This window comes from Bacillus sp. FSL R5-0654 (genome assembly GCF_038008745.1).
In the GTDB taxonomy this organism is placed as follows: domain Bacteria; phylum Bacillota; class Bacilli; order Bacillales; family Bacillaceae; genus Bacillus; species Bacillus safensis.
This window is the reverse complement of record NZ_JBBOZV010000001.1, coordinates 1-115,343: the sequence shown is the minus strand read 5'-3', so window position 1 is coordinate 115,343 and position 115,343 is coordinate 1. Positions and strand designations below refer to the sequence as shown.

Sequence of the window (115,343 nt, the reverse complement as noted above, 5' to 3'; positions counted from 1 at the left end):
AGAAAGTCGGTTTACATCGAAAATGTCGATGAATTGCTCTTTTGTAAACAGTTCTTCTTCGCCTACTGGAGACCATCCAAGTAATGCAATGAAGTTAAACAGGGCTTCAGGTAAATAGCCTAAATTCTTATATTGCTCGATGAATTGAATAATTGATTCATCACGTTTACTTAATTTCTTGCGGTTCTCGTTCACAATCAACGTCATATGTCCGAATAGCGGAACCTCCCAGCCAAATGCATGAAAAATCATGATTTGTTTAGGGGTATTTGAAATATGATCTTCTCCGCGAAGAACGTGAGTCATTTTCATCAAATGATCATCCACGGCTACGGCAAAGTTATAAGTTGGCGTGCCATCTTTTTTCACAATAACAAAGTCACCAATGCCGTCTGTTTCAAATGAAATTTCACCTTTGACCATGTCGTCAAATTTGATGATTTCTCCTTTTGGCACTCGGAAGCGGATGCTTGGCTCTCTTCCTTCAGCAATCAGTTTGTCCTCTTCTTCTTTTGATAAATGACTGCATTTACCAGAATATCGAGGCATTTCACTGCGGGCGATTTGTGCTTCACGCTCTGCCTCTAGCTCTTCAGCCGTACAATAGCACTTATACGCCAAGTCCTTCTCTAACAGTTCGTCATAATATTTTTTGTAAATATCATTACGCTCTGATTGTCTGTAAGGACCGTAACCGCCATCTTTATCAATGCTCTCATCCCAATCAATACCGAGCCATTGCAGGTGGCGAAGCTGGCTTTCCTCCCCGCCTTCTACATTACGCTTTTGGTCCGTATCCTCGATTCGAATAATAAATTTGCCGCCTTGGCTGCGTGCGAACAAATAGTTGAAAAGAGCCGTTCTAGCATTCCCAATATGTAAATGACCAGTTGGACTCGGTGCATAACGAACACGCACTTCATTTCCCATGAGTTTAACTTCCTTTCATCTGCATCATGTTGTCTGACACCAATTTTTTATAAACGTATTTTATCATCAAAACCTATTCTCATCAAAATGGATTTTACTTTTTCTGAAGAAGCACTGTTGCCTGAGAGGCAATTCCTTCTCCTCTTCCTGTAAATCCGAGTTTCTCTGTCGTTGTTGCTTTGACATTCACCTGTGTGACATCTGCCTCAAGCGCTTCTGCAATTTTCTCACACATTGGTTGTATGTAAGGTGCCATTTTTGGCTTTTGCGCCATGATGGTGCAGTCAATATTCACAAGAGTGTAGCCCTTTTCTTTCACAAGTGCCCACACATGCTGCAATAATTTAAAAGAATCTGCATCCTTAAACTCAGGATCTGTGTCTGGGAAATGTCTACCGATATCTCCTTCAGCAATCGCACCCAGGCATGCATCTGCCACTGTGTGAAGCAGTACGTCAGCATCTGAATGCCCTAGCAGTCCCTTTTCATAAGGGATGGTGACCCCGCCGATAATTAGAGGTCTTCCCTCTGTTAATTGATGTACATCAAAACCTTGTCCTATTCTCAACATGATCTAGTACCCTCTTTCCGCATCCATAATTGCCTTGGCAACCAATAAATCATCCGGTGTTGTCAGCTTAATATTGGTATAGTCTCCTTGGACAATATACACATTCTCACCTTGTAATTGTTCAACAAGACTGGCGTCGTCTGTTCCAAGGAAGCCTGTCCGCTCCGCATATTCATGCGCCTCTTTTAAAATAGAATGACGAAAAGCTTGTGGGGTCTGGACTGCCCACAAGCTCTGACGTTCAATGGTTTGTTCCACTTTGCCTTCTTGAACGCGTTTGATTGTGTCTTTCACTGGTACCGCTACAACTGCGGAGCCTTTTTCAATCGCCGCTTTAACGAGCAAGTCAATCTGTGTATGCTTAATAAAAGGCCTTGCCCCATCATGAACAAGCACGATGTCCGCATCTTTCACAGCCTTTAATCCTTCGTATACACTTTGCTGACGTTCTTCACCGCCAGTGACAAGTGAAACAGGCGTTTGAAAAGCGTGTACCTTGAGTAGCCTTTCAAAGTCTTGACGCTCCTCTTCATTGATCGCTAGGATCATTCGTTTGCATTGCGCATGAGCGTCAAACACCTTTAGTGTATGAATGATGACCGGCATTCTTTTCAGCTCAATAAAAAGCTTATTGCGGCCGGCCTTCATTCGTTTCCCCTGCCCCGCAGCCGGAATAACTACTTCATAATACATGTTCGTTCTCCCTTTAGAGCGCCTTCTCCAGAAGTTTTGGCTTCGCAAAAATCATTCTTCCAGCAGCAGTCTGCAGCACACTTGTGACGAGCACGTCAATGTCTTTTCCAATGTAATTGCGTCCTTCCTCGACCACAATCATCGTCCCGTCATCTAAGTAAGCAACACCTTGGTTATGCTCTTTCCCATCTTTAATGACCTGTACCTTCATTTCTTCCCCAGGCAGTACAACCGGTTTAACGGCATTGGCTAGATCATTGATGTTTAACACTGCTACTTTTTGAAGTTCGCATACTTTATTTAAATTAAAATCATTGGTCACAACAACACCTGAAGTTAATTTCGCCAGCTTCACAAGCTTGCTATCAACCTCTTGAATGTCTTCGAAGTCACCTTCGTAAATTTCAACTTTGATATCCAATTCTTTTTGAATACGATTTAAAATATCAAGACCTCTTCGGCCTCTATTTCTCTTTAATACATCTGAAGAGTCTGCAATATGCTGTAATTCCTCGAGTACAAATTGAGGAATGACCATGACACCTTCTAAGAATCCAGTTTGGCAAATATCTGCGATTCTTCCATCAATGATAACACTTGTGTCTAAAATTTTCAGCTTTTTATCTTCTATTTCAGGTTCATCATCAGCTGCTCCTTTTTTCTTTGTGACCTTTGCAGATCGGGAGAACAGCCCTATCATTTCATCCTTCTTCTTAAAGCCTACCTGAAACCCAAGGTATCCTAAAAAGAAAGCCAGGAAAATCGGAATAATGGTACCAAAAATATGATATGGGATATTGTTTAGCGGGATCACGTTTACAATAAGATATGCTAGAATAAGTCCAAATACTAATCCGAAACTTCCAGATATAAGATCAGGAAGAGGCGCCTTCAATAGAGAATCCTCGATCCATTTCACCCAATTTACCACATAACCTGTGCACCATTTACCAATGATGAAGAACACAACGGCTCCTATTAGTGCTGAAGAGTAAGCATTTGTTATGAAAGGTATGTCCTTTACATTTAAAAGCAGAAATAACTCTGGAATGATAAAAATCCCCACAACTGCACCCAAAATGATAAAAAACGCCTGAACGATTCTTTTTAACATACCTTCACCTCCTTTATTTTTCATCTGTCAATCCACCTTCATCTGACATTGATATATGTTTAAGTTTCCTATCATGAACAACAGAAAACAAAACCATCATTAATATACCCATATTCATCCATTTTTAACCGTAGTAGAGGAAAATTTCTCTTCTTAAAGCTGACGGTCGATATAATGTTTTTCTTGTAACCTTTTTAATCCTTTTTTTATCTTTTTCGCTCTTACTTCTCCAATTCCTTCTACTTCATCCAATTCTTGTACATCTGCTTCCATAATTCGATCTAGCACACCGAATGCTTCAACCACATTTTCGACGATTGGCATTGGCAGTCTAGGGATTTTATGGAGCAATCTGTATCCTCTTGTGTACACATATTCGTCAATATTTGTAGAAGCGGGATATCCAAGTAACTTGTACAGAATGGAATCATCTAACAGCTCAAAGCTCGACATATCTTGAAGTTGTTTAAGCAGCACATACGGATCTTTGATCTTTTCTTTCACGTAATCTTTAATAAATAAAGCCGCTTCCTGCTCCATATCTGTAATCAATTCATTGACCTGCAGACGAATCAAGTGTCCCTCTGTTCCAAGCTCTTTGATATACATATTGATTTCATTTTTGATTCTGAGTACCATTTCGTAGCGGTGCAGCACGGATAATACATCCCCAAAGGTCACAAGTTCTTCGAATTCTAGGGCGCTTAACGCAGAAATGGCGTGATCTAAAATCGTTTTATATTTCTCAAGTGTTTGAATGGCTTGATTCGCCTTTGTTAAAATAAAGCCAATATCTTTCAGCGTATAACGACGATTCCCTTGGTATAAGGTAATGACGTTCCTCCGTTCAGAAATAGCAATGATTAAGCAGCCTGTCTGCTTTGCTACACGTTCAGCCGTCCGGTGCCTCATGCCTGTTTCCGATGAATGAATGGTTGCATCTGGCATCAGCTGTGTATTCGCATACAAGATTTTTTGACCAGAATCGCTAAGAATAATGGCCCCATCCATCTTCGCCAATTCATATAAATGTGCTGGGGAGAAGGCTGAATTAATGTGAAATCCTCCATCTACCACACTCTTTACTTTGTCATTATAACCAACAACAATGAGCCCGCCAGTATTGGCTCTCAGGACGTTTTCAATCCCTGCCCGCAGAGGTGTTCCTGGTGCCACAAACTGTACAATATCTAAGAGATCGAGTTCTCTCGCTCCTTTTTTCTCTTTTTCCATTTCTATGATCCCCCTAGTGAAATTCGAAGTGCCTCCGCTACATTTTCTACACCAACTAACTCAATCCCTCTCGGCTTTTTCCATCCGTCTATATTCGCCTTAGGAATAAACATTCGCTTAAATCCTAGTTTTGCAGCTTCCTGCACTCGCTGTTCAATTCTTGATACTCTTCTGACTTCTCCTGTCAGACCGACCTCTCCTATAAAGCAATCCGCTTGATGCGGCGCTGCATCTTTAAAGCTTGATGCAATACTCACGGCAATAGCTAAGTCAATCGCCGGTTCGTCAAGCTTCACACCGCCTGCGACCTTTAAATAGGCATCTTGGTTTTGCAGCAGCAGCCCTACGCGTTTTTCTAAAACTGCCATGAGCAGCGATACTCGATTATGATCAAGGCCAGTGGCCATTCTTCGCGGATTCCCAAAGCTTGTCGGGGAAATTAACGCCTGTATCTCGACAAGTACTGGTCTTGTTCCTTCCATTGAGGCAACAACACACGAACCAGATACACCTGCCGACCGCTCTTCTAAAAAGATTTCTGATGGGTTTAATACTTCCGTGAGCCCTTCTTCTCTCATTTCAAAAATTCCCAATTCATTCGTTGAACCAAATCGGTTTTTGACCGCCCGTAAAATACGAAACGTATGATGACGCTCGCCTTCAAAATAAAGAACTGTGTCCACCATATGCTCTAAAAGGCGTGGACCTGCGATCGAGCCTTCTTTGGTCACGTGACCAACGATAAAAATAGGAATACCATTTGTTTTGGCAATCTTCATCAGCTGCGCTGTACATTCTCTAACTTGAGATACAGAGCCGGGAGCTGACGTGATATCGCTTTGGTAAACGGTTTGAATCGAATCCACCACAACAAAAGCAGGTTTCATCTCCTGTATAGCAGACGTTATATACTCCATATCGGTTTCAGCCAAAACATGTAAAGAGGCGCTTTCAATGCCAAGGCGGTCCGCTCTTAGCTTCGTTTGTTTAATGGACTCCTCACCAGATATGTATAACACATTCTGATTTTTGTCTGAGAGCTGTGCTGATACTTGTAATAACAATGTGGACTTCCCAATCCCAGGATCTCCGCCGATGAGAACAAGAGAACCTTTGACAATTCCACTTCCTAATACTCGGTTAAATTCTTCTAAATTTGTTTTAATTCGGGGTTCTTCGGATGTTTCAATTGCAGATATAGGTGAAGGTTTTTGAATGGTTTGAACAGAATGATTAAAAGCACTTCGACGGTTTGCCGGCTCTTTGCGAACGACCTCTTCTGTCATACTGTTCCACGTGCCGCAGCCTGGACATTTCCCCATCCATTTGGCTGACTCATAACCGCACGATTGGCATATAAATTTTGATTTTGTCTTAGCCATAGATTGAAGAATACAACTCCTTATACTGGTCAGAAAATAAGTAAAGGGAGGCATACACCTTACTGGTATGCCTCACACTTTTTTCTTACTATATTAGTTCGTAGCAGCAGTCGCTTTTACGACAATTTCTCCATCTTCCACATCTAATACGATATGTTGACCTTTTTCAATATTCCCCTTCAGAAGCTCCTCAGAAAGTCGATCTTCTACATGCTTTTGAATCGCTCTTCTTAACGGACGCGCACCGTACTCAAGATCTACTCCTTCGTCGGCAATTTTCGCTTTTGCTGCTTCCGTCAATTCAATTGATAGGTCTTGTTCTTTTAATCGTTTTGTCAATTGATCAGACATGAGAGACACGATCTCTTTGAGATGTTTCTTCTCAAGCGAGTGGAAGACAATGATTTCATCAATACGGTTGATAAACTCAGGTCTAAACGCACGTTTCAACTCGCCCATCACTTTGCCTTTCATATCCTTGTAATTTTGACTTTCATCCTGCACGTTAAAGCCAACATATTTATTGCGCTTCAGCTCACTAGCTCCAACGTTTGATGTCATGATCAAAATCGTATTTCTAAAGTCAACGGTACGCCCTTTAGAATCAGTCAGACGACCATCTTCTAACACTTGTAGTAAGATATTAAATACATCTGGATGCGCCTTTTCAATCTCGTCTAAAAGAACGACAGAATAAGGTTTTCTTCTCACTTTTTCAGTCAGCTGTCCACCTTCATCATAGCCCACATAGCCTGGAGGTGACCCAACAAGTCTGGATGTAGAGTGTTTCTCCATGTATTCAGACATATCAATACGGATCATTGCTTCTTCATCACCGAAAATAGACTCAGCGAGTGCTCTTGCAAGCTCCGTTTTACCAACCCCTGTTGGACCCAAGAAGATAAAGGAGCCGATTGGACGCTTCGGATCTTTCAGGCCAGCACGCGCACGTCTCACCGCTTTTGCTACAGCGACAACCGCTTCATCCTGTCCGATCACGCGAGAATGAAGCAATTGTTCCATGTTCAGAAGCTTATCTGTCTCCGTTTGAGCAATTTTCGAAACAGGCACTCCCGTCCAGCTGGAAACGACCATTGCGATATCATCTACAGATACCTCTGAATTCTCTTGTCCCTGCTTTTCTTTCCATGATTTCTTTGTCACTTCTACTTTTTCACGCAAACGCTGCTCTGTATCGCGAAGAGAAGCTGCTTTTTCAAATTCTTGACTTTGAACTGCCGCATCCTTTTCCTTGCGTACTTCATCCAGCTTTTGCTCTAACTCTTTTAGGTTAGGCGGTGTCGTGAACGAACGTAAACGGACTTTCGAACCTGCCTCATCAATTAAATCAATCGCCTTATCTGGAAGGAATCGGTCGGAAATATAACGGTCAGACAGCTTCACCGCCGCCTCAATCGCTTCATCTGTAATAGACACACGGTGATGTGCTTCATACCGGTCTCTAAGCCCTCTTAAGATTTGAATACTTTCATCAACAGACGGCTGATCTACTTGAATTGGCTGGAAACGTCGTTCAAGCGCAGCGTCCTTTTCAATGTATTTACGGTACTCATCTAACGTTGTCGCTCCAATACATTGAAGCTCACCACGTGCTAAGGATGGCTTCAAGATATTAGACGCATCAATCGCGCCCTCTGCTCCACCAGCACCAATGAGTGTATGAAGCTCGTCGATAAAGAGAATGATATTTCCTGCCTGGCGAATTTCGTCCATCACTTTTTTCAAACGATCCTCGAATTCACCACGATATTTCGTCCCAGCTACAACAGTTCCCATATCCAGTGTCATCACTCGTTTATCGCGCAGGATTTCAGGCACTTCGTTATGAATAATTTGCTGTGCAAGACCTTCTGCGATGGCTGTTTTACCAACACCAGGCTCACCAATCAGCACAGGGTTATTTTTTGTTCTTCTACTTAGAACCTCAATGACACGTTGGATTTCTTTGCTTCGGCCAATGACAGGGTCCAAGCTGTCCTCTTTTGCAATAGCTGTCAAATCTCTTGCCAAGCTATCTAGTGTTGGTGTATTTGCATTGCTATTAGAGCCTGCCGCAGATGCACCTGTTTCATTGCTTCCAAGCAGCTGCAGTACTTGCTGACGTGCTTTATTTAAGCTCACTCCAAGGTTATTTAAGACACGGGCAGCGACACCCTCTCCCTCACGAATAAGACCTAATAGAATATGTTCTGTCCCTACATAGGAATGACCTAGCTTTCTTGCTTCATCCATTGAAAGCTCAGTGACCTTCTTCGCTCTAGGCGTATAATGAGGAATAGCTTGAGACACCTCTTGCCCTCTTCCAATCAAGCTTTCGACTTCTTTTTGGATTTTATCTGAAACAAGGCCCAGTGCTTCTAACGCTTTAGCAGCGATGCCCTCACCTTCACGTACAAGGCCAAGTAAAATGTGCTCAGTACCTATGTTTTTATGGCCTAGGCGAATGGCTTCTTCTTGTGCAAGTGCTAATACCTTTTGAGCTCTTTCAGTGAATCTTCCAAACATCATATCGTTTCATCCTCCTGTCCATTCCTATGCATTTCTAAGCGCAGCCTTTCTCTAATAATCGCTGCTCGTTTTATATCTCGTTCATTTGGCTCTAAGGCTCCTCCTGAATATTGTTGAAGGAAGCCGGGCTGAGTCAAAATCATGAGTTCATTCAGTATATTACTTGAAAGCCCCTTAATGATACCTAAATCAATTCCAAGCCGCACATCTGACAAACACTTCGCTGTTTCCTTTGATTCAATCATACGACAATTGGCCAAAATCCCTAAGGAACGGTACACTCTGTCCTCAAGTTCAATTTTAGATGTTTGATATAAAGCTTTTCGTGCAGATCGCTCTTGTTCAATGAGCTGAGCGGTCACACTATTCAAGTCATCTACAATGTCTTCTTCTGATTGACCAAGTGTCATTTGATTTGATATTTGAAAGATGTTTCCTATTGCTTCGCTGCCCTCACCATAAATTCCTCTGACCACAAGACCTAATTGATTAATGGCCGGAATAATCCGATTCATTTGTCTTGTGAGCGCTAATGCTGGTAAATGCATCATGACCGAAGCCCTAATACCTGTACCTACATTGGTCGGACAGCTTGTTAAGTATCCTCGCTTTTCAGAAAACGCATAATCCACTTGCTCTTCAATCCAGTCATCTACCTGATTAGCCGCTTTTAGTGCATTGGCTAGCTGAAAACCTGGGAATAAGCATTGGATTCGAATATGGTCCTCTTCATTCAGCATCACACTGATTTCTTCATTTTCAGAAAGCAAACACCCACCAAATCTTGATTCAGCTAAATTGGGGCTAATCAAATGCTTTTCAACAAGTACCCTCTTTGCTAAAGGCTGCGTTTCATTCATTCGAATCAGAACAAAGTTTCCAATGTCCTTCACTTCCTGGCTAGCAAACTTTTGTTCGAATTGCTGGAGAACAGCTTCAGCTTCAGCTTGAGAAAACTGAGTTGGGAAACGAACATGCTCTAGATTGCGAGCTAGCCGGATACGACTGCTTAGAACAATGTCACTTTCTGGTCCTTTTTGTTTCATCCACTGACTTAGAGCGTCTTGAATAAAATGCTGGAGCGACATGTCGTTAATCTCCCTCCCTCTGCTGAGATTGCTCATGCTCTAATGCACGAATTTGATCTCGAACTTCCGCTGCCTTTTCGAACTCTTCTTGTTCAATCAGCTGCTTCAGCTCTTGCTGCATTAACTCAAGTTTCCGGCGAACATGCAGGCTGCCGGCAATTCGTTTTGGGACTTTTCCATTATGGACTGTATTTCCACTATGGACTTTCCTTAAAACAGGGTTCAGATACTGATCAAATGTACGATAGCATTCTGCACAGCCAAATCGGCCTGTTTTTCTGAACTGTTGAAAGGTTAAGCCACACTTAGGACATTGATCCACTTCTTTCGCTTCTTGAAAAATAGACGAGCCCTTGTTAGCACTTGTGGTGAAGCTAGGATCAATATTCAATAAGCCTGATAATAAGTTGTGAATCGAGAAACCTTGGTTTCCACTCATAGCATATGAATCACTGTTTTCTTTTGCACATTGTTCACATATGTGCATTTCTTGTTTTTCTCCATTTATAACTTTCGTAAAGTGAAAAGTGGCTGGTCTCTCATTACATTCTTGACAAATCAATCTTTTCACCCGCTTTACTTTAATTTCAAAGCATTTAACATCGCTTTCATCATCCGAGCACGCAGTTCATCACGTTCAGGTAAATCAATATGCAATACAGAACGATCCATGACACTAATCATCATCTTAGCTTCTCTTTCAGATAAAATGTTATTTTCAACAAGACGCATGATGATATGATCAGATGCAGCCTGTGATAAACGATGATATATTTGAGAAATAATGTTGTTCAATAAGTCGACTTCATCATTCATTTTGACTTTAATGATGCGGATATAGCCACCGCCGCCACGCTTACTTTCAACGATATAGCCTCTCTCGCTCGTAAAGCGTGTATTGATAACATAGTTAATTTGTGAAGGTACGCATTGAAATTTATCTGCAATTTCATTGCGCTTAATTTCTAATATTTCTCGACCGTTCTGATCCAAGACTTCCTTCAAATACTGCTCGATGATATCAGAAATATTTTGTGCCACTCCGCCTCCTCCTCCATTGACTTTGACTATATTTGACTTTAATCTTACTATAAATTTTTTCGATCGATTTTTCAAGATAATCGCTCAACTAACAATATTATTTCCACATTTATATGGTATCAAACCTCTCAAAAACACAAAAAAGACCAGTTCCGACTGGAACTGATCCTTATAGAAGCTTGGCGGCGTCCTACTCTCACAGGGGGAAACCCCCAACTACCATCGGCGCTGAAGAGCTTAACTTCCGTGTTCGGTATGGGAACGGGTGTGACCTCTTCGCTATCGCCACCAAACCTGATGGAGAGAATGTTCTCTCAAAACTAGATAACAATGTTCATGTTCACATTAGAATATAGGTTAAGTCCTCGATCTATTAGTATCTGTCAGCTCCACGTGTCACCACGCTTCCACCTCAGACCTATCAACCTGATCATCTTTCAGGGATCTTACTTCCTTGCGGAATGGGAAATCTCATCTTGAGGGGGGCTTCATGCTTAGATGCTTTCAGCACTTATCCCGTCCGCACATAGCTACCCAGCGATGCCCTTGGCAGAACAACTGGTACACCAGCGGTGCGTCCATCCCGGTCCTCTCGTACTAAGGACAGCTCCTCTCAAATTTCCTGCGCCCGCGACGGATAGGGACCGAACTGTCTCACGACGTTCTGAACCCAGCTCGCGTACCGCTTTAATGGGCGAACAGCCCAACCCTTGGGACCGACTACAGCCCCAGGATGCGATGAGCCGACATCGAGGTGCCAAACCTCCCCGTCGATGTGGACTCTTGGGGGAGATAAGCCTGTTATCCCCGGGGTAGCTTTTATCCGTTGAGCGATGGCCCTTCCATGCGGAACCACCGGATCACTAAGCCCGACTTTCGTCCCTGCTCGACTTGTAGGTCTCGCAGTCAAGCTCCCTTGTGCCTTTACACTCTGCGAATGATTTCCAACCATTCTGAGGGAACCTTTGGGCGCCTCCGTTACATTTTAGGAGGCGACCGCCCCAGTCAAACTGCCCACCTGACACTGTCTCCCTGCCCGATAAGGGCAGCGGGTTAGAAGGTCAATACAGCCAGGGTAGTATCCCACCGATGCCTCCACCGAAGCTAGCGCTCCGGTTTCCAAGGCTCCTACCTATCCTGTACAAGCTGTACCAACATTCAATATCAGGCTGCAGTAAAGCTCCACGGGGTCTTTCCGTCCTGTCGCGGGTAACCTGCATCTTCACAGGTACTATAATTTCACCGAGTCTCTCGTTGAGACAGTGCCCAGATCGTTGCGCCTTTCGTGCGGGTCGGAACTTACCCGACAAGGAATTTCGCTACCTTAGGACCGTTATAGTTACGGCCGCCGTTTACTGGGGCTTCAATTCGCACCTTCGCTTACGCTAAGCGCTCCTCTTAACCTTCCAGCACCGGGCAGGCGTCAGCCCCTATACTTCGCCTTACGGCTTCGCAGAGACCTGTGTTTTTGCTAAACAGTCGCCTGGGCCTATTCACTGCGGCTTCTCGGGGCTTTAACACCCTAAGAAGCACCCCTTCTCCCGAAGTTACGGGGTCATTTTGCCGAGTTCCTTAACGAGAGTTCTCTCGATCACCTTAGGATTCTCTCCTCGCCTACCTGTGTCGGTTTGCGGTACGGGCACCTCTCACCTCGCTAGAGGCTTTTCTTGGCAGTGTGGAATCAGGAACTTCGCTACTAAATTTCGCTCGCCATCACAGCTCAGCCTTTATGGGAAACGGATTTGCCTATTTCCCAGCCTAACTGCTTGGACGCGGATATCCAATACCGCGCTTACCCTATCCTCCTGCGTCCCCCCATTGCTCAAATGGTGAGGAGGTGGTACAGGAATATCAACCTGTTGTCCATCGCCTACGCCTTTCGGCCTCGGCTTAGGTCCCGACTAACCCTGAGCGGACGAGCCTTCCTCAGGAAACCTTAGGCATTCGGTGGACGGGATTCTCACCCGTCTTTCGCTACTCATACCGGCATTCTCACTTCTAAGCGCTCCACCAGTCCTTCCGGTCTGGCTTCACAGCCCTTAGAACGCTCTCCTACCACTGTTCGTAAGAACAGTCCGCAGCTTCGGTGATACGTTTAGCCCCGGTACATTTTCGGCGCAGAGTCACTCGACCAGTGAGCTATTACGCACTCTTTAAATGGTGGCTGCTTCTAAGCCAACATCCTGGTTGTCTAAGCAACTCCACATCCTTTTCCACTTAACGTATACTTTGGGACCTTAGCTGGCGGTCTGGGCTGTTTCCCTTTCGACTACGGATCTTATCACTCGCAGTCTGACTCCCAAGGATAAGTCATCGGCATTCGGAGTTTGACTGAATTCGGTAACCCGGTAGGGGCCCCTAGTCCAATCAGTGCTCTACCTCCGAGACTCTTACCTTGAGGCTAGCCCTAAAGCTATTTCGGAGAGAACCAGCTATCTCCAGGTTCGATTGGCATTTCACCCCTACCCACACCTCATCCCCGCACTTTTCAACGTGCGTGGGTTCGGGCCTCCATTCAGTGTTACCTGAACTTCACCCTGGACATGGGTAGATCACCTGGTTTCGGGTCTACGACCACGTACTCATGCGCCCTATTCAGACTCGCTTTCGCTGCGGCTCCGCATCTTCTGCTTAACCTTGCACGGGATCGTAACTCGCCGGTTCATTCTACAAAAGGCACGCCATCACCCGTTAACGGGCTCTGACTACTTGTAGGCACACGGTTTCAGGATCTATTTCACTCCCCTTCCGGGGTGCTTTTCACCTTTCCCTCACGGTACTGGTTCACTATCGGTCACTAGGGAGTATTTAGCCTTGGGAGATGGTCCTCCCGGATTCCGACGGAATTTCACGTGTTCCGCCGTACTCAGGATCCACTCTGGAGAGAACGACATTTCAGTTACAGGGCTGTTACCTTCTTTGGCGGGCCTTTCCAGACCTCTTCGCTTATATCATTCCTTTGTAACTCCGTATAGAGTGTCCTACAACCCCAAGAGGCAAGCCTCTTGGTTTGGGCTGTTCCCGTTTCGCTCGCCGCTACTCAGGGAATCGCATTTGCTTTCTCTTCCTCCGGGTACTTAGATGTTTCAGTTCCCCGGGTATGCCTTCTCATACTCTATGTATTCAAGTATGGATACTACTCCATTACGAGCAGTGGGTTTCCCCATTCGGAAATCTCCGGATCAAAGCTTGCTTACAGCTCCCCGAAGCATATCGGTGTTCGTCCCGTCCTTCATCGGCTCCTAGTGCCAAGGCATCCACCGTGCGCCCTTTCTAACTTAACCATTTCTTACTTTAGAAAGAATCACTATGTGTGATGAACTTTGCATTGCATTCAATGTGAATGTATTACTTATTGTTATCTAGTTTTCAAAGAACAATCCTGTCTCGCTAGAGACATGTTTTGAAGGAATGATCCTTCAAAACTAAACAAGACGAAAACGTACGCTGCTCCATATATCCTTAGAAAGGAGGTGATCCAGCCGCACCTTCCGATACGGCTACCTTGTTACGACTTCACCCCAATCATCTGCCCCACCTTCGGCGGCTGGCTCCATAAAGGTTACCTCACCGACTTCGGGTGTTGCAAACTCTCGTGGTGTGACGGGCGGTGTGTACAAGGCCCGGGAACGTATTCACCGCGGCATGCTGATCCGCGATTACTAGCGATTCCAGCTTCACGCAGTCGAGTTGCAGACTGCGATCCGAACTGAGAACAGATTTATGGGATTGGCTAAACCTTGCGGTCTTGCAGCCCTTTGTTCTGTCCATTGTAGCACGTGTGTAGCCCAGGTCATAAGGGGCATGATGATTTGACGTCATCCCCACCTTCCTCCGGTTTGTCACCGGCAGTCACCTTAGAGTGCCCAACTGAATGCTGGCAACTAAGATCAAGGGTTGCGCTCGTTGCGGGACTTAACCCAACATCTCACGACACGAGCTGACGACAACCATGCACCACCTGTCACTCTGTCCCCGAAGGGAAAGCCCTATCTCTAGGGTTGTCAGAGGATGTCAAGACCTGGTAAGGTTCTTCGCGTTGCTTCGAATTAAACCACATGCTCCACCGCTTGTGCGGGCCCCCGTCAATTCCTTTGAGTTTCAGTCTTGCGACCGTACTCCCCAGGCGGAGTGCTTAATGCGTTAGCTGCAGCACTAAGGGGCGGAAACCCCCTAACACTTAGCACTCATCGTTTACGGCGTGGACTACCAGGGTATCTAATCCTGTTCGCTCCCCACGCTTTCGCTCCTCAGCGTCAGTTACAGACCAGAGAGTCGCCTTCGCCACTGGTGTTCCTCCACATCTCTACGCATTTCACCGCTACACGTGGAATTCCACTCTCCTCTTCTGCACTCAAGTTTCCCAGTTTCCAATGACCCTCCCCGGTTGAGCCGGGGGCTTTCACATCAGACTTAAGAAACCGCCTGCGAGCCCTTTACGCCCAATAATTCCGGACAACGCTTGCCACCTACGTATTACCGCGGCTGCTGGCACGTAGTTAGCCGTGGCTTTCTGGTTAGGTACCGTCAAGGTGCGAGCAGTTACTCTCGCACTTGTTCTTCCCTAACAACAGAGCTTTACGATCCGAAAACCTTCATCACTCACGCGGCGTTGCTCCGTCAGACTTTCGTCCATTGCGGAAGATTCCCTACTGCTGCCTCCCGTAGGAGTCTGGGCCGTGTCTCAGTCCCAGTGTGGCCGATCACCCTCTCAGGTCGGCTACGCATCGTCGCCTTGGTGAGCCATTACCCCACCAACTAGCTAATGCGCCGCGGGTCCATCTGTAAGTGACAGCCGAAACCGTCTTTCATCCTTGAACCATGCGGTTCAAGGAACTATCCGGTATTAGCTCCGGTTTCCCGGAGTTATCCCAGTCTTACAGGCAGGTTACCCACGTGTTACTCACCCGTCCGCCGCTAACATCCGGGAGCAAGCTCCCTTCTGTCCGCTCGACTTGCATGTATTAGGCACGCCGCCAGCGTTCGTCCTGAGCCAGGATCAAACTCTCCGAAAAAGTACAAAACCGAAGTTTTGCTTTTCGCCAGTTTGACTGACTACCTATGAAGTTTCATAGGATTTTTTTATAAAAACTCGAATTAACAGGTACGTTTTGTCTTGTTTAGTTTTCAAAGATCATATTGGTGGAGCCTAGCGGGATCGAACCGCTGACCTCCTGCGTGCAAGGCAGGCGCTCTCCCAGCTGAGCTAAGGCCCCATAAAAGATGGTCGGGAAGACAGGATTCGAACCTGCGACCCCTTGGTCCCAAACCAAGTGCTCTACCAAGCTGAGCTACTTCCCGATCTTAATGGCGCGCCCGAGAGGAGTCGAACCCCTAACCTTTTGATCCGTAGTCAAACGCTCTATCCAATTGAGCTACGGGCGCTTATTTATAATGCCGAGGGCCGGACTTGAACCGGCACGGTAGTCACCTACCGCAGGATTTTAAGTCCTGTGTGTCTGCCAATTCCACCACCCCGGCGTGGATGGTATAAGCGGAAGACGGGATTCGAACCCGCGACCCCCACCTTGGCAAGGTGGTGTTCTACCACTGAACTACTTCCGCATTACAGGATTTCTTTATTTTATTTGGCAATGCGGGTGAAGGGACTTGAACCCCCACGTCATAAAGACACTAGATCCTAAGTCTAGCGCGTCTGCCAATTCCGCCACACCCGCATGAAACATGGTGAGCCATGAAGGACTCGAACCTTCGACCCTCTGATTAAAAGTCAGATGCTCTACCAACTGAGCTAATGGCTCGCTTTAAAAGCGACTTGTCTATCTTACCATATGAAAGTGGTGCCGGCAAGAGGACTTGAACCCCCAACCTACTGATTACAAGTCAGTTGCTCTACCAGTTGAGCTACACCGGCTTTATCTATCCTAACATTATGTAAGAATAAATATGGTGGAGGATGACGGGCTCGAACCGCCGACCCTCTGCTTGTAAGGCAGATGCTCTCCCAGCTGAGCTAATCCTCCATATTGTGTCGTTTCGAAGTGTCTCTCGATCTGACAAATAGTATTATATAACGATAAGATATTGTTTGTAAAGACTTTTTTAAAATAATTTTTGAATTTATTTTAAAGCTGTTTTTTCATCTTTTCGTTAAGGCACCTAAAGAAGTTTACCACTTGTCCCATCATTTTAAAAGCCTTTTTTTCATTTTTTTATGTTTTTTTGTTAAAAAGAGTACTAATAAGGCTTTATTCCTTTGAAAACAGCTATTTAGAAGCTTTCATACCCTTGATTTTATTTCATATATCTCTGGATAAAAACATTCAAAAAAGAAATTCTGTTATTATTTTATTTTTCCGAGAAATCTTTTTTGCATAAAAAAGTGTGAAAATACTGCTGGTCTTTACTATTTTTCAACAAAATCGTTTCACATCATTTTTCTACTGCTTCAAATATTCAACAGCTTTATCATCGATATAAAATTTTAACAGGAGAAATAAAATGAGTATTGTTTCTTTCATTTCTTCTATCTTTTTAAATTGGACATGCCACAATGACTGACCAGCCCCTTCGGGATGAGGTATTTCTATTTAGTGGTCCTATACATCGCCTTTCTATATCTATTTAGCCGCAGGTGAAGTTTTCTATGCTTTTAGTGTAGACCCTTGATAATTTGAGCTGCTGGTTCATATGATGACCGACATGTTAAATTGAAAGAGCGTAAAGTTTGATTTATTTAGCAATCAACGAGGGAACAATTCACTTTAAGAACCTATTATATAGAAGCAAGTCTTGCAAAAACACAAAAAAGACCAGTTCCGACTGGAACTGATCCTTATAGAAGCTTGGCGGCGTCCTACTCTCACAGGGGGAAACCCCCAACTACCATCGGCGCTGAAGAGCTTAACTTCCGTGTTCGGTATGGGAACGGGTGTGACCTCTTCGCTATCGCCACCAAACCTGATGGAGAGAATGTTCTCTCAAAACTAGATAACAATGTTCATGTTCACATTAGAATATAGGTTAAGTCCTCGATCTATTAGTATCTGTCAGCTCCACGTGTCACCACGCTTCCACCTCAGACCTATCAACCTGATCATCTTTCAGGGATCTTACTTCCTTGCGGAATGGGAAATCTCATCTTGAGGGGGGCTTCATGCTTAGATGCTTTCAGCACTTATCCCGTCCGCACATAGCTACCCAGCGATGCCCTTGGCAGAACAACTGGTACACCAGCGGTGCGTCCATCCCGGTCCTCTCGTACTAAGGACAGCTCCTCTCAAATTTCCTGCGCCCGCGACGGATAGGGACCGAACTGTCTCACGACGTTCTGAACCCAGCTCGCGTACCGCTTTAATGGGCGAACAGCCCAACCCTTGGGACCGACTACAGCCCCAGGATGCGATGAGCCGACATCGAGGTGCCAAACCTCCCCGTCGATGTGGACTCTTGGGGGAGATAAGCCTGTTATCCCCGGGGTAGCTTTTATCCGTTGAGCGATGGCCCTTCCATGCGGAACCACCGGATCACTAAGCCCGACTTTCGTCCCTGCTCGACTTGTAGGTCTCGCAGTCAAGCTCCCTTGTGCCTTTACACTCTGCGAATGATTTCCAACCATTCTGAGGGAACCTTTGGGCGCCTCCGTTACATTTTAGGAGGCGACCGCCCCAGTCAAACTGCCCACCTGACACTGTCTCCCTGCCCGATAAGGGCAGCGGGTTAGAAGGTCAATACAGCCAGGGTAGTATCCCACCGATGCCTCCACCGAAGCTAGCGCTCCGGTTTCCAAGGCTCCTACCTATCCTGTACAAGCTGTACCAACATTCAATATCAGGCTGCAGTAAAGCTCCACGGGGTCTTTCCGTCCTGTCGCGGGTAACCTGCATCTTCACAGGTACTATAATTTCACCGAGTCTCTCGTTGAGACAGTGCCCAGATCGTTGCGCCTTTCGTGCGGGTCGGAACTTACCCGACAAGGAATTTCGCTACCTTAGGACCGTTATAGTTACGGCCGCCGTTTACTGGGGCTTCAATTCGCACCTTCGCTTACGCTAAGCGCTCCTCTTAACCTTCCAGCACCGGGCAGGCGTCAGCCCCTATACTTCGCCTTACGGCTTCGCAGAGACCTGTGTTTTTGCTAAACAGTCGCCTGGGCCTATTCACTGCGGCTTCTCGGGGCTTTAACACCCTAAGAAGCACCCCTTCTCCCGAAGTTACGGGGTCATTTTGCCGAGTTCCTTAACGAGAGTTCTCTCGATCACCTTAGGATTCTCTCCTCGCCTACCTGTGTCGGTTTGCGGTACGGGCACCTCTCACCTCGCTAGAGGCTTTTCTTGGCAGTGTGGAATCAGGAACTTCGCTACTAAATTTCGCTCGCCATCACAGCTCAGCCTTTATGGGAAACGGATTTGCCTATTTCCCAGCCTAACTGCTTGGACGCGGATATCCAATACCGCGCTTACCCTATCCTCCTGCGTCCCCCCATTGCTCAAATGGTGAGGAGGTGGTACAGGAATATCAACCTGTTGTCCATCGCCTACGCCTTTCGGCCTCGGCTTAGGTCCCGACTAACCCTGAGCGGACGAGCCTTCCTCAGGAAACCTTAGGCATTCGGTGGACGGGATTCTCACCCGTCTTTCGCTACTCATACCGGCATTCTCACTTCTAAGCGCTCCACCAGTCCTTCCGGTCTGGCTTCACAGCCCTTAGAACGCTCTCCTACCACTGTTCGTAAGAACAGTCCGCAGCTTCGGTGATACGTTTAGCCCCGGTACATTTTCGGCGCAGAGTCACTCGACCAGTGAGCTATTACGCACTCTTTAAATGGTGGCTGCTTCTAAGCCAACATCCTGGTTGTCTAAGCAACTCCACATCCTTTTCCACTTAACGTATACTTTGGGACCTTAGCTGGCGGTCTGGGCTGTTTCCCTTTCGACTACGGATCTTATCACTCGCAGTCTGACTCCCAAGGATAAGTCATCGGCATTCGGAGTTTGACTGAATTCGGTAACCCGGTAGGGGCCCCTAGTCCAATCAGTGCTCTACCTCCGAGACTCTTACCTTGAGGCTAGCCCTAAAGCTATTTCGGAGAGAACCAGCTATCTCCAGGTTCGATTGGCATTTCACCCCTACCCACACCTCATCCCCGCACTTTTCAACGTGCGTGGGTTCGGGCCTCCATTCAGTGTTACCTGAACTTCACCCTGGACATGGGTAGATCACCTGGTTTCGGGTCTACGACCACGTACTCATGCGCCCTATTCAGACTCGCTTTCGCTGCGGCTCCGCATCTTCTGCTTAACCTTGCACGGGATCGTAACTCGCCGGTTCATTCTACAAAAGGCACGCCATCACCCGTTAACGGGCTCTGACTACTTGTAGGCACACGGTTTCAGGATCTATTTCACTCCCCTTCCGGGGTGCTTTTCACCTTTCCCTCACGGTACTGGTTCACTATCGGTCACTAGGGAGTATTTAGCCTTGGGAGATGGTCCTCCCGGATTCCGACGGAATTTCACGTGTTCCGCCGTACTCAGGATCCACTCTGGAGAGAACGACATTTCAGTTACAGGGCTGTTACCTTCTTTGGCGGGCCTTTCCAGACCTCTTCGCTTATATCATTCCTTTGTAACTCCGTATAGAGTGTCCTACAACCCCAAGAGGCAAGCCTCTTGGTTTGGGCTGTTCCCGTTTCGCTCGCCGCTACTCAGGGAATCGCATTTGCTTTCTCTTCCTCCGGGTACTTAGATGTTTCAGTTCCCCGGGTATGCCTTCTCATACTCTATGTATTCAAGTATGGATACTACTCCATTACGAGCAGTGGGTTTCCCCATTCGGAAATCTCCGGATCAAAGCTTGCTTACAGCTCCCCGAAGCATATCGGTGTTCGTCCCGTCCTTCATCGGCTCCTAGTGCCAAGGCATCCACCGTGCGCCCTTTCTAACTTAACCATTTCTTACTTTAGAAAGAATCACTATGTGTGATGAACTTTGCATTGCATTCAATGTGAATGTATTACTTATTGTTATCTAGTTTTCAAAGAACAATCCTGTCTCGCTAGAGACATGTTTTGAAGGAATGATCCTTCAAAACTAAACAAGACGAAAACGTACGCTGCTCCATATATCCTTAGAAAGGAGGTGATCCAGCCGCACCTTCCGATACGGCTACCTTGTTACGACTTCACCCCAATCATCTGCCCCACCTTCGGCGGCTGGCTCCATAAAGGTTACCTCACCGACTTCGGGTGTTGCAAACTCTCGTGGTGTGACGGGCGGTGTGTACAAGGCCCGGGAACGTATTCACCGCGGCATGCTGATCCGCGATTACTAGCGATTCCAGCTTCACGCAGTCGAGTTGCAGACTGCGATCCGAACTGAGAACAGATTTATGGGATTGGCTAAACCTTGCGGTCTTGCAGCCCTTTGTTCTGTCCATTGTAGCACGTGTGTAGCCCAGGTCATAAGGGGCATGATGATTTGACGTCATCCCCACCTTCCTCCGGTTTGTCACCGGCAGTCACCTTAGAGTGCCCAACTGAATGCTGGCAACTAAGATCAAGGGTTGCGCTCGTTGCGGGACTTAACCCAACATCTCACGACACGAGCTGACGACAACCATGCACCACCTGTCACTCTGTCCCCGAAGGGAAAGCCCTATCTCTAGGGTTGTCAGAGGATGTCAAGACCTGGTAAGGTTCTTCGCGTTGCTTCGAATTAAACCACATGCTCCACCGCTTGTGCGGGCCCCCGTCAATTCCTTTGAGTTTCAGTCTTGCGACCGTACTCCCCAGGCGGAGTGCTTAATGCGTTAGCTGCAGCACTAAGGGGCGGAAACCCCCTAACACTTAGCACTCATCGTTTACGGCGTGGACTACCAGGGTATCTAATCCTGTTCGCTCCCCACGCTTTCGCTCCTCAGCGTCAGTTACAGACCAGAGAGTCGCCTTCGCCACTGGTGTTCCTCCACATCTCTACGCATTTCACCGCTACACGTGGAATTCCACTCTCCTCTTCTGCACTCAAGTTTCCCAGTTTCCAATGACCCTCCCCGGTTGAGCCGGGGGCTTTCACATCAGACTTAAGAAACCGCCTGCGAGCCCTTTACGCCCAATAATTCCGGACAACGCTTGCCACCTACGTATTACCGCGGCTGCTGGCACGTAGTTAGCCGTGGCTTTCTGGTTAGGTACCGTCAAGGTGCGAGCAGTTACTCTCGCACTTGTTCTTCCCTAACAACAGAGCTTTACGATCCGAAAACCTTCATCACTCACGCGGCGTTGCTCCGTCAGACTTTCGTCCATTGCGGAAGATTCCCTACTGCTGCCTCCCGTAGGAGTCTGGGCCGTGTCTCAGTCCCAGTGTGGCCGATCACCCTCTCAGGTCGGCTACGCATCGTCGCCTTGGTGAGCCATTACCCCACCAACTAGCTAATGCGCCGCGGGTCCATCTGTAAGTGACAGCCGAAACCGTCTTTCATCCTTGAACCATGCGGTTCAAGGAACTATCCGGTATTAGCTCCGGTTTCCCGGAGTTATCCCAGTCTTACAGGCAGGTTACCCACGTGTTACTCACCCGTCCGCCGCTAACATCCGGGAGCAAGCTCCCTTCTGTCCGCTCGACTTGCATGTATTAGGCACGCCGCCAGCGTTCGTCCTGAGCCAGGATCAAACTCTCCGAAAAAGTACAAAACCGAAGTTTTGCTTTTCGCCAGTTTGACTGACTACCTATGAAGTATCATAGGATTTTTTTATAAAAACTCGAATTAACAGGTACGTTTTGTCTTGTTTAGTTTTCAAAGATCATGTTCGTTATCGCTCGTAAGCGACTTTAATATCTTACCATTTTACATCGGTTAAAGTCAAGAACTTTTTTCAATTTCTTTTTTTAACCTCGTTGCTGTTTTGCGGCAACGAATAATAATATACCACCTGGAATCTTTCCTTGCAATAGTTTTTTAAAAAAAAGTTTCATTTTATGAAAAATAAAAAGCGCCATAGATAGAATGGCGCTTTGATTGATGTATTAGCGGTTTCTCATTTGCGGGAAAAGCAGTACATCTCTGATTGATGGAGAATTTGTTAAAAGCATGATTAATCGGTCGATCCCGATTCCTAAACCACCTGTTGGAGGCATGCCGTATTCTAATGCTTCAACAAAATCGTCATCCATTAGATGTGCTTCGTCATTTCCTTCTTCACGTTCTTTTAATTGAGCTTCAAAGCGTTCTCTTTGATCAATTGGATCGTTTAGCTCTGTGAATGCATTTGCATGCTCACGGCGCACGATAAACAGCTCAAAGCGATCTGTGAAGCGAGGATCTTCAGGATTTTTCTTAGCTAATGGAGAAATCTCCACTGGATGTCCGTAAATGAATGTAGGCTGAACCAATGTTTCTTCTACTTTTTGCTCGAAGAACTCATTGATAATATGACCTACTGTCATATTTTTCGTGAATTCAACACCATGATCAGCAGCATGTTGTTTTGCTTCTTCTATAGACATCTCCTGCCAGAAGTCTACACCTGTTGCTTCTTTGACCGCTTCAACCATATGCAGTCTCTTCCATTCAGGTTTGAGATCAATTTCATCTTCTCCATATTGAATGGTTGTTGTTCCCAGCACCTCTTGGGCAATATGGGCAATCAAGTTTTCAGTCAGATTCATGATGTCTTTGTAGTCTGCGTATGCTTCATACAGCTCGATCATAGTGAATTCTGGGTTATGACGAGTCGATACACCTTCATTACGGAATACGCGGCCAATCTCGTATACTTTCTCTAGACCACCGACAATTAGGCGTTTTAAGTGCAGCTCGATCGCAATACGCATATAAAGCGGCATATCAAGTGCATTGTGATGAGTAATGAAAGGACGCGCTGATGCACCACCAGGAATGCTGTGCATAGTTGGTGTTTCAACTTCTAAGTATCCTTTAGAATCCAAGTATCTTCTCATGGATTGAATGATTTTGCTTCGCATAATGAATGTCTGCTTACTTTCTGGATTTACAATGAGGTCAAGGTAGCGCTGACGATAGCGTTGTTCAACATCTTTTAATCCATGATATTTATCAGGAAGCGGGCGAAGTGCTTTTGTCAGAACCTCAAAGCTAGTCGCTTTAATAGAAAGTTCTCCGACATTTGTTTTAAAAACAGTCCCTGTTACACCGATGATATCGCCTAGGTCTGAGCTTTTAAATAATTCGTAAGCTTCTTCCCCTACACTATCTTTACGAACGTAGATTTGAATTTGTCCTTCTAGGTCTTGAATATGCGCAAAGCCAGCTTTACCTTTTCCGCGCTTTGTCATCAAACGTCCAGCGATTGTTACTTGAGCCGCTTTTCCTTCTAAGTCTTCTTTAGAAAACTCGTCGTATTCAGCGATAATTTGTGCAGATTGATGAGAGCGGTCATATCGTTCACCGAATGGATCGATACCCTCTTCTCTCATTTTATTCATTTTGTCACGTCTGACCTGGAATTGGTCATTCAATTCTTCGTTATTAAGCCCTTCATTACTCATTTATATCACTCCAATAATGTATTTTGCAGAGAAAAGCAGAAAAACTGCCAGTACATGCACTAGCAGTGAGCTACAAAAAGAAAGATAATCTTATCCTACTTTTATACTTTGAAGCTCTTTTGCCTCGGCTTCGATCGTAAAGTCATCAAGAACTTGTACAAGCTCCGCTCTCGTTTCACTTTGATTGATTTGATTTCTTACGTCCGCATTGCCTCGGACACCTTTTAAGTACCATGCTGCGTGCTTTCTCATTTCTCTAACAGCCACATGCTCGCCTTTTAGATCGATGAGTCTGTCTAAGTGAAGCTTGCACACTGACATTTTCTCACGCACGTTTGGCTCTTCTTTCAGTTCACCCGTTTCTAAATAATGAACCGTTCGATAAATCATCCACGGGTTTCCTAGTGCAGCTCTTCCGATCATGACAGCGTCCACACCCGTTTCATCAAGCATACGTTTTGCATCTTGAGGGGTTTTGACATCGCCATTGCCGATGACAGGAATTGAAACAGATTGTTTAACCTCTTTAATAATATCCCAATTCGCTGTTCCTTCGTACATTTGCACGCGTGTCCGTCCGTGAAGCGCAACCGCTTGTCCACCTGCTCGTTCAACAGCACGGGCATTGTCGATAGCAAAGATATGGTCTTCATCCCAGCCCATTCTCATTTTCACAGTAACTGGTTTGTCTACAGCTTCTACGACAGCAGAGACCATTTCATAAATCTTGTTTGGATCAAGGAGCCATTTCGCTCCTGCATCACATTTCGTAATCTTTGGTACAGGACAGCCCATGTTAATATCAATAATATCAGCTGTGGTATTCTGGTCTACGAACTTTGCCGCTTCAACGAGTGTGTCTTTTTCCCCTCCAAATATCTGAAGGCTCAAAGGCTTTTCCCGTTCATCAATGTATAGCATACCCATCGTTCTCGCGTTGTTGATCAGGATCGCTTTGTCACTGACCATTTCAGCGCAGACTAAGCCCGCTCCAAACTCTTTCACCGTCAGTCTGAAGGCAGAGTTGCACACACCAGCCATTGGTGCGAGCACTACTTTGTTTTTAATCTCGATATCTCCGATTTTAAACATTTTTCCCCCTCCTTTCTTCTTCAAGAATTGGTGAAAGTTCTTCCACCGTTATATTTAAAGCATCTGCTATTTGACCAACCAATTGGTTTGTTGGTAATCGATTGCCTCGCTCAATTTCTCCTAAGACAGAGACAGAGATGCCCAGTCTTTTCGCGAACCCTTCCTGAGTATACCCTTTTAGCTTTCGGTATGCACGAATTCTTCTACCCCACATGTCTTTTTCCATATGCTTACACCTTCTTGGTCTGTTACGGCATTTATTTGTACTTCGCCGATTTCTGGGCAAATCTCACTCATCGGGACAAGAACGAATAAACGTTCGTACATTCTAGGATGCGGTACTACAAGTTGTTCTGTTTCAATATTTTCACGATTATAAAGTAAAATGTCAAGGTCAGCCGTTCGCGGTCCCCATCTCACTTCTCTTGTTCTGCCTAACTCCTGCTCGATTTTCTGAGTAAGAGACAGCAGTTCCTCCGGACGAAGTGAAGTGGTAATTTTCACGGCCATGTTTAAAAAGTCATCTTGGTTTTCATATCCTACAGGTGCTGTTTCATATATCGATGAGATTAATTCTACTTGAACCTCTGGATGTTCATGCAGTTTTTTGACGGCTTCTTTTAAATAGGTTTCTTTTTTACCTATGTTTGAGCCTAATGCGATGTATGCTGTATTGTTCATGTGCGCGATCTCGTCATTTCAATTGCAACGGACTGATAGTGTCCTGGAATTGGCGGATCTGGTTTGATCACCTTCACTGTACATTCCTGAACTGTCGGAAAGTCCTTTAACACTTGGTTTGCAATTCTTTCTGTCAGTGTTTCAACGAGATTGACCGGCTTACCTTCTACAATGCTTTTGCAGATTTGGTAAAGCTCTGCATAGTTAATGGTCTCATTGAGGTCATCAGTTTGTCCGGCTTTACTTAAATCAAGTGAAGCTGTTAAGTCCACGCGGAATCGCTGCCCTAATTTATTTTCTTCTGCAAATACACCATGGTACCCGTAAAATTCCATTCCATTTACATATACTTTATCGATGATAAGCGCCTCCCTTATTCAGCATGGCATCCATCATTTTTGCCATTCTTGCTATTTCTTTTACATCATGTACACGGACCATCGCACTGCCCTTTTGAATCCCAAGGCAAACTGTCGCACCTGTTCCTTCAGTACGTTCTTCAGGAGGCAGGTCTAAAACAGCACCAATGAATCGTTTTCGTGATGTAGCTAGCAGCAGTGGATACCCAAGGTGACAAAAATGTTCAAGTTCATTCATGACCTTCAGGTTGTCCTCTTTATTTTTCGCAAATCCTACCCCTGGATCTAATATAATCATGTCATCACGGACACCCGCTTGCTGGGCAATTTGGACACTTTCTTTCAAATCGGCGATCATATCTGAAATCAGATGTGTGTAGTTTCGTTCTGGCCGATTGTGCATTAAAATGATTGGGACATTGTGCTTCGCTGCCACATGTGCCATTTGGGGATCTGCCTTCGCTCCCCATACATCATTAATGATGGAGGCTCCAGCTTTCACCGCTTCATCTGCAACACGGGCTTTATACGTATCAATAGAGATAGGTACATCTAATTCTTTTGTGATCTTCTCAATGACAGGAATGACCCTTGAAAGCTCCTCTTCTTCCGAGACAAGTGCCGCTCCTGGGCGAGTCGATTCTCCGCCAATATCAATAATATGCGCCCCGTCTTCTATCAGCTGCGCTGCATGAGCCAGCGCTTTATCTACTTGATTAAACTTTCCTCCATCTGAAAAAGAGTCAGGCGTGACATTTAAAATGCCCATGACCAATGTCTTTTCTTCATAGCTAAGGGTGTGATGCTTGGCCTGTATGATTTTAGGCTGTTTTATCAATTGTTGTGTCATTGTGTCCACCTACTCTTTATGGTCTTGACGTTCTTTTGTGTATTGCATTCTTAACTTTGTTGAGATGGTCCGGCTGTTTTTGGGCAAGTGGATGTCTCCTATACTCCCGAAAGGTACAACTCCCTGAACAGAATTAGTCATCCATACCTCATCAGCTGAGAGCAAATGTGAGACTGGGTATCGTCCTTCCTTTAGCGAGACCCCCATCGCGTGGAGCGTTTCCATACAGTATCGACGAGTGACCCCATTTAAAATGCCTGTATCAAGTGACGGTGTATAGACCACATCATCTTTCCGCCAAAAAACATTCGAGGTAATACCTTCTGCCACATCATCTTCTTTCGTTAAAAAGATGCCTTCTAACGCCGGGTCGTTCCCCACTTCTCTTTTCGCGAGCAGGTTGTTCATATAGTGATGAGACTTGAGGCGCCTTGGCCCTTCTGGTGTATTTCTTCTTGTTTGAAGAATGACTCCCTTTTTCTCATCTAAAATAGATTCTGGACGGAATGGAGAGATCATGACAAAAACGACAGGCTCTTCATAAGGATCTGCAGAAAACCCATTGCCTCTGCCCGCAGAAACATTCAAGCGAATTCTCGCATGGCCGCCGGCTATTTGGTTTTTATTCAGTAAAGTATGAATGATGTCGAGTACAAATGGTTTCTCTATTGTGGATTCGATGCAAAGGTCACGTAATGATTGATTGAGCCTTTCAAGATGCCAATCTAACAGGAAGACTTGTCCTGCCAGGCTGGTAAATGTTTCGAATACACCGATGCCATATAGAAAACCATGATCAAAAGGAGAAAGAGTCGCGTCTTTCTCCTCTATATACTGACCGTTCAGATAAATGATCATGCGTTTACTTCATGCCCCTTTTTACGATAGGTTTCAATGAAATTTTTCAGCATTTCTTTTCCGAAGGATGTCATAATCGATTCAGGATGGAATTGCACACTTTCAATCGGCAGTTCTTTATGGCGAATCGCCATGAGCTCGCCTTCTTTTGTGCTGGCTGTTGCGTCAAAGCACTCTGGCAATGTCTCGTTTTTGACAATTAACGAATGATATCTCGTTGCAACGAGCGGATTTTGAAGTCCTGTGAAGACACCTTTTCCGTCATGTTTAATCTCTGACGTTTTACCGTGCATTAAGCGCTCTGCTCGAACGACATCCCCGCCAAAGACTTGTGCGATGGATTGGTGACCTAGACACACACCGAAGATCGGAATACTTCCTGCAAAGTGCTTGATCGCCTCCATGCTAATCCCCGCTTCATCAGGACTGCATGGCCCTGGAGAAATCATGAGGAAATCCGGCTTGAGCTCTTCAATTTCTTGAATGGTTACTTGATCATTCCGTTTCACGATCAAATCTTCCCCAAGCTCTCCTAAATACTGGACCAGGTTGTACGTAAATGAATCATAATTATCAATCATTAAAATCATACTCTGCTCACCTCTAACTCAAAATAGTCTCTTCTTTGCTCAACTGTAATGCTTTTTTCACTGCATAGGCTTTTTTAATTGATTCTTTGTATTCGTGTTTTGGGACAGAATCTATGACGATCCCCGCCCCTGACTGCATAAAGGCCTTTCCTTCTGTACAATACGCAGTACGAATGACGATATTAAAGTGCATATCGTGATTGAATCCAAACCAGCCTATAGATCCAGTATAAAGCCCACGTCTTGTTGGCTCAAGTTCTTCTATGATTTCCATCGTCCTTACTTTTGGAGCACCTGTAATCGTTCCACCTGGGAATACAGCTCTCATGACATCTACCGCGTCACATTCATCACGCAGCTCTCCTTGTACATTGGATACAATATGCATCACGTGTGAATATTTCTCAATCGCCATAAATTCGTTCACTTTTACGGATCCATAAGTGGATACGCGTCCAAGGTCATTCCGCTCAAGATCAACGAGCATCACATGCTCTGCGCGTTCTTTTTCATTTTCAATGAGCTCTTTTGCCAGAGCTTGATCCTCAGCGTCGTCTTTGCCTCGTGATCTTGTTCCGGCAATTGGTCTTGTTTCTAGCTGAGTTCCTTTTTTCTTAATTAGCAACTCTGGAGATCCACAAACAATCTGGAAGTCAGGCGTATGCAAGTAAGACATGTAAGGAGATGGATTTACCTGACGTAACGTTTTGTATAAATCATACGGATGAGTGTGAAGCTGTTCATCTTGTCTGATGGATAAGTTCACTTGGAACACATCACCGTTTGCGATATACTGCTTAATTTTCTCTACTGCTTCCCCAAAGGCTTCTTCAGTGAATGGTGCTGCTGGTACAAATTCTGTAGAAGGTTCACTGACAGGTGATTGTGCTGATTCTTCTGAAGAGCTTGTCCATTTTTGCTTCCATTCTTCAAGCCTTTGGTTCGCTTCACTCCCTGATTCCGCTTCCTCTATGTGCGTAATCAGCCACAGCGCGTGCTCTTTATGATCAAAAACTGCAACATCGTTAAATACGAGGAAATAAAGGTCTGGTGTTTGAAGATCATCAATTGACAGCATCTTAAAATGTTCGATGTATCTAGCATAATCGTAGCTTAAAAACCCAATGGCTCCGCCTTGAAAGTCGGGATATTCGTCGTTCGTTTCAGTTCGAAGGGTTTGAAACCAATCCGTAAATGCTCTGAATGGATCACCTTCTTTGAACAGCACCTCATCTTGATAATGGATAGTCGTCATTCCATCTTTCCCCTTCGCTTTTGCGATCGGGTGAATACCAGCGATGCTATAAGAACCGCCGCGCGCACTTTCAAGAAGCACATGATGTGTTTCACGAGCAGTTAATTGTTCGTATCTTTTCAAAAATGCATCTTTCGTAAAAGGAATTTTGATGCCCATCGGCCTGCGTTGTGTCATGTTATCATCCTTTTTCATTTTCATTAACCTTATTGTAATGCAATCCATTTTATTTAGAAAATAGTATTTGCTTTCCATCTTCAGAATTCATAAAAAAACCCCAGCAAATGCTGGGGTGATTGGTTTAATCGAATTGATAAAGAGGTGTACTGAGGTAACGCTCACCATTACTTGGGATGATGGCCAGAACCTTTTTCCCTTTACCAAGCTTCTTCGCTGTTTGAAGCGCTGCGTAAATAGCTGCTCCAGAAGAAATACCGCCAAGGATTCCTTCTTCTTTCGCTGCTTTTCTTGCAAGCTCAAATGCATCTTCGTTTTTCACTTGGATGATGCCGTCATATATTTCTGTGTTCAAGATTGAAGGAACAAAACCTGCTCCAATTCCTTGAATTTTATGCGGACCCGGCTTACCGCCTGACAATACAGGAGAATCTGTCGGCTCTACTGCATAAAGCTGGATGGATGGGATGGCTTCTTTTAGGACTTCACCAGCTCCTGTAATCGTACCGCCCGTACCAACACCTGCAATAAATGCATCAAGCTCGCCGTCAAACTGTTCAAGGATTTCTTTCCCAGTTGTACGACGGTGAATCTCTGCATTGGCTTCGTTGCTAAATTGCTGAGGCATGAAGTAACCATGCTCTTCTGCTAATTCTTCCGCTTTTTTGATGGCACCTTTCATTCCTTCTGCACCTGGTGTTAAGACAAGTTCCGCACCATAAGCGCGTAAAAGGTTGCGGCGCTCCTGACTCATTGTGTCCGGCATAACCAAAATCGCATTGATTCCTTTAGCAGCCGCTACCATTGCAAGGCCGATTCCTGTATTTCCGCTTGTTGGTTCAATAAGCGTATCGCCGGCTTTTAATGTACCTTTTGCTTCAGCATCTTCGATCATCGCTAAAGCAATACGATCTTTGACACTGCTGCCCGGGTTCATATATTCAAGTTTCAAGTAGACATCCGCACTGTCTTCATCTACTAAACGGTTTAATTTAACGACTGGTGTATTTCCTATTAGTTCAAAAACTGAATTTGCAATACGAGCCATCACTAACACCTCTATCTCCGAGTAATTTTATTGTATTAATATTAAATTATCAATTTCAAAAAATTTTGTCAATGCTTTTAGTCCTGCTCGCCATCGTAAAACCATGTGACTTTTGCTTCTTTCCACAGGGTTTTGACATTCGCCTTTTCACCTAGATCTTCCATGGCAATCTGCCTTTTAATCTGGTCTTTGACTTCGTCATAGGAGAAAGAGCGGCCATTTAATTTTTCTTTTAACTGAATAATGGCATACCCGTTTTTGGTCTGAATCGGCTCTTTCGTCCATTCATCTGGCTGAAGCTTTTGAGCTTCTTGTATGTATAGGGCTGGGATACTTTCCTGCTCTTCTGTCACAAATCCAAGATCTCCGCCGTATGGTGAGGTGTAACGGTCGATTGAACGTTCAGCTGCCACAGCTTCGAAGCTAGACCCACCTTTTAAATCTTTTAATACATTTTCAGCCTCGCTCTTTGTCTTCACGACGATATGGCGAATGCGGTATGAATCATCATATTGATATAAGTCCTTGTTTTTTTCATAAAACGATTTCGCTTCTTTTTCAGAAACGACGGCATCTCTTGTTAAAAGCTGCTCTAATAAAATTTGATAACGAATCTGTTCTTTCCATTCCTTCTCACTTGTATGTCCATCTTCATAGAAATTATTAGACACCGCTTTGAGCATGAGCAATTCACGATTGATCTCTTTTGAAGACACTTCCAGCTTGTTTTGCTTGGCAAGCTGATTGACCACCTTCTGATTGATCATTTGTTCAAGTGTCGCCTTTCCGTAGCGGTCTTCCATCTTCTTTAACCATTCTTGACGCGTCACCTTCTCTTTTCCAATCGACGCAATTTCTTCACCGCTCTTCCCGTTAGAAGAAGCCTGTGACATTTGTGACTTTGTTAATACATATGCAATGACAACGGCATTAATCATGAGCAACACGAGGATAAATGTCCATACCACTCTTGCTTTTAGTCTCATCTTTCGTCTCCTTTCCATTCTAAAAAGAAAACCCGCAGCTTAGAGCTTAGCGGGTTAATTCTTCACGTAGCTCTTCTAGCTCTTCTTTTGTAAATACATACGTTTCGTTACAAAAATGGCATTGAGCTTCTGCTTGTCCGTCTTGTTCAATCATATCATCAATTTCGGCTTTCCCTAGGCTGATAATGCCATTTGCAAACCGTTCTTTTGAGCAGTTACAAGAAAATTCGACAGGTACAGTTTCTAAAATTTGAGGTTTTTCACCGAGTACTTCTTCTAATATTTCTTCTGGTGTCATCCCTTTTTCAATGAGTTTAGAGATTGGTTCAATGGTTGACAGGCGCTTTTCTAGTCTTTCAATGACAGCATCTTCTGTACCAGGCAGCAGTTGAATGATGAAACCGCCTGCTGCGAGGATCGAATTATCTGGATTGACAAGAACGCCTACACCTACAGAAGAAGGCACTTGCTCAGAAGAAACAAGATAATAAGTGAAGTCATCTCCAATTTCACCAGAAACGATTTCCGTTTGCCCTGTAAAGTGGTCCTTCAGCCCGATATCTTTGACAACACTTAACGTTCCAGATGTTCCGACTGCACGTCTAACATCCAGCTTGCCATGTTCATTTAAGTCAAAGTGAACTTGTGGGTTTGAGACATATCCTCGCACCTGGCCTTTTGCATTTCCATCAGCAATAATGGCGCCGATTGGGCCACCGCCTTCTATTTTGACAGTTAGCTTATTCTCACCTTTCAGCATAGCACCCATCATGACTGTTGCTGTCATCGTTCTGCCGATGGCTGCTGATGCAGTCGGCCACGTATGATGTCTTCTTTGTGCTTCGTTGATTGTATCTGTTGTGTTTGCAGCATATGCGCGGACTTTTCCGTCATATGCTAACGCTTTAACTAAGTAATCCATTTGATTTAAACCTCCTATATTACACCGACACGATTACGTTCATAAATGAGCTGCAGTCCTTTTAATGTGAGGAACGGATCGACAATATCAATACAGTCTGATTCATTTCCAATCAATGTAGACAAACCGCCTGTTGCAATGACTTTCGGTGTTTGTTTGGCTTGCTGCTTCATCCGTTTCACTATTCCCTCGACTTGGCCAACATATCCATAAAGGATGCCGGATTGCATCGCACTGATGGTGTTTTTTCCAACAATGTGATCAGGACGGACAATTTCAATTCTCGGCAGCTTCGCCGCTCTTGTATATAAAGCCTCAGTTGAGATGGTTATACCCGGTGCAATCGCTCCACCCATGTATTGTTTTTGTTCATTGATATAACAGTAGGTTGTTGCTGTTCCAAAGTCTACCACAATTAGAGGCGCCCCATATAGATGAATTGCTGCTACTGCATTGACAATTCGATCTGCCCCGACTTCCTTTGGATTGTCACACATAATGTTTAATCCAGTCTTCATTCCAGGCCCTACAATTTGGGGTGTTATGTGAAAATACTTTTCGCACATTCTTTCAAGTGCGAACATCATTGGCGGGACAACAGAGGAGATGATAATTCCTTCTATTTGGTCAAACATCAGCCCCACATAATCGAATAAAGCCCTGATGGACATACCAAATTCATCTTCTGTTTTATGACGGCTTGTTTCAATTCGCCAATGGTAGTTTAGATCGCCATTATGATAAACACCTAAAACGGTATTTGTGTTTCCTACATCTATCACGAGTAACAACTTCATCACCACTTTGAATAGTTTCTCAAAAAGAGCATTTTTCGACTTTCTATCATACCATACACGAATTGAGTTCCATTTGTAAACAATTCGAAACCGATCCATTCATGAATCGAAATAAAAAAAGCTGCCGGTGATCCCGGCAGCTTTCACAGAAGGAGATTAGATCTCTTCATCTTCTTTTTTCTTGATGTTTACTTTCACATCATCGTTTTTCTCTTCGTCATCTGCGTATACACGCTCTGGAAGCTTTCCAGTTTCGTAAAGAGATTTAATTTGTTCAGCATCTAATGTTTCAACTTCTAGAAGGGCTTGTGCGATGATTTCTAGCTTATCTTTATTCTCAGTGAGAATTTGTTTCGCACGTTCGTAGCTCTCCTTAATGAAACGCTGAACTTCTTGGTCAATTTCGTAAGCGATCGCTTCACTGTAATTCGGCTCATTGTTGAAATCACGTCCAAGGAAGACTTGACCTCCTTGTGATTGACCGAATTGAAGCGGACCAAGTTTATCAGACATACCAAACTCTGTGACCATTCTTCTTGCAATGCCTGTTGCACGCTGGAAGTCGTTGTGAGCGCCTGTACTTACTTCACCAAACGTAATTTCCTCTGCAACACGACCGCCGAGCAAGCCGACAATCTTATCAAGAAGCTCTGGCTTCGTTTGGAAATAACGGTCTTCTCTTGGAAGCATGACCGCATATCCGCCTGCCTGACCACGAGGAACGATCGTTACTTTATGCACCATGTCCGCTTCGTCTAGGATAAGACCAATGACGGTATGACCTGCTTCATGGTAAGCCACGATATTACGTTCTTTCTTCGAAATGACACGGCTTTTCTTCGCCGGCCCAGCGATGACACGGTCAGTCGCTTCGTCAATATCACGCATATCGATTTTCTTTTTGTTATGACGGGCAGCAACAAGTGCTGCTTCGTTTAGTAAGTTCTCAAGATCTGCTCCAGAGAACCCTGGTGTTCTGCTTGCAATGGCTTTTAAGTTAACTGACTCGTCAAGCGGTTTGTTTTTCGCATGAACTTTCAGTACTTCTTCACGGCCAATAACATCTGGGCGGTCAACCGTAATTTGACGGTCAAAACGTCCCGGACGCAGCAATGCAGGGTCTAGAATATCTGCACGGTTTGTCGCAGCAATGATAATAATACCTTCGTTGGCACTAAAACCATCCATTTCAACAAGAAGCTGGTTAAGCGTTTGTTCACGCTCGTCATGACCACCGCCAAGACCAGCTCCACGCTGACGACCCACTGCATCAATCTCATCAATAAAGATTAAGCAAGGTGCATTCTTTTTCGCATTTTCGAATAAATCACGTACACGTGATGCACCGACACCGACGAACATCTCGACGAAGTCAGAACCACTGATGCTGAAGAAAGGAACGCCTGCTTCTCCTGCAGATGCTCTCGCAAGCAATGTTTTACCTGTACCTGGAGGTCCTACTAGTAAAACCCCTTTAGGGATTCTTGCGCCAAGCTCCGCAAATTTACGTGGATCCTTCAGGAATTCAACCACTTCTACAAGCTCTTGCTTTTCTTCATCTGCACCGGCAACATCTTTAAATTTCACACGTTTCTTCTCTTCTGTGTAAAGCTTCGCCTTACTCTTACCAAAGTTCATGACTCGGCTTCCGCCGCCCTGAGCTTGGTTCAATAAGAAGAAGAACAGAATAAAGATGATGATAAACGGAATGATGGTTGTCAAAACTTGCAGCCATCCATTTGTTTCAGGTGCTGGTTCTACTTTTACATCTGTATTCTTCAGTGCACTGTAAATTTGGTCAACACCTTGACCATCTGGAACATGGGTAATGAAGTATTGATCTTTCTTCGCGCCATCTAATTGACCACGAATTTCATAAACCCCTCTTACAGGCTGAATGGAGATACTCTCCACTTTTCCCGCACTTAGATTTTGCGAAAATTTGCTGTAAGACATGTTCTCAGGCTTTTGATTTGGGGATCCTAACCAACTGACGACCCCTATCACAAGTAATAAAATAAGTATATAAAAAATCGTATTACGAAAAACCCGATTCATTCCTTACCTCCTCCCACAGTAAGCACAACTATGTTCAATAGTATCATAGAAAATCATTCCAACACAACCAATAACCTCATGTATACGTATGCTGATTAGCCTTCGTAAACAGATGGTTTTAACACTCCAATATACGGGAGGTTTCGGTAACGTTCAGCGAAATCCAATCCATAGCCGACAACAAATGCATCTGGCACTTCAAATCCAACATAATCTGCTTTGATGTCTGCTTTGCGGCCGCTTGGTTTATCAAGCAATGTCACAATTTTAATGGAATTTGCTTTACGGTATCGGAAAAGCTCTACCAGATAGCTCAAAGTTAACCCACTGTCGATGATATCTTCCATAATCAAAATATCTCTTCCTTCAACAGAAGTATCTAGATCCTTAATGATCTTTACTTCTCCAGAAGATACGGTAGACTTTCCGTAGCTAGATACATCCATAAAATCAAGTTCTAAATATGTATCAATGTGTTTGATCAGGTCTGCCATGAATGGAAGAGCCCCTTTCAAAACACCAATAGCCAGGGGAAATTTACCATCATAATCACTGGTTAATGTTGCACCCAGTTCCTTCACTTTTTGCTGGATCTCTTCTTCTGAGATCAAAATCTTTTCAATATCTTGTTTCATGCTTTTGCTTGCCCCCTACAAATTTTCGTGCTGTCTATATTGTAATACAATGAGATCGCTGTTTGTCATATCAATTTCTTCAAAAACGGATTTTTTCAGACCTGGGATCCAGATGATTTGATGATCCGAGTCAGTGACGATCGGCCAGCTGTCTCTTTCTGCAAGAGGCACTTTTTTATCAATAAATATATCCTTCACCTTTTTTGATCCATTCATCCCTTTAAGTTTGATTCGATCACCATTTTTTCGTGAGCGAATGATCAAAGGGAGACGAACATGATCTTTTTGAAGCAAGAAAAAATGGTTTCCGTTCCGTGCATCCTTCGGAACATGATTTGATACGGCGATAGACTGTCCATTTGGGAGAAAAAGCTCTTCTCCGAGCTCAGCCTTTAAGTGAAGAGCATAAGACTGGTCTAATACATGCGATCGCTCAAAGGTAAACATACAGTGATCATAAGACTTGACAGCTTGTAAACCTTTTGGCAAATCTAATGATCCAGACGGTTGATCGGTATGAGATAACCAGTCTAAAGTCCCTAGAATATGCTGGTTTGAAAACGCTGATTGAGTGTTTTCATAAAGATAGTTTAATATTAGTTGAATGCCTCTTCTTTGTAAAGGCAAAGGCAGGTCAAGCAAAGGCTTCGTTTTAATCTCAATTTGCTTAGGCGATTGACTCGTTATCACTTGGTTCATTTGTTCCTTTGTTAAAGCCTGCAAGTATTGCTCATCCTCAGTCAGCATGTCACTTACAAACTGAAAGCTTTCATGTACATGAGGTGCCTCTTCTTTTAACACGGGAAGAATGTGTCTTCTTACCCGGTTTCTCAAGTAGTCATCTGTATGATTGCTTTGATCAATGACATAGGGTACATGTTCTTTTTCACAAGCTTTTAGCACGTCGTCCTTAGAGTATCCAATGAGCGGACGAATCAGCCACCCATTTTGAAAAGGACGTTTTGCTTGGATACCTGCGAGTCCTATACCAACAGTCCCTCTCGCAAGTCTCATCAACATTGTTTCTACTTGGTCGTCTCCATGATGTGCAAGCGCTATAAATTGAGCGTTGTATTGCTCCATCAATTGACGAAAGAAAGCATATCTACACTCCCTTGCAGCTGCCTGTTTGTTTAAGCGGTTTTCTTTTGCATATTGGGTGACCTGTATGCGGGACGATTCAAAAGGGATCTCGTGCTCCTGACAGTAAGCCTCAACAAATGCCAAATCAGCAAAGGACTCTTCTCCTCTGAACATGTGATCTACATGGGCTGCAATCAGCTGATAGGAACCTTTGCGGCGCTTGTTAAGTTCATGCAGTAAGAGCATGGAATCCGGTCCGCCGGAAACCCCGACAATGACTGTCGTATTTTCAAGGTAAACATCATGTTTTTCCAAAAAAGATTCAATTCTATTCACAACTTCCTCCTCACAAAGAGCAGGTAATTTAAAGATATACATATCCTATCACTTTCAGTAGCTCCAAGCAAAGAAGAAGCCTGATTTTTTACAGCTCTACAACAGGAACAAAACCACATATGCACAGTAAAGAGCGAGTACACTGCACACGATAAGAATGGTTTCAAAAAGCCCGCCTGATTTTTTACGTGCTGACGTTCTTTTTGCTGCTGCAGCCCGCGATCGTGTAGTCACTTGTTGATTTTGATTAACAGCGGGTTTTGGCTGCTGCTTCTTTTGGCGCGATTTTCTTGATGCAATCAGCTGTCCTTCTTTCAGCATCGCACTTTTCATGTCTGCTGCTGATTGATATTTACCTTGTAGAGCAGCTTTTAACACCCTTTCATATCGCTTTAATAAAGGATGTCCTTCAATGGCTCGATAAAGCTGTTTATCTGGTTCTGCTCCTTTTTTGAATTCTTTCTTATACGCACAGTTGACCATCACCATGGTCAGGGCAAATAAATCATAGGTTGGTTCAGCTTTTCGTGTACCGAATCCCCAATAGCCTCGATCAAAAAACTCGGTATACTCTTTAATTGCCCTGCCCGCTTTCGTCGTTCCTCCCACATCAATGCACCGGATTGTGGCAGGGGGACCAGAAACAATGAGATTATCCGGCTTCAAGTCACCAAAAATCCATCCTTCCTGATGTAAATGAGCCAGGCTGGATAAAAGCTGAATCATCAAAACAACGATCCACTCATCACCCTTTTGTTTCACAAATTCAAGCAATAATGGACCTCTGACATATTCCATCACATAAAAGGAGCGTTTTTGAGGCATACCGGGATAAATCGCATCATCCATATCATAAAAAGAAGGCCCCATGGTTTTCACAGGAGCCTTTGAAAAGGATTTTAATACATTGACTTCAGATGCAATGAGCATACTGTCATCACTCACTTTAAGGGCCGCTTGCCCATGTGGCGATTCGGCCAAATAGACAACCCCGTTCGCCCCTTTTCCAAGCTCTTTTACAATACGGTAATGATGGTGGTGCCATTTCCCTTGAATCACCGTGCCTAACGGGATGTTAGAAGCCGAATTCATCATTATGCTCTTCCTTTGCTTCAAGCAGCCCTTTGCGTGAACGAACTGATTTGAAATGCTGAAGTGCTTCCCGAAGCGCTGGTCCCGTTGGGGTGATGCCTCCAGTGGTCAGTTTTGGGAAAATAGATGATAATGAATCGAATCGAGGCGTCCAATTCAACACAATTTCAGCATCTGAGTTTTTCCCGGGAAATACACACATCCCAAACTGATTTTCTCCAATTCTTGAATTTAAACTGATGGAAAGGTCGATAAGTGCCTCTTTGACGGTTGGCAGCTTCGGTTTCATACTTGCACTTGTATCAACAAGCACGAGTACTTGAAGGTGAACCGTTTCTCCTAACTCATCGACGACCTCCATTACTTCCCCGCGCTTATCAGGTGGAAGCTCTTCAATTTCAGTGTCTTTGCCGAGTATTTGCTGCAATTCTTTATTCACAACACCTTGTAGGGTTTGTGTCATCGCTTTTTTCGTGACCATTTGTACTGTTTGAGATAACTGCTGGACGTAGACAACTTGATGGATGCCTCCGCCTGCGAGAGCAATCCCCTCTACTTCCTTCATTGCTTCATGATCGTGTCTGTTTTCTTCCATAATGCCAATGACATTGACTGTAATCCCTTGTTCCTTTGCCAATGAGGCAATCGCAAGCGGATCTTCCCCGTGATTTGAGCAGCCATCTGTAATCAATAAGATTTGGTTGACGTGACCTTTTCGCATCTTCATTCCTCCTGGGATTGTAACTGAATGCTTATATCCCCATCATCGCCAGAAGAAATTCATATTATACGATATTTTAAGAAATCTCTTGTTTCTCAAGATAGAATGTACCGGTCGGAATGGAAGCCCATTTTGGTGTGTTGTGGTCGAGCCTGATGACAACAACTGTCATATCGTCGTCAATTTGGCCTGCTCTTGTTCGAATAACCTCTTCCATTAATAAATCAGCAATTTCTTGGGGATCTTCTGTTTTAAAGCTTTTCATTTTCCGTTTCACCCACAGATCATGATTTTCAATATGCTTTGGCCCCTCAAAAATACCGTCACTCATCATAATCAATAGGTCTCCTGCTTTCATCTGTTCGCTCACAACCTCGACTTCGAATTCATCAATAATGCCAATCGGCAAGTTGCTTGCTTGTACCTTCATCACCTGATCACCCCGTTTAATAAAGCTGGGTGTTGAACCAATCTTGAGGAACTTACAGCTCGCATCCTGTAAATCAATGATCGATAAATCCAATGTTGAATAGATCTCGTCCGTCGTTCGTAAAGATAAAATACTATTAATGGTTTTAATCGCCACTTTTTCATTGATACCTGACGCCAATATTTTTTCTAACAGCTTAATCGTTTCATTGCTTTCAAAATGAGCACGTGCTCCGTTGCCCATTCCATCACTAATAGCTGCGGCATACTTCCCTGCTCCAAGCTCCATCATGCTGTAGCTGTCTCCAGATACCAGTCCTCCGCCTTTTGCTGCATGTGCCACGCCTGTAGCCACTCGGTATGATTTAGCAGAGCCAAATACAACGTGGCAATAGCCGGTTGGATGCTCTGCACACTGTTCTGCTTTGACTAAAATCTGTTCTTCTAATATATCTGAAAGCATTGGCGCAATGATTTTTTCACATTCCCCATGCCCTTGGCAATATGGGATTCTCATTTCAATATCCACATTTCCCTGCTCCAAGCTATAGATTTCTACTTGCTGAATCTCAATGCCAAAGTGCTGAAGTGCTTCTATCATCTGCTCTTCCTGAATAAAATGCTGCTCTCTTTCTCGTTTTATTTCCCGGGAAAAATCCTCCATCACTTGTGAGACCCCCATCAGCTGTTCAGCCACAAGACGCCTGCTGTCTTGGACTTTTTTCTTCAGTGTCTGGTTGGCTTTATAGTAAGCGATCTCCTCTTCGATCAATTCCTCAACATGTTTTGATTTTGAGCAGTGCTGACTAAATTTCTTTTTCAATTTTCGGTTATGCTCATACGTTTTTTCATCAGATTCATGCATAACTTGTTTCATTAGTTCATAGGTTGTATCAAAGTTCTGCACCCAGCATTTATTTTTCTTATAGCACGTTTGACAGGATCGTTCTGTGATCGTACTTAAAAAAAGATCTACATCCTCTTCCTGCTTCTTCTCTTCAGGAATGGATTCGTAAAATGTCGCAAAACTCTCAGACAGCGCATGAAATACATGAGAGAATTGATCTACCTTTTTTGCTGTCACGTCTCGTACCTTCCGAGCATATTGCTGCTGCTCTTGTACATGCTCTACCGTACCAGGAATGTATTTCGCTACCTTGGAAGTAACTGATTGCGGCGTGAGTAAAAAGAGCGCAACCGCTATAAGTGATTCATACAGTGTGGTCATGAGACCTGCTGACCCTTCCCCGTACAGTGAAATGAGTAAGGAACCCACAATTAAGCCGATGGCTGCCCCTGCTTTCTTCCCTTCTTTCAGCAATCCGCCTAATAAGCCTGAAAAGGCAAGAAGACTCATCTGATAAAGATTTCCGATGTTAGCGAGACCGAGAATTAATCCTGTCACAACACCGACCGTACAACCAATACTGGCTCCGCCAATAAAGGCAAATGTCAGCACTACATAACGTGACAAAATATGCTCTGCCTGCATTCCTTGAAATGTGATCCCAGCAAGACCAGTTAAAACTGAGGCAATTAAAATCATAAAACAAATAATTTCTTCGACCTTTAAAGAGTGTTTAATTTTCCTGACTGTAAAAATCGGCAGGCTTTGAAGAAAAATCAGAGTCAAAATGAAGGCAAGTCCTGCTTCGACACCCGCCATGACGTAATCATAACTTTGCACAGCACCTTGCTCTAAGTAAACAAACGCTCCCCGGGTGATCAGCATTGAGAGAACAATGACAACCGGTAATGTTTTCACTGGGTCTTTGATGATGAATGAAACCACCTTTGACATAAGGAGAAACATGAGCAGCGACGCAAACACAAACAATGCATTTTGAGGTGATATCGTCATCGCCCCAGCGAGTAATGCTAGACAAGCAAGCATCGCCTTATCTCTTTTAATAAGCAGCATGGAGCCAAAGAAAGGCAGAGCAAACGGCATAATTTCAGATAATATAAAGGCTCGTCCTAATAAAAAGCCTAGAACAACATAAATAAACCCTTTATAGAAAAAAAGAGAATGCGTGTGATGAAGAAACAGATTTTTCATCTTTTTTAACCCCGCACTGATTCTTTCAAACCCCGCTCCTGTTAAATCAGTTCTTCTTTCTAGTTTTTCCATCTTCTCATCCCCCACCTGATATTCGTTGCTTGTCATTATAGCGAAGGTGAAAAAGATATTTTGTCAAAAGAAGTTGTCGTTTCCATAAAACGTTCGACGCTTTATTCGTCAAAGAGGCATACTTTCATGAAAGTCGATGTCTTTCATCAGAATTTTACGAAAGCACAAAGAAACAGCTTTCCTATAGAAAGCTGTTTCGAATATGACCCGTACGGGATTCGAACCCGTGTTACCGCCGTGAAAGGGCGGTGTCTTAACCGCTTGACCAACGGGCCTTGCTTTATGTTCTAGTTAAAAGGATAGCGGCGGAGGGGATCGAACCCCCGACCTCACGGGTATGAACCGTACGCTCTAGCCAGCTGAGCTACACCGCCATAATGAAAATGCGCTAAGAAGCACAAGAACTATAATACAAAGGATTCGCTTGTCCGTCAATAGAAAGTTTTAAATTAAATGACGAAATCTCAAAAAATGTCGGATGGATCATGAAAAAAAGCACCTGCTGAACAGCAGATGCTTTGTTGTGAAAATATATAGAAAGCAGCAACAAGTTAACCTCTTCTTGCTCCGCGCCCCCCACGTTTTGATTCCGTGTTACGTTTTAAAGATGTTAAGCGATCTTCGCTATCTTTTAAGAATTTGTTCATTTTTTGTTCAAACGATTCCTTCGGACGGAAATCATTTCTGCTTGGTCTTGATTGTTGTTGAGGACGATCTTTTGCTTTTTTAATGGACAAGCCGATTTTACCGTCTTTTTCAACGTTAATCACTTTCACTTCAACTTGTTCACCGACTTTTAAATGCTCATTAATATCTTTTACATAGTTATCGGCTACCTCACTGATATGAACGAGACCAGTTGAACCGCCTGGCAACTCCACAAAAGCTCCAAAATTTGTAATGCCCGTAACTTTCCCTTGTAACTTGCTGCCAACTTCAATCGACATAAAAAAAGTGCTCCTCCTTAGACTTATAAAAAAATCTCATTTGTTCAATTATACATAAACTGAATTTTAAGTGTCAACAAGGCTAATCGCTCTTATTGCCCACATCAAAGATTTTTTCGCCTTTTTTGGACATATAATAGTCCCGTCGTGCCAGTTCGAGTACGTATTCCTTGCTTTTCAGCTTCTTAATTTCATCAGAAATATCTTCCTGCTTTGTTTGTAATTGCTTCAACTCTTTTTCGAGCGCAACCTTCTTCTCTTCTTTTTCCTTTAGTGAAGACGATTGCGACCAGAGGGCACTTGTCACTAAGACAGCAAACATGAGCACGATTACACCAAACACGGTAAGCCTTCTAAGGAGTCCGCGACGTTTGCGTTTTAAGCGCTGCGCTTGCTGTTCCATTTGTTTTTGGTAATCATTTTGAATTTGTGCGATATTTCTTTTTCTCTTGTTCAAGATTGAAGGCCTCCTCTCTTACTTTGTCCAGAATTGTTTCCATTTCGTTTTGATGGTACCAGATAATTTCTTGGCCCCTTGTAAAATTCCTGCTCCTTTTGAGAAAAACAATCTCATTGATGTTCGCCATTTTTCGGGAATCCGATGAATAATGGTCACATTGAGTAACCAGATGAGCGGATAACAAACAATCGACAGCACCTTCCACACGAGCCGAAACGTAAAACGAACAAGACGTAAGAGCGAGTGGAGCAAGAACAGAATAGCACTTATGATCAATGTGAACATCCAGCGGATCGGCTGGAAGACAACCGACATGACCAGCCTTTTTAGGAAGAGAACGGTCTGATATACACACATCATGATAAACTTGAGAATCTTGAGATACAAATGTTTCATCAATGCCTGATACATCGAGAAACCTAGAGCAACGGCTAGAAAAATATAAAGCCTGAATTCTCCCTCGTTTGTCAGCAGCAGGACGTAAAAGAATAAGAGACCCTGTACCATCCAAAAAAGGAGATCGTGGATAGCCAAAAGCCATTTTGCTGTTTTTTCCCGGTTCACAAACAGCTTGTACGTATCAAGCGATGCGCCCAGCCAGATGCCCATCGCCGCCATGGAAAGCATCGTATAAAACTGGACTGTCAGCGTCATTTAAACAGCTTGCTAAAAAATCCTTTAGCTTTCTCCCCGTGCTGCTCATCAACATAGATTAAATCAAAGACACGCCCTTTGATCGACACAACGCCCTTTTCGACGTCTAGGTTTTTCATTTGCAGATTTTCTCCGCGGATGGCGAGAATCCCCATGACCGTCTCCAGCAGAAATTCCTCACTATCAAAGCTTTCCACTTGTTTGACACCAGTAATATCTAAATGCTTTCTGTTTCGCATTGTGACATTGTGCTCCGCGTCTGATGACAGCTTCGTACCTTGAGGTTGATTATAATATTGATTCATCTATACATCCCCCATATCTCATACTTGCATGTTACTGCATTGTATGTGATAAGAGGGTCTTTTAGAACAAGCCCTATTCTGCTGTTTTTTCTTCTTTTAGCACAGTATACATGCCAGCCGCTTCTTCTTTTTTCGTCGTGTCCTTTAACTCGTTGACTTGAACAGTCACTAGTTTTTGACCAAAACGGATTTGCAGCTCATCTCCTTCTTTCACGTCAGAGCTTGCTTTCGCCTGTGTTCCGTTAATAGATATCCTGCCTTGATCAGCTACTTCTTTTGCCAATGTTCTTCTTTTAATTAAACGGGACACTTTTAAAAATTTATCTAGTCTCATGTGTGTTCACCTCTTTCTATGCGTTTCGCATCGTTCCATAGATCGTCCATTTCCTCTAGCGTTAAGTCATCTAATGAACGGCCCATGTCCTTTGCTTTTTGTTCGATATGCTGAAAGCGCCGTATGAATTTTGTGTTGGCAGAAGCGAGTGCCGTTTCAGGCTCTAGGTGATAGAACCTGCCAATATTGACGAGAACAAACAAAAGATCTCCAAATTCATCTTTCATCTGCTTCGTTGCACCTTCGTCCGTCTTCTCTGCCACTTCAACGAGAAATTCCTGCTTTTCTTCTTCGTATTTGTTCCAAATATCTTGAACATCTGTCCAATCAAAGCCTACTTTGGCAGCTTTCTTTTGGAGCTTATATGCCTTTGTTAGTGCCGGAAGTGTCGCCGGAATCGATTGCAAAATAGAACCGGTCCGCTCTGGCTTCTCCTGCTGTTTGATTTTTTCCCAGTTGGCCACCACATCTGCTGCTTCAGAAACATTCGTGTCACCAAACACATGGGGGTGGCGCCGAATCATTTTTTCTGTGACATGCTGAATGACGTCATCAATTGAGAAATAACCGTCATCTTCGCCAATTTGAGCGTGAAGCAGCACCTGCAGCAGCACATCGCCAAGCTCTTCCACCATATGATCTGGGTCATCTTCATCTATCGCTTCAAGCAGTTCATAGCATTCTTCAATTAAATATGGTTTGAGTGATTCATTGGTTTGTTTTTGATCCCATGGACAGCCACCCGGACCTCTTAATGTACGTATGACGTCACGGAAGGTGTCAAATTGTTGATAAAGCAGCTGTTCATCTTGAATTGGAGGAACATAAACACTCGTTAAGTTATTTATCGACACATCTCGATCAAGTTCAAATAAAGGAACGGCAGTAATCTGTTCCTGACTGCTTCCAGCTGCAGTCACAATATAAACTTCATAATCGTCGGGGAGCTTTTCCATCAGCGTGAGTTTCACATTCGAAGCTGTCATCTGATCATATACCTGACAAATCAGGACGTGCTGGGTTAATTTCAGATCATCCGCTCTCATATCCCCTGCATCAACGAATTGTAATCCCTCGATGGGGTCAATTTGCAAGGAGTTGAATGTCGCATCTAGAAAGCTTTGTCCACCAGCGACAGACACCTCAATCCCGCGCTCTTTCTGCCCGGCGACGAGCAGCTGTACGGTCTTTTCTGCCACAAATGGATGACCAGGTACAGCATACACAATGTCTTTTTCCGCTGCCTCTGCAAATAATATTTCGGTAATTTCCTGATACACCTGATCAAACTGATCATGCTTTTCATAAATTTCATCAAAAAAGGTGAGAGATGGGACCTCCTGCATTAACTCTGCGGTAAGCGGATGATCCTGCGTTCTCATAAATACTTCTTTCGCCTGCTTCAGCTGCTTATATACACCGAGCGTCAGCTGATCCATGTCGCCTGCCCCGAGACCGACGACGGTAATCTTACCTGCCATTTTGATTCCCTCTCATCTGTTTAAAATATAAAATCTTTTCTCCTAATGGAATGAGTCTCCATTCCTCGTCCGTAAATACTTCTAGCTTAAGAATACTATATAAAAAGGCGAAACCACCAATAAAAACTGATGTCAGGCTCTCTAAAACGGAAAACGGACGTTTTTCAAAGGGAATCACCCATGAAAACAGAGCCTGATATCCTATTAAGACCACAGCCATGAAGGCGGCTGATAAAAGAATTTTCACCGGGAACAGCTCTCTCAACGAAATCCATCCTTTATGCTTCAAATAAACGGCATTGAGCACGGCTGCTGTGAGAAAACCACATACAGTTGACCACGCGGCACCGTGGATGCCAAATAACGGTACAAGCTCAATTGTTAGAATCCATTTCACCAGCACGCTGAGAACCACCACAACAGCAGGATATACAGTATGCCCGAGCCCTTGCAGTAAAGCCGCCTGCGTAATGGCAATCGACGTAAAGACGATCGATATACAGAATATTTGCAAGGCATCGGTGCCTAAGTCATTACGAAAAAGCATTGTATTGACTGGTGCTAAAATACAAATCAGTCCAACCGCTGACCCTATCCCTAATACTGACGTGGTCTTAACCGATGAGCGAACTTTTTGCCGTATCGTTTCATGCTCTCCATTCCTCATGGCTGCCGATAAAAATGGTACAAGAGAGGTTCCGATGCTGATGGCAAACACCGTTCCGAGCTGTAAGAAAGGCTGGCCTCGGTCATATACACCTTTCGCCGCCTTTGCCGCCGCTTCACTGAGACCCTCGCTGCGCAGCAACGCATACAGATGAAAAGCATCAATCATTTGCATCCATAAAATGAGCAAACCGCTGACACAAATCGTCAATGTATACAGCACCAAACTCTTCATAACATCTTTTTTTCGAAGTGTCGCCTGTTTGCCTGACATACTTGCAGCAGACTGCTTTCGATAGGTCAGCCAAAGGAAAAGAAGCAAAATGAGCGAGGCCGCACTTCCTGCGATAGAAGAGAACACCGCACCCGCCCCTGTTTCATAAAGCGAATAGCCGTGCCTCACGAAATAGAAGGATAAAACAAGCAGGACACCTACCCTGATGAGCTGCTCAACCAATTGAGAAACAGCTGTTGGAAGCATCAGACCGTCACTCTGAAAAACTCCCCTCAGCATCACAGTGAGCGGCAGAAATAGAAACACAAAAGCACTCATCTGGATGAGCAGAATTAATTGACTATCTGCCATAAGACTCGCAATTGTGCCTGCTCCTATGTAAAGACAAAGAAATAAGACCAGGCTCAGTAAAGTGATATAGACCAAGGATACCCTTGTAATGATCCGTCGATTCTCTTCCCCATGATCACTCAAAAGCTTGGACACCATGACAGGAAAACCTGTTGTACCAAGCATGATGGCAATGCCAAGGAAAGGATATACCTGCTGATAAATATAAAACCCTGTGTCCCCTACGATGTTTTGAAACGGAACACGGTAAACGGCACTTAATATCTTTGATAACAAGCCTGCGATGGTCAAAATCACCGCACCCTGGAAAAGCCAATGCGGCTGATTCACAGCATTTTTCATGGATGACTCCTTTAAAATAAATCTACAGTTAAACGCACTCATTATAACATACGTGAATGAAAAGACGTTTCTTTCTAAGGAGTAGACGGCACATGTCTCGTTTTGTTTCATCCCATATAAAAAACCGACAAAATCAAATGATTTCATCGGCATTCTTTCGTTTTATCAAAATGATATAGAGTTATTAGACCTAATGTTCCATTTGACGGGCTAAGAAGCCAGCTGCCGTTTCTGCCGCTTTATGCTCCACTTCTCCCATTGAACGCTCTTTAGAAAATAAGACGACGGCGCCAATTGGATCTCCGTTTGCAACAATAGGTGCAATGGTATAAGCAGATACGTCATCATCAATACCATCGACAAGTTGAATTTCTTTTTTGCTTTCTTCTAACACAGAATTACGCTGATCCATTGTTCGTTCAAGTAAATCACTGATCGATTTGTTTAAGTACTCTTTTTTCGAACTGCCGGATACAGCAATATACGTATCTCGATCACAAATCAGGATGGAATGACCCAGACTGTCGAATAATGCATCAGCATATTCCTTCGCAAAGTCTCCTAGCTCACTAATCGGCGAATACTTCTTCAAAATCACTTCTCCATCGCGGTCGACGAAAATCTCAAGCGGATCTCCTTCCCGGATGCGCAATGTTCTGCGAATCTCCTTCGGAATAACCACTCTACCTAGATCATCGATGCGGCGTACAATTCCAGTTGCTTTCATTCACTGCTGCCTCTCTTTCGTTTGATGATGTGTTGGGTGAATGGAACAAAAGCGTCCACTTTATGCAACATTCACCACTTGACCCTGAGTTTAGTATCCGTCACATCAAACGTAATATACACGAGAGACAAACAAAATTTTATGAAGATGGAATGGTTTCTTTTTTCACATCTTGAAGGCCTCGAAGCATGTTAAGAACAACCTCAAGCCATTCCTCCGTCTTCTTGCCTTTCGTTTGGACAGAAATAATCAGCTTGCTGCCTTCCATTCCTAACCCGATTTCACGTCCATATTTACTGCCGAGCTCAAATAATTTTTGACCGTCGATTTCACTGCTTGCTTTCTCATCAAGAGTCATTCTAACAATGCCTTTCTCCATCTTGATCAGCTCGACACGTTCCTGGACAGCGTACACCTTCATTGTCGCAATCGTAAACAAGTCAGCCACTTCTTGCGGATATTCACCAAATCGGTCGATCATTTCATCCTGAAGCTCTTTTCTCTCTTCAATCGATCCAATTGCTCTGAACTGTTTATACATTTCAATCTTTTGCTTGCCGTCCGAAATATAAGTGTCTGGGATGTAAGCATCAATTTGCAGATCAATTTCTGGCTCGAATTTATCTTGAGCCGTTGTATCGCCTCTTCTTTCCTCAATGGCTTCTTTCAGCATTTGAGAATAGAGGTCGAATCCAACTGAATCAATGAAGCCATGCTGCTGAGCACCAAGTAAGTTTCCTGCTCCTCGAATTGTTAAATCACGCATCGCAATTTTAAACCCAGATCCGAGCTCTGTGAATTCTTTAATAGCTTGAAGTCTTTTCTCCGCAACTTCAGAAAGAACTTTATCTTTTCGATACGTGAAATAAGCATAAGCAACACGGTTCGAACGCCCGACTCGTCCTCTTAGCTGGTACAGCTGAGAAAGCCCCATTTTATCGGCATCGTGGACGATGAGCGTGTTTACATTTGGAATATCGACTCCCGTTTCAATGATGGTGGTACTAACCAATACATCTGATTCACCTTCAAGAAAATTAATCATCACTGATTCCAGCTCGTTCTCACTCATTTTCCCGTGCGCATAACTGACTTTTGCGTCTGGGACTAGCATGGAGATTTCGTCTGCTTTTCGTTCAATATCCTCAACACGGTTGTAAAGGAAGTACACTTGACCGCCGCGTGCTAATTCTCGCTCAATCGCTTCTCTGACTAAAGCACCATTGTACTCGACCACATAGGTTTGAACAGGGAATCGGTTTTCAGGCGGTGTTTCAATCACTGATAAATCCCGTACGCCAAGCATGGACATATGAAGCGTACGCGGAATTGGCGTAGCCGTTAATGTCAGTACGTCGATATTGGCTTTCATCTGTTTAATTTTCTCTTTATGCGTCACACCAAAACGCTGTTCCTCATCTATGATTAACAGTCCTAAATCCTTGTAGACGATGTCTTTTGAAAGAAGGCGGTGTGTGCCGATAACCATATCGATCGTTCCGTTTTTCAGCCCTTTTAATGTTTCAGTTGTTTCTTTTCTTGTACGGAAACGGCTCAGCTGCGCAATTTTGACAGGGTAGTCTTGGAATCGGTCCATGATTGTGTCAAAATGCTGCTGTGCTAAGATGGTTGTCGGAACAAGCAAGGCTACCTGCTTCCCGTCAGCAATCGCTTTGAAGGCCGCACGAATAGCCACCTCCGTTTTGCCGTAACCCACATCTCCACAAAGCAGACGGTCCATTGGACGTTCCCGCTCCATATCCTGTTTAATTTCTTGAATCGAACGGATTTGATCATCTGTTTCCTGGTAAGGGAACGCAGATTCAAACTGGCGCTGCATCTCATGATCAGGCGAGAAGGCATATCCTTTGCTTGCCTCGCGTTCTGCGTAAAGTTTAATCAGATCATCTGCGATGTCCTGTACAGATGTTTCAACTTTTTTCTTCACGCGTTTCCAATCGCTGCCGCCCAGTTTGTACAGCTTTGGTTCTTTACCTTCTGATCCTACATATTTCTGCACCTGATCAATTTGTTCAACCGGTACATAAAGCTTGTCGCTTCCTTGATAATGAATATTTAAATAATCTTTATGAATGCCGCCGATTTCAAGCGTTTCAATTCCTAAATATTTACCGATCCCGTGGTTAATGTGCACCACATAATCACCGACTTGAAGCTCTGAATAGCTCTTGATCCGCTCTGCATTGGTCAGCTTTTGCTTACGCGCCTGTTTTTTCACACGTTTCTTGAAGAGTTCACCTTCTGTGATCACAGCAATTTTTGATAACGGCAGTTCAAAGCCTGTTTGCAGCTCACCTTGTAAAATATACACCTGTCCGCTCACAAGCTCAGCGTCCGGTTTAGCAAGAGCGGCTTCAATGTCATAATCATGCAGAACAGACGACAGCTTTTCTGTCCGCTCTTCATCCGCACCTAAAAAGACAACTGTGTACTGCTGTTTTTTATAGCGTTCAATTTCACTCGCCAGCACATTCATCTGCCCGTGGAAATTCTGCATTTGCTTACTAGATACATTGACGATATTTTGCGGATTTGTCTGCTGGACATGTCTCAGAAACAAGGAGTAGTACAGAATGGACCTTGATTGCTGATTGATCAGTTCTTGAAACGGGAAAGAAAGAGATAAATCATGAAGAATGTTCCCTTCTTCAAGCAGACTAATTGTCCAATCGGCTTCTTCCTGTTCAAGCTGTTCTTCCATCTCCTGAATTCTGCTGATTTCATCTAAAATAATAATCGTATCCTGCGATGTGTAATCTAGCAAACTAGCAGGCTTTTCATAGAAATAGGACAGGTACTTCGTCATTTCCTGTGTCACGATGCCTTCTAGCAGCTTCTCGCGATCAGCAGATATATTTTGATGAAGCAGTTCTTTTTGCTGATCTGAGTTGAATTTCTTTAAGCTCTTCGCCAGCCCTTGGTCAAGCTGTTCAATGGCTCTCACTCGTTCCGGACCTCTCACAATTAACTCTTTTGCAGGACCTATTTTGATTTCTTGAAGGGTTTCTAATGAACGCTGTGTATCCGAATGAAACGTTCGAATCGAGTCTACTTCTGTATCAAACAGTTCAATACGGATTGGATGGTCTTCCGTTAACGCATAGATGTCGATAATTCCTCCGCGCACACTAAAATCTCCGGGCGCTGCAACCATCGACGTCCGGTCATAACCAATTTGTACGAGCTGTTTTGAAAACGCCTCCAAATCAATTTCTTCACCGATCTTTAAATGGATCTGACTCTCCTTCCAGAGCTCAACTGGCGGAAGCATCCTGCGCACCGCAGCAGCGGGAGTGACGATAATGGGATTTTCTCCATTCGCAAGCCGGTTCAGGACATCTAAACGCTGTGCTCTCAGCTCAGGGCTTGCCACTGCAATTTCTGAAGCGATAAGTTCATTGACAGGATAAAGAAGAACCGAGTGATCCGGCATCACACTTGCTAGATCATCTGTTACCTTCTGTGCCTGATATAAATTGTGAGTCACAATAAACATCGGCCGCTTCAGTTCGTCTGATATCGCGGCTGTAAATAAAGATCTGACGGAGCCTGATAGTCCGGCAAGCAGCTGTTCTTTTAACCCTTCCTTTAGCCCATTAAAAATGGACTGAAAATCATCACTTTGTTTGATAAATGATTGTATGTTTTTCATTTGGCTCCTCCTCCCTGTTTGTTTAAAACAGAAAAACGCTTTGGTCTAATATCTACACCAAAGCTTTTTTATTGAATAAAAGTATGATACTGATGGTAATCAGGATTTCTTTCGAGCGCCTCTTGACAATCCTCACAAATGGTTTGTACATGTAAATCACCATTTTCCCTATAAGAAATCATATCGTTTCTTTCCTCATTTGTTAAGTGATGAAATCCAAGTGCTTCACTTTGGACAGCGGATTCATCTAGACTGCCAACCTTTACACCACAGTGGCGGCAGTAATAATGCAAAGCCATACGTGATCCTCCCATGCTGAGATTTTATGATCAGTATGTGCTTCGCTTATCATTCTTATACCTTCTTGTTAAAATCATTCATCACTTCTAAAAACGGCTTTTTTAAAGCCGCTTCACAAGCCTCGACAGACGATTGAATGGCTGATGCGATGTCAGGCTGTTCTTCTTCTGAGAAACGCCCTAGTACGTAATCAACGACCTTCATGCCGTTTTGAGGACGTCCAATGCCGATACGGAATCGGTCAAATTCAGGTGAACCTAAATGCTGAATCAATGATTTGATTCCATTATGCCCGCCTGCACTTCCTTTTGTACGTAAGCGAATCCGGCCAGTTGGCAAATCAAGATCATCATAGATCACTTTCAAATGTTCAAGGGGAATATCGTAATAGTCCATCAGCGGACGCACACATTCTCCTGATAAGTTCATATATGTAAGCGGCTTTACAAGTAGAACCTTTTGCCCCGAAACAAACCCAGTTCCAAATTGTCCATGGAATTTTGATTGATTTAAAGGAATGTCCCATTTTTTCGATAATTCATCTATTGTCATAAACCCGACATTATGTCTTGTTTTTTCATATTCTTTTCCTGGATTGCCTAATCCAACGAATGCAATCATGAAACCAATAACCTCCTTTGTCACACAGCACACGCCTAAAAAATGAGCCAATCAGATTGCCTCATGTAAAAACGTATGAATTCTTTTCATTCTAGCACAAAAGACGCAACCGCGGGAGGGTTACGTCTTTAAATGACCAGTTATTCTCCATCGTCATCCTTTTCTTTAATGGCCTCAGGCTCTTGCGGCTCTTCTTCGCTATCCGGCTCAGGAACCTCTGATTGCTGAGGCGGCAGAATGGAGGCAACGACTTCTTCTGGATCGTTATTGATTTGATAAGATGACTGAACAGGCAGATCAGCAACTGTTAAGACATCATTGACTTCTAAGTTTGTAATATCAGCTTCAATATTCTGCGGGATATCTTTTGGTTTCGCTGTAACAGATAGTTCAAATAGTGGCTGCTGAAGCACACCGCCATCTTTTACCCCTTTAGACTCGCCAATCAGCTGTATTGGTACATCTGCCTCAATTTCACGCTGTAAGTCAACGACTTGGAAATCAGCATGGACAAGTTCGTTTTTCAGCGGATCTGTTTGTAATTCTGTCACCATCACAGATTTCGTTTCGCCACCCACGTCTAAGGTGATAATTGTATTCTTCCCTTCATCACGTAAGGTTTTTAATAAATCGATGCTGTCTAATGAAACAGCCAGGCTGTCTGTATTTTTTCCGTATATGACACCAGGAACGTGTCCTGAATGACGGATTTTTTGCAGTGTGGAACGTTTGAAATCAGTTCTTTTATTTGCTTTTAAAGTTGCCATATTCAGCACCATCCTATTTCTTTTTTGTCACTACTCTCATAATTACCCATAACCGAATCATTTTAAACCTATTTGCCGTGAATGATGATAGCAAAAAGACCCCAAGCTTGATGCCTAGGGCCTTTTTTAATCAGAAAATTAGCTGAAAAGGTAGCTCACAGATTCTTCTTCATGTACACGGATGATGGCTTCTGCAAGCAAAGGCCCAACCGAAAGCGGAATGAATTTTCCAACTTTCTTGTCATCAGTTAATTGAATACTGTTTGTCACAACCAATTCTTTAATTTTAGAGTTTGTGATGCGTTCTACTGCTGGTCCAGACAATACTGGGTGCGTACAGCAAGCATATACTTCAGCTGCTCCATTTTCGACTAGCGCATTTGCTGCAAGTGTAATAGTACCAGCTGTATCAATGATATCATCGATCAGAATCGCCGTTTTGCCTTCAATGTTACCAATAATGTTCATGACTTCAGCAACGTTTGGCTTTGGACGGCGTTTGTCGATAATTGCGATTGGCGCTTTCAGGCGGTCTGCCATTTTACGCGCACGTGTCACACCACCGTGGTCAGGAGACACAACAACGATATCATTCAAGTTCTTCTGTTCGAAATAGTTTGTTAAGATTGGCACAGCCATTAAGTTATCGATTGGAATATCGAAGAAACCTTGGATTTGCGGCGCATGAAGATCAAGTGCAATCACACGTGTAGCACCTGCTGTTTCAAGCAAGTTCGCAAAAAGCTTCGCAGTGATTGGCTCACGAGGTTTTGCCTTACGATCTTGACGTGCATATCCGTAATAAGGGATCACAATATTGACAGTTTTCGCAGAAGCGCGTTTTAGTGCATCCACCATAATGAGCAGTTCCATAATATGCTCATTGACTGGCGCACTTGTTGATTGAATGACATAACAATCACAGCCGCGGATACTTTCTTCAATATTGATTTGGACTTCACCGTCACTAAAACGTTTAACAGAGCTTTTTCCTACATCAACTCCGATACGATCGGCAATTTCTTTGGCAAGTTCAGGGTTTGAATTCAAAGAGAATATCTTTAAATTCGCATCAGCATAACGATTAGACATGGTATGGTAAACCTCCGGGTATTTGGATTATTTTTTATGAATATTTTTCACATAATCTTCTTTATTGACTTGTCTTGCTCTAGCAATAGACAATGCATCCTGCGGTACATCTTCTGTAACCGTTGAACCGGCTGCAACATATGCCCCTTTTCCGACAGTGACTGGTGCAACTAGATTTGAATTACAGCCAATAAATGCGCCGTCTTCAATCTTCGTTAAGAATTTGTTTTTCCCATCATAGTTGACTGTAATGGAACCACAGCCAAGGTTTACATCAGTTCCGACCTCTGCGTCTCCAATGTAGCTTAGATGAGATGCCTTGCTCCGGTCTCCGAAAACTGTTTTCTTGATTTCGACAAAATTTCCGATTTTCACTTCATCGCCAATTTTCGACAACGGGCGAATATGAGCAAACGGTCCAATTGTCACATCAACTCCAACCTCACTATCGCAGACGACAGATTGCTTAATGACTGTTCGATCTCCGATGATGCTGTCAACAATTTCAGTGTTTGGCCCAATAGTGGCGTCTGCACCAATTTTTACATTCCCTTTGATGACCGTCCCAGGATAAATAACTGTATCTTCACCGATGACAGCATCTGGCGAAATATACGTGTTCTCAGGATCAATCAAGGTCACACCATTCTTCATATGCTGATGATTAATACGTCGCTTCATGAATTGCTCTGCTTGTGATAGAGCGATACGATCGTTAACTCCAAGTGTTTCTTCAAAATGCGGTGTTTGATAAGCTGCAACTGTTTGCCCTTCATTTTTTAAAATTTCAATAACGTCTGGCAAGTAGTATTCGCCCTGTGCATTTTCATTCGACACTTGCTCAATCACACGGAAGAGATCTTCATTTGAAAAGCAATAAGTCCCTGTATTAATTTCATTCACTTGACGCTCTGCATCGTTCGCATCTTTATGCTCCACAATTTTCACGACAGCACCTGTTTCGTCACGAATAATACGGCCATAGCCTGTCGGATCATCCGCATGTGCTGTTAAAATAGTGACTTTCGCTTGATGTTTTTGATGCTCGCTTAACATGGCTTCCATTGTTTCCGCTGTCAATAATGGCGTATCACCACAAATGACAATGGTTGTTCCCTTTTCCTGCGCGAGGAACGACTTTGCTTGTTTGACGGCATGGGCTGTTCCCAGCTGTTCTTCTTGAAGTGCATACTCACTTCTGTCTCCAAGCTGCTCTTTCACGTCCTCTGCACCATGACCGACAATCGTCACCAGCTTGGCTAAAGAAAGCTTTAACGCTTCATCTGCCACATGCTCGACCATTGGCTTTCCGCAAACTGGATGAAGTACTTTATATAGCTTTGACTTCATTCTCGTTCCTTTTCCCGCTGCTAAAATCACTGCGAACCGCTTATCCATTGATTGGCCTCCAATATCCCTATTATCCATAGAAAAATATATCCTAAATAAAGACTGATTTCAAGGATACATAAGGAAGTACAATAATTTTCTAACAAATGAAAGACTTAAGAAACAAGAGAAAGAACGCAAAAAAGACAGCATTTAAAAGAAAACATTCATTTTCTCTTAAAGCCGTCTTTTTAGGTTCACGTATGATTAAGAAGCTCCAGCTTCTTCATATTCAATTGTTTCTTCCTCTTCGCCTAAGCGATGATATTCATTTAATACAGCATCTTGGATTTTACCCCGAGTGCTTGAATTAATTGGATGTGCAATATCGCGAAACTCTCCATCAGGCGTGCGTTTGCTAGGCATTGCTACAAACAACCCATTGTTTCCATCAATCACACGAATATCATGAACAACAAATTCGTGGTCCAGCGTGATGGATGCAATCGCCCTCATGCGACCATCGGTATTCACGCGGCGTAATCTTACGTCAGTAACTTCCACAGTAGTTCACCACCTTTTCCCAATATAAAAGCATTACTTAGGTATTCAACGATCGTGGTGATTCTCCTGCTCTTTTTTTAAACTTTTTTTGAAATATCGGGATATTTATACATTATTTGTCATATTTGTGACGGCGCTTACATTCTCAGCATAAAAAAAGACATCATGATGATGTCTTTCCCTGCATATGATGAAACCAAACGGCTTTCATTGAGAGTGCCTGTTTATTTTACTAATGCAACTACTTCTATTTCTACAAGCGCATCCTTTGGAAGTCTTGCCACTTCCACGCATGAACGAGCTGGCTTATGTGTATGGAAATACTCACCGTACACTTCATTCACTTCAGCGAATTGTTCCATATCTTTAATGAAAACAGTTGCTTTCACGACTGTTTCAAAGGAAGCACCTGCTGCTTCAAGTACAGCCTCAAGATTACGGAATACTTGATGTGTTTGTTCTTTAATATCTCCATTTACAAAATCTCCAGCTGGGGTTAATGGAATTTGCCCTGAGCTGTAAAACATGTTATTGACAATAATTCCTTGAGAGTAAGGTCCAATGGCTGCTGGTGCATGTTTGGTTTGAACAACTTTTGTCATATTAATCTCTCCCATTCAAATACATGTTTAATCAAAGCTTACGCTTTCGAATGAAAAAACTCGTGGAAATTGCCTTCATTGATCTCAATGATTTTTTGCTTCATATCAATGGTAGAAAGCTTTAACAACGAGACATATTCATCGACAAGACGTTCATCTACGCCTTCATCTTCTAAAAGAACACCGATCCCTGCAACATTTGCATTAAATTCCTCAAGCAAATTCATCATGCCGTTAATGGTTCCGCCCGCTTTCATAAAGTCATCAATGATCAACACATTGGAGCCTTTATCTAAGCTTCGCTTTGCAAGGGACATGGTTTGAATTCGGTTAGAAGAACCTGACGCATAATTAATACTGACAGTTGATCCTTCGGTTACCTTATTATCTTTTCTAACGATCACAACAGGCACATTTAAATAACCCGCAACAGAATAGGCAATCGGAATACCTTTTGTCGCAACGGTCATGACGACATCAATCGCACGGTCCGCAAAGATGGTCGCAAACAGCTTACCGATTTTCGCAAGAATCGATGGATTGCCTAAAACATCGGTTAAATATAAATAACCGCCAGGAAGTACACGTTCAGGAGTTGATAATGCCTCTCCGATATCGTTTACTACGTCATCTGCTTCTTTTAGGTGTATTTTTGGAATATATTTCACTCCGCCAGCAGCGCCAGGTACAGTGAGCAATGTGCCTATTCCCTGCTGTTCGAAGGTCTGTTTGATAATCGTTAAGTCTTCACTAATGGAGGACTTTGCAGATTGATAACGTTCTGCAAAAAAAGTTAAAGGTACTAGTACGTGCGGGTGGGCTAACAAATAATTTGTTAAGTCCACCAATCTGCCGCTTCGACGAAACTTCATGAACTTACCCCCAGAACCCGAATAATTTATGAATAATATAACTTAATATACGGATTTAATCAAGGGCATTTTGTTCGCCGATCATGCGGACAGCGTATACTTGATCACAAAATCCTCTCAGTCCGTTATATATTCTTTGTACCTTCGATTCATATTGAATCAAGCCAAATACCGTTGGGCCGCTTCCACTCATTAATACAGCATCAGCACCGAAACGCTTCATCTGTCTTTTGATCATATCTACTTCCGGATACATCTTTAATGTCACAGACTCCAGAACGTTACCGAGTGAGCCGCACATCTCTTTATAATCTTTCGCTTCAATGGCTTCAATCATACGCTGTACATTTGGGTGTTCTACTTTGCTTGCGTCATATTGTCTATAAACTTCAGCTGTAGATACCCCAATCACCGGCTTCGCTAAAATCACCCAGCAATGCGGCGGTGTCGCGATATGCTTCAGTTTTTCTCCACGTCCTGTCGCTAGTGCTGTGCCTCCGTGTACACAAAAAGACACATCTGAGCCGATCTCCGCTCCAAGCTCAGCCAGTTCATCTAACGTGAGATTTAACTTCCACAAACGGTTTAAACCGCGAAGCGCTGCTGCAGCATCACTGCTGCCTCCAGCTAAACCTGCTGCAACAGGAATTGCTTTTGTGATGACAATCGATACTCCTTTTTGAATACCGAACCTTGTTTTGAGTAATTTAGCCGCCTGATAAGCCAAGTTACGCTGATCATCTGGCACAAATCGATTATGAGATGATACACGGATTTCGTCTTTATCCAGCTCCGTCAGCTCAAGTCGATCTGCAAGGTCTATTGTTGTCATCACCATCTCTACTTCGTGATATCCATCCGGTCTTTTTCCATGGACATCAAGAGAGAGATTAATTTTTGCCGGTGCTTTTTCTAAAATACGCAAACATTTCACCTACTTCTCCATCTAAACATAAGTATCAATATTGTATCACATTTGATGGATCTGATGAATATTGGCTTTTACGCCCAGCACACTGACTTTTCCAACAAAAAAAGCCAGAGACACCTGAGGTATCCCTGACCATTTTTCTATCGTTGATTCTCTTCCTGAGCCATGTGCTGCTGAGCTAATTCGATGGCACGTTTGACCATATTACCTGCGTCACGCGCACGAATTTCTCCCCAGCCTCCATTTTTGACGGTATCATAAAATCCAAGATCCTTCGCCAGCTCGTATTTGAACTCATCTGACATAATGCCTCGGCGTCTACCCAAACGAAACAGCCCCTTTAGTCGAGAATTCGAATCAGTGCCACTGCTTTTGTGGCTTTCTTATTTTGTATCGAATCCTTTCTTTTACCCCTTTCAAAAAATGGACAGACTCCCATTCAGAAAAAAAGGCAAAACAAAAAGCAGTAAACAAGAAGTTCACTGCCCATTAATAGGCGACTGAGCTAGCGGCATCATCGAACGTTAATTCGACCGTCTCAGTCAGTATATCTGCATAACTGTAAGAAACTCTTTCAAACGAATTCTCATCTTGATCTAATTGAATCACAAATACAGAAGGGTACGTTTCAGCTAAAATGCCCGAACGCTCAATTGTTTTACGGCGGCCTCCGTTAGCCTTTAACGTCAAACGTTTACCTAAGTTACCATCAAGCGATCTTTTGATGTCGGACAAAGTCTTCGCCATTGCATCCACCTCACTGAGATAATTATACAACAACGGCCCATTTTTGTCAAATAAAAATTAAATTATATCAACCAACACGAGCCATTGTCAACAAAATAATTTTGACAAACTTCTACCTTTTCTCCTCCCTATTTTTCTCAAATTCCGGTGAATTATGTATCCGTTTGAAATTTCTTTTTACACATAAAAAAAACCAGACTGAAATCAGTCGGGTTATGTCGATTCATGGTCTTTTTTATATGGCATACCTACCCTTAAAACACCCTTCGTCTCGATGCCTCCAAGGCCTTTTTCTCTTGTTAATGTATTACGAAGCACATCCCACACGTTGATTCGATCTACAAATGGAGTGAAGCTGATCTTCGCAACGATATAGACGGGATCGAGCGCATGGATGTTCACACGTGAAGGTGAGCTTGCAAAATTGGCACCTGCTTGGATCAATGATTCGAAATGAGATTGACAGGCGCCTGCAAAGATCACAAGCTGATCTAAATGAGGAATTTTCTTTCTTGCTTTTTGAACCGTCTCAACGAAATGACGAGAATGGCGATAGGCACCGATATCATTTACGCCGCCCTTTTGCTTGGAATACGCATCATGCCCTGTAATGACCAAAATATCAGGCCGATATTGATCAAGTAACGAATCGATCACGCTTGGCATTTTCTTCTCATGACAATGCACTCCATATACAGGCACACCAATTCGTTCATATACATCTAAGCATTTCTTTAAGTATGAAGCATCTCCATCTAAATGAAGGACCTTTCCAGGCATGTGAAAATACTGCTCCTGATGCTGATATTGTCCAGAAGTATAATACTCTTGTTTTTCACGCAGCAGCTGATAATCCTGTCTTAGTAAGTCGAGCGATTCGTTAATTTTCCGTTCGTCGTCCTTCTCCCTTGTCAGCTGCTCCTCTTTTTGAATTAAGACGAGATCCGACATCTTAGCATCAGCAATCAGCCTTACTTCATTCCCATGCAATATGGCAGTGGCTTCGTGCTGATCTGTCTCATCAATTCGAATGATTCGAAACATAATATCCATTTGATAGGATGCCCTCGTCACCATATCTCCTATTTGAAATTGCATGCTGTTCACTCCACAATCAGGCTCATATCCTGTTGGTATCGTCTTTCATATGTGCTGTTCTTTCTAGCCTATGCCCGAACAGTTGAAGTGGTGAAAAACAAAAGAAAAAAGCCCTTACGAAAGGGCTTTTTGTAAAACATTCGACAAACGGGCAAATTCCTCAATAGATAATGATTCTCCGCGGCGCTTTCCATCAATATCTGCTGTTTGAAGTGCTTCTTCAATGATGGCTTTATGTTTTTTTCCATCAGGTAGATTATTCATCAAATTATTCATCAAGGTTTTCCGGCGCTGGCCAAAGCTCGCTCGGATCAATTGAAAGAAAAACGCATCATTTTCTACTGAGACAGCAGGCGTTTCACGAACAGTCAGCTTAATCACAGCCGAATCGACATTTGGCTGAGGAACAAAAACCGTTTTAGGCACAACCATCACCGTTTTTGCTTCCGTATAAAATTGAACTGCAATAGACAGTGAATTATATTCCTTTGATGAAGGGGCAGCTGCCATACGATCTGCTACTTCTTTTTGCAGCATGACCACAATCCCTTTCAATGGAAGGTTTTCTTCAAGCAATTTCATAATAATCGGTGTTGTCACGTAATATGGAAGGTTGGCTACGACCATCACTTCTTTACAGTCAGCAAAATTTTCCTCGATGACCTTTCTCACATCCGCCTTTAATACATCTTGATGAATGATCGTGACATTATCATATGGAGAAAGCGTATCGTTTAAAATAGGCAATAAACGCTGATCGATTTCAAAAGCGGTGACTTTCTTTGCACGTTTAGCGAGCTGCTCTGTCAATGCGCCGATACCAGGCCCAATTTCAATGACGCCGGTCTCATCTGTAACCTCCGCGTGATCGACAATGCGATCTAAAATATTTGTATCAATTAAGAAGTTCTGCCCTAAGCTCTTTTTAAAAGAGAAACCGTACTTCTTCAGTATTTCCTTCGTTCTGACGGGTGTCGCAATATCTTTATTCATCGGCTTCCTCCTGCATGACGGTCTTTAAGGCCGCAATAAAATCATGTTTGGTTATTTGGAACATGTGAAGGCGCTTTTGCAGCTGCTTCGCATTGGTATATCCTATATTTAAAAGCACTCCTAGTCGTTCGCGGCGGCGTTTCGATGCTTCGCCACCGATAAGGCCTGCGTCAAATAAGTCGTCTAATGTAATGTCACTTTCCGATTCTTCCATTTCTTCATGGACATGGGCAAGACATTCCCGAATACTGTCCAAGGAAGCATGCTCGACACCAATTCCTTTATCCCGCTTCGCCTTCGCAAGATGTTTAGGCAAAAAAGCGTGCTTACAGCCAGGAACTGCCTCTGCGATGGTTTTACGGATCTTCTCACCAGGAAAATCAGGATCTGTTAAAATAATGACCCCTCTCGTCTCCTGCGCAAGACGCACTTGTTGAATGACTGTATCGCCAATGGCGGATCCGTTTGTTTCGATCGTATCTGCATCAACCGCCATCTTCACTCTGGCAGTGTCATCACGACCCTCCACCACAATGATTTCTTTGATTTTCATGTATTCCTCCGCTTGCAAAAACAATCTACATTTTTTGGTTTAAAAAACGAAACCTTTCATGCTGCTTTTGCGTCTAATTAATTAGAAAACAGTGCTTCTATTATAACCAAAAAAACAGAGGGTGCGCAAAGCCCTCTGTTCATATAAATGATTTGATGTGTTTATTTGAGTACTCTAATTTTCACTCGTTTATTTCCCCATTGATAAGCTGCCGACTTACTTGGGACGAACACATCAATTTTATTCCCTTTTATAGCAGATCCAGTGTCTGATGCAACGGCATATCCATAGCCTTCCACATACACTTTTGAGCCCAGCGGAATGACACTCGGATCAACTGCTATGACCTTTGCACCCGGATTTGCTTTTAAATTAAAGCCTGTAGACGTTCTGCCCGTACATCCAGCACAGCTCGCTGTATAGGCTGTTGACGCCACATAAAATTCTTTTCCTGACGATTCATTGCTTCGTGAAACCGCAGGGGACGCTGTAGGTTCCTTTTTGGCCACTTGTGTACCAATAGCCACTAATCGGTCCTTACTATCTTTTTCGGTCACTTCTTTAATCAATTCTTTAGACACCACTTTGCCGTTTTCTTTCACAATGGCATAGTGCTTCTTCAATTTACCTTCTTCACCTTTTTTAAGTACCTTCTCTTTCCCTTTTTCAAGAGAATGATCCTTTTTATGTTTGGTATCAAAAGCAATTTTCTCTTCCACTACATCGGTGACTTTTTCCACCCGAGTGATCTTTATATCTGCGCTCTTTTTAGAAAGGTTACTATGTAACGCAGGCTTGATCTTATCGTGCTTCTTGAGCTTTAGCTCTTGTTGCTTTAAAAAGTCAGCGACCGTAGTCGAAGTGGTCCACACTTTTTTATCTTTTCCTCCATCATTTAAGCTGACCTGAAAGGCCTGCTGAACCACAAGATTCATATCCTTTGTTAACTTGTCATTCTTTCCTGGAGTTACTTGATCGTGCTTCCCAATATCTATCTTCTCATTCTTCAATAATGCTCCAACCGTCTGATCTGTTGTCCATATCGTTTTCTCTTTCCCGTCTAGGGTCAGATGAACCGGTATAGCCGCATCATACACAATGTTCATGTTGTCTTGAATCTTTGTATTTAGACTTGGAGAGATATGATCCTCCGCCTTGGTCCTTATGCCAAGGTCTGAAAGCAGCTGAGCTACTGTCTCTTCATGTGTACGAATTGTCTTCTCTTTACCATTGATTGAAATGGTAATGGACTGCTTAGTGAGCTCATGCGCACCGTAAGCCGTTCCAGTTCCAGCTAAAAGCAAGCAAACAACTAGCAATAAAACCTTGCCTTTTCCTAGCTTCACAGAAAACAGATTTTTCATTTTTTGTACGATGAAAAACGCCTCCTTCTCCTCGGAGAGATTATATAGAGTATCTCAAAACCTGTCAACCCTTCCACCCACTGTACAAAAATGCTCGATTGTAAACCTATTATGGGAGATTTATGGAAGGAAGGGAAGAAAGACTTATCGACAACTTATCCTATGAGGAGGCGCAAACGTGTAGAACTTTTTCGTTATGTTTCACAATTGGACAAGCTTAAACAAGGATTGACATCATATACTGTCAGTTTATACGGAAAACTTTTTTTGCATTTTTTGTTGTCAATTCAGCAAGCTCTTCAAAGCTGATTTCTCTCAGCTCCGCAATCTGTTCTGCGATATATTTGACATAACTTGGTTCATTACGTTTCCCTCTAAATGGCACTGGCGTTAAGTATGGGCAGTCTGTTTCAATCAAAAGTTTGTCACTCGGTATCTCCTTTACAACTTCCTTTGGCTTTTTGGCATTTTTAAATGTCACGGGTCCACCGAATGAAATATAAAAGTTCATCTCCATACATGCTTTTGCAGTTTCCAGACTGCCAGTAAAGCAGTGCATAATACCTCCAACTTCAGCTGCTCCCTCTTCCTTTAAAATCGTCACGACATCTTCCGTTGCGTCACGATTATGAATAACGATTGGAAGCTTCACTTCCTTCGCAAGAGCAATTTGGCGTCTAAAGACTTCCTTTTGCACATCTTTTGGCGACTTGTCCCAATAGTAATCCAGACCCATTTCTCCAATCGCAACCACTTTTTCGTGTTGAGATAAATCTTTGATCCAAGCCAAATCCTCATCTGTCATATCAATAGCATCGACTGGATGCCAGCCGATAGCTGCATATATGAAATCATACTCTTCAATTAATTCCATCGCTCTCGTAATAGTCGGGCGGTCAAACCCTACCACCACGATTTTCTCAACTTTTTCGCTTTTCGCTCTTTCGATTACCTGCTCTAAGTCTTCATTGTATTGTTCTGCATTCAAGTGGGCATGTGTATCAAATAACATGGTTGATTGCTCCTTTCGACAATTCTGCTAAAAAACAAAAGGTGTTCGACGAAATGTTACACGTGGAACACCTTTGTTGATTTATAAAATTTTTGTTCCATTTGCTAGAGTTTGATCTACTTCAAGAACCTGCAATTTCCCGCCTGTTTCTCCAGTTAAAATCATTCCCTGGGAAATTTCCCCTCTGAGTTTAACTGGGGTAAGATTTGCTACGCAAACGAGCTTTTTCCCTACTAATTCTTCTGGTTGATAGTGCTTGGCAATCCCAGAGACTATTTGTCTTTTTTCAAATCCAAAATCAAGCTGAAGCTTTAAAAGACGATCCGCTTTTTTCACTGGGGCTGCTTCCAATACCTGTGCAACTCGAAGATCAACTTTTGAGAAATCATCAAATGCAATTTCTGCTCCCAGCTCAGGTAATTCCGTTTCTTCGATTTCCACTTTCTCTTCTTCTACCTTAGGTGCACTTCCCTGCATTTTTTCTTTAATGTAGGCTACTTCTTCTTCAACCTCTAAACGCGGGAACAAAGGCTCTCCCTTTTGTACCGTTGCTTGTTGAATCGCACCAAATGATAGGATACTATCCCAGCTTTTGAGCTTCTCTTCTTCAATTCCAAGCTGGAAGAAGATTTTCTCAGGTGTTTTCGTTAGGAACGGCGTTAAGAGTACTGCAGTGATTCGAAGTGATTCTGCTAAATGATACATAACAGAATGCAATTCTTTTCGTTTTGTTTCATCCTTTGCCAGCACCCATGGAGCTGTTTGATCAATATATTTATTGGTTCTGCTGATTAATGTCCAAACATTTGAAAGAGCCACAGAGAATTCAAGATTTTCCATCGCTTCTTCATAGGCTTTGACTGTTTGTTCAGCTACTGCTTTCAGCTCTTCATCAAACTCATTAACAGGGCCCTTATAGCTGCTTAATGTGCCGTCAAAATATTTTTGGACCATCGCAACTGTACGATTAAGCAAGTTACCTAAATCATTGGCAAGATCATAGTTTACACGTTCCACGAATCCTTCTGGTGTAAACACACCATCTGCACCAAATGGTACTTCGCGAAGCAGGTAATAACGAAGGGCATCGAGACCATAACGATCAATTAATGTGACTGGATCTACCACATTCCCTTTTGATTTAGACATTTTGCCATCTTTCATGAGCAGCCAGCCGTGTGCGAAAATTTGTTTCGGCAGAGGCAGATCTAATGCCATCAGCATAATCGGCCAATAAATCGTATGGAAGCGTACAATTTCTTTTCCTACGAGATGTACGTTGGCAGGCCAATATTTTTTATATTTTTCATCTTGATCTGTTCCATAGCCAATCGCAGTTAAATAGTTGAATAACGCATCAATCCATACATAAATGACGTGTTTTGGATTGTTAGGAACTTTAATTCCCCAATCAAAGGTTGTTCTTGATACTGCTAAATCCTCTAAACCTGGTTTAATGAAGTTATTAATCATTTCATTCTTTCTTGATTCAGGCTGAATAAACGATGGATTTTTTTCGTAATAATCGAGCAAACGGTCCGCATACTTACTCATACGGAAGAAATATGATTCCTCTTTAATTAATTCAACAGGGTGGCCGCTGTCAGGGCTTTTCCCGCCAATGACTTCCCCTTTCTCATTACGCTCAACATCAACAAGCTGTGTTTCCGTATAGAATGTCTCATCAGGAATACTGTACCAGCCCTCATATTGATCTAAATAAATATCGCCTTGATCAAGCAACTTTTGGAAGACTTGCTCAATGATTTTCGTATGTCTTTTTTCTGTTGTACGGATGAAGTCATCATTCGAAATGTCGAGTTTCTTCCATAATGATTTAATGTCTTCAACGACTGGATCTAAATACTCGATCGGTGTGATATTTTGTTCTTCAGCTTTTTGCTGAATTTTTTGTCCGTGCTCATCTGTACCTGTTAAATACATCACATCATAGCCTTGAAGACGTTTATAACGAGCCATAGCATCTCCTGCTACTGTCGTATAAGCATGTCCAATATGTAATTTTCCGCTCGGATAGTAAATAGGTGTTGTCAGATAAAACGTTTTTTTCTTTTCCGGCATGTCGGAACCTCCTGCGTGTGTGTAAATGTCAAAAACTCCCGCCCAATGGACGAGAGCGGTTATCATCATTACATGAAAATGTGTCAGATCAATTCATTCAATTTTGCACTTGTGCTTTCTCTATGATACCATCTTAGCCTTTAAGATCAAGCATATATACATAGAACAAGATGAAATGATCGAAAAAGATGAGTTTTTCGAAAAAAACGACAAACCCGTCGACATTTTGTCGAATATTGTCGTATGAAATCTATTTCCAGATTTACATTTGGCTAATTTAGGGCAAAAGTCTTGTTAATCTGATCTCGTCATTTCTTATATTTTCATAGAAAAAGCCTACAAAATCCTTATACAGCAGTAGTTTCAAGGTCTTTTGACTTTAAGAGTCATATTTTACAAACAATAGTAAACAAAATGATTGACGATTTATGGAAACCTTGTTATGCTAGGAATGTAAGGAATTTGTCGAATAATGACGAAGATAATATTATTTTAAGAATAAGAACTTTTTGGGAGGAGAATGAAGATGAAATCTACAGGTATTGTACGTAAAGTTGACGAATTAGGACGCGTGGTGATTCCAATCGAACTTCGCCGTACGCTAGGAATCGCTGAAAAAGACGCTTTGGAAATTTATGTTGATGATGAAAAAATTATCTTAAAAAAATATAAACCAAACATGACTTGCCAAGTAACAGGTGAAGTATCAGACGATAACCTTAAACTTGCTAATGGTAAATTAGTTCTTAGCCGCGAAGGTGCAGAGCAAATCATTAACGAAATCCAAAACCAACTTCAATCACAAAAATAAGGTTCATATAAAAAAGGTTCTTGCACCGTTTGCAAGAACCTTTCTTTATTGTTCAATATGATAAGCATCGTATATCGTGCGCTTTGGTACACCACGTTCGACAGCTGTACGTTTAATGGCTTCCTTCGACGTTAATCCTTCCTCTATGTAATGGATCACATGTTCTTTTTCAGATAAGGACGTCCACCAAGCTTCTTCATTCAGCTCTTCTTCAGCTTGATCATTTCCTTGTACTACAAGACAGAACTCACCTCGAATTTGATTCTCCGCAGCCCATGTCAGCACAGATTCTAAATCCCCACGAATAAACTCTTCGAATTTTTTCGTTAGTTCTCTCGTAATGGCGATGTTCCGATTTCCCCACACTTCCTTCATCAAAGTCAGCGTTTCTTTTAACCGATGAGGCGCTTCATAGAAAATGATCGTTTCTTGGCGTTTTTTCAAGGCTTCAAGCTGCTTTTTCTTTTCTTTTTTTTGACGGTCGAGAAAACCGTAAAAGAAAAATGGCTGAGGCGCGATTCCTGATGCAATGAGTGCCGTTAGTGCAGCATTTGCGCCAGGTAACGGAATGACATAGCCTCCGATGCTAGTAAAATCTCGAACCACTTCAGCCCCTGGATCTGAAATCGTCGGTAAACCGGCATCACTCACGAGTGCGATATTTTTCCCTTCTTTTAGCCATTCGATTAACTTGTGGCCGCTGCTGTCTTTGTTATGCTCATGATAACTCGTTAAGGGTGTATCAATCTCGTATACATGACAAAGCTTTTTCGTTTGCCTTGTATCTTCTGCGGCAATATAATCTACATCTTTTAACGTTTGTATCGCTCGGAACGTCATATCTTCTAGATTTCCAATCGGGGTTGGAACGAGATAAAGAATGCCCATATCAGATTGACCATCAAAGCTTTTCTGTGTCTTTTTCATGTGCCGCCTCCTTTTCCATTCGCATTTCTTCTATATAAATATCTTTCTTTTTCCGCGTCCACGTTTTGAAACGATATTCTTGCTGCATGGCTTCTCTTTTGGTTGCAAAACATTCATGATAAAAAAGCTCAACCGGCCGTCTCGCTCTTGTATACTTTGCTCCCTTTCCACTATTATGGGTTATCAGTCTTTTTTGTAAATCATTTGTATAACCCGCATACAGGCTGCCATCTGCACATTTTAATACATAGAAATAATGATTATGCTTCTCCATACAGTATCGTCCTGATTTCATCTGTATACTCCTGATCTTCCCCATAAACAAAAAGAGGCGGGAGAATTTTCAGATCTGGTTTTCCATCTTTTATGCCCTCTACCAAGATAGTATTGGCTTCTTTCCCTTGTTTGGGATAAACAAATTGAATTCGTTTCGGCTCAATTCGGTATTTTTTCATTAATTCAACAATCTCAAGCAGCCGTCCTGGTCGATGAACCATCGCCAGTTTCCCCCCTTGCTTTAGCAGCGTGGAAGAAACACGAATAACATCTTCTAATGTACAATGAATTTCATGCCGGGCAATCGCCAAATATTCATTTTCATTGATTTCATCCTTAGAGGGTGTCTTAAAATATGGCGGGTTACATGTAATCACATCAACTTTATGGTTGCCGTAGCGTTCCGGCATATCATTCAAATCACAATGAATCAATTCAATCTGGTGCGCAAGTTGATTATACTCCACACTTCTTTTTGCCATATCAAACAGTCGTTCTTGAATTTCAACCCCCGTAATCGAGGCCCTAGATCGAGTTGAAAGCAGCAATGGCACGATGCCATTTCCGGTACAAAGATCAATGATCTCTCCTTTTTGGATTGGCACATACGCAAATTTAGCTAATAACACTGCGTCCAATGAAAAGGCAAACACAGTTTTACTTTGAATAATCTTCATATCTTCGGCGAGCAGGTAATCTAACCGTTCATCTTCTCTTAACGAAACCATGATGTATCCTTTCTTTTCCTGTGAAAAAGGCTCCCGATTCAGCGGAAGCCTTTTCTCATTTTTTATTTAAAAATGACAGACAGAACAAACAGTCTCCCTCTTTACGAATGCTCCCATAATGTACATTACAAATATGGAAGCCCTCCTGATATAACCGGGCCAGGTTATCATGACCTTCTCCTATATCAGAATGACTTGGCTTCTGGGCAGAATCATTCTCTGCCTCAGACGATTTGTCTCGATCGGACTGATCCAGACGTTCACGCAAGTGCTGATTCTCCATCTGCAGCTGATGATTTTCTTCAATCACTTCACCGATATGATTTTTCAAATCACCTAACTGGCGATAAAGAGAACCGATTTGCTCTTCTAAATTAATCACCGTATCAAATAGTTCCTTTTTATCCAAGGTGGCACACCTCGTTACTCAGTTGTTTGTGCAGATACAACGCCTTCTTGTAATAATTCTTCCCATGTATATTCTATCACTTTTTCTTGCCCGGTTAATTCGACTTGCAAAATTCGTTCTAAAATATTGAGCCCTACTACCTTTGCAGAGCCATTAGACGTCTGAATCGTTTCGCCGATATCCGGTAATTGTTCTTTCGCTGTTTCATACTCATCATTCTCATATTTCAAGCAGCACATCAAACGTCCGCATAGGCCTGAAATTTTTGTCGGATTTAACGACAAGTTTTGATCCTTTGCCATCTTAATAGACACTGGTTCAAAGTCTCCTAAGAATGTCGAACAGCAAAGCATTCGCCCGCAAGGACCAATGCCGCCAAGCATTTTTGCCTCGTCTCTTACACCAATCTGGCGAAGTTCAATTCTCGTTTTGAAGATTGATGCAAGATCCTTCACTAGCTCACGGAAATCAACTCTGCCATCTGCTGTGAAGTAGAAGATGACCTTGTTTCGGTCAAATGTAAATTCAACATCAACCAATTTCATTTCCAGCCCATGTTCACTTACTTTCTGAAGACATGTATCAAAGGCTGTCATCGCTGCTTCTTTGTTTTCCTCAACGATGAGCCGGTCACGTTCGTCTGCTACACGAATGACTTTACGCAGAGGGAGAACCACATCGTGTTCATCTACTTTTTTGTTGGCGATGACCACTTGTCCGTACTCAACCCCTCTAACCGTTTCTACAATGACACAACTATCATTTTCTATATGAAATCCATTAGGATCGAAATAATAGATTTTGCCCGCTTTTTTAAAGCGAACACCAATTACGTTGTACAAGCTTATCCCTCCTGCAACATCAACACCAATTGCTCCATCAGCCCTTGGGCATTCACGTTGGATTGAAGTCTCTTTTTCGCTTCTAATACAGCAAGGATCTGGCTGGTCACCATCTGCTGTGTGGAATGCAGCGCATGCTGCTTCATTGTCTGGAATAAGTCTTGATAAATGACTTTATCTTCATTTCCTATTTGAATCGACAATACATCACGATATATAAATAAAAGCATATCCAGACCTGTTTCTTGAAGGTCTTTCTCTTTGAAAAAAGGCATCCATTGATCCTGTATATAAAAAAATGCATGTTCTTTTCGCTGGTGTAAGACTTCATACAATTTTATCACTTTCGCTCTAGACTCTGCAAACTGATCATTTCGACTTAATTCGAGTGCTTCTGCTAAATTATTGGTTAAATTCGACAAAAGCCTTGCGAGATGCTGAGATACGCCTTCTTGTAAAAGCTGCTGCTCTAAGGATTGTGGCAGCAGCGGCTGAAAGCTGAGCATCTGACATCTTGAAATAATCGTATTCAGCATTTTATGCGATTGCTCCGTGATTAAAACCGCCATCGTTTCCCGATTAGGCTCCTCTAGGAACTTCAATAAACTGTTCGCGGCATTGACCGTCATTTTGTCCGCATGAAGAATAATATACATTTTCCGGTGAGATTCTACACCTGCTTTTGTAAATTCCTCTTGCAATGCCTGCACTTGCGCCTTCTTAATTGATTGGCCATCGGGCTGCACAAGATGTAAATCGGGATGGTTTCCTGATGCAATCCTTTTGCAGTTTTGACAGGATTCACATGGTTTCACTCCTGATTCCAAACAAAAAAAGCTCTTAGCCAAAAGCATCGCTGCATCCAGTTTTCCGGTTCCTTTTTTTCCTTCAAATAAGTAGGCGTGCGCAAGTCGGTCTTTATCAATACTATTAAAAATCAGCCGCATGACGCGCGGCTGCAAATCATTCATGTCATCCCAGCTAATTGCCATGTTATCACTCTCTATGTGTAAAGGTTAATCAATAAACCTTTTATTTCTCCAATACGTTCAAGCAAATCAATAGATGGTTTCTCTTGATCCATCATTTCCTCGGTTAATTCAATCAGCTTTTCATCTAAGGCTTTGACCAAAGCAAGTGTACGTGTGTTGCCATAAATGTCAAAGCTCCTTGATGTTTCTATATTTAAACCATTATCGACTGTCTCTTTCACAAAGCGCTTCACCAGTCCTTTAAACCTAGCCAAATCCTTTAGGTTTCGTGACTTTGCGAGCTTTTTTCCGAACACTTCGATATCACTCAGCATGACCGTCAGCTGTTCTAAGCGCAGTTTGCCGCTTTGCGTCTCCATCGAAGCTTTAAAGGAGGCAGATGTCTGGCTTCCTTTCATCGCTTGAAGTTCACGCTTTTCTAAACGCAGCCGCATATCTTGATTAATTTTCACAGCAACCCATCCTTAAAATTGATGAAATTGTTCAACTGGCAGAATAAAAACAGTAGCTCCGCCAACTTCAACCTCAACAGGGTATGGTACGTATGAATCTGCATTTCCGCCCATTGGGGAGACAGGCGCGATCATTTGATCACGTTTACGGCAATTTTCTTTTATAAGCTGTAATGCTTTATCCACCCGGACATCATCACAACCAATAATAAAAGTCGTATTCCCAGACTTTAAAAACCCACCAGTTGAAGCTAATTTTGTCACGCCGAAATGATGTTCAGTCAATATTTTCAACAACTTGCTGCTATCTTGGTCCTGTACAACGGCAACAATTAATTTCATTTGATTGGCCTCCTTTATTTTAGGCACAGATGACATGCCGATGTCTTCCTCTATATTATAACAACGATTGGGAATTAGGTCATATTTGATTTTGCTTTAATGTGTCCTGAATCAATTGAAGGACTTCTTCATAGACATCCTGCATCGGCTGAGACGCATCCACTACACGGAATCGTTCTGGCGATTGTGCAATAAGCAGTTCATAGCCTTCTCTGACAAGCTGATGGAAATTCAGCGTCTCCATGTCTAATCGATTCTTTTCTCTTCCCTGGTTGGCATTAATTCGCTTTAGCCCTTCCTCAGGTGTAATTGAAAAATAAATGGTCATTTGCGGCATCGTGCCATTGATAGCAAAGTCGTTAATTGACTTTACTTCTTCAATCCCAAGCCCTCTCGCATAGCCTTGATAAGCAAGGGAGCTATCGACAAAACGATCACATAAAACTGTCTGCCCGCGCTGTAATGCCGGTTCTACCTTCTCAGCCAAATGCTGCCTTCTTGCGGCTGCATACAGCAAAGCTTCTGTTTTCGCATCCATTTTTGTGTTTTTTTCATTTAAAATGACTTCACGAATCTGCTCTGCTATGTCAATGCCGCCAGGCTCACGTGTCGCCATCACTGCATATCCTTGGCGTTCCATTTCTTCATACACTTTTCGAATCACTGTCGTTTTTCCAGCACCCTCTGGCCCTTCAAACGTAATAAATATACCGCTCATAGTGTCTCCTCTTCTATATAAACATATAATTTTCTCTGATGAATCACCTGACTGGCTTGAACATGAACCTGATGTCCAAGCAAACGGCTTAAAGCCGCAATCTGATCGATTTCAATACGCTCTCCCTTAACGATCAAAGGAATACCCGGTGGATATGGAATCACCGATTCTGCACTAACCCGTCCTGCTGCATGTTCAAATGGGACGGCTTCTATATCCTGTCTATGCTCCTCGTTGTCATCAGCCAGCGCCTCTCTTTGGAAATGATCTTTTCCTTTGAGCAATGAATTGCTTTGATTAAGGGCCTGCTCTATTCGTTTAAAAGGTATATCCTTCTTCTGTTCTAAACCAAAGACAAGTAAAACCTGATGTTCGTCGGCAAGCTCTGGGTGAACCTCCACTGATTCAAGTACTCGTTTTAGTTCATAACCAGTCAGCCCTTTTGTTGAACGAATCACACATTTTAATGGATCGTTAGAAAGCAATTCAGACTCGACCACTTCAAGCTGAGGTATACGGTTGAACTCATTTTTCAGCTCTGCCAGCCCTTTCATGATTCCATCCAAGATCCCTTTTTTCTTGATCTCCTCGACATAGGCCCTTGCCACATCTAATGTGGCCATAATTGGATAGGATGGAGAACTGCTTTGAAGCATCGTGAGGAATGTTTTCAAACGTTTTGCATCCATTCGCTCCCCCTGAAGATGAAGGTAGGATCCCATCGTCATAGCCGGAAGGGTTTTATGTGCTGATTGTACCACCACGTCAGCTCCATAGGAAAGAGCAGATGGAGGAAAAGCGCCGCCTAATACAAAATGTGCACCATGTGCCTCATCAACCAAAACGATCATGCCTGCTTCGTGGCACATGTGTATCAGTTTTGATAAATCAGCTGCATGACCATAGTAGTTCGGATAAGTCAAAACGATCGCCCGGCAATTAGGATGTTTGGCAATGGCTTTTTTGACTGTTTCATCCGTCACATGTGTTGGAACATGCAGGTGTTGATCTATCTCAGCTTCTACCATAATAGGCGTTGCTCCTGCAAGCTCAATCGCATGGTAAACAGACTTATGACAATTTCGCTGGACGAAAATCTCATCTTCCGCACGACAGGCTGCCATCACCATCGCTAAATTTCCGACAGTTGTCCCATTCACAAGAAAAAAGCTTTGATCTGAACCATATAGCTTTGCCAATAAATGTTCAGCCTCTTGAATCACACCAGTTGGATGATGGAGATCATCTAATCCTTCAAGTTCTGTTACATCCAGCTGAAGAATTGAGTCATAATAAGTCCGTGCCTCATCAAAAAAGACATCTCCATTGTGATGTCCTGGAACATGGAAAGAATAAGGTTTCTTTTCCGCATGTTGTGCTAATGCTGTATATAAAGGTGTTTTCAAACAAATCGACCCTTTTCACTTTAACGATATCTTATGTCTATTATAACGTTCATACAAGGGAACCGAAAGATGGATTCTCATTCCTTTATTGGCTAGTGATTCGCCAGCTGCTGTTCTGCCTCATACATGCTGTTTTTCAATTGGGCTCGCTCTTGGCTTCCATGCTCTTTCACCTGTAACGTTTCCTGTAAGGTTTCAGCTAATTGGCGTTGAACCTTTTTCAACGTATCTATAGGTGCAAAAGCTGCCTCTTCAAGAAGCTCCCCCTGCTGCTTTGATACCTTTTCATATGTTTTTTGGATTCGATTCTCAAGAGCTGAATTGGCACGCTGTTGAATATGCGTTAATGCAATCGACATTTGGTTGATCCATAGAGGAATAGATGCAGAAACTGTTGATTGAATGTGATTGGCCAATGTATGATTCGTATGCTGGATCATTCGAATTTGGGCATTACATTGCAACGCAATTTGCCGGCTTAGCAGCAAATCATATTTCCGTTCTTTCAACCTCTCCATATATTCTTCTGCATTGACTTCCTGACTCATCAATTGCTCCTCTATAGTCCGATTACCAATCTGCTCCGCTTCTGATATGATCTGCTTCTCTAAAGTTGTCATTTTCGCTTCAACTGCTGCAACCTGCATCGTCATCTCTTGGAAAAAAGTTTGATTTTCTTCAAATAAACGCTCTAATAACATATGATCCGAAATTAATCCGCCTTTTGCGTAACGAAGCCTTGCTGATAATCTCTCGATCTGTGATTTTGCATGTTGAAAACGCGATATGATTTCCTGAGTAGAACGCTTCTCCCGCCGAAATAACTTCGAAAAAAAGCCCTGCTTCTTTGGCAGTAAGTCCTCCGGTTCTACTACATGCAGCTGGTGCAAAAAGGCCTCAAGCACGTCTCCTATTTGATCGATATCTTTTTTCTCAACATATTTCATCATTTGTTGTGATTGTTCCAATAATCGTTCCTGAACACGTGTACCATAGAAAAGCAGCTTTTGCGGATTGTCAGGGATCTGCTCAGCACGCTGTATGGCTTCTTGTTTCTCCTCATCAGATAAGGTATCAAACACCTGAAACTGAAGATCTGTAGTGGAAGCAGATGCTGTTGGGATGTGATCTTCTGGTTTCATTACGTTTGACTCCTTTCATTATTTCTTTATCATTTTATCTGCCACTTCAAGCTCAATATGAAGGGCTTCTATGTCTCTTCCTAATACTTGCTGCAAATCATTCGTCAATTGCTTTTGCAGTTCTGTCAGCGTCACTCGAGTTTGGCTTAGTGTCATTTCCAGCTCATGACTGCGATCAGGCTGATTATACAATAGTGCATATTTTTCAGTTAGTTCAACGACAGAATCCAAGCTTTCAAAATAAAAACGCTGTGCATCATAAAACCGGGTCGGCTCTTTTTTTGTAATCGTATAGATTCGTCGTGCAAGTCGGAGAATTTCATAATTATGTTTGATCGTCTGTACGTTCTTCACAGCAAATAAAGCCTTCTTTAAACGTACAAGCTTTTGTCCTGCTTCTTTTAAATGCTGTTTGATATATACATAATCACTACGAGACAGTCCGTGTTTCTTTAAAAACAACTGGAAAGCAACCCATCTGCTCCCTGCAAACATCACGCCCCACCCCATCATCGCATACAGTATCGATAATCCAACATGATGATGGAAAACCCCAATACTGACGGTTAAAATCACAAGCGAAAAAAAAGTAGAGAGGATGGCCCATATAAATGTATAAAAGATTGATTTCATGTTCATCGACTCCTATGAATAATCAGGCTCTCTGTTTATCTTATTATTAATTACGGATGATGTCCAAACTAAGTTCCAAAAAACAGGCCCAATCCTCCATAGCTCATAAAAAAAGACCATCTAATGGTCTATGAATACAAAGGCGGCGTATGAAGATTTTTTAGCTTTCTAACATAATCGGCATAGCTAGGATCCGAGGTCGATGTAGAAATTAACTTTCTCTCACATTCTCGGCACAAAAACTGATGATATAAATAAATTCCCTTTGTTTTTTTCTCTTCACAAATCAAACAAATCGCTTCTCGCTCTTTTTTGCTCATTGTGACACCTCCACTTATAGCTTCAGTATGCCCTAGCGCTTTCAATTGTATACAAAATTAAGAATGTTTTAGATGGTAGTTTAGTATATGTATCCATGTCAGATCGAGTGTTTGTTCCTTTTCTTAAAAAACAAAAAAGACCAGTTCCGACTGGAACTGATCCTTATAGAAGCTTGGCGGCGTCCTACTCTCACAGGGGGAAACCCCCAACTACCATCGGCGCTGAAGAGCTTAACTTCCGTGTTCGGTATGGGAACGGGTGTGACCTCTTCGCTATCGCCACCAAACCTGATGGAGAGAATGTTCTCTCAAAACTAGATAACAATGTTCATGCTTCACAATAGAATATAGGTTAAGTCCTCGATCTATTAGTATCTGTCAGCTCCACGTGTCACCACGCTTCCACCTCAGACCTATCAACCTGATCATCTTTCAGGGATCTTACTTCCTTGCGGAATGGGAAATCTCATCTTGAGGGGGGCTTCATGCTTAGATGCTTTCAGCACTTATCCCGTCCGCACATAGCTACCCAGCGATGCCCTTGGCAGAACAACTGGTACACCAGCGGTGCGTCCATCCCGGTCCTCTCGTACTAAGGACAGCTCCTCTCAAATTTCCTGCGCCCGCGACGGATAGGGACCGAACTGTCTCACGACGTTCTGAACCCAGCTCGCGTACCGCTTTAATGGGCGAACAGCCCAACCCTTGGGACCGACTACAGCCCCAGGATGCGATGAGCCGACATCGAGGTGCCAAACCTCCCCGTCGATGTGGACTCTTGGGGGAGATAAGCCTGTTATCCCCGGGGTAGCTTTTATCCGTTGAGCGATGGCCCTTCCATGCGGAACCACCGGATCACTAAGCCCGACTTTCGTCCCTGCTCGACTTGTAGGTCTCGCAGTCAAGCTCCCTTGTGCCTTTACACTCTGCGAATGATTTCCAACCATTCTGAGGGAACCTTTGGGCGCCTCCGTTACATTTTAGGAGGCGACCGCCCCAGTCAAACTGCCCACCTGACACTGTCTCCCTGCCCGATAAGGGCAGCGGGTTAGAAGGTCAATACAGCCAGGGTAGTATCCCACCGATGCCTCCACCGAAGCTAGCGCTCCGGTTTCCAAGGCTCCTACCTATCCTGTACAAGCTGTACCAACATTCAATATCAGGCTGCAGTAAAGCTCCACGGGGTCTTTCCGTCCTGTCGCGGGTAACCTGCATCTTCACAGGTACTATAATTTCACCGAGTCTCTCGTTGAGACAGTGCCCAGATCGTTGCGCCTTTCGTGCGGGTCGGAACTTACCCGACAAGGAATTTCGCTACCTTAGGACCGTTATAGTTACGGCCGCCGTTTACTGGGGCTTCAATTCGCACCTTCGCTTACGCTAAGCGCTCCTCTTAACCTTCCAGCACCGGGCAGGCGTCAGCCCCTATACTTCGCCTTACGGCTTCGCAGAGACCTGTGTTTTTGCTAAACAGTCGCCTGGGCCTATTCACTGCGGCTTCTCGGGGCTTTAACACCCTAAGAAGCACCCCTTCTCCCGAAGTTACGGGGTCATTTTGCCGAGTTCCTTAACGAGAGTTCTCTCGATCACCTTAGGATTCTCTCCTCGCCTACCTGTGTCGGTTTGCGGTACGGGCACCTCTCACCTCGCTAGAGGCTTTTCTTGGCAGTGTGGAATCAGGAACTTCGCTACTAAATTTCGCTCGCCATCACAGCTCAGCCTTTACGGGAAACGGATTTGCCTATTTCCCAGCCTAACTGCTTGGACGCGGATATCCAATACCGCGCTTACCCTATCCTCCTGCGTCCCCCCATTGCTCAAATGGTGAGGAGGTGGTACAGGAATATCAACCTGTTGTCCATCGCCTACGCCTTTCGGCCTCGGCTTAGGTCCCGACTAACCCTGAGCGGACGAGCCTTCCTCAGGAAACCTTAGGCATTCGGTGGACGGGATTCTCACCCGTCTTTCGCTACTCATACCGGCATTCTCACTTCTAAGCGCTCCACCAGTCCTTCCGGTCTGGCTTCACAGCCCTTAGAACGCTCTCCTACCACTGTTCGTAAGAACAGTCCGCAGCTTCGGTGATACGTTTAGCCCCGGTACATTTTCGGCGCAGAGTCACTCGACCAGTGAGCTATTACGCACTCTTTAAATGGTGGCTGCTTCTAAGCCAACATCCTGGTTGTCTAAGCAACTCCACATCCTTTTCCACTTAACGTATACTTTGGGACCTTAGCTGGCGGTCTGGGCTGTTTCCCTTTCGACTACGGATCTTATCACTCGCAGTCTGACTCCCAAGGATAAGTCATCGGCATTCGGAGTTTGACTGAATTCGGTAACCCGGTAGGGGCCCCTAGTCCAATCAGTGCTCTACCTCCGAGACTCTTACCTTGAGGCTAGCCCTAAAGCTATTTCGGAGAGAACCAGCTATCTCCAGGTTCGATTGGCATTTCACCCCTACCCACACCTCATCCCCGCACTTTTCAACGTGCGTGGGTTCGGGCCTCCATTCAGTGTTACCTGAACTTCACCCTGGACATGGGTAGATCACCTGGTTTCGGGTCTACGACCACGTACTCATGCGCCCTATTCAGACTCGCTTTCGCTGCGGCTCCGCATCTTCTGCTTAACCTTGCACGGGATCGTAACTCGCCGGTTCATTCTACAAAAGGCACGCCATCACCCGTTAACGGGCTCTGACTACTTGTAGGCACACGGTTTCAGGATCTATTTCACTCCCCTTCCGGGGTGCTTTTCACCTTTCCCTCACGGTACTGGTTCACTATCGGTCACTAGGGAGTATTTAGCCTTGGGAGATGGTCCTCCCGGATTCCGACGGAATTTCACGTGTTCCGCCGTACTCAGGATCCACTCTGGAGAGAATGACATTTCAGTTACAGGGCTGTTACCTTCTTTGGCGGGCCTTTCCAGACCTCTTCGCTTATATCATTCCTTTGTAACTCCGTATAGAGTGTCCTACAACCCCAAGAGGCAAGCCTCTTGGTTTGGGCTGTTCCCGTTTCGCTCGCCGCTACTCAGGGAATCGCATTTGCTTTCTCTTCCTCCGGGTACTTAGATGTTTCAGTTCCCCGGGTATGCCTTCTCATACTCTATGTATTCAAGTATGGATACTACTCCATTACGAGCAGTGGGTTTCCCCATTCGGAAATCTCCGGATCAAAGCTTGCTTACAGCTCCCCGAAGCATATCGGTGTTCGTCCCGTCCTTCATCGGCTCCTAGTGCCAAGGCATCCACCGTGCGCCCTTTCTAACTTAACCATTTCTTACTTTAGAAAGAATCACTATGTGTGATGAACTTTGCATTGCATTCAATGTGAATGTATTACTTATTGTTATCTAGTTTTCAAAGAACACGTTGGTGGAGCCTAGCGGGATCGAACCGCTGACCTCCTGCGTGCAAGGCAGGCGCTCTCCCAGCTGAGCTAAGGCCCCAATTTAATAGAAGATGGTGGGCCTGAGTGGACTCGAACCACCGACCTCACGCTTATCAGGCGTGCGCTCTAACCAGCTGAGCTACAGGCCCATCTTTCATATCGAAGATATGATGTTGTAGGATCTTTTGCAAGTTCCTTCAAAACTAAACAAGACGAAAACGTACGCTGCTCCATATATCCTTAGAAAGGAGGTGATCCAGCCGCACCTTCCGATACGGCTACCTTGTTACGACTTCACCCCAATCATCTGCCCCACCTTCGGCGGCTGGCTCCATAAAGGTTACCTCACCGACTTCGGGTGTTGCAAACTCTCGTGGTGTGACGGGCGGTGTGTACAAGGCCCGGGAACGTATTCACCGCGGCATGCTGATCCGCGATTACTAGCGATTCCAGCTTCACGCAGTCGAGTTGCAGACTGCGATCCGAACTGAGAACAGATTTATGGGATTGGCTAAACCTTGCGGTCTTGCAGCCCTTTGTTCTGTCCATTGTAGCACGTGTGTAGCCCAGGTCATAAGGGGCATGATGATTTGACGTCATCCCCACCTTCCTCCGGTTTGTCACCGGCAGTCACCTTAGAGTGCCCAACTGAATGCTGGCAACTAAGATCAAGGGTTGCGCTCGTTGCGGGACTTAACCCAACATCTCACGACACGAGCTGACGACAACCATGCACCACCTGTCACTCTGTCCCCGAAGGGAAAGCCCTATCTCTAGGGTTGTCAGAGGATGTCAAGACCTGGTAAGGTTCTTCGCGTTGCTTCGAATTAAACCACATGCTCCACCGCTTGTGCGGGCCCCCGTCAATTCCTTTGAGTTTCAGTCTTGCGACCGTACTCCCCAGGCGGAGTGCTTAATGCGTTAGCTGCAGCACTAAGGGGCGGAAACCCCCTAACACTTAGCACTCATCGTTTACGGCGTGGACTACCAGGGTATCTAATCCTGTTCGCTCCCCACGCTTTCGCTCCTCAGCGTCAGTTACAGACCAGAGAGTCGCCTTCGCCACTGGTGTTCCTCCACATCTCTACGCATTTCACCGCTACACGTGGAATTCCACTCTCCTCTTCTGCACTCAAGTTTCCCAGTTTCCAATGACCCTCCCCGGTTGAGCCGGGGGCTTTCACATCAGACTTAAGAAACCGCCTGCGAGCCCTTTACGCCCAATAATTCCGGACAACGCTTGCCACCTACGTATTACCGCGGCTGCTGGCACGTAGTTAGCCGTGGCTTTCTGGTTAGGTACCGTCAAGGTGCGAGCAGTTACTCTCGCACTTGTTCTTCCCTAACAACAGAGCTTTACGATCCGAAAACCTTCATCACTCACGCGGCGTTGCTCCGTCAGACTTTCGTCCATTGCGGAAGATTCCCTACTGCTGCCTCCCGTAGGAGTCTGGGCCGTGTCTCAGTCCCAGTGTGGCCGATCACCCTCTCAGGTCGGCTACGCATCGTCGCCTTGGTGAGCCATTACCCCACCAACTAGCTAATGCGCCGCGGGTCCATCTGTAAGTGACAGCCGAAACCGTCTTTCATCCTTGAACCATGCGGTTCAAGGAACTATCCGGTATTAGCTCCGGTTTCCCGGAGTTATCCCAGTCTTACAGGCAGGTTACCCACGTGTTACTCACCCGTCCGCCGCTAACATCCGGGAGCAAGCTCCCTTCTGTCCGCTCGACTTGCATGTATTAGGCACGCCGCCAGCGTTCGTCCTGAGCCAGGATCAAACTCTCCGAAAAAGTACAAAACCGAAGTTTTGCTTTTCGCCAGTTTGACTGACTACCTATGAAGTATCATAGGATTTTTTATAAAAACTCGAATTAACAGGTACGTTTTGTCTTGTTTAGTTTTCAAAGAACTTGTTTACCGCTTCAGAAGCGACTAGAACATCTTATCACATCCAAGTTGTTAGTGTCAACAACTTTTTTGTTATTATGTTTTTTCGTTTCTTCGTCATCAGCGACGTATATTAATTTACCACCCTATCGAATCAAAGTCAATAATATTTTTCATTAAATAATAAACTTTTCAATAACGATTAAAGCTGCTACGCCCGGAATACCCAATAAACCACTAATTCCACTCGTTACAGGGTTAATAGAGACATGTAATCCTAGACTCTCGCCAAATAGGTTGAGGCAAAATAAAAAAAGAGCGCCTGCTATAAACTTCACTCCGATAAGCCCTAACCATTTGAATGGATTCGCCTGCACACCTGACATAAACAACAATAGCACAGCTAGCAAGATTGACCCGATCACAATAACAGGTTCCATAATCCTCTCATCTCCTCTTCATATGAATAGTACAAGCATATGAGAGGACTATGTATAATAGACCTGCTATTTCCAGTTGTTTAAACGTAAATTCCTCTTTTTCGCTTCTCTCAGATAGAAAAAGTACTTCGCTTGAGCAAGCTTTAATTCGAATAGAATGTCCGGTGAAGGCTCAACGCTATTTGCGACAAGCTTTTTTTGTCTGTTCCATTCTTCCTTTTGCTTAAAAAGCTGTTGAATTAATTTCTCATCGAATTCTTTTCGAATTGATTTTCTGCGAAGAAAACCCATGTACCGTACTTCTCCTTCCTACATCTCACGTCTGCCTTCTAGAGCCTTAGACAGTGTAACTTCATCCGCATACTCTAAATCCCCGCCTACTGGAAGTCCGTGAGCAATGCGAGAGAGTTTAATTCCTGATGGTTTTAACAATCTGGAGATATACATGGCTGTTGCTTCTCCTTCAATGTTTGGATTGGTTGCAAGGATCACCTCTGTCACTTGATCGTCTTGCAATCTTTTTAATAGGTCAGGAATTTTAATATCCTCTGGTCCAATTCCGTCCATTGGCGAAATGGCACCATGAAGCACATGATATAAGCCGTTGTATTCTTTCATTTTTTCCATTGCGATTACATCTTTTGGATCCTGCACTACACAGATAACAGATTGATCTCTTCTTGTATCTTCACAAATATAGCAAGGATCTTGGTCTGTGATATGACCGCATACCGAACAATAAGTTAAATTACGCTTTGCATTTACAAGCGCCTTCGCAAAATCTAGTACGACATCTTCCTGCATACTAAGAACAAAAAAAGCCAGACGGACCGCAGTTTTCGGTCCGATTCCTGGCAATTTCATAAAGCTGTCAATCAGCTTTGATATTGGTTCAGGATATTGCATCTTCAGTTATTCCTCCTAGAATAAACCTGGCATGTTCATTCCTTTTGTGAATTGACCCATCGTTTCATTCGTTAGCTCATCGACTTTTTTCAATGCATCGTTTGTCGCAGCAAGTACAAGATCTTGAAGCATATCGATATCTTCTGGATCAACAACTTCTTCATTAATTGCTACATCAACGACTTCTTTTTGTCCATTTACTTTTACAGTGACCATACCGCCACCAGCTGTACCTTCAAGAACTTTTTCTGCAAGCTCTTCTTGAGCCTTCGCCATATCCTTTTGCATTTTTTGCATTTGTTTCATCATTTTTTGCATATTTCCCATTCCACCGCGCATATGAACACCACTCTCTTTCATTTTTATTAATCTTTAATTTCAATTAAATCAGTTCCTACTAATTTTTTTGCCTCCGCAATCAATGGATCCTCTTCAGTAGAAGTTCCCTGACCATCTGCTTGTTCATCCGGCTGATGATCTCTTAAAAATTCTTCTCTTATTTTACCCCATTGAGCGTCAGGAACGCCAACTAATTCCACTCTTTTTCCTAACATAGACTCTAGCAGTTGTTCAAGATTGGTCCGAACACCGCTTTTATCTTCAGCAACCATTTTACAATGTATTTCAAATTTGAATTTTAAAACAAAGGCATGCGAAGCAGCCGCAACTGGCTCACTGTCCGTTAATAACGCAGCGTGAGACACCTTATTCTGCTGTTTCAACTGGGCAAGGAGCTCTCCCCATTTGCCTTTAATTTTTTCTAACTCAGGCCGTTTCGCTTCTTTTAGAATCTCATGAATTCGGCCGACAGGAGCACGATAGCCATTTTTGTTACTCGTTTGTGGTCGAGGCGCTTCCTTTTTTTCTTGAGGGCTATGAGATGGAGACATTGGTACACCTTCGGCTCTTAGCCTCGATAGTTCCTGTTCCAGCCTGTTTATTTTATCTGTTAGCGCCGTTAAATCAGCGTCAGCATGGCCTTGTGTCAATCCTGCTGTTGACTGACACAGCTTTACAACAGCTACCTCAAAGAAAATCCTTGGATGATTTGTCCATTTCATTTCTTGGTGGCTTTTATTCAGGACTTCAATGGTTTCATACAGAAACTGAGGTGTCACACGATCTGACAGCGCCACGAAACTTTCGTCGACCTTTACCTTTTCAAGGACCCCCTCGAGATCTGGTGCCGTTTTATAAAGCAGCATATCTCTAAAGTAAAAAATCATATCCTCTATTAATTTAGCAGCATCTTTCCCCTGCTGGAGCAATTCATTTAATGTATCTAACGCTGTGGCAATATTTTGATCAAAAATTGCTTCAGCAAGCTGACTAATGAAATGCTGAGATACAGCACCTGTAATGAGCAGCGCATCATCAATTGTCAATTGTTCACCACTAAATGAGATCGCTTGATCCAAGAGACTTAGTGCATCACGCATACCGCCATCAGCTGCACTAGCAATAATCTCGAGCGAACCCTCCTGTACGTCAAGGCCTTCTGCATCTACAATTTTCTCCATTCTTCCAACAATATCTTTAGTCGTGATTCGTTTAAAATCAAATCGCTGACAACGAGATATGATGGTAAGAGGAATCTTATGGGGCTCTGTGGTAGCCAAAATAAAGATACAATGAGCAGGCGGTTCTTCCAGCGTTTTAAGGAGAGCATTAAATGCACCGATAGAGAGCATATGTACTTCATCTATAATATAAACCTTATATGTAACCGCCGAAGGAGCAAATTTCACTTTATCACGTATATCCCGGATTTCATCTACCCCGTTATTCGAGGCAGCATCTATTTCAATCACGTCTGAAATTGAACCGTTTGTAATCCCTTTACAGGCATCACATTCATTACACGGCTCGCTAACAGGTGACTTTTCACAGTTCACTGCCTTAGCAAAGATTTTGGCAGCACTTGTTTTACCTGTTCCTCTAGGACCTGAAAATAAGTAAGCATGAGAAAACTTTTTCTGCAAAAGGGCATTTTGCAACGTTTTTGTGATGTGTTCTTGTCCAACAACATCCTCAAAAACTTGAGGTCTGAACACTCGATATAAAGCTTGATAACTCACAAATACGCCCTCCTCCATTTATCATCCTTTTCATTATACATGATGCACCGATCAATTCAAAAGCACACCTTTATTTTCTAATATGCCAAAAAGATGATTTCAACTAGAGATTTTCTACTTTCTATGTATTAAAAACGTATTTTCTAGCTTTGTAAAAAGACCTGAAACCCTAAAACAGAACACCAGTTCTTTTTGCGGTTAGTGAAAAAAACAAATGGCTCCAAAAAGACTTTTTATCTATTTGTATAACCAAAGCAGTTAAGCTATTCTTGGAACAGCAACAAAAAACTCACCTAGTTAAACTAGATGAGTTACATTTAATATTGATTTACCGTGCACCTTCTGTCGATTCGCTACCCCAAGCGTTACTTAAACAGTTAGCTCGGCCCAGGCAACCCTGCGGCACATGAGAGGTTTCACTTAATGCTGCTTCCTTCCGGACCTGACATGGTTCATGAATTCCCATTGCGCAGGACCCAGACGTCAACACCACTTATTTAAGGCAGACCTTGAAGTAAACGAACCTCGAGAAGGGATTCGGCCTCGCTAGAGCGGATTGCGAGTACAGGGCACCGCTACCTCCCCGCTTAGCACGGCAAAATGAATATTAAATTGTTAGTGACGCAGACATAAGTATACCTTCTTATAGCTCAAATTGCAAACGACATCCATTCATTTACTTTTGGCTTGTTTCTTTCGCTGACGGAGATTTCTGAAGAACTGACTTAACAGCTCACCACACTGATTTTCAAGTACACCACCGATGACTTCAGACTGATGATTGAACCGTTCATCATCCAGTAAATTCATTAAAGTACCTGCGCATCCACCTTTTGGATCGTATGCACCAAAAACGACCTTTTTCACTCTAGAGAGAACAATAGCACCCGCACACATTGGGCATGGCTCAAGCGTAACGTAAAGCACAGCATCTTCTAAACGCCAGCTCCCTGTCGCTTTACATGCTTCATCAATAGCAAGTAATTCTGCATGTGCAATCGAACGCTGCTCACTTTCCCTTAAATTATGAGCCCGGCTCACGATTTGATCATCAACAACAATGATCGCACCAATCGGCACTTCCCCTATTTGTTCTGCTTTTAAGGCTTCAGAAATGGCTTCTTGCATAAACTTTTCATCTTTCGTCATGGCACGGCTCTCTTTTCATGTTTTTTAAAAGGAAATTGAGGTTAACATATTATCACAATCTTTTAAAGGGGGTCTTATTTTGTCAAAGCAAAAAAAGGCGCTGCTTATTATCGACATGATTAATGATTTTGATTTTGAAATGGGACATGTGCTTGCAGAAAAAACAGAGCAAATGACCAATAAAATTTTAGCTCTTAAACAACATGCTTTCAAGGAAAATTGGCCAATCATTTATATCAACGATCACTACGGACTTTGGAAGGCTGATATCCAAGCTGTTATGGAAACATGCAAAAACGAAAGAAGCGCTCCTATTTTAGAGAAAATGACACCATCTAAAGATAATTACTTCTTAATCAAACCTAAGCATTCTGCCTTCTACGGTACTGCACTAGAGACACTCTTAAATGAATTAGGTGTTGAGGACATTATTCTAACTGGGATTGCCGGAAACATTTGCGTTTTGTTCACTGCAAATGACGCATACATGCGAGAATATAATCTAATTGTACCTAAAGATTGTATCGCTTCAAACGACGACAGAGATAACGACTACGCTTTAACGATGATGGAGAACGTTCTTCTAGCCAAAATCACTACCGCTAAGGAAATCACGAATGAAAATCAAACATGATTTAGCTATAACCCTCATAAATTGTTAGCAATAACAAAGGGGGCGTTGACTATTCAAATTTATGTTGTCAAAAGAGGAGATACTTTAAACGACATTGCTATGCGTTTTAAAACGACAGTCAATGAAATCATTCGTACTAACGAAATCGAAACACCAAATCAACTCGTCATTGGACAAACAATTGTCATTCCAATTAGAGGTCAATTTTATGAGGTCAAACAAAATGACACACTATATCAAATTGGTAGACGGTTTCAAATCTCAGTGGAAGAATTGGCACGCGTGAACAGAATTCGGCCTGAAGCGATACTGCCTATTCGTTTCTTGCTCTATATTCCACAAAGACCGAAAAGGAACATTAATTCCAATGCTTATATTGAACCACGGGGAAATCAAGTCAGTGAAAACTTAAAGCAGGCAGCTAGAGAGGCCTCCCCATACTTAACCCATTTAGACGTCTTTAGTTTTCAAGCACAAAGAGATGGGACACTGCGAGAACCACCGTTAGACCAACTACCCCAGATTGCCGCTCAGAACAGAACTGTATTAACCATGGTGGTGACAAATCTAGAGAATGAAAAATTCAGTGATGAACTTGGGCGTATTCTTTTAACTAACCAATCTGTCAAAACGGCATTTTTAAATGAAATTGTTCGTGTTGCCAAAAAGTATCAATTCAAGGAAATCCATTTTGATTTTGAATATTTACGCCCTGCTGATAAAGATGCTTATATTCAATTTTTAAGAGAAGCAACAGCCCGTTTCCATCAAGAAGGATGGACAATATCTGTTGCACTTGCACCAAAAACAAGTAGTCAGCAAAAGGGCAAATGGTATGAAGCCCATGACTATGAAGCGATCGGTAAGATCGTCGACCACGTTGTGTTGATGACCTATGAATGGGGGTACAGCGGAGGCCCTCCACAAGCTGTCTCTCCAATTGGACCTGTCCGCCAAGTCATTGAATATGCACTAACTGTCATACCTGCCAATAAAATTGTAATGGGGCAGAATTTATACGGCTATGATTGGACACTTCCTTTCGTCCAGGGCGGCCCCATAGCCAAAGCCGTCAGTCCTCAACAAGCAATTGCACTTGCTAGAGAGCACAATGTCTCTATCTTATACGACGAAACAGCACAAGCACCCCATTTTCGTTATACAGATGCCAACAACAAAGAGCATGAGGTCTGGTTCGAAGACGCTAGATCAATTCAAGCAAAGTTCAACCTCATCAAAGAGCTAAATTTGAACGGCATTGCTTATTGGAAATTAGGTCTATCTTTCCCACAAAATTGGCTCTTATTATCAGATCAATTTAATATTGAAAAAAGAACGACATCGTAATCCATTCACTCTATCTATTAGAAGGGGTATGGTACAATATACATTGGTTTGACAACTTTAACTTTATAGATAGAGGAGAACGCCTATGTATCCTGCCCCTTTTATTGCAGTGGAAGGCCCGATTGGAGCCGGAAAAACAACTTTGGCTACAATGCTTGCGAAGGAATTTCAATTTCCTTTAGTAAAAGAGATTGTAGAAGAAAATCCATTCTTAGATAAATTTTATGAAGATATGGAACAATGGAGCTTTCAGCTTGAGATGTTCTTTTTATGCAATCGGTTCAAACAGTTAGAATCAATTGAAGAAAACTATGTGAATAAACAGCAGCCAGTTGTCACTGATTATCACGTCTATAAAAATATGATATTTGCAGAAAGAACATTATCAAAAAAGCACATGGATAAATACAGAAAGATCTATCACCTGCTAACAGACGATCTTCCTAAACCAAATGCCATGATCTATATAAAAGCCAGCCTTCCCACCTTACTTGAAAGAATACAGATGAGAGGACGCTCTTTTGAAGAAGACATTGACCCAGCTTATTTAAAAACACTCATTGAAGATTACGAGTTGGCTATTGAACATTTAAAACAGACTGAGCCAGGGCTTCCTATCATTACAATTGAAGGAGATCATACAGACTTCGTTTCCTCACAGCAAGATTACCAGCAAATTGTACAGAACATAAAGGAGCAAGTGCTATGAACAATATCGAAATACCAAAGGACGCAGTCATCACAATTGCCGGGACTGTTGGTGTCGGCAAATCAACTATGACCAAAACAATAGCGGACAAGCTAGGGTTTCAAACCTCTCTTGAAAAAGTAGATGATAACCCATATTTAGAGCCTTTTTATTCAGATTTCCAAAGATGGAGCTTCCACTTACAGGTCTATTTCCTAGCTGAGCGTTTTAAGGAGCAAAAGCGGATTTTTGAATCTGGCGGAGGATATGTACAAGATCGTTCCATTTATGAGGATACTGGCATTTTTGCAAAAATGCATGCGGACAAAGGTACGATGTCTGAGGTTGATTATGAAACGTATACAAGCCTATTTGAGGCGATGGTGATGACACCTTACTTCCCTCACCCTGATGTCCTCATCTATCTACACGGGGATTTAGATCATATTTTACATCGTATTGAGGAACGCGGCAGAGAGATGGAAACTCAAACTGACCGGGCTTATTGGGAAGAAATGTACACTCGATACACGGAATGGATCGAACAATTTGATTTATGCCCAGTGATTCAAATTAATATTGAAGATTACGACTTACTTCATGATGAAAGCTCACTTGATCCCATTCTTCATGAAATAGCTTCTGTTATTCAAAAAAATCGCTCTAAAACAAAATAAAAAAAACCGCTGCATTCGCGAAATGCAGCGGTTTGACAATTTCCAATTTTTATGCTTGCGTTCAATTCAACTAAGGTAAAAAATCAATATGGCGGAGGAAGAGGGATTCGAACCCCCGCGGGCTTTGACACCCCTGTCGGTTTTCAAGACCGATCCCTTCAGCCGGACTTGGGTATTCCTCCGTATCGACAAGAATTAATATACCATATCATTTTATTTGAAGTCAACATCTTTTCGAAAAAAATTTCAATATGTGATTTCGGCATGATATTTGCTTATAAAAAAGCAGCCATTGATGGTTGCTCCAGATTGTTGACAAAGGGTTAAAATGATTTTGATTTTAGCCCTTTGTCTTCTTTTCAGCGTGATAGAAAACCTTTGCAGTCTAGGAAGGGCGAGCACCGGAGCGGAGCGAATTTGACATTCGTGAGCACCGAAGCGCAGACCTGACAACGAATGCGAGGGTTTGTCTACACGCTGAAGCAGCCATTGACGGCTGCTCTTGATCTATTTCGTATCCTGTCTAATTTCTTCAATAAACTGATTCATCTCTACTTTAAACTCATTTAATGACTCGATAATCTTCGTAAAGTCTGTCACTTGTTTGGCTTGTTCATTTGTTGAACTGCTGATTTGTGAGATGTTTTCAGACAAAGTGCCAATGCTGTCTTGGATTTCTTTTAAAAATGTATTTATGGTTTCAGCCGCTTCCTTCGAGCCATCTGATAATTTGCGAACTTCATCAGCAACGACAGCAAACCCTTTTCCGTTCTCGCCTGCTCTTGCGGCTTCAATTGCAGCGTTTAAACCGAGCAGATTTGTTTGTCTAGCGATCCCGCCAATGGTTTTGACGACTTCTTCAATATTCGCAGATTTCTCTTCCGCTCTTCCTGCCTGTTCGCTTATTTCTAAACTTGTGGCAGCCAGTTCTTGAGAATGTGCAGCAATTTGCTCAATTCCACCTTGGAGTTCTTTCGCTACTTTATTGATTTGCTCCATATAACCGCTTAATTTCTTTTCACGATGATGTGAAAATGCCACTAAAAAAGAGCCAATTACTTTTCTATCTTCATCAAAAATCGGGTAACCTTTTACAGCAATTTCATAACCATATAAATGCTCTGGTAAATGACCGTCATATTCTTGTCCTCTTAATGTCGTCGCCACATTTTGGTCTTCTGGGTTCAATGGGTCTCCAACTTTCATACCAAAATCTATTGTGTTAGACGGGTAATAACAAAGTATCTTCTCTGTATCTGTGATGCCGAAAAGAATACTTTCATCTAGTACCTTTCTAAGTAAATGAGCCATTTCAACATAATAGTCAAGCCTATTCAAGGTTATTCCTTCTTTCCTAGAAGCTTTTAATTTTTTTATCGGCTAAATTCAGGAAAACTGTAGGACTTTTGGTAAAAAGAAAAAGATGCCTTGACGGCATCTTATTTCATCACTTCTTTATTTCCCATATAAGGACGCAGTACTTCAGGAATGATCACTGTGCCGTCCTCTTGTTGATAGTTTTCTAAAATAGCCGCTACAGTTCTTCCTACCGCTAATCCAGATCCATTTAATGTGTGGACATGTTCTGGCTTCGCTTTAGGTTCTGGACGGAAACGAATGTTTGCACGTCTTGCCTGGAATGCTTCGAAGTTACTGCAAGAAGAAATTTCACGGTACGTATTCTGGCTCGGAATCCACACTTCGATATCGTATTTCTTCGCAGCTGTGAATCCTAAATCTCCCGTACACATGCTCATGACACGGTATGGCAGGTTCAATAGCTGAAGAACTTTTTCTGCTTGATTTGTTAGTTTCTCTAATTCTTCATAAGAATCTTCTGGTCTGACAAATTTCACAAGCTCTACCTTGTTAAATTGATGCTGACGGATGAGTCCACGTGTATCTCTTCCAGCAGATCCAGCTTCTGATCTAAAGCAAGCACTGAATGCTGCATAGTTGATTGGCAGCTGTTCACCTTCGAGAATTTCGTCGCGATGCATGTTCGTAATTGGCACTTCTGCTGTTGGAATGAGGAAGTAATCTTCTTCACGTATTTTAAAGGCATCCTCTTCGAATTTTGGAAGCTGACCAGTTCCTGTCATGCTTGCTCTGTTGACCATATAAGGTGGAAGCACTTCAGTAAAACCAAACTCATCCACATGTAAATCGAGCATAAAGTTATACAATGCGCGCTCTAAGCGGGCACCAAGCCCTTTATAAAAAACGAAACGGCTTCCTGTCACTTTTCCTGCACGTTCAAAATCAAGGATTTTTAGCTCATCAGCTACGTCCCAATGTGGTTTTGGCTCAAATGAGAAGGCTGGCTGTTCGCCCCATTTTCTCACTTCCACGTTGTCGTCTTCTGTTTCACCAACTGGTACAGAGTCATGAGGGATATTTGGAATTGAGAACAGGATGTGCTGCAGGCTTTCTTCTACTGTTCTTAGCTCATCATCCAGCTTCTTGATCTCATCTCCTACCTCACGCATTTCTTGAATAATGTGATCGGCGTCTTTCTTTTCTCTTTTTAGAACGGCCACTTGCTGTGATACTTCATTTCTTCGGCTCTTTAATTCTTCTGTTTTCCCGATTAATTCTCTTCTTTTTTGATCTAGCTCTCCAAACTTATCAAAATCCGCTAAATCTTCGCCTCGGTGTGCTAATTTTTCTTTGATTTGATCAAAGTCCGTGCGCAGTTGTTTAATATCAAGCATGTGTAACACTCCTTTTTTTATCGAAAAATAAAAAGAGCCCTCATCCCATGAAAGGGACGAGAGCTCTCGCGTTGCCACCCTGATTGAAAACATGCAGAAGCACGCTTTCCTCTTTCCTCTGTAACGGTATCACCGTAAATGCTTACTTCTCGTGTTTCAGCATTTCGCTCAAGGATGGATTCAGAATGCATCTTTCACCGATTCTCACCAACCATCGGCTCTCTGAGAAAGAGGGGCTTCTTACTATTTCCCGTCAACGCTTTTTCGATCTTTGATTGTGATTTTAATGTACTATAAGTTTTATCTCTTTTCAACCGTTTTATACAGCAAGCTTCGTTTTGTAGGACTTCACCATGTCTACAAACAGCTGCGTTAACCGGTGATCGTCTGTCAGCTCTGGATGAAAAGAGCAGCCTAAGATATTGTTTTCTTTCGCCATCACAATCCTGCCATCATATTCAGCCATGATTTCTACGTCATTATCTGCGCTGATGATATGAGGCGCACGGATAAATACCCCTGTAAACGGCGCATCCAGTCCTTTTACTTTTAAATCTGCTTCAAAACTGTCTACCTGTCTGCCAAAAGAGTTCCGTGCAACAGATACATTTAACAGGCCAAGATGAGCATCTTCTCGATCTTCGATATGCTTTGCCAGCATAATCAAACCGGCACATGTCCCGAAAATCGGTTTCCCTTGAGCAGCGAACGCTTTGATCGGTTCAATGAATTGGTACGTATCCATAAGTCTCCTCATCGTCGTACTTTCTCCACCAGGGATAATCAAACCGTCAACGGATTCTAGCTCTTCTACACGTTTGATGATCTTTCCTTCTGCGCCGCAGGCTTCAATCGATTGAATATGCTCTCTCACCGCTCCTTGAAGCCCAAGTACACCAATTGTCAGCATGTTCGTTTGCGCTCCCTTAATTACCAGCCACGCTCTTGCATACGTTCTTCTGGCAGTAGATTTGAAATTTCAATTCCTTTCATAGCTGTTCCAAGCTCTTTTGAAAGGTCTGCAATGAGACGGTAATCAGTGTAATGAGTCGTTGCTTCAACAATTGCTTTTGCAAATTTAGCTGGATTGTCTGATTTGAAAATACCAGATCCGACAAATACACCGTCTGCTCCAAGCTGCATCATTAACGCAGCATCTGCTGGTGTCGCAACGCCTCCTGCAGCAAAGTTCACAACTGGCAGCTTGCCATCTCTTTTGATTTGCAGCAATAATTCATAAGGCGCGCCAAGATTCTTGGCTTCTGTCATCAGTTCATCTTCACTCATAGCCGATACTTTACGAATCTGAGCATTGACCTTTCTCATATGACGCACAGCTTCTACGATGTTGCCTGTCCCAGGTTCTCCTTTTGTACGAAGCATAGAAGCGCCTTCTGCGATACGGCGGGTTGCCTCACCTAAATCGCGGCATCCACAGACAAAAGGTACTGTGTATTCATTTTTATTTAAATGGAATTCCTCATCTGCGGGCGTCAGCACTTCACTCTCATCGATATAATCAACACCAAGTGCTTCAAGAACACGAGCCTCGACGATGTGGCCGATACGTGCTTTTGCCATGACTGGAATCGTTACTGCATTTTGTACTTCCTCTACGATTCTTGGGTCTGCCATACGGGCAACACCGCCTGCTGCACGGATATCAGCTGGTACTCGTTCTAGTGCCATGACTGCCACCGCACCTGCTTCTTCTGCAATTTTTGCCTGCTCCGCATTGACGACATCCATAATGACGCCGCCCTTTTGCATTTCTGCCATTCCACGTTTCACTCGTTCAGTTCCCTTATTGCTCACAATAGTTTCCTCCCATTTGTCTATTCGATTCATTCAACATCTTTATCATACAAGTGAGGAAGTATAACAATAAAGAGAATAGTATAACAATTCAACCAGCGGATAAAAAAGAATAAACCCTTGTATATAAAGGATTTCCAGCTAAAAACATGTCGTTTTCTCTTTCAAGTGTGATTTACATGCTATAATACAACTATAACAATTAAAAATCATGTATAACAATTTTGCATTCTATGGAGGGGTTTCATGCATATTGATATCCATCGGCACTCTGATACATCTCTTTCAAATCAAATTTACTTTTCAATCATCGATCACATTCAATCGGGTTTGCTTCAGCAAGGAGAAAAGCTGCCAACTGTCCGTGATTTAGCCAAGCAGCTCAATGTAAGTCTTGTCACGGCAGCTAAGGCATATACCCGATTAAAGGACGATGGATATTTAACGACAGTGCAAGGTAAAGGAACTTTTGTGGATGAGCAGCAAGAGCAGGCAGAGACCCCGGTTCCATCATCTACTTCTTTCGATTGGCAGTTGTCGATTCCAGATTATTTACCACGGTCTCAATTCGCCCAGTATCACTATGTCGAAGAAGCCATTAACCTTTCTTCCTCTATGATCGATCCAGGTCTTTTGCCAAACCGGTATTTAGAAAAAGAAATGCAGCATGTGCTAGCCAGACATCCTCAAATCATGTCGAAGTATGGTGAAATACAAGGTGATCTTCAGCTGCGACAAGTCATTCAGTCCTTTTTAGAAAAGTTGGATGTGCCGTCTACCCCTGAAAATATCCTTGTAACAAGTGGTTCTCAGCAAGGGCTTGATTTGGTGGCACGTACGTTTATTGGGCCGGATGATGTGGTTGTCATGGAAGCACCGACCTATCCAGGGGCCATTGATGTCTTTATGGGCAGAGGAGCAAGAATCATTACCGTCCCTGTCGATCATGAAGGAATGAACATGAAGCAGCTTCAAAGCATTTGTGATAAATATAAACCGAAGCTGATCTATACGATTCCTACTTTCCACAGTCCGACAGGGGCCAGTATGTCGATGAAACGCAGAAAACAGCTTCTCTTACTGGCTCAAAGCATAGATTGTCTCATTGTAGAAGATGACCCATATCGTGAGCTTTATTTTGAAAAGAAGCCGCCAGCACCTATTAAAAGCTTGGATCATGATGGACATGTCATTTATTTACGAGGGTTAAGTAAAACACTGGCTCCAGGATGCAGAATAGGGATTATCACCGCGTCAGGCTCGATATTTAACCGTTTATTAGCTGCAAAGGCCAATAATGACTTAGGCAGCCCTCTCCTCACACAAAAGGCCATATTGCCGTTTCTGACATCGAAGAAAATGATTGATCATACGAAGAAGCTAAGAACCGCCTTGAAGGTGAGACGCGATTTGATGATGGATGTGTTAACGAAGCACGCACCGAAAGATGTAACGTGGCAAATTCCACAGGGCGGGCTCAATTTATGGCTCAGCTTTCCTTCATGGGTCGATACACGAGCACTTTTACATGAAGCACGTAAGCAGCAAATTACTTTTCTGCCTGGCTCTGTCTGCTATCCTGGAGAGCCGAAACAGAATTATATCCGCCTCAGCTTTTCCTATGTGAATGAAAAAGCACTGACCGAGGGCGTGGAAAAGTTATGTGGTATTTTTCAGCAAGCCTTGTCCACTCCTCAAAATCAAAAGCAATCGCTCTTCTTTTAACGATAAAAAAACTGCTCTCATGTATAGAGAGCAGTTTTTTTATTAGAACCAGCCTTTTACTGTGTCAACGATTCCGCCCCAAATGCCAGCAAAAAATCCACCTACACCACGCATTGCAAGGATGAACCAGTTTGCTTTTTCATCGCTTGTTTTCGTCACAAGCTCAACACCTGATTGGTCTTTATTTAAATAGCCGTAGTCCTTCTCATCACCAGAATAAGAAGTCGTCAGCATGCCAACCTTCGTTCCTTTTTTAATAGGAGCTTCTAGGTTCTTTTTTTCCATATTTACTTTTGCTTTATAGCTCTTTTCGTCACCATTTTTTACTGGCACAGAAAATGCTTCTTTCGTCACAACAGGTACTTCTTTATCTTTGCCTTTATCCACTTCGATGTTTTCATGTCCTTTAATTTGTTGGCCTTTTTTGTACATTTCTTTCATCGTGAAGTTTTTAAACGCATAGTCGAACAGTTTTTTTGCCACGTCGAAACGTGCTGTATGAAGATTACCTTTTGCATTCAAGATAACTGCGATGACACGCATGTCCCCTTGTTTTGCTGTACCTGTGAAGCTAGAACCGGCTGAATCTGTAGATCCTGTTTTCAGACCGTCAACACCTTTATATTCCTTCACAAGTCCTTTAAGCATGAAGTTCCAGTTAGGCATGTCCATTTCATCGTCTGTGCCTTCTCTGAACTTTGTTTTCGCAATACTTGCTGTTTCAAGAATTTCTGGATGGTCTTTGATGAGATGCTGTGCAAGCAAAGCCATATCTTTTGCAGATACTTCACTTTCTTCATCAGGACCTGTACCTTTTGGCTGTTGGCCATGTAAGTCTTTATTTTCCAGACCAGTTGCATTCACGAATTTGTAGTTTGTTAAACCAAGTTCTTTTGCTTTTGCGTTCATTTTTTCAACAAACTTCGATTCTGATCCAGCGATCACTTCTGCTAAACCAATCGCTGCTGCATTTGCCGAATAAATAGCCGTTGCTTGATAAAGTTCTTTTACTGTATACGAACCATCTTTTCTCAAAGGAACGTTGGATAAGCTGCGGTCCTGAGAAATTTCGTATACATAATCATCTGGCGTATACTTTTGATCCCATTTCACTTTTCCTTCAGCAATTGCCTCTAGTAATAGATACTCTGTCATCATTTTTGCCATACTTGCAATAGGCAGTCTTTGATCTGCGTTTTTACTATAAAGAATTTTACCTGTAGAAGCTTCAATAAGGATCGCTGCTTTCGCATTCACACTGAATGGATCTTCAGCAGCTTTTGCTTTGGACATTGGTGTAAATGCTGTAACAATCAATGCCAATGCAAGGATAGAGACCATAAGCTGTTTCAACATCTTGCTGTTCAATCGTCATACCTCCGTATTCATCTTTTTTCGACGTTTTTCATATATATGTAATCCACAAGGGCTTATCTCAACACAACAGTATAAATTTTATCACAATAAAGACAAAAAAAATAGACAGAGTCTTAGACCCTGTCAAATGTAATTTGATTGTCACAATTTATCAAGAAATTGTGTAGTTTGGTGATTCTTTTGTAATTTGTACATCATGTGGATGACTCTCACGAAGTCCTGCACCCGTCATACGAATGAACTGTGCTTCTTCTCTAAGAGTGCGTAAATCCTGTGTTCCACAATAACCCATACCAGAACGAATACCGCCAACTAGTTGATACACTGTATCAACGACTGGCCCTTTGTATGGTGTACGGCCTTCAATACCTTCAGGAACGAATTTTTTATTATCTTCTTGGAAGTAACGATCTTTACTTCCTTTTTCCATTGCAGCGACAGAACCCATACCACGATAAACTTTGAATCGTCTACCTTGGAAAATTTCTGTTTCTCCTGGGCTTTCAGATGTACCAGCTAGAAGGCTTCCCAGCATAACAGCATGTCCGCCAGATGCTAATGCTTTCACGATATCACCTGAATATTTAATTCCACCATCTGCAATAATAGCTTTACCATGTTTTCTTGCTTCTGTTGCACAGTCATAGATCGCTGTGATTTGTGGTACACCAACACCTGCAATAACACGTGTTGTACAAATAGATCCTGGTCCGATACCAACTTTTACAATATCTGCTCCTGCTTCAAACAATGCTTTTGTTGCTTCGGCTGTTGCAACATTACCAGCAATGATGTTAAGAGAAGGATACGTTTCACGGATTTTCGATACAGTGTTTAGAACACCTTGAGAATGACCGTGTGCTGTATCAATGACAATGACATCCACATTGGCTTCGACTAATTTTTTCACGCGTGTCATTGTATCGCCAGTGACACCAACAGCGGCACCCACAATTAAACGGCCATGTGCATCTTTAGAGGAGTTAGGGAATTCAATCACTTTTTCAATATCTTTGATTGTGATAAGACCTTTTAACGTTCCTTCGTCATCTAAAAGAGGTAATTTTTCAATCTTGTACTGCTGTAGGATTTTTTCAGCTTCTTCTAATGTTGTACCAACAGAAGCTGTCACAAGTTCCTCTTTTGTCATCACGTCGCTAATCTTCATTGAATAATCCGAAATAAAACGAAGGTCACGGTTCGTAATAATACCAACAAGCTTTTGGTCTTGTTCGTTGTTGACAATCGGCACACCTGAAATACGGTATTTACCCATCAAATGCTCTGCATCAAATACTTGATGCTCTGGTGTTAAGAAGAATGGATTTGTAATAACGCCGCGCTCTGAACGTTTTACTTTATCCACCTGTTCTGCTTGCTGTTCAATGGACATGTTCTTATGAATAATACCAAGACCACCTTGACGTGCCATTGCAATCGCCATTTGTGATTCCGTCACTGTGTCCATTCCCGCACTGATAATTGGAATGTTTAGCTTTAATGTGCTTGTTAGCTCCACTGATAAATCGACATCACGCGGAAGTACTTCAGACTTTGCTGGAACAAGCAAAACATCGTCAAACGTCAAACCTTCTTTTGAAAATTTACTTTCCCACATTAGTAAATCCCCCTCTTTTCGGCAAAATATTATATGTAGATTAACAACTAGCAAACAGCATGTCAAGGAAGCAACAAACAGTTGCAATTTTTAGAAAATATAAAGAGAGTTGAGGAAGAAGATGAAAAGTTCAGGATGGAAGGATTTAAAACGTTTTTACTCGCTCGAAACCTCCCAAAAGTTTCTATTTCAACAATATGAGAAACGGAACATTCAAGATGCAAACCAGCAAGCCTATAAAAACTGTGAACGATTTATTTACTTTCTAAAACATGGCCACACGTTTTATGAACAGGCTGCGATCGCGCCTCTAGAACTTAAACCCATTTTATTGTTTTATGGAATGGCACAGCTGTTAAAAGCATGTTTGCTGACAGTGGACCCCCATTATCCTTCTCAAACCTCTGTTTTAGCTCATGGCGTAACATCGAGAAAGAGGAAGAAACAGCATTACCGTTTTAGTGAAGATGAGGTGAAAATCCAAAGAAATGGGCTATGTATGCATGTGTTAAAGCATCTATTTCAATTAAATGGTCTTGAAGATGAGCGATTTACGATGATCCATCTCCTGTCTAAAATACCTGAAATGAGTCATATTCTGGAGTTTCAAAAGCAGCCCTCGACTTTAGTTAAAGTAGAAAAGGCTAATGGAATGATGATTCAAGATCATATTCCATTACTTTATAACATGTCTGCTGAACGCTTTATTGAATATTTTGAGTTTCATACAAGCTGGAAACTCAAACAGAGAGAGGCTAAAAAACTGACGTTTGATGTATTTCTTGAAGAAAATCCAGCACTTGCTACTCATCTTCATTATGATTTAGAAATGGATCAATGGTTTATACCGTCAACACGAGATGCTTTTCTAGGGATTCCTGAGATCATCAGCCATTACTTATTGATGTATAACCTTAGTATGATTGCCCGCTACGAAACAGAATGGTGGTACGAGCTGCTGTCTCAATACATTAGCGATGATTACGTCATGATTGAACGCTACATGGAGATTGCAGAAGAGAAGTTTCCAGCTTACATCATGATGCTGTTAGAAGAAAACACAAAAAAGACCAGTTCCGACTGGAACTGATCCTTATAGAAGCTTGGCGGCGTCCTACTCTCACAGGGGGAAACCCCCAACTACCATCGGCGCTGAAGAGCTTAACTTCCGTGTTCGGTATGGGAACGGGTGTGACCTCTTCGCTATCGCCACCAAACCTGATGGAGAGAATGTTCTCTCAAAACTAGATAACAATGTTCATGCTTCACAATAGAATATAGGTTAAGTCCTCGATCTATTAGTATCTGTCAGCTCCACGTGTCACCACGCTTCCACCTCAGACCTATCAACCTGATCATCTTTCAGGGATCTTACTTCCTTGCGGAATGGGAAATCTCATCTTGAGGGGGGCTTCATGCTTAGATGCTTTCAGCACTTATCCCGTCCGCACATAGCTACCCAGCGATGCCCTTGGCAGAACAACTGGTACACCAGCGGTGCGTCCATCCCGGTCCTCTCGTACTAAGGACAGCTCCTCTCAAATTTCCTGCGCCCGCGACGGATAGGGACCGAACTGTCTCACGACGTTCTGAACCCAGCTCGCGTACCGCTTTAATGGGCGAACAGCCCAACCCTTGGGACCGACTACAGCCCCAGGATGCGATGAGCCGACATCGAGGTGCCAAACCTCCCCGTCGATGTGGACTCTTGGGGGAGATAAGCCTGTTATCCCCGGGGTAGCTTTTATCCGTTGAGCGATGGCCCTTCCATGCGGAACCACCGGATCACTAAGCCCGACTTTCGTCCCTGCTCGACTTGTAGGTCTCGCAGTCAAGCTCCCTTGTGCCTTTACACTCTGCGAATGATTTCCAACCATTCTGAGGGAACCTTTGGGCGCCTCCGTTACATTTTAGGAGGCGACCGCCCCAGTCAAACTGCCCACCTGACACTGTCTCCCTGCCCGATAAGGGCAGCGGGTTAGAAGGTCAATACAGCCAGGGTAGTATCCCACCGATGCCTCCACCGAAGCTAGCGCTCCGGTTTCCAAGGCTCCTACCTATCCTGTACAAGCTGTACCAACATTCAATATCAGGCTGCAGTAAAGCTCCACGGGGTCTTTCCGTCCTGTCGCGGGTAACCTGCATCTTCACAGGTACTATAATTTCACCGAGTCTCTCGTTGAGACAGTGCCCAGATCGTTGCGCCTTTCGTGCGGGTCGGAACTTACCCGACAAGGAATTTCGCTACCTTAGGACCGTTATAGTTACGGCCGCCGTTTACTGGGGCTTCAATTCGCACCTTCGCTTACGCTAAGCGCTCCTCTTAACCTTCCAGCACCGGGCAGGCGTCAGCCCCTATACTTCGCCTTACGGCTTCGCAGAGACCTGTGTTTTTGCTAAACAGTCGCCTGGGCCTATTCACTGCGGCTTCTCGGGGCTTTAACACCCTAAGAAGCACCCCTTCTCCCGAAGTTACGGGGTCATTTTGCCGAGTTCCTTAACGAGAGTTCTCTCGATCACCTTAGGATTCTCTCCTCGCCTACCTGTGTCGGTTTGCGGTACGGGCACCTCTCACCTCGCTAGAGGCTTTTCTTGGCAGTGTGGAATCAGGAACTTCGCTACTAAATTTCGCTCGCCATCACAGCTCAGCCTTTACGGGAAACGGATTTGCCTATTTCCCAGCCTAACTGCTTGGACGCGGATATCCAATACCGCGCTTGCCCTATCCTCCTGCGTCCCCCCATTGCTCAAATGGTGAGGAGGTGGTACAGGAATATCAACCTGTTGTCCATCGCCTACGCCTTTCGGCCTCGGCTTAGGTCCCGACTAACCCTGAGCGGACGAGCCTTCCTCAGGAAACCTTAGGCATTCGGTGGACGGGATTCTCACCCGTCTTTCGCTACTCATACCGGCATTCTCACTTCTAAGCGCTCCACCAGTCCTTCCGGTCTGGCTTCACAGCCCTTAGAACGCTCTCCTACCACTGTTCGTAAGAACAGTCCGCAGCTTCGGTGATACGTTTAGCCCCGGTACATTTTCGGCGCAGAGTCACTCGACCAGTGAGCTATTACGCACTCTTTAAATGGTGGCTGCTTCTAAGCCAACATCCTGGTTGTCTAAGCAACTCCACATCCTTTTCCACTTAACGTATACTTTGGGACCTTAGCTGGCGGTCTGGGCTGTTTCCCTTTCGACTACGGATCTTATCACTCGCAGTCTGACTCCCAAGGATAAGTCATCGGCATTCGGAGTTTGACTGAATTCGGTAACCCGGTAGGGGCCCCTAGTCCAATCAGTGCTCTACCTCCGAGACTCTTACCTTGAGGCTAGCCCTAAAGCTATTTCGGAGAGAACCAGCTATCTCCAGGTTCGATTGGCATTTCACCCCTACCCACACCTCATCCCCGCACTTTTCAACGTGCGTGGGTTCGGGCCTCCATTCAGTGTTACCTGAACTTCACCCTGGACATGGGTAGATCACCTGGTTTCGGGTCTACGACCACGTACTCATGCGCCCTATTCAGACTCGCTTTCGCTGCGGCTCCGCATCTTCTGCTTAACCTTGCACGGGATCGTAACTCGCCGGTTCATTCTACAAAAGGCACGCCATCACCCGTTAACGGGCTCTGACTACTTGTAGGCACACGGTTTCAGGATCTATTTCACTCCCCTTCCGGGGTGCTTTTCACCTTTCCCTCACGGTACTGGTTCACTATCGGTCACTAGGGAGTATTTAGCCTTGGGAGATGGTCCTCCCGGATTCCGACGGAATTTCACGTGTTCCGCCGTACTCAGGATCCACTCTGGAGAGAATGACATTTCAGTTACAGGGCTGTTACCTTCTTTGGCGGGCCTTTCCAGACCTCTTCGCTTATATCATTCCTTTGTAACTCCGTATAGAGTGTCCTACAACCCCAAGAGGCAAGCCTCTTGGTTTGGGCTGTTCCCGTTTCGCTCGCCGCTACTCAGGGAATCGCATTTGCTTTCTCTTCCTCCGGGTACTTAGATGTTTCAGTTCCCCGGGTATGCCTTCTCATACTCTATGTATTCAAGTATGGATACTACTCCATTACGAGCAGTGGGTTTCCCCATTCGGAAATCTCCGGATCAAAGCTTGCTTACAGCTCCCCGAAGCATATCGGTGTTCGTCCCGTCCTTCATCGGCTCCTAGTGCCAAGGCATCCACCGTGCGCCCTTTCTAACTTAACCATTTCTTACTTTAGAAAGAATCACTATGTGTGATGAACTTTGCATTGCATTCAATGTGAATGTATTACTTATTGTTATCTAGTTTTCAAAGAACACGTTGGTGGAGCCTAGCGGGATCGAACCGCTGACCTCCTGCGTGCAAGGCAGGCGCTCTCCCAGCTGAGCTAAGGCCCCAATTTAATAGAAGATGGTGGGCCTGAGTGGACTCGAACCACCGACCTCACGCTTATCAGGCGTGCGCTCTAACCAGCTGAGCTACAGGCCCATCTTTCATATCGAAGATATGATGTTGTAGGATCTTTTGCAAGTTCCTTCAAAACTAAACAAGACGAAAACGTACGCTGCTCCATATATCCTTAGAAAGGAGGTGATCCAGCCGCACCTTCCGATACGGCTACCTTGTTACGACTTCACCCCAATCATCTGCCCCACCTTCGGCGGCTGGCTCCATAAAGGTTACCTCACCGACTTCGGGTGTTGCAAACTCTCGTGGTGTGACGGGCGGTGTGTACAAGGCCCGGGAACGTATTCACCGCGGCATGCTGATCCGCGATTACTAGCGATTCCAGCTTCACGCAGTCGAGTTGCAGACTGCGATCCGAACTGAGAACAGATTTATGGGATTGGCTAAACCTTGCGGTCTTGCAGCCCTTTGTTCTGTCCATTGTAGCACGTGTGTAGCCCAGGTCATAAGGGGCATGATGATTTGACGTCATCCCCACCTTCCTCCGGTTTGTCACCGGCAGTCACCTTAGAGTGCCCAACTGAATGCTGGCAACTAAGATCAAGGGTTGCGCTCGTTGCGGGACTTAACCCAACATCTCACGACACGAGCTGACGACAACCATGCACCACCTGTCACTCTGTCCCCGAAGGGAAAGCCCTATCTCTAGGGTTGTCAGAGGATGTCAAGACCTGGTAAGGTTCTTCGCGTTGCTTCGAATTAAACCACATGCTCCACCGCTTGTGCGGGCCCCCGTCAATTCCTTTGAGTTTCAGTCTTGCGACCGTACTCCCCAGGCGGAGTGCTTAATGCGTTAGCTGCAGCACTAAGGGGCGGAAACCCCCTAACACTTAGCACTCATCGTTTACGGCGTGGACTACCAGGGTATCTAATCCTGTTCGCTCCCCACGCTTTCGCTCCTCAGCGTCAGTTACAGACCAGAGAGTCGCCTTCGCCACTGGTGTTCCTCCACATCTCTACGCATTTCACCGCTACACGTGGAATTCCACTCTCCTCTTCTGCACTCAAGTTTCCCAGTTTCCAATGACCCTCCCCGGTTGAGCCGGGGGCTTTCACATCAGACTTAAGAAACCGCCTGCGAGCCCTTTACGCCCAATAATTCCGGACAACGCTTGCCACCTACGTATTACCGCGGCTGCTGGCACGTAGTTAGCCGTGGCTTTCTGGTTAGGTACCGTCAAGGTGCGAGCAGTTACTCTCGCACTTGTTCTTCCCTAACAACAGAGCTTTACGATCCGAAAACCTTCATCACTCACGCGGCGTTGCTCCGTCAGACTTTCGTCCATTGCGGAAGATTCCCTACTGCTGCCTCCCGTAGGAGTCTGGGCCGTGTCTCAGTCCCAGTGTGGCCGATCACCCTCTCAGGTCGGCTACGCATCGTCGCCTTGGTGAGCCATTACCCCACCAACTAGCTAATGCGCCGCGGGTCCATCTGTAAGTGACAGCCGAAACCGTCTTTCATCCTTGAACCATGCGGTTCAAGGAACTATCCGGTATTAGCTCCGGTTTCCCGGAGTTATCCCAGTCTTACAGGCAGGTTACCCACGTGTTACTCACCCGTCCGCCGCTAACATCCGGGAGCAAGCTCCCTTCTGTCCGCTCGACTTGCATGTATTAGGCACGCCGCCAGCGTTCGTCCTGAGCCAGGATCAAACTCTCCGAAAAAGTACAAAACCGAAGTTTTGCTTTTCGCCAGTTTGACTGACTACCTATGAAGTATCATAGGATTTTTTTATAAAAACTCGAATTAACAGGTACGTTTTGTCTTGTTTAGTTTTCAAAGAACTTGTGTGTCACTCTCTCAAAGCGACCACTTAAATATATCATATATCTCTATCAACAGTCAACATTTTTCTTGAAAAACATTTTATTTTTTTAAGAAGTTTCCACTGTAAAAGAGATAAAAAATAGAGCCTCTTTTTGCTCCTTTGAAAGATTAACACATATCTATGAAAAAAGCATTATAAATTTCAAAAAAACTCATGTTTTTTTAGAAAAAAATAAAGCCGGTTCTTTACCGGCTTTATTTTTACTCAGATTGCTCTTGATCTGACTCTATAGTTTCTACGTTTTCTTCACTATTCTCTTCATCATCTTCTTGTGATTGTTCAACTAATGCCACTGTAGCGACATGTTCATCATCACCTAGACGAATCAGGCGGACACCTTGAGTGACTCGACCTGTTGTTGAAATATCTGAAACGGCCATACGAATGATCACGCCGCTTCCTGTAATAATCATCAAGTCCTCTTCAGCTTCAGCATTCGTCGCCTTCACTGCGACAAGCGGACCGTTGTTGTCAGTGATTTTACATGTTTTAAGACCTTTACCGCCCCGACTTTGAACACGGTATTCTTTTTCAGGTGTTAACTTACCATACCCTTTTTCGGTGACGATCAATACGTTTGCATCTGGCTCAAGGATTTCCATCCCAACGACGATGTCATCTTCAGAAAGCGTAATTCCTTTCACGCCAGCTGCCGTACGCCCCATTTCACGAACATCTGTCTCGTCGAAACGAATCAGCATACCTTTTTTCGTTCCAATGATGATTTGTTTTTCTCCATTGGTTAAACGGACAGCCATCAGTTCATCTTCGTCACGAAGACTTAATGCGATAAGTCCATTGTTTCGAATGTTGGCAAACTGAGACAATGAGGTTCGTTTTGATACACCGTGTCTTGTTGTAAAGAAGAGATACGAATCTTCATCAAATTCGCTTACCGGAATAATGGCATTAATCCACTCTCCCTTTTCTACTTCAAGCAGGTTAATAATCGGAATCCCTTTCGCTGTCCGTCCGAATTCAGGAATCTCATATCCCTTCGCACGATAAACCTTCCCTTTATTAGAGAAGAAGAGGATCGTATCATGGGTAGATGTTGAAATCAGCTGTTCTACGAAATCATCCTCATTGGTTCCCATCCCTTGAACACCTTTACCGCCTCTTTTTTGACTGCGGTATGTTGATGCAGGCAGACGCTTGATATAACCATTATGAGTCAGCGTAATCACGATGTTTTCAACAGGAATCAAATCTTCGTCTTCAATTGTTTCAATACCTGCTGTCACAATTTCAGTACGGCGCGTATCATTGAAACGTTCTTTGATTTCTGTTAATTCTTCTCTAATGATTTCAAGAACTTTTTCATTGTCTGCTAAAATGGCTTTCAACTCAGCAATCAAATCAACAAGTCCTTTGTATTCTTCTTCTATCTTTTCTCTTTCCAAACCAGTTAAGCGCTGAAGACGCATATCAAGAATGGCCTGTGCTTGTTTTTCGGACAAGCTATAGTTCTCCATTAAGCCATTTCTCGCGATTTCAGCAGTTTGAGAGCTTCTAATTAATGCAATGACTTCATCTAAGTGGTCAAGAGCGATTCTTAAACCTTCTAGAATATGAGCTCTTGCTTCAGCTTTACGAAGTTCATATGCTGTTCTTCTGCGAATAATCACTTTTTGATGCTCTAAATAATATTCAAGACATTGTTTGAGGGACAAGACTTTCGGCTGTCCATCAACTAGTGCCAATAAGTTGATCCCAAATGACGTTTGAAGTGTCGTTTGTTTATAAAGATTGTTTAATAGAACGTGGGCGTTCGCGTCTCTTCGCAGTTCAATCACGATCCGCATTCCATTACGATCAGACTCGTCACGGAGATCTGTAATGCCATCGATCTTTTTATCGCGCACAAGATCAGCGATTTTTTCGATCAAACGTGCTTTATTGACCTGATATGGAATTTCATTAATGACAATCCGCTGCTTACCGCTGGATGTTTCTTCAATAATAGACTTTGCACGTAATGTAATAGAACCCCGGCCTGTTTCATATGCTTTGCGGATTCCGCTTCGGCCAATGATTTGTCCCGCAGTTGGGAAGTCTGGTCCTGGAATGATCTCCATTAGTTCCTGTGTTGTCATTTCTGGGTTTTGACTTATCGCCAGTACCCCATCAATCACTTCACCTAGCTGGTGAGGCGGAATGTTGGTTGCCATCCCTACAGCGATACCTGTTGCCCCGTTGACTAATAAGTTCGGGAAACGAGCAGGCATGACGATTGGTTCTCTTTCACTGCCATCGTAGTTATCTTGATAATCAATCGTATCTTTAGTGATATCACGCAGGATTTCCATTGAAATTTTAGATAGACGCGCCTCAGTATAACGCATTGCCGCTGCACCGTCTCCATCGACAGAACCAAAGTTCCCGTGGCCTTCAACCAGCATATTTCGATAGTTGAAGTCTTGCGCCATACGAACCATCGCTTCGTATACAGCGCTGTCACCGTGAGGGTGGTACTTACCGATAACTTCCCCAACGATACGTGCAGATTTCTTAAATGGTTTATCACTTGTCATACCTAGGTCATTCATCGCATACAAAATTCTTCGATGCACGGGCTTCAAGCCATCTCGCACATCTGGTAATGCACGCGAAACAATAACACTCATTGCATAATCTAAAAAGGACGTACGCATTTCTTGACTAATATTTACTTCGCGTACATTTGGTGTATGTTGTTCACTCACTATAAGAACCTCCCTTTACGTATCACATGAAATAAATTATGTGGGAGTAAAATATGTATTTATCTTCACAAGACTATTCTCCATTATATCAATAATCTCGGCTTTATACACATTTATTTACTAGAAAATCAACGAAAACACGGAAAACCAGGACATTCGTTACACGCCCCTATTTCTTGAAAAACAACCTTATTCCAAACAAGAAATAAGGTTGTTCTCAGGAGGGATCTATCTAAATATCAAGGTTTTTCACGTATTGCGCATTTTCTTCGATAAAGTTTCGTCTCGGTTCTACTTTATCTCCCATCAGCATTTCAAATGTCTCATCAGCATCGATCGCATCCTCAAGTGTGACTTGAAGAAGTGTTCTCGCATCAGGGTCCATTGTTGTTTCCCAAAGCTGAGCAGCATTCATTTCTCCAAGACCTTTATAACGCTGAAGTCCAGGCTTTGGTGTTTGAGGAAGTGATTTTAACAGCTCATCCAGCTGTTTATCGTTATACACGTACTCCACACGTTTTCCTTGCTGCACTTTATATAAAGGCGGCTGCGCAATATACACATAACCATTTTCAATGATTTCACGCATGTAGCGATAGAAGAATGTTAAGAGCAGCGTTCGAATGTGTGCTCCATCCACATCGGCATCTGTCATGATCACAATTTTGTGATAGCGTGCTTTCTCTAAAGTAAAGTCTTCTCCGATTCCAGTTCCTAACGCTGTAATCATTGAACGAACCTCGTTGTTCGATAAAATTTTATCTAAACGAGCTTTTTCTACGTTTAGGATCTTCCCTCTTAACGGTAAGATCGCTTGGAAGTGGCGATCACGGCCTTGTTTAGCAGATCCGCCCGCAGAATCTCCCTCTACAATATAGAGTTCAGAGATGGAAGGATCTTTAGAAGAACAGTCCGCCAGTTTCCCAGGTAAGCTGGAGACTTCCAGTGCACTTTTACGTCTTGTCAGCTCACGAGCTTTTTTGGCAGCCATTCTTGCACGAGCTGCCATCAGTCCTTTTTCCACAATTTTTTTCGCAGAATCAGGATTTTCAAGCAAGAATTTCTCAAGTGCTTCAGAGAAAAGGGAGTCTGTGATGGTTCTCGCTTCTGAGTTCCCAAGCTTTGTCTTCGTTTGTCCTTCGAATTGAGGGTCTGGATGTTTGATGGAGATAATGGCTGTTAAGCCTTCTCGCACATCTTCACCACTTAAATTCGCATCCCCATCTTTGAATACGCCATTTTTACGAGCATAGTCATTGATGACACGCGTTAGACCGGTTTTAAAACCAGCTTCGTGTGTTCCGCCTTCATACGTGTTGATATTGTTGGCGAAGGAATAGATATTGCTTGTATAGGAATCGTTATATTGTAATGCTACTTCAACGGTGATTCCGTCTTTCTCACCTTCGATGTACACAGGTTCTTCATGAACGACTTCTTTTGAACGGTTTAAATGTTCTACATAGCTCTTAATACCGCCTTCGTAGCAGTATTCATTTCTCCGCTCTTTGCCTTCACGCAAGTCTTCTATGATGATGTTTACACCTTTTGTTAAGAAGGCTAACTCACGAACACGGTTAGCAAGTGTATCGTAATCAAATTCAATGGTTTCCGTGAAAATTTCTGGATCTGGCACAAAGTGAGTGGTTGTCCCGGTTACATCTGTTTCACCAATAACCTCTAAATCTCCCACTGGAACGCCGCGTTTGAACTGCTGATAATGGATTTTCCCGTCACGGTATACAGTCACGTCTAAGGTAGTAGATAATGCATTTACAACAGATGCCCCTACACCATGCAGACCGCCTGATACTTTATAACCGCTGCCGTCAAATTTACCGCCAGCGTGAAGAACAGTCATAATGACCTCTACGGCAGGACGCCCCATTTTCTCATGAATTCCAACAGGAATCCCGCGGCCATTATCTTTTACTGTAATGCTGTTATCTTTTTCAATTTGCACTGTAATGTCTGTACAATAACCAGCTAATGCCTCATCAATACTGTTGTCGACAATTTCCCATACAAGATGGTGAAGCCCTTTTGCATTGGTTGACCCAATGTACATTCCTGGACGTTTTCTAACAGCTTCTAATCCTTCAAGCACCTGTATCTGATTTTCATCATAACTATTATGTTGCTGTTCCATTGCCACGTACATTCACCTACACTTTTCTTAAACGATATATTTATATGAATTGAGTTTTTAGACTTCAATTTCAACCACAAACGAAGCACGTTTTTTGAGCGTGCTTGAGGAAAGAGGAGAGTAATAAACAGATTCAGTTGTGACGACAATGGATTTGGGTGTCCCTTGTGATAACGAAATGATATGTTCCTCTTGTTTTTGTAGAAATTCTTCTACAACAGAAGACGACCTCATTTTGTAATCAACAATTGCGACAATCTCTCGTGTAGAAACAACACAATCATCACCTAAATGAATATACAAGACTCACACCTCATTTATCAGTCAATTACTTTTCCACTGGCTACTCTGAAAATTTCCGCTTCTTTCAGGGTGGCGTGATCGATGCCTTCAACACTTGTTGTGGTGACGAAGGTCTGTACACGTCCCTGAATGGTATGGAGCAAATGAGACTGTCTGTAATCATCAAGTTCAGATAACACATCATCAAGTAGAAGAATGGGATATTCTCCGATTTCTTCATGTATCAGATCAATTTCTGCCAGCTTTAGTGAAAGAGCTGTTGTCCTTTGCTGCCCTTGAGAGCCATATGTCTGAACATCCCGACCATTCACAAAGAAAAGCAGGTCATCTCTGTGAGGTCCCCACAGGGTCACCCCTCGGTCTATTTCTCTGTCTCTTAGTTTCTGAAACGATTCTTCATAGCTATTCTTTATTTTCGACAAGTCTGACGCTTCTGATACCTCTATTGCCGTCTGGTATTGGAGCGTAAGTGTTTCTAGCTCTCTAGAAATCCCAAAATGCAGCGGCTGCGCCCATTTTTCGAGCTGTTTCGTAAAAGTCAGTCGTCTTTTGACCACTTTCGCTGCCGCATCAATCAACTGCTCTGTTAAAATCTCCAGCATCGCTTGATCCGTTTGCTTTCTTGTCTGCAATTGTTTCAAGTAATGATTCCGCTGAGAAAGGATTTTTTGATAGAGCGATAAATCATGCAAGTAGACAGCAGAAACTTGTCCAATCTCCATGTCGAGGAATCTTCTGCGGATTTGCGGGCTGCCCTTCACAAGACTTAAGTCCTCTGGCGCAAACATGATGGTGTTTAACGCACCAACATAATGACTGAGCTTCTGTTGTTCAATGTGATTGACCTTGCCCTTTTTCCCTTTTTTTGAGATCACGAGCTGCATTGGGAGTGGACCATTTTTTTTAATGACTCTACCTTCTATTTTAGCATAGTCTTGGTCCCATCGGATAAGTTCTTTATCATTTGACGTACGATGAGACTTTGCCATCGACAATACATAGATCGCTTCCATCAAGTTCGTTTTACCTTGGGCATTCTCACCGATCATGACATTCACCTTATTGTCGAATTGAAGCTCAGTGTGTTCATAGTTTCGGTATGAAGTTAACGCCAGACTTTGAATGTACATGTATTGTCACCCGTTTCTAATTCACAACTTGAAATGTGCCGTAACCTTCAATCTCGACAACATCTCCTGGGTATAGTTTGCGTCCCCGTCTATTATCTGGCTCTTGATTAATGAACACCTCATGTTCACTTAAAAACCATTTCGCCATTCCGCCAGATTGGATGACTTCGGCTAATTTCAAAAACTGCCCTAATGTAATCATTTCTGTTTCAATGGTTATAAGATTAGGCATTGTATCGACCTCTTTCAATATCACTAATATCTAATTGTACTAAAAAACAAGACAAGAAGGAAAGGGGGAAAGCGAACTGGGATGAAAGAAAGCATGGAAAACGAGAAGAAAAGCTGCTGTGCACTCACACAGCAGCCATTTTAGATTGAATTAATACGTTCTTACCGGAAGAATCAATTGCAAGATAGAATCATCATTCGGCGTACGCAGCAGGAACGGTCTCATTGCACCAGTGAAGCTTACATGAATATCTGTTCCCTCTAATACTTTTAACGCATCCAGCATATATTTTGGACTGAAGGAGATTTTAAGATCTTCCCCTTTAATGTCATCTGCTTGAACCGTCTCCACCACTTTACCGATCTCAGGTGAATTAGAAGAGATTTCAAGGCTTTGTTCAGGATCAGCTGACAGTTTCACGACATTATTACGTCCTTCTCTTGCCAAAAGTGATGCCCGATCAATGGCTTGAAGGAACTCTTTCGTGTTGACCACGACATCCGTTTTACTTTCTTGCGGGATCAGACGGGCTGTATCTGGATAATTTCCATCCAGCAACCTTGAGAAGAACAGCACGTTTTGTGCTTTAAAAAGAACTTGGGTTTCTGTAATGACGATGCTCACAAGATCTTGTCCATCATCAAGAATTTTACTTAGCTCAGTTAAACTCTTCCCTGGAATCACGACATTATACGAACTTTCCTCGTTAATATCTAACTTCGCTTTTCTTAATGCAAGACGGTGGCTATCCGTTGCTGTGCATATTAATTCACCTTTTTCCACCTTCCAGTTTACACCTGTCAAGATAGGTCGTGTTTCTGAGGTGGACACTGCAAAAACAGTTTGACGAATTAAGTTTTTAAGCAGATCTGTCGGAATTTGAAATGCATGATGCTCTTCAATTTGTGGAAGATGCGGATATTCTTCAGCATCTAAGCCGTTTAAGTTAAATTCCGCTGAACCAGAGCGGATGATCGTCAGGTGATTTTGTTCTACTTCAATTTCGACAGTAGACATAGGCAGTTTCTTTACAATTTCACTAAAGAAGCGGGCTTGAAGCACAATACTTCCCGGACGATCAATGGTGATAACCTCTAAATCTCCATCTCTTTGAGGAATGAAAGATTCAATTGAGATATCAGAATCGCTTCCTGTTAGAGAAACCCCTTCATCAGACGCAACAATTTTAATCCCTGTCAAAATAGGAATCGTTGTTCTAGAGGATACGGCCTTTAATACATCTTGGACACTTTGGACAAGACGATCTTTTTGAATCGTGAATTTCATAGTGGTCCTCCTAAATTTTCTTAATGACATGTATATATATTTTATTAATAAAAATCGTAGAAGTAATAGTAGGGCTTGTGAATATGTGGATAAGTCGAGAAAAAGAAAGGAAAGACAGCCTATCCACATGTGGACAGACTGTGTATGACTATGCTCTAGTTATTCACATTTTCCCGTACTCATTATATCAGCTTGGTTATTTTAATTGTTCTTTGATCTCTTTGACATGCTGCTGAAGCTGTTCATCTTCAACAATTAATTTCGAAATCTTCTCATGAGCATGAATGACAGTCGTATGATCACGACCGCCAAATTCTTCTCCGATTTTAGGCAGAGAGGAATCGGTCATTTCTCTAGAGAGGTACATGGCAATTTGTCTTGGATAAGCAACTGACTTTGTACGTTTCTTTGCTTTGAAATCCTCTAATCGAATATTAAATTGCTGCCCTACAATTCTTTGAATATCTTTAATTGTAATGACCTTAGGCTTTGATGAAGGAATGATGTCCTTTAGCGCCTCAGCTGCTAGATCTGCATTAATGTCTTTATTAATTAAAGATGAGTAAGCAACGACACGAATCAAAGCACCCTCCAGCTCACGAATGTTGCTGTCGATTTGATTGGCAATGTACAGCATGACTTCATTTGGAATGTCTAAGCCTTCTGCTTTTGCTTTTTTTCGCAGTATCGCGATACGCGTTTCTAGATCTGGCGGGGTAATGTCTGTAATTAAGCCCCATTCAAATCGAGAGCGTAATCTGTCTTCAAGTGTCGGAATTTCCTTCGGAGGCCGGTCACTAGAAATGACGATTTGCTTACTTTCTTCGTGAAGTGTGTTGAATGTATGGAAAAACTCTTCTTGTGTTTGTTCTTTTCCTGCTAAAAATTGAATATCATCTATCAAAAGCACATCTACATTCCGATAGCGGTTACGGAAGTCGACAGCTTTGTTATCTCGGATTGAGTTGATAAATTCATTAGTAAATTTTTCAGATGATAGATAGACCACTTTGGCTGATGGATTATGGTCGATCACGTAATGACCAATCGCATGCATCAAGTGAGTCTTTCCTAAACCAACGCCCCCATAAATAAAAAGCGGGTTATATGCTTTTGCTGGTGCTTCCGCGACTGCAAGTGAAGCGGCATGAGCAAAACGGTTGCCTGAACCAATAACAAAAGTATCAAATGTATATTTTGGATTCAGCATATTTTGTGGAATGTCAACGGGCTCTTCTTTAGACATTTTTTTGATAGGAGACTTTGGCATGGCTTCCTCTTCATCCTGATTTTGAGGAATAATAAATTTAATGCTGAGCTCTTCACCTGTTAGTTCATAGATGGTATCAGCAATTAAGTGAAGATATCTTGACTCTAGCCAATCTCTAGCAAATTCATTAGGTGCCGTAATTGTAAGCGTATCTCCCTGAAGAGAATGGGCTTTTGTCGATTTCATCCATGTCTCAAAACTGGGTTTGCTCAATTTTGTCTCTATTTTTTGAAGTGCTTTATTCCACAGATCCAAAATATTTTCCAT

92 protein-coding genes, 16 tRNA genes, 12 rRNA genes, 1 other RNA gene, 2 pseudogenes and 1 other annotated feature (1 of these 124 running past the window's edge) are annotated in these 115,343 nt (G+C 43.3%); of the genes and pseudogenes, 7 read left to right on the top strand and 116 right to left on the bottom strand.

Going from position 1 to position 115,343, the window contains the following annotated elements:
- The 72 genes and pseudogenes from gltX to metG all read right to left on the bottom strand — a co-directional run.
- On the bottom strand, nt 1-930 hold the 5' portion of the coding sequence (gltX, locus tag NSS76_RS00615; protein ID WP_213405166.1) for a glutamate--tRNA ligase. 522 nt of this gene lie to the left of the window's left edge; the window shows 930 of its 1,452 coding nt (coding positions 1-930); its start codon is at nt 928-930; the stop codon falls past the left edge of the window.
- Nucleotides 931-1,024: 94 nt separating this feature from the next.
- On the bottom strand, nt 1,025-1,501 hold the full coding sequence (gene ispF, locus NSS76_RS00610; RefSeq protein ID WP_003216928.1) for a 2-C-methyl-D-erythritol 2,4-cyclodiphosphate synthase: 477 nt from the start codon (nt 1,499-1,501) through the stop codon (nt 1,025-1,027).
- 3 nt (nt 1,502-1,504) lie between these two features.
- The gene (ispD, locus tag NSS76_RS00605) at nt 1,505-2,194 is read right to left on the bottom strand and encodes a 2-C-methyl-D-erythritol 4-phosphate cytidylyltransferase (protein ID WP_024425583.1); all 690 of its coding nucleotides are present in this window, start codon (nt 2,192-2,194) and stop codon (nt 1,505-1,507) included.
- A 13-nt stretch (nt 2,195-2,207) separates the two neighbouring features.
- Complete coding sequence (locus NSS76_RS00600; protein ID WP_024425582.1) at nt 2,208-3,308, bottom strand: PIN/TRAM domain-containing protein; 1,101 nt, start codon at nt 3,306-3,308, stop codon at nt 2,208-2,210.
- Between the two features lie 153 nt (nt 3,309-3,461).
- Nucleotides 3,462-4,541 carry a DNA integrity scanning diadenylate cyclase DisA gene (gene disA / locus NSS76_RS00595; RefSeq protein WP_024425581.1) on the bottom strand — a complete coding sequence of 360 codons (1,080 nt, stop codon included), beginning with the start codon at nt 4,539-4,541 and terminating at the stop codon, nt 3,462-3,464.
- Nucleotides 4,542-4,543: 2 nt separating this feature from the next.
- Nucleotides 4,544-5,923: a DNA repair protein RadA gene (gene radA, locus NSS76_RS00590; RefSeq protein ID WP_341080028.1), complete on the bottom strand. Its 1,380-nt coding sequence runs from the start codon at nt 5,921-5,923 to the stop codon at nt 4,544-4,546.
- A gap of 93 nt (nt 5,924-6,016) precedes the next feature.
- The gene (gene clpC, locus NSS76_RS00585; protein WP_007496263.1) at nt 6,017-8,452 is read right to left on the bottom strand and encodes an ATP-dependent protease ATP-binding subunit ClpC; all 2,436 of its coding nucleotides are present in this window, start codon (nt 8,450-8,452) and stop codon (nt 6,017-6,019) included.
- On the bottom strand, nt 8,449-9,540 hold the full coding sequence (locus NSS76_RS00580) for a protein arginine kinase (protein WP_024425579.1): 1,092 nt from the start codon (nt 9,538-9,540) through the stop codon (nt 8,449-8,451). The genes clpC and NSS76_RS00580 overlap by 4 nt, the downstream gene beginning before the upstream one ends.
- Before the next feature lie 4 nt (nt 9,541-9,544).
- On the bottom strand, nt 9,545-10,102 hold the full coding sequence (locus NSS76_RS00575; RefSeq protein WP_024425862.1) for a UvrB/UvrC motif-containing protein: 558 nt from the start codon (nt 10,100-10,102) through the stop codon (nt 9,545-9,547).
- Nucleotides 10,103-10,116: 14 nt separating this feature from the next.
- Nucleotides 10,117-10,581 (bottom strand): CtsR family transcriptional regulator, encoded by a 465-nt coding sequence (locus NSS76_RS00570; protein ID WP_003217184.1) that lies wholly within the window; start codon nt 10,579-10,581, stop codon nt 10,117-10,119.
- Nucleotides 10,582-10,758: 177 nt separating this feature from the next.
- Nucleotides 10,759-10,874, bottom strand: a 5S ribosomal RNA gene (gene rrf / locus NSS76_RS00565).
- A gap of 60 nt (nt 10,875-10,934) precedes the next feature.
- A 23S ribosomal RNA gene (locus NSS76_RS00560) occupies nt 10,935-13,865 on the bottom strand.
- A gap of 182 nt (nt 13,866-14,047) precedes the next feature.
- A 16S ribosomal RNA gene (locus NSS76_RS00555) occupies nt 14,048-15,596 on the bottom strand.
- 125 nt (nt 15,597-15,721) lie between these two features.
- Nucleotides 15,722-15,797 (bottom strand) — tRNA-Ala (locus NSS76_RS00550).
- Between the two features lie 8 nt (nt 15,798-15,805).
- A tRNA-Pro gene (locus NSS76_RS00545) sits at nt 15,806-15,882 on the bottom strand.
- Nucleotides 15,883-15,889: 7 nt separating this feature from the next.
- Nucleotides 15,890-15,966 (bottom strand) — tRNA-Arg (locus NSS76_RS00540).
- A 10-nt stretch (nt 15,967-15,976) separates the two neighbouring features.
- A tRNA-Leu gene (locus NSS76_RS00535) sits at nt 15,977-16,062 on the bottom strand.
- A gap of 12 nt (nt 16,063-16,074) precedes the next feature.
- A tRNA-Gly gene (locus NSS76_RS00530) sits at nt 16,075-16,146 on the bottom strand.
- Nucleotides 16,147-16,176: 30 nt separating this feature from the next.
- Nucleotides 16,177-16,259: transfer RNA gene (locus NSS76_RS00525), tRNA-Leu, on the bottom strand.
- 8 nt (nt 16,260-16,267) lie between these two features.
- Nucleotides 16,268-16,343, bottom strand: a tRNA-Lys gene (locus NSS76_RS00520).
- A gap of 37 nt (nt 16,344-16,380) precedes the next feature.
- Nucleotides 16,381-16,456: transfer RNA gene (locus NSS76_RS00515), tRNA-Thr, on the bottom strand.
- Nucleotides 16,457-16,489: 33 nt separating this feature from the next.
- Nucleotides 16,490-16,565, bottom strand: a tRNA-Val gene (locus tag NSS76_RS00510).
- 820 nt (nt 16,566-17,385) lie between these two features.
- A 5S ribosomal RNA gene (gene rrf, locus NSS76_RS00505) occupies nt 17,386-17,501 on the bottom strand.
- Between the two features lie 60 nt (nt 17,502-17,561).
- A 23S ribosomal RNA gene (locus NSS76_RS00500) occupies nt 17,562-20,492 on the bottom strand.
- Between the two features lie 182 nt (nt 20,493-20,674).
- Nucleotides 20,675-22,223: ribosomal RNA gene (locus tag NSS76_RS00495) — 16S ribosomal RNA — on the bottom strand.
- The 16S, 23S and 5S rRNA genes sit together here with 9 tRNA genes alongside, the layout of an rRNA operon.
- A 342-nt stretch (nt 22,224-22,565) precedes the next feature.
- Nucleotides 22,566-24,065, bottom strand: coding sequence for a lysine--tRNA ligase (gene lysS, locus NSS76_RS00490; protein ID WP_341080026.1), 1,500 nt, complete (start codon nt 24,063-24,065; stop codon nt 22,566-22,568).
- A gap of 90 nt (nt 24,066-24,155) precedes the next feature.
- Nucleotides 24,156-25,157 (bottom strand): tRNA dihydrouridine synthase DusB, encoded by a 1,002-nt coding sequence (gene dusB, locus NSS76_RS00485; RefSeq protein ID WP_024425662.1) that lies wholly within the window; start codon nt 25,155-25,157, stop codon nt 24,156-24,158.
- On the bottom strand, nt 25,150-25,383 hold the full coding sequence (locus NSS76_RS00480) for a helix-turn-helix domain-containing protein (protein ID WP_024425661.1): 234 nt from the start codon (nt 25,381-25,383) through the stop codon (nt 25,150-25,152). Before NSS76_RS00480 ends, dusB begins: the two co-directional genes overlap by 8 nt.
- Complete coding sequence (gene folK / locus NSS76_RS00475; protein WP_024425660.1) at nt 25,335-25,838, bottom strand: 2-amino-4-hydroxy-6-hydroxymethyldihydropteridine diphosphokinase; 504 nt, start codon at nt 25,836-25,838, stop codon at nt 25,335-25,337. The genes NSS76_RS00480 and folK overlap by 49 nt, the downstream gene beginning before the upstream one ends.
- Nucleotides 25,835-26,197 (bottom strand): dihydroneopterin aldolase, encoded by a 363-nt coding sequence (gene folB, locus NSS76_RS00470; RefSeq protein ID WP_080780838.1) that lies wholly within the window; start codon nt 26,195-26,197, stop codon nt 25,835-25,837. Before folB ends, folK begins: the two co-directional genes overlap by 4 nt.
- A complete protein-coding gene (folP, locus tag NSS76_RS00465; RefSeq protein WP_024425658.1) occupies nt 26,190-27,047 on the bottom strand; it encodes a dihydropteroate synthase in 858 nt (285 codons plus the stop codon). The genes folB and folP overlap by 8 nt, the downstream gene beginning before the upstream one ends.
- Before the next feature lie 9 nt (nt 27,048-27,056).
- Nucleotides 27,057-27,905 (bottom strand): aminodeoxychorismate lyase, encoded by an 849-nt coding sequence (pabC, locus tag NSS76_RS00460; RefSeq protein WP_073203477.1) that lies wholly within the window; start codon nt 27,903-27,905, stop codon nt 27,057-27,059.
- Entirely contained in the window at nt 27,902-28,495 is a 594-nt protein-coding gene (gene pabA, locus NSS76_RS00455) for an aminodeoxychorismate/anthranilate synthase component II (protein WP_073203474.1), read from the bottom strand. Before pabA ends, pabC begins: the two co-directional genes overlap by 4 nt.
- A 13-nt stretch (nt 28,496-28,508) precedes the next feature.
- Nucleotides 28,509-29,927, bottom strand: coding sequence for an anthranilate synthase component I family protein (locus tag NSS76_RS00450; protein WP_270126386.1), 1,419 nt, complete (start codon nt 29,925-29,927; stop codon nt 28,509-28,511).
- Nucleotides 29,928-30,051: 124 nt separating this feature from the next.
- Complete coding sequence (gene cysK, locus NSS76_RS00445; RefSeq protein ID WP_024425655.1) at nt 30,052-30,975, bottom strand: cysteine synthase A; 924 nt, start codon at nt 30,973-30,975, stop codon at nt 30,052-30,054.
- 77 nt (nt 30,976-31,052) lie between these two features.
- Entirely contained in the window at nt 31,053-31,961 is a 909-nt protein-coding gene (locus tag NSS76_RS00440) for a peptidyl-prolyl cis-trans isomerase (RefSeq protein WP_024425654.1), read from the bottom strand.
- A 46-nt stretch (nt 31,962-32,007) separates the two neighbouring features.
- On the bottom strand, nt 32,008-32,883 hold the full coding sequence (gene hslO / locus NSS76_RS00435) for an Hsp33 family molecular chaperone HslO (RefSeq protein WP_024425653.1): 876 nt from the start codon (nt 32,881-32,883) through the stop codon (nt 32,008-32,010).
- Nucleotides 32,884-32,897: 14 nt separating this feature from the next.
- Nucleotides 32,898-33,674: a type III pantothenate kinase gene (locus NSS76_RS00430; protein ID WP_197172555.1), complete on the bottom strand. Its 777-nt coding sequence runs from the start codon at nt 33,672-33,674 to the stop codon at nt 32,898-32,900.
- Between the two features lie 162 nt (nt 33,675-33,836).
- Nucleotides 33,837-35,738 (bottom strand): ATP-dependent zinc metalloprotease FtsH, encoded by a 1,902-nt coding sequence (gene ftsH / locus NSS76_RS00425; RefSeq protein ID WP_024427186.1) that lies wholly within the window; start codon nt 35,736-35,738, stop codon nt 33,837-33,839.
- A 95-nt stretch (nt 35,739-35,833) separates the two neighbouring features.
- The gene (gene hpt, locus NSS76_RS00420; protein ID WP_008357399.1) at nt 35,834-36,373 is read right to left on the bottom strand and encodes a hypoxanthine phosphoribosyltransferase; all 540 of its coding nucleotides are present in this window, start codon (nt 36,371-36,373) and stop codon (nt 35,834-35,836) included.
- Nucleotides 36,370-37,792 (bottom strand): annotated as a pseudogene (gene tilS, locus NSS76_RS00415) (tRNA lysidine(34) synthetase TilS). Before tilS ends, hpt begins: the two are co-directional and overlap by 4 nt.
- A 96-nt stretch (nt 37,793-37,888) precedes the next feature.
- Nucleotides 37,889-38,884, bottom strand: coding sequence for a protein kinase domain-containing protein (locus tag NSS76_RS00410; RefSeq protein ID WP_151863334.1), 996 nt, complete (start codon nt 38,882-38,884; stop codon nt 37,889-37,891).
- On the bottom strand, nt 38,868-39,605 hold the full coding sequence (locus NSS76_RS00405) for a vWA domain-containing protein (protein WP_024425649.1): 738 nt from the start codon (nt 39,603-39,605) through the stop codon (nt 38,868-38,870). The genes NSS76_RS00410 and NSS76_RS00405 overlap by 17 nt, the downstream gene beginning before the upstream one ends.
- A gap of 76 nt (nt 39,606-39,681) precedes the next feature.
- Nucleotides 39,682-42,165, bottom strand: coding sequence for a stage II sporulation protein E (gene spoIIE / locus NSS76_RS00400; RefSeq protein ID WP_024425648.1), 2,484 nt, complete (start codon nt 42,163-42,165; stop codon nt 39,682-39,684).
- Between the two features lie 203 nt (nt 42,166-42,368).
- Nucleotides 42,369-42,440: transfer RNA gene (locus tag NSS76_RS00395), tRNA-Glu, on the bottom strand.
- Nucleotides 42,441-42,465: 25 nt separating this feature from the next.
- Nucleotides 42,466-42,539, bottom strand: a tRNA-Met gene (locus NSS76_RS00390).
- Nucleotides 42,540-42,716: 177 nt separating this feature from the next.
- The gene (locus tag NSS76_RS00385) at nt 42,717-43,112 is read right to left on the bottom strand and encodes a S1 domain-containing RNA-binding protein (protein ID WP_008357409.1); all 396 of its coding nucleotides are present in this window, start codon (nt 43,110-43,112) and stop codon (nt 42,717-42,719) included.
- 82 nt (nt 43,113-43,194) lie between these two features.
- Nucleotides 43,195-43,569 carry an FtsB family cell division protein gene (locus tag NSS76_RS00380; protein ID WP_003217952.1) on the bottom strand — a complete coding sequence of 125 codons (375 nt, stop codon included), beginning with the start codon at nt 43,567-43,569 and terminating at the stop codon, nt 43,195-43,197.
- Between the two features lie 18 nt (nt 43,570-43,587).
- Complete coding sequence (gene yabQ / locus NSS76_RS00375) at nt 43,588-44,226, bottom strand: spore cortex biosynthesis protein YabQ (protein ID WP_073203459.1); 639 nt, start codon at nt 44,224-44,226, stop codon at nt 43,588-43,590.
- Nucleotides 44,223-44,531, bottom strand: a complete 309-nt coding sequence (gene yabP / locus NSS76_RS00370) for a sporulation protein YabP (RefSeq protein ID WP_024425646.1) — start codon at nt 44,529-44,531, stop codon at nt 44,223-44,225. Before yabP ends, yabQ begins: the two co-directional genes overlap by 4 nt.
- A 73-nt stretch (nt 44,532-44,604) precedes the next feature.
- Nucleotides 44,605-44,865 carry an RNA-binding S4 domain-containing protein gene (locus NSS76_RS00365; protein ID WP_008341839.1) on the bottom strand — a complete coding sequence of 87 codons (261 nt, stop codon included), beginning with the start codon at nt 44,863-44,865 and terminating at the stop codon, nt 44,605-44,607.
- Nucleotides 44,862-46,346 carry a nucleoside triphosphate pyrophosphohydrolase gene (mazG, locus tag NSS76_RS00360; RefSeq protein ID WP_206534151.1) on the bottom strand — a complete coding sequence of 495 codons (1,485 nt, stop codon included), beginning with the start codon at nt 46,344-46,346 and terminating at the stop codon, nt 44,862-44,864. The genes NSS76_RS00365 and mazG overlap by 4 nt, the downstream gene beginning before the upstream one ends.
- Complete coding sequence (locus NSS76_RS00355) at nt 46,336-47,940, bottom strand: putative polysaccharide biosynthesis protein (protein WP_270126401.1); 1,605 nt, start codon at nt 47,938-47,940, stop codon at nt 46,336-46,338. Before NSS76_RS00355 ends, mazG begins: the two co-directional genes overlap by 11 nt.
- Before the next feature lie 190 nt (nt 47,941-48,130).
- On the bottom strand, nt 48,131-48,667 hold the full coding sequence (spoVT, locus tag NSS76_RS00350; protein ID WP_003217990.1) for a stage V sporulation protein T: 537 nt from the start codon (nt 48,665-48,667) through the stop codon (nt 48,131-48,133).
- A gap of 139 nt (nt 48,668-48,806) precedes the next feature.
- Complete coding sequence (mfd, locus tag NSS76_RS00345; protein ID WP_257803053.1) at nt 48,807-52,340, bottom strand: transcription-repair coupling factor; 3,534 nt, start codon at nt 52,338-52,340, stop codon at nt 48,807-48,809.
- A gap of 68 nt (nt 52,341-52,408) precedes the next feature.
- Entirely contained in the window at nt 52,409-52,639 is a 231-nt protein-coding gene (locus NSS76_RS00340; RefSeq protein WP_003217967.1) for an anti-sigma-F factor Fin family protein, read from the bottom strand.
- A gap of 55 nt (nt 52,640-52,694) precedes the next feature.
- Nucleotides 52,695-53,261: an aminoacyl-tRNA hydrolase gene (pth, locus tag NSS76_RS00335; RefSeq protein WP_024425643.1), complete on the bottom strand. Its 567-nt coding sequence runs from the start codon at nt 53,259-53,261 to the stop codon at nt 52,695-52,697.
- A 140-nt stretch (nt 53,262-53,401) separates the two neighbouring features.
- Nucleotides 53,402-54,028 (bottom strand): 50S ribosomal protein L25/general stress protein Ctc, encoded by a 627-nt coding sequence (locus NSS76_RS00330; RefSeq protein WP_024425642.1) that lies wholly within the window; start codon nt 54,026-54,028, stop codon nt 53,402-53,404.
- A gap of 138 nt (nt 54,029-54,166) precedes the next feature.
- Nucleotides 54,167-55,120 (bottom strand): ribose-phosphate diphosphokinase, encoded by a 954-nt coding sequence (locus tag NSS76_RS00325; RefSeq protein ID WP_024425641.1) that lies wholly within the window; start codon nt 55,118-55,120, stop codon nt 54,167-54,169.
- A 27-nt stretch (nt 55,121-55,147) separates the two neighbouring features.
- Entirely contained in the window at nt 55,148-56,518 is a 1,371-nt protein-coding gene (gene glmU / locus NSS76_RS00320) for a bifunctional UDP-N-acetylglucosamine diphosphorylase/glucosamine-1-phosphate N-acetyltransferase GlmU (RefSeq protein WP_024425640.1), read from the bottom strand.
- A gap of 198 nt (nt 56,519-56,716) precedes the next feature.
- Nucleotides 56,717-57,013: a septation regulator SpoVG gene (gene spoVG, locus NSS76_RS00315; RefSeq protein ID WP_008357439.1), complete on the bottom strand. Its 297-nt coding sequence runs from the start codon at nt 57,011-57,013 to the stop codon at nt 56,717-56,719.
- 224 nt (nt 57,014-57,237) lie between these two features.
- A complete protein-coding gene (ridA, locus tag NSS76_RS00310) occupies nt 57,238-57,615 on the bottom strand; it encodes a 2-iminobutanoate/2-iminopropanoate deaminase (protein WP_024425639.1) in 378 nt (125 codons plus the stop codon).
- 38 nt (nt 57,616-57,653) lie between these two features.
- Nucleotides 57,654-58,487 (bottom strand): pur operon repressor, encoded by an 834-nt coding sequence (gene purR, locus NSS76_RS00305; protein ID WP_024425638.1) that lies wholly within the window; start codon nt 58,485-58,487, stop codon nt 57,654-57,656.
- 55 nt (nt 58,488-58,542) lie between these two features.
- Nucleotides 58,543-59,412, bottom strand: coding sequence for a 4-(cytidine 5'-diphospho)-2-C-methyl-D-erythritol kinase (ispE, locus tag NSS76_RS00300; protein ID WP_019743558.1), 870 nt, complete (start codon nt 59,410-59,412; stop codon nt 58,543-58,545).
- A 146-nt stretch (nt 59,413-59,558) separates the two neighbouring features.
- Complete coding sequence (locus NSS76_RS00295) at nt 59,559-59,744, bottom strand: small, acid-soluble spore protein, alpha/beta type (RefSeq protein WP_017366434.1); 186 nt, start codon at nt 59,742-59,744, stop codon at nt 59,559-59,561.
- A 163-nt stretch (nt 59,745-59,907) separates the two neighbouring features.
- On the bottom strand, nt 59,908-60,165 hold the full coding sequence (gene veg / locus NSS76_RS00290; RefSeq protein ID WP_024425637.1) for a biofilm formation stimulator Veg: 258 nt from the start codon (nt 60,163-60,165) through the stop codon (nt 59,908-59,910).
- 213 nt (nt 60,166-60,378) lie between these two features.
- Nucleotides 60,379-61,263, bottom strand: a complete 885-nt coding sequence (yabG, locus tag NSS76_RS00285) for a sporulation peptidase YabG (RefSeq protein WP_024427198.1) — start codon at nt 61,261-61,263, stop codon at nt 60,379-60,381.
- Nucleotides 61,264-61,377: 114 nt separating this feature from the next.
- The gene (rsmA, locus tag NSS76_RS00280; protein ID WP_034284149.1) at nt 61,378-62,256 is read right to left on the bottom strand and encodes a 16S rRNA (adenine(1518)-N(6)/adenine(1519)-N(6))-dimethyltransferase RsmA; all 879 of its coding nucleotides are present in this window, start codon (nt 62,254-62,256) and stop codon (nt 61,378-61,380) included.
- On the bottom strand, nt 62,249-62,809 hold the full coding sequence (rnmV, locus tag NSS76_RS00275) for a ribonuclease M5 (protein ID WP_017359323.1): 561 nt from the start codon (nt 62,807-62,809) through the stop codon (nt 62,249-62,251). The genes rsmA and rnmV overlap by 8 nt, the downstream gene beginning before the upstream one ends.
- A 161-nt stretch (nt 62,810-62,970) precedes the next feature.
- Complete coding sequence (locus NSS76_RS00270; protein WP_044334281.1) at nt 62,971-64,173, bottom strand: G5 and 3D domain-containing protein; 1,203 nt, start codon at nt 64,171-64,173, stop codon at nt 62,971-62,973.
- Nucleotides 64,174-64,417: 244 nt separating this feature from the next.
- On the bottom strand, nt 64,418-65,185 hold the full coding sequence (locus NSS76_RS00265; RefSeq protein ID WP_024425634.1) for a TatD family hydrolase: 768 nt from the start codon (nt 65,183-65,185) through the stop codon (nt 64,418-64,420).
- Between the two features lie 81 nt (nt 65,186-65,266).
- Nucleotides 65,267-67,267, bottom strand: a complete 2,001-nt coding sequence (gene metG, locus NSS76_RS00260; protein ID WP_024427203.1) for a methionine--tRNA ligase — start codon at nt 67,265-67,267, stop codon at nt 65,267-65,269.
- Nucleotides 67,268-67,787: 520 nt separating this feature from the next.
- Here metG and NSS76_RS00255 point away from each other — a divergent pair.
- Nucleotides 67,788-68,078, top strand: coding sequence for an AbrB/MazE/SpoVT family DNA-binding domain-containing protein (locus tag NSS76_RS00255; protein ID WP_087975202.1), 291 nt, complete (start codon nt 67,788-67,790; stop codon nt 68,076-68,078).
- 45 nt (nt 68,079-68,123) lie between these two features.
- On the opposite strand, the gene rsmI is transcribed toward NSS76_RS00255, so the two are convergent.
- The 25 genes from rsmI to tadA form a co-directional block, all read right to left on the bottom strand.
- Nucleotides 68,124-69,005: a 16S rRNA (cytidine(1402)-2'-O)-methyltransferase gene (gene rsmI, locus NSS76_RS00250; protein WP_185854028.1), complete on the bottom strand. Its 882-nt coding sequence runs from the start codon at nt 69,003-69,005 to the stop codon at nt 68,124-68,126.
- Entirely contained in the window at nt 68,980-69,279 is a 300-nt protein-coding gene (locus NSS76_RS00245; protein ID WP_024425631.1) for a GIY-YIG nuclease family protein, read from the bottom strand. The genes rsmI and NSS76_RS00245 overlap by 26 nt, the downstream gene beginning before the upstream one ends.
- On the bottom strand, nt 69,266-70,009 hold the full coding sequence (locus NSS76_RS00240; protein WP_024425630.1) for a tRNA1(Val) (adenine(37)-N6)-methyltransferase: 744 nt from the start codon (nt 70,007-70,009) through the stop codon (nt 69,266-69,268). The genes NSS76_RS00245 and NSS76_RS00240 overlap by 14 nt, the downstream gene beginning before the upstream one ends.
- 55 nt (nt 70,010-70,064) lie before the next feature.
- A complete protein-coding gene (gene yabA / locus NSS76_RS00235) occupies nt 70,065-70,418 on the bottom strand; it encodes a DNA replication initiation control protein YabA (RefSeq protein ID WP_024425629.1) in 354 nt (117 codons plus the stop codon).
- Between the two features lie 14 nt (nt 70,419-70,432).
- Nucleotides 70,433-71,260 (bottom strand): PSP1 domain-containing protein, encoded by an 828-nt coding sequence (locus tag NSS76_RS00230; RefSeq protein ID WP_024425628.1) that lies wholly within the window; start codon nt 71,258-71,260, stop codon nt 70,433-70,435.
- A 2-nt stretch (nt 71,261-71,262) separates the two neighbouring features.
- Nucleotides 71,263-72,252 carry a DNA polymerase III subunit delta' gene (gene holB / locus NSS76_RS00225; protein ID WP_044334275.1) on the bottom strand — a complete coding sequence of 330 codons (990 nt, stop codon included), beginning with the start codon at nt 72,250-72,252 and terminating at the stop codon, nt 71,263-71,265.
- Nucleotides 72,253-72,263: 11 nt separating this feature from the next.
- Nucleotides 72,264-72,704: a YaaR family protein gene (locus tag NSS76_RS00220; RefSeq protein WP_024425626.1), complete on the bottom strand. Its 441-nt coding sequence runs from the start codon at nt 72,702-72,704 to the stop codon at nt 72,264-72,266.
- A gap of 12 nt (nt 72,705-72,716) precedes the next feature.
- Entirely contained in the window at nt 72,717-73,046 is a 330-nt protein-coding gene (locus NSS76_RS00215; RefSeq protein ID WP_024425625.1) for a cyclic-di-AMP receptor, read from the bottom strand.
- 79 nt (nt 73,047-73,125) lie between these two features.
- A complete protein-coding gene (gene tmk / locus NSS76_RS00210; protein ID WP_044334273.1) occupies nt 73,126-73,764 on the bottom strand; it encodes a dTMP kinase in 639 nt (212 codons plus the stop codon).
- Nucleotides 73,761-75,170, bottom strand: a complete 1,410-nt coding sequence (locus NSS76_RS00205; RefSeq protein WP_024425623.1) for an aminotransferase class I/II-fold pyridoxal phosphate-dependent enzyme — start codon at nt 75,168-75,170, stop codon at nt 73,761-73,763. The genes tmk and NSS76_RS00205 overlap by 4 nt, the downstream gene beginning before the upstream one ends.
- Nucleotides 75,171-75,262: 92 nt before the next feature.
- Nucleotides 75,263-76,312, bottom strand: a complete 1,050-nt coding sequence (locus NSS76_RS00200) for a toxic anion resistance protein (protein WP_044334271.1) — start codon at nt 76,310-76,312, stop codon at nt 75,263-75,265.
- A gap of 18 nt (nt 76,313-76,330) precedes the next feature.
- Nucleotides 76,331-76,945: a 5-bromo-4-chloroindolyl phosphate hydrolysis family protein gene (locus tag NSS76_RS00195; RefSeq protein WP_024425621.1), complete on the bottom strand. Its 615-nt coding sequence runs from the start codon at nt 76,943-76,945 to the stop codon at nt 76,331-76,333.
- A gap of 128 nt (nt 76,946-77,073) precedes the next feature.
- Nucleotides 77,074-77,265: a sigma factor G inhibitor Gin gene (locus NSS76_RS00190; RefSeq protein ID WP_024425620.1), complete on the bottom strand. Its 192-nt coding sequence runs from the start codon at nt 77,263-77,265 to the stop codon at nt 77,074-77,076.
- 171 nt (nt 77,266-77,436) lie between these two features.
- Nucleotides 77,437-77,552: ribosomal RNA gene (gene rrf, locus NSS76_RS00185) — 5S ribosomal RNA — on the bottom strand.
- 61 nt (nt 77,553-77,613) lie between these two features.
- Nucleotides 77,614-80,544: ribosomal RNA gene (locus tag NSS76_RS00180) — 23S ribosomal RNA — on the bottom strand.
- A gap of 98 nt (nt 80,545-80,642) precedes the next feature.
- Nucleotides 80,643-80,718: transfer RNA gene (locus tag NSS76_RS00175), tRNA-Ala, on the bottom strand.
- 14 nt (nt 80,719-80,732) lie between these two features.
- Nucleotides 80,733-80,809, bottom strand: a tRNA-Ile gene (locus NSS76_RS00170).
- Nucleotides 80,810-80,904: 95 nt separating this feature from the next.
- Nucleotides 80,905-82,453: ribosomal RNA gene (locus tag NSS76_RS00165) — 16S ribosomal RNA — on the bottom strand.
- Nucleotides 82,454-82,726: 273 nt separating this feature from the next.
- Nucleotides 82,727-82,990, bottom strand: a complete 264-nt coding sequence (locus NSS76_RS00160) for a pro-sigmaK processing inhibitor BofA family protein (RefSeq protein ID WP_024425765.1) — start codon at nt 82,988-82,990, stop codon at nt 82,727-82,729.
- Nucleotides 82,991-83,056: 66 nt separating this feature from the next.
- Nucleotides 83,057-83,281 (bottom strand): YaaL family protein, encoded by a 225-nt coding sequence (locus NSS76_RS00155; protein WP_024425764.1) that lies wholly within the window; start codon nt 83,279-83,281, stop codon nt 83,057-83,059.
- A gap of 18 nt (nt 83,282-83,299) precedes the next feature.
- Nucleotides 83,300-83,896 carry a recombination protein RecR gene (gene recR, locus NSS76_RS00150; protein WP_003218094.1) on the bottom strand — a complete coding sequence of 199 codons (597 nt, stop codon included), beginning with the start codon at nt 83,894-83,896 and terminating at the stop codon, nt 83,300-83,302.
- Between the two features lie 15 nt (nt 83,897-83,911).
- A complete protein-coding gene (locus NSS76_RS00145; RefSeq protein WP_008342011.1) occupies nt 83,912-84,235 on the bottom strand; it encodes a YbaB/EbfC family nucleoid-associated protein in 324 nt (107 codons plus the stop codon).
- A gap of 26 nt (nt 84,236-84,261) precedes the next feature.
- A complete protein-coding gene (gene dnaX / locus NSS76_RS00140; RefSeq protein WP_041106245.1) occupies nt 84,262-85,974 on the bottom strand; it encodes a DNA polymerase III subunit gamma/tau in 1,713 nt (570 codons plus the stop codon).
- A 331-nt stretch (nt 85,975-86,305) separates the two neighbouring features.
- An RNA gene (gene ffs, locus NSS76_RS00135) (signal recognition particle sRNA large type) lies at nt 86,306-86,570 on the bottom strand.
- Nucleotides 86,571-86,646: 76 nt separating this feature from the next.
- A complete protein-coding gene (gene tadA, locus NSS76_RS00130; protein WP_024426741.1) occupies nt 86,647-87,123 on the bottom strand; it encodes a tRNA adenosine(34) deaminase TadA in 477 nt (158 codons plus the stop codon).
- 79 nt (nt 87,124-87,202) lie between these two features.
- On the opposite strand from tadA, the gene NSS76_RS00125 reads away from it, so the two are divergent.
- The 4 genes from NSS76_RS00125 (at nt 87,203) to NSS76_RS00110 (ending at nt 90,469) form a co-directional block, all read left to right on the top strand.
- Nucleotides 87,203-87,757, top strand: coding sequence for an isochorismatase family cysteine hydrolase (locus NSS76_RS00125; protein WP_024426742.1), 555 nt, complete (start codon nt 87,203-87,205; stop codon nt 87,755-87,757).
- Between the two features lie 99 nt (nt 87,758-87,856).
- On the top strand, nt 87,857-89,104 hold the full coding sequence (locus NSS76_RS00120; RefSeq protein WP_229137482.1) for a glycoside hydrolase family 18 protein: 1,248 nt from the start codon (nt 87,857-87,859) through the stop codon (nt 89,102-89,104).
- Between the two features lie 85 nt (nt 89,105-89,189).
- Nucleotides 89,190-89,813 carry a deoxynucleoside kinase gene (locus tag NSS76_RS00115; protein ID WP_024425759.1) on the top strand — a complete coding sequence of 208 codons (624 nt, stop codon included), beginning with the start codon at nt 89,190-89,192 and terminating at the stop codon, nt 89,811-89,813.
- A complete protein-coding gene (locus NSS76_RS00110; RefSeq protein ID WP_024426744.1) occupies nt 89,810-90,469 on the top strand; it encodes a deoxynucleoside kinase in 660 nt (219 codons plus the stop codon). Before NSS76_RS00115 ends, NSS76_RS00110 begins: the two co-directional genes overlap by 4 nt.
- 89 nt (nt 90,470-90,558) lie before the next feature.
- Here NSS76_RS00110 and NSS76_RS00105 read toward each other — a convergent pair.
- The 5 genes and pseudogenes from NSS76_RS00105 to pdxS form a co-directional block, all read right to left on the bottom strand.
- Nucleotides 90,559-90,651: transfer RNA gene (locus NSS76_RS00105), tRNA-Ser, on the bottom strand.
- 325 nt (nt 90,652-90,976) lie between these two features.
- Nucleotides 90,977-91,312, bottom strand: a pseudogene (locus NSS76_RS19600) (methyl-accepting chemotaxis protein); the annotation flags it as partial.
- Nucleotides 91,313-91,908: 596 nt separating this feature from the next.
- Nucleotides 91,909-93,183 (bottom strand): serine--tRNA ligase, encoded by a 1,275-nt coding sequence (gene serS, locus NSS76_RS00095; RefSeq protein ID WP_024426746.1) that lies wholly within the window; start codon nt 93,181-93,183, stop codon nt 91,909-91,911.
- Between the two features lie 49 nt (nt 93,184-93,232).
- Nucleotides 93,233-93,449, bottom strand: a binding site (T-box leader).
- A gap of 53 nt (nt 93,450-93,502) precedes the next feature.
- Entirely contained in the window at nt 93,503-94,093 is a 591-nt protein-coding gene (gene pdxT / locus NSS76_RS00090) for a pyridoxal 5'-phosphate synthase glutaminase subunit PdxT (protein WP_024426747.1), read from the bottom strand.
- A gap of 20 nt (nt 94,094-94,113) precedes the next feature.
- On the bottom strand, nt 94,114-94,998 hold the full coding sequence (gene pdxS / locus NSS76_RS00085; RefSeq protein ID WP_024425756.1) for a pyridoxal 5'-phosphate synthase lyase subunit PdxS: 885 nt from the start codon (nt 94,996-94,998) through the stop codon (nt 94,114-94,116).
- Between the two features lie 246 nt (nt 94,999-95,244).
- Here pdxS and pdxR point away from each other — a divergent pair, with 246 nt between their 5' ends.
- The gene (pdxR, locus tag NSS76_RS00080; protein ID WP_024425755.1) at nt 95,245-96,723 is read left to right on the top strand and encodes a MocR-like pyridoxine biosynthesis transcription factor PdxR; all 1,479 of its coding nucleotides are present in this window, start codon (nt 95,245-95,247) and stop codon (nt 96,721-96,723) included.
- Between the two features lie 42 nt (nt 96,724-96,765).
- Here pdxR and NSS76_RS00075 read toward each other — a convergent pair whose 3' ends face one another.
- Together NSS76_RS00075 and guaB are read right to left on the bottom strand one after the other, a co-directional pair.
- Nucleotides 96,766-98,091, bottom strand: a complete 1,326-nt coding sequence (locus NSS76_RS00075) for a D-alanyl-D-alanine carboxypeptidase family protein (protein WP_133745005.1) — start codon at nt 98,089-98,091, stop codon at nt 96,766-96,768.
- A 160-nt stretch (nt 98,092-98,251) separates the two neighbouring features.
- Nucleotides 98,252-99,718, bottom strand: a complete 1,467-nt coding sequence (gene guaB, locus NSS76_RS00070) for an IMP dehydrogenase (RefSeq protein WP_341079982.1) — start codon at nt 99,716-99,718, stop codon at nt 98,252-98,254.
- A gap of 121 nt (nt 99,719-99,839) precedes the next feature.
- On the opposite strand from guaB, the gene NSS76_RS00065 reads away from it, so the two are divergent.
- The gene (locus NSS76_RS00065) at nt 99,840-100,808 is read left to right on the top strand and encodes a YaaC family protein (protein ID WP_025092696.1); all 969 of its coding nucleotides are present in this window, start codon (nt 99,840-99,842) and stop codon (nt 100,806-100,808) included.
- 11 nt (nt 100,809-100,819) lie between these two features.
- Here NSS76_RS00065 and rrf (NSS76_RS00060) read toward each other — a convergent pair.
- The 12 genes from rrf (NSS76_RS00060) to dnaA form a co-directional block, all read right to left on the bottom strand.
- Nucleotides 100,820-100,935: ribosomal RNA gene (gene rrf / locus NSS76_RS00060) — 5S ribosomal RNA — on the bottom strand.
- Between the two features lie 61 nt (nt 100,936-100,996).
- A 23S ribosomal RNA gene (locus NSS76_RS00055) occupies nt 100,997-103,927 on the bottom strand.
- Nucleotides 103,928-104,025: 98 nt separating this feature from the next.
- Nucleotides 104,026-104,101: transfer RNA gene (locus NSS76_RS00050), tRNA-Ala, on the bottom strand.
- A gap of 14 nt (nt 104,102-104,115) precedes the next feature.
- A tRNA-Ile gene (locus NSS76_RS00045) sits at nt 104,116-104,192 on the bottom strand.
- Nucleotides 104,193-104,287: 95 nt separating this feature from the next.
- Nucleotides 104,288-105,836, bottom strand: a 16S ribosomal RNA gene (locus tag NSS76_RS00040).
- 364 nt (nt 105,837-106,200) lie between these two features.
- A complete protein-coding gene (gene gyrA, locus NSS76_RS00035) occupies nt 106,201-108,705 on the bottom strand; it encodes a DNA gyrase subunit A (protein WP_024424078.1) in 2,505 nt (834 codons plus the stop codon).
- Nucleotides 108,706-108,937: 232 nt separating this feature from the next.
- Nucleotides 108,938-110,854, bottom strand: coding sequence for a DNA topoisomerase (ATP-hydrolyzing) subunit B (gyrB, locus tag NSS76_RS00030; RefSeq protein ID WP_024424077.1), 1,917 nt, complete (start codon nt 110,852-110,854; stop codon nt 108,938-108,940).
- A 57-nt stretch (nt 110,855-110,911) separates the two neighbouring features.
- The gene (remB, locus tag NSS76_RS00025; protein ID WP_024424076.1) at nt 110,912-111,157 is read right to left on the bottom strand and encodes an extracellular matrix regulator RemB; all 246 of its coding nucleotides are present in this window, start codon (nt 111,155-111,157) and stop codon (nt 110,912-110,914) included.
- Between the two features lie 17 nt (nt 111,158-111,174).
- Complete coding sequence (gene recF, locus NSS76_RS00020; RefSeq protein WP_044333186.1) at nt 111,175-112,287, bottom strand: DNA replication/repair protein RecF; 1,113 nt, start codon at nt 112,285-112,287, stop codon at nt 111,175-111,177.
- A 16-nt stretch (nt 112,288-112,303) separates the two neighbouring features.
- Nucleotides 112,304-112,519 (bottom strand): S4 domain-containing protein YaaA, encoded by a 216-nt coding sequence (gene yaaA / locus NSS76_RS00015; protein WP_008360916.1) that lies wholly within the window; start codon nt 112,517-112,519, stop codon nt 112,304-112,306.
- 150 nt (nt 112,520-112,669) lie between these two features.
- Nucleotides 112,670-113,806 (bottom strand): DNA polymerase III subunit beta, encoded by a 1,137-nt coding sequence (dnaN, locus tag NSS76_RS00010; protein WP_024424074.1) that lies wholly within the window; start codon nt 113,804-113,806, stop codon nt 112,670-112,672.
- Between the two features lie 196 nt (nt 113,807-114,002).
- Complete coding sequence (gene dnaA / locus NSS76_RS00005; RefSeq protein ID WP_024424073.1) at nt 114,003-115,343, bottom strand: chromosomal replication initiator protein DnaA; 1,341 nt, start codon at nt 115,341-115,343, stop codon at nt 114,003-114,005.

What these genes read in the sequence shown, in the direction of transcription:
- ispF (WP_003216928.1), bottom strand. Translation starts at nt 1,501, where the DNA reads ATGTTGAGAATAGGACAAGGTTTTGATGTACATCAATTAACAGAGGGA.
- ispD (WP_024425583.1), bottom strand. Translation starts at nt 2,194, where the DNA reads ATGTATTATGAAGTAGTTATTCCGGCTGCGGGGCAGGGGAAACGAATG.
- NSS76_RS00600 (WP_024425582.1), bottom strand. Translation starts at nt 3,308, where the DNA reads ATGTTAAAAAGAATCGTTCAGGCGTTTTTTATCATTTTGGGTGCAGTT.
- disA (WP_024425581.1), bottom strand. Translation starts at nt 4,541, where the DNA reads ATGGAAAAAGAGAAAAAAGGAGCGAGAGAACTCGATCTCTTAGATATT.
- radA (WP_341080028.1), bottom strand. Translation starts at nt 5,923, where the DNA reads ATGGCTAAGACAAAATCAAAATTTATATGCCAATCGTGCGGTTATGAG.
- clpC (WP_007496263.1), bottom strand. Translation starts at nt 8,452, where the DNA reads ATGATGTTTGGAAGATTCACTGAAAGAGCTCAAAAGGTATTAGCACTT.
- NSS76_RS00580 (WP_024425579.1), bottom strand. Translation starts at nt 9,540, where the DNA reads ATGTCGCTCCAGCATTTTATTCAAGACGCTCTAAGTCAGTGGATGAAA.
- lysS (WP_341080026.1), bottom strand. Translation starts at nt 24,065, where the DNA reads ATGAGTAATGAAGGGCTTAATAACGAAGAATTGAATGACCAATTCCAG.
- dusB (WP_024425662.1), bottom strand. Translation starts at nt 25,157, where the DNA reads ATGTTTAAAATCGGAGATATCGAGATTAAAAACAAAGTAGTGCTCGCA.
- NSS76_RS00480 (WP_024425661.1), bottom strand. Translation starts at nt 25,383, where the DNA reads ATGGAAAAAGACATGTGGGGTAGAAGAATTCGTGCATACCGAAAGCTA.
- folK (WP_024425660.1), bottom strand. Translation starts at nt 25,838, where the DNA reads ATGAACAATACAGCATACATCGCATTAGGCTCAAACATAGGTAAAAAA.
- folP (WP_024425658.1), bottom strand. Translation starts at nt 27,047, where the DNA reads ATGACACAACAATTGATAAAACAGCCTAAAATCATACAGGCCAAGCAT.
- pabC (WP_073203477.1), bottom strand. Translation starts at nt 27,905, where the DNA reads ATGATCATTTATCTGAACGGTCAGTATATAGAGGAGAAAGACGCGACT.
- pabA (WP_073203474.1), bottom strand. Translation starts at nt 28,495, where the DNA reads ATGATTTTAATGATTGATAATTATGATTCATTTACGTACAACCTGGTC.
- NSS76_RS00450 (WP_270126386.1), bottom strand. Translation starts at nt 29,927, where the DNA reads ATGACACAACGCAGGCCGATGGGCATCAAAATTCCTTTTACGAAAGAT.
- cysK (WP_024425655.1), bottom strand. Translation starts at nt 30,975, where the DNA reads ATGGCTCGTATTGCAAATTCAGTTTTTGAACTAATAGGAAATACACCA.
- NSS76_RS00440 (WP_024425654.1), bottom strand. Translation starts at nt 31,961, where the DNA reads ATGAGACTAAAAGCAAGAGTGGTATGGACATTTATCCTCGTGTTGCTC.
- hslO (WP_024425653.1), bottom strand. Translation starts at nt 32,883, where the DNA reads ATGGATTACTTAGTTAAAGCGTTAGCATATGACGGAAAAGTCCGCGCA.
- ftsH (WP_024427186.1), bottom strand. Translation starts at nt 35,738, where the DNA reads ATGAATCGGGTTTTTCGTAATACGATTTTTTATATACTTATTTTATTA.
- hpt (WP_008357399.1), bottom strand. Translation starts at nt 36,373, where the DNA reads ATGAAACAAGATATTGAAAAGATTTTGATCTCAGAAGAAGAGATCCAG.
- NSS76_RS00410 (WP_151863334.1), bottom strand. Translation starts at nt 38,884, where the DNA reads ATGAATTCGGCTTCTAACATCCCGTTAGGCACGGTGATTCAAGGGAAA.
- NSS76_RS00405 (WP_024425649.1), bottom strand. Translation starts at nt 39,605, where the DNA reads ATGCGAAAAGGTCACGTCAACCAAATCTTATTGATTACAGATGGCTGC.
- spoIIE (WP_024425648.1), bottom strand. Translation starts at nt 42,165, where the DNA reads ATGGAAAAACTAGAAAGAAGAACTGATTTAACAGGAGCGGGGTTTGAA.
- NSS76_RS00385 (WP_008357409.1), bottom strand. Translation starts at nt 43,112, where the DNA reads ATGTCGATTGAAGTTGGCAGCAAGTTACAAGGGAAAGTTACGGGCATT.
- yabQ (WP_073203459.1), bottom strand. Translation starts at nt 44,226, where the DNA reads ATGACGCTGACAGTCCAGTTTTATACGATGCTTTCCATGGCGGCGATG.
- yabP (WP_024425646.1), bottom strand. Translation starts at nt 44,531, where the DNA reads ATGAATCAATATTATAATCAACCTCAAGGTACGAAGCTGTCATCAGAC.
- NSS76_RS00365 (WP_008341839.1), bottom strand. Translation starts at nt 44,865, where the DNA reads ATGAGACTAGATAAATTTTTAAAAGTGTCCCGTTTAATTAAAAGAAGA.
- mazG (WP_206534151.1), bottom strand. Translation starts at nt 46,346, where the DNA reads ATGGCAGGTAAGATTACCGTCGTCGGTCTCGGGGCAGGCGACATGGAT.
- NSS76_RS00355 (WP_270126401.1), bottom strand. Translation starts at nt 47,940, where the DNA reads ATGAAAAATGCTGTGAATCAGCCGCATTGGCTTTTCCAGGGTGCGGTG.
- spoVT (WP_003217990.1), bottom strand. Translation starts at nt 48,667, where the DNA reads ATGAAAGCAACTGGAATTGTACGCCGCATCGATGATCTAGGTAGAGTG.
- mfd (WP_257803053.1), bottom strand. Translation starts at nt 52,340, where the DNA reads ATGAAAAACATACAATCATTTATCAAACAAAGTGATGATTTTCAGTCC.
- NSS76_RS00340 (WP_003217967.1), bottom strand. Translation starts at nt 52,639, where the DNA reads ATGGCTTTGCATTATTACTGCCGCCACTGTGGTGTAAAGGTTGGCAGT.
- pth (WP_024425643.1), bottom strand. Translation starts at nt 53,261, where the DNA reads ATGATTGCATTCGTTGGATTAGGCAATCCAGGAAAAGAATATGAAAAA.
- NSS76_RS00330 (WP_024425642.1), bottom strand. Translation starts at nt 54,028, where the DNA reads ATGGCAACTTTAAAAGCAAATAAAAGAACTGATTTCAAACGTTCCACA.
- NSS76_RS00325 (WP_024425641.1), bottom strand. Translation starts at nt 55,120, where the DNA reads ATGTCTAATCGTTATGCTGATGCGAATTTAAAGATATTCTCTTTGAAT.
- glmU (WP_024425640.1), bottom strand. Translation starts at nt 56,518, where the DNA reads ATGGATAAGCGGTTCGCAGTGATTTTAGCAGCGGGAAAAGGAACGAGA.
- ridA (WP_024425639.1), bottom strand. Translation starts at nt 57,615, where the DNA reads ATGACAAAAGTTGTTCAAACCAAACATGCACCAGCAGCCATTGGACCT.
- purR (WP_024425638.1), bottom strand. Translation starts at nt 58,487, where the DNA reads ATGAAGTTTCGTCGAAGCGGCAGATTGGTGGACTTAACAAATTATTTG.
- veg (WP_024425637.1), bottom strand. Translation starts at nt 60,165, where the DNA reads ATGGCGAAGACTTTGTCCGACATCAAAAGATCGCTTGATGGTAACTTA.
- yabG (WP_024427198.1), bottom strand. Translation starts at nt 61,263, where the DNA reads ATGCAATTTCAAATAGGAGATATGGTGACGAGGGCATCCTATCAAATG.
- rsmA (WP_034284149.1), bottom strand. Translation starts at nt 62,256, where the DNA reads ATGAATAAAGATATTGCGACACCCGTCAGAACGAAGGAAATACTGAAG.
- rnmV (WP_017359323.1), bottom strand. Translation starts at nt 62,809, where the DNA reads ATGAAAATCAAAGAAATCATTGTGGTGGAGGGTCGTGATGACACTGCC.
- NSS76_RS00270 (WP_044334281.1), bottom strand. Translation starts at nt 64,173, where the DNA reads ATGAAAAATCTGTTTTCTGTGAAGCTAGGAAAAGGCAAGGTTTTATTG.
- NSS76_RS00265 (WP_024425634.1), bottom strand. Translation starts at nt 65,185, where the DNA reads ATGTTATTTGATACACATGCCCACTTGAATGCAGAACAATACAATGAA.
- metG (WP_024427203.1), bottom strand. Translation starts at nt 67,267, where the DNA reads ATGCCGGAAAAGAAAAAAACGTTTTATCTGACAACACCTATTTACTAT.
- NSS76_RS00255 (WP_087975202.1), top strand. Translation starts at nt 67,788, where the DNA reads ATGAAGATGAAATCTACAGGTATTGTACGTAAAGTTGACGAATTAGGA.
- rsmI (WP_185854028.1), bottom strand. Translation starts at nt 69,005, where the DNA reads ATGAAAAAGACACAGAAAAGCTTTGATGGTCAATCTGATATGGGCATT.
- NSS76_RS00245 (WP_024425631.1), bottom strand. Translation starts at nt 69,279, where the DNA reads ATGGAGAAGCATAATCATTATTTCTATGTATTAAAATGTGCAGATGGC.
- NSS76_RS00240 (WP_024425630.1), bottom strand. Translation starts at nt 70,009, where the DNA reads ATGGTTTCGTTAAGAGAAGATGAACGGTTAGATTACCTGCTCGCCGAA.
- holB (WP_044334275.1), bottom strand. Translation starts at nt 72,252, where the DNA reads ATGGCAATTAGCTGGGATGACATGAATGATTTGCAGCCGCGCGTCATG.
- NSS76_RS00215 (WP_024425625.1), bottom strand. Translation starts at nt 73,046, where the DNA reads ATGAAATTAATTGTTGCCGTTGTACAGGACCAAGATAGCAGCAAGTTG.
- tmk (WP_044334273.1), bottom strand. Translation starts at nt 73,764, where the DNA reads ATGAGCGGTATATTTATTACGTTTGAAGGGCCAGAGGGTGCTGGAAAA.
- NSS76_RS00200 (WP_044334271.1), bottom strand. Translation starts at nt 76,312, where the DNA reads ATGAAACCAGAAGATCACATCCCAACAGCATCTGCTTCCACTACAGAT.
- NSS76_RS00195 (WP_024425621.1), bottom strand. Translation starts at nt 76,945, where the DNA reads ATGAAATCAATCTTTTATACATTTATATGGGCCATCCTCTCTACTTTT.
- NSS76_RS00190 (WP_024425620.1), bottom strand. Translation starts at nt 77,265, where the DNA reads ATGAGCAAAAAAGAGCGAGAAGCGATTTGTTTGATTTGTGAAGAGAAA.
- NSS76_RS00160 (WP_024425765.1), bottom strand. Translation starts at nt 82,990, where the DNA reads ATGGAACCTGTTATTGTGATCGGGTCAATCTTGCTAGCTGTGCTATTG.
- NSS76_RS00155 (WP_024425764.1), bottom strand. Translation starts at nt 83,281, where the DNA reads ATGGGTTTTCTTCGCAGAAAATCAATTCGAAAAGAATTCGATGAGAAA.
- recR (WP_003218094.1), bottom strand. Translation starts at nt 83,896, where the DNA reads ATGCAATATCCTGAACCAATATCAAAGCTGATTGACAGCTTTATGAAA.
- NSS76_RS00145 (WP_008342011.1), bottom strand. Translation starts at nt 84,235, where the DNA reads ATGCGCGGTGGAATGGGAAATATGCAAAAAATGATGAAACAAATGCAA.
- tadA (WP_024426741.1), bottom strand. Translation starts at nt 87,123, where the DNA reads ATGACGAAAGATGAAAAGTTTATGCAAGAAGCCATTTCTGAAGCCTTA.
- NSS76_RS00120 (WP_229137482.1), top strand. Translation starts at nt 87,857, where the DNA reads ATGCGTTTTAAAACGACAGTCAATGAAATCATTCGTACTAACGAAATC.
- NSS76_RS00115 (WP_024425759.1), top strand. Translation starts at nt 89,190, where the DNA reads ATGTATCCTGCCCCTTTTATTGCAGTGGAAGGCCCGATTGGAGCCGGA.
- NSS76_RS00110 (WP_024426744.1), top strand. Translation starts at nt 89,810, where the DNA reads ATGAACAATATCGAAATACCAAAGGACGCAGTCATCACAATTGCCGGG.
- serS (WP_024426746.1), bottom strand. Translation starts at nt 93,183, where the DNA reads ATGCTTGATATTAAACAACTGCGCACGGACTTTGATCAAATCAAAGAA.
- pdxT (WP_024426747.1), bottom strand. Translation starts at nt 94,093, where the DNA reads ATGCTGACAATTGGTGTACTTGGGCTTCAAGGAGCGGTGAGAGAGCAT.
- pdxR (WP_024425755.1), top strand. Translation starts at nt 95,245, where the DNA reads ATGCATATTGATATCCATCGGCACTCTGATACATCTCTTTCAAATCAA.
- guaB (WP_341079982.1), bottom strand. Translation starts at nt 99,718, where the DNA reads ATGTGGGAAAGTAAATTTTCAAAAGAAGGTTTGACGTTTGACGATGTT.
- NSS76_RS00065 (WP_025092696.1), top strand. Translation starts at nt 99,840, where the DNA reads ATGAAAAGTTCAGGATGGAAGGATTTAAAACGTTTTTACTCGCTCGAA.
- gyrB (WP_024424077.1), bottom strand. Translation starts at nt 110,854, where the DNA reads ATGGAACAGCAACATAATAGTTATGATGAAAATCAGATACAGGTGCTT.
- recF (WP_044333186.1), bottom strand. Translation starts at nt 112,287, where the DNA reads ATGTACATTCAAAGTCTGGCGTTAACTTCATACCGAAACTATGAACAC.
- yaaA (WP_008360916.1), bottom strand. Translation starts at nt 112,519, where the DNA reads ATGCCTAATCTTATAACCATTGAAACAGAAATGATTACATTAGGGCAG.
- dnaN (WP_024424074.1), bottom strand. Translation starts at nt 113,806, where the DNA reads ATGAAATTCACGATTCAAAAAGATCGTCTTGTCCAAAGTGTCCAAGAT.
- dnaA (WP_024424073.1), bottom strand. Translation starts at nt 115,343, where the DNA reads ATGGAAAATATTTTGGATCTGTGGAATAAAGCACTTCAAAAAATAGAG.